79 protein-coding genes, 2 other RNA genes and 4 pseudogenes (2 of these 85 only partly in view) are annotated in these 115,343 nt (G+C 64.6%); 24 read left to right on the forward strand and 61 right to left on the reverse strand.

Annotated features, from left to right (window positions below):
* Positions 1-1,016: the end of an aminomethyl-transferring glycine dehydrogenase gene (gene gcvP, locus ACCQ09_RS15745; RefSeq protein ID WP_040942372.1), read on the forward strand. The gene continues 1,912 nt to the left of window position 1, outside the view; only the last 1,016 of its 2,928 coding nucleotides appear in the window; the start codon falls outside the window, past its left edge; the stop codon is at positions 1,014-1,016.
* A gap of 1,076 nt (positions 1,017-2,092) precedes the next feature.
* Here gcvP and ACCQ09_RS15750 read toward each other — a convergent pair.
* A complete protein-coding gene (locus tag ACCQ09_RS15750; protein WP_012438983.1) occupies positions 2,093-2,431 on the reverse strand; it encodes a hypothetical protein in 339 nt (112 codons plus the stop codon).
* A 143-nt stretch (positions 2,432-2,574) separates the two neighbouring features.
* On the opposite strand from ACCQ09_RS15750, the pseudogene ACCQ09_RS15755 reads away from it, so the two are divergent.
* The 3 genes and pseudogenes from ACCQ09_RS15755 to ACCQ09_RS15765 all read left to right on the forward strand — a co-directional run.
* Positions 2,575-2,829 (forward strand): annotated as a pseudogene (locus tag ACCQ09_RS15755) (carboxylesterase/lipase family protein); the annotation flags it as partial.
* Between the two features lie 16 nt (positions 2,830-2,845).
* Positions 2,846-3,700 (forward strand): aldo/keto reductase, encoded by an 855-nt coding sequence (locus ACCQ09_RS15760; protein WP_228428124.1) that lies wholly within the window; start codon positions 2,846-2,848, stop codon positions 3,698-3,700.
* 219 nt (positions 3,701-3,919) lie between these two features.
* Positions 3,920-6,025, forward strand: coding sequence for a catalase (locus ACCQ09_RS15765; RefSeq protein WP_014506993.1), 2,106 nt, complete (start codon positions 3,920-3,922; stop codon positions 6,023-6,025).
* Between the two features lie 535 nt (positions 6,026-6,560).
* Here ACCQ09_RS15765 and ACCQ09_RS15770 read toward each other — a convergent pair.
* The 3 genes from ACCQ09_RS15770 to ACCQ09_RS15780 form a co-directional block, all read right to left on the reverse strand.
* Positions 6,561-6,635, reverse strand: a non-coding RNA gene (locus ACCQ09_RS15770) — sX9 sRNA.
* 148 nt (positions 6,636-6,783) lie between these two features.
* Positions 6,784-7,509 carry an AraC family transcriptional regulator gene (locus ACCQ09_RS15775; RefSeq protein ID WP_103701080.1) on the reverse strand — a complete coding sequence of 242 codons (726 nt, stop codon included), beginning with the start codon at positions 7,507-7,509 and terminating at the stop codon, positions 6,784-6,786.
* Positions 7,510-7,625: 116 nt separating this feature from the next.
* A complete protein-coding gene (locus ACCQ09_RS15780) occupies positions 7,626-8,135 on the reverse strand; it encodes a hypothetical protein (RefSeq protein ID WP_228428122.1) in 510 nt (169 codons plus the stop codon).
* Positions 8,136-8,361: 226 nt separating this feature from the next.
* Between ACCQ09_RS15780 and ACCQ09_RS15785 the strand changes: the two genes are divergently transcribed.
* On the forward strand, positions 8,362-8,793 hold the full coding sequence (locus tag ACCQ09_RS15785) for a hypothetical protein (protein ID WP_228428120.1): 432 nt from the start codon (positions 8,362-8,364) through the stop codon (positions 8,791-8,793).
* A 4-nt stretch (positions 8,794-8,797) separates the two neighbouring features.
* Here ACCQ09_RS15785 and ACCQ09_RS15790 read toward each other — a convergent pair.
* From ACCQ09_RS15790 to ACCQ09_RS15805, 4 genes are all read right to left on the reverse strand, one after another.
* A non-coding RNA gene (locus ACCQ09_RS15790) (sX9 sRNA) lies at positions 8,798-8,872 on the reverse strand.
* A 125-nt stretch (positions 8,873-8,997) separates the two neighbouring features.
* Complete coding sequence (locus tag ACCQ09_RS15795; RefSeq protein WP_228428118.1) at positions 8,998-11,115, reverse strand: S9 family peptidase; 2,118 nt, start codon at positions 11,113-11,115, stop codon at positions 8,998-9,000.
* Positions 11,116-11,584: 469 nt separating this feature from the next.
* On the reverse strand, positions 11,585-12,436 hold the full coding sequence (locus ACCQ09_RS15800) for a transporter (protein ID WP_228428117.1): 852 nt from the start codon (positions 12,434-12,436) through the stop codon (positions 11,585-11,587).
* Positions 12,437-12,970: 534 nt separating this feature from the next.
* Positions 12,971-14,941: an OPT family oligopeptide transporter gene (locus ACCQ09_RS15805; RefSeq protein WP_011036303.1), complete on the reverse strand. Its 1,971-nt coding sequence runs from the start codon at positions 14,939-14,941 to the stop codon at positions 12,971-12,973.
* A 372-nt stretch (positions 14,942-15,313) separates the two neighbouring features.
* Between ACCQ09_RS15805 and ACCQ09_RS15810 the strand changes: the two genes are divergently transcribed.
* On the forward strand, positions 15,314-15,775 hold the full coding sequence (locus ACCQ09_RS15810; protein ID WP_014506983.1) for a DUF3757 domain-containing protein: 462 nt from the start codon (positions 15,314-15,316) through the stop codon (positions 15,773-15,775).
* 254 nt (positions 15,776-16,029) lie between these two features.
* On the opposite strand, the gene ACCQ09_RS15815 is transcribed toward ACCQ09_RS15810, so the two are convergent.
* From ACCQ09_RS15815 to ACCQ09_RS15850, 8 genes and pseudogenes are all read right to left on the reverse strand, one after another.
* A complete protein-coding gene (locus tag ACCQ09_RS15815; RefSeq protein WP_040941659.1) occupies positions 16,030-19,278 on the reverse strand; it encodes an error-prone DNA polymerase in 3,249 nt (1,082 codons plus the stop codon).
* A gap of 304 nt (positions 19,279-19,582) precedes the next feature.
* Entirely contained in the window at positions 19,583-21,001 is a 1,419-nt protein-coding gene (locus ACCQ09_RS15820; RefSeq protein WP_016944862.1) for a Y-family DNA polymerase, read from the reverse strand.
* A 9-nt stretch (positions 21,002-21,010) separates the two neighbouring features.
* Positions 21,011-21,647 (reverse strand): annotated as a pseudogene (imuA, locus tag ACCQ09_RS15825) (translesion DNA synthesis-associated protein ImuA).
* 1 nt (position 21,648) lies between these two features.
* On the reverse strand, positions 21,649-22,254 hold the full coding sequence (lexA, locus tag ACCQ09_RS15830; protein WP_076036214.1) for a transcriptional repressor LexA: 606 nt from the start codon (positions 22,252-22,254) through the stop codon (positions 21,649-21,651).
* 278 nt (positions 22,255-22,532) lie between these two features.
* Complete coding sequence (locus ACCQ09_RS15835) at positions 22,533-23,162, reverse strand: hypothetical protein (protein WP_040941661.1); 630 nt, start codon at positions 23,160-23,162, stop codon at positions 22,533-22,535.
* Positions 23,163-23,314: 152 nt separating this feature from the next.
* Positions 23,315-23,656 (reverse strand): cupin domain-containing protein, encoded by a 342-nt coding sequence (locus ACCQ09_RS15840; RefSeq protein ID WP_040941662.1) that lies wholly within the window; start codon positions 23,654-23,656, stop codon positions 23,315-23,317.
* A gap of 69 nt (positions 23,657-23,725) precedes the next feature.
* Complete coding sequence (locus tag ACCQ09_RS15845; protein ID WP_040941663.1) at positions 23,726-24,316, reverse strand: GIY-YIG nuclease family protein; 591 nt, start codon at positions 24,314-24,316, stop codon at positions 23,726-23,728.
* Positions 24,313-25,644 (reverse strand): DUF763 domain-containing protein, encoded by a 1,332-nt coding sequence (locus ACCQ09_RS15850; protein WP_040941664.1) that lies wholly within the window; start codon positions 25,642-25,644, stop codon positions 24,313-24,315. Before ACCQ09_RS15850 ends, ACCQ09_RS15845 begins: the two co-directional genes overlap by 4 nt.
* A gap of 279 nt (positions 25,645-25,923) precedes the next feature.
* Here ACCQ09_RS15850 and ACCQ09_RS15855 point away from each other — a divergent pair, with 279 nt between their 5' ends.
* The 4 genes from ACCQ09_RS15855 to ACCQ09_RS15870 all read left to right on the forward strand — a co-directional run bounded on the left by ACCQ09_RS15855 (position 25,924) and on the right by ACCQ09_RS15870 (position 32,423).
* The gene (locus ACCQ09_RS15855) at positions 25,924-26,502 is read left to right on the forward strand and encodes a (2Fe-2S)-binding protein (RefSeq protein ID WP_228428116.1); all 579 of its coding nucleotides are present in this window, start codon (positions 25,924-25,926) and stop codon (positions 26,500-26,502) included.
* On the forward strand, positions 26,475-27,563 hold the full coding sequence (locus tag ACCQ09_RS15860) for an FAD binding domain-containing protein (RefSeq protein ID WP_040941667.1): 1,089 nt from the start codon (positions 26,475-26,477) through the stop codon (positions 27,561-27,563). The genes ACCQ09_RS15855 and ACCQ09_RS15860 overlap by 28 nt, the downstream gene beginning before the upstream one ends.
* Positions 27,560-29,842, forward strand: coding sequence for a xanthine dehydrogenase family protein molybdopterin-binding subunit (locus tag ACCQ09_RS15865; protein ID WP_040941668.1), 2,283 nt, complete (start codon positions 27,560-27,562; stop codon positions 29,840-29,842). The genes ACCQ09_RS15860 and ACCQ09_RS15865 overlap by 4 nt, the downstream gene beginning before the upstream one ends.
* 295 nt (positions 29,843-30,137) lie before the next feature.
* Positions 30,138-32,423, forward strand: a complete 2,286-nt coding sequence (locus ACCQ09_RS15870; protein ID WP_040941669.1) for a glycoside hydrolase family 3 N-terminal domain-containing protein — start codon at positions 30,138-30,140, stop codon at positions 32,421-32,423.
* A gap of 385 nt (positions 32,424-32,808) precedes the next feature.
* Here ACCQ09_RS15870 and ACCQ09_RS15875 read toward each other — a convergent pair whose 3' ends face one another.
* From ACCQ09_RS15875 to ACCQ09_RS15885, 3 genes are all read right to left on the reverse strand, one after another.
* Entirely contained in the window at positions 32,809-38,958 is a 6,150-nt protein-coding gene (locus ACCQ09_RS15875; RefSeq protein ID WP_228428115.1) for a transducer protein car, read from the reverse strand.
* Between the two features lie 531 nt (positions 38,959-39,489).
* Entirely contained in the window at positions 39,490-42,075 is a 2,586-nt protein-coding gene (locus ACCQ09_RS15880; RefSeq protein ID WP_228428113.1) for an excinuclease ABC subunit UvrA, read from the reverse strand.
* 103 nt (positions 42,076-42,178) lie between these two features.
* A complete protein-coding gene (locus ACCQ09_RS15885) occupies positions 42,179-42,817 on the reverse strand; it encodes an HD domain-containing protein (RefSeq protein ID WP_011036287.1) in 639 nt (212 codons plus the stop codon).
* 141 nt (positions 42,818-42,958) lie between these two features.
* Here ACCQ09_RS15885 and ACCQ09_RS15890 point away from each other — a divergent pair, with 141 nt between their 5' ends.
* Positions 42,959-43,705, forward strand: a complete 747-nt coding sequence (locus ACCQ09_RS15890) for an EAL domain-containing protein (protein WP_115576666.1) — start codon at positions 42,959-42,961, stop codon at positions 43,703-43,705.
* Between the two features lie 262 nt (positions 43,706-43,967).
* On the opposite strand, the gene ACCQ09_RS15895 is transcribed toward ACCQ09_RS15890, so the two are convergent.
* From ACCQ09_RS15895 to ACCQ09_RS15905, 3 genes are all read right to left on the reverse strand, one after another.
* Positions 43,968-44,270, reverse strand: a complete 303-nt coding sequence (locus tag ACCQ09_RS15895; RefSeq protein WP_011036285.1) for a UBP-type zinc finger domain-containing protein — start codon at positions 44,268-44,270, stop codon at positions 43,968-43,970.
* Entirely contained in the window at positions 44,267-45,976 is a 1,710-nt protein-coding gene (locus tag ACCQ09_RS15900) for an FAD-dependent oxidoreductase (protein WP_011269944.1), read from the reverse strand. The genes ACCQ09_RS15895 and ACCQ09_RS15900 overlap by 4 nt, the downstream gene beginning before the upstream one ends.
* Before the next feature lie 171 nt (positions 45,977-46,147).
* Positions 46,148-46,783, reverse strand: coding sequence for an alpha-ketoglutarate-dependent dioxygenase AlkB (locus ACCQ09_RS15905; protein WP_050911660.1), 636 nt, complete (start codon positions 46,781-46,783; stop codon positions 46,148-46,150).
* 174 nt (positions 46,784-46,957) lie between these two features.
* On the opposite strand from ACCQ09_RS15905, the gene ACCQ09_RS15910 reads away from it, so the two are divergent.
* The gene (locus tag ACCQ09_RS15910; RefSeq protein WP_040941671.1) at positions 46,958-47,941 is read left to right on the forward strand and encodes an SDR family oxidoreductase; all 984 of its coding nucleotides are present in this window, start codon (positions 46,958-46,960) and stop codon (positions 47,939-47,941) included.
* Between the two features lie 143 nt (positions 47,942-48,084).
* Positions 48,085-50,433 carry a GH92 family glycosyl hydrolase gene (locus ACCQ09_RS15915; protein ID WP_228428111.1) on the forward strand — a complete coding sequence of 783 codons (2,349 nt, stop codon included), beginning with the start codon at positions 48,085-48,087 and terminating at the stop codon, positions 50,431-50,433.
* Between the two features lie 9 nt (positions 50,434-50,442).
* Here the strand turns inward: ACCQ09_RS15915 and ACCQ09_RS15920 are convergent, their stop codons facing one another.
* Positions 50,443-51,225, reverse strand: coding sequence for a DUF429 domain-containing protein (locus ACCQ09_RS15920; RefSeq protein WP_228428109.1), 783 nt, complete (start codon positions 51,223-51,225; stop codon positions 50,443-50,445).
* Between the two features lie 115 nt (positions 51,226-51,340).
* Between ACCQ09_RS15920 and ACCQ09_RS15925 the strand changes: the two genes are divergently transcribed.
* The gene (locus tag ACCQ09_RS15925) at positions 51,341-52,243 is read left to right on the forward strand and encodes an SDR family oxidoreductase (protein WP_115539803.1); all 903 of its coding nucleotides are present in this window, start codon (positions 51,341-51,343) and stop codon (positions 52,241-52,243) included.
* Positions 52,240-53,520, forward strand: a pseudogene (locus tag ACCQ09_RS15930) (glycoside hydrolase family 15 protein); the annotation flags it as partial. The gene ACCQ09_RS15925 and the pseudogene ACCQ09_RS15930, both read left to right, overlap by 4 nt.
* Before the next feature lie 22 nt (positions 53,521-53,542).
* Here the strand turns inward: ACCQ09_RS15930 and ACCQ09_RS15935 are convergent.
* A protein-coding gene (locus tag ACCQ09_RS15935) for an IS3-like element IS476 family transposase (protein WP_087942069.1) occupies positions 53,543-54,675 on the reverse strand; the annotation gives its coding sequence in 2 pieces (ribosomal slippage) (positions 53,543-54,420 and positions 54,420-54,675; 1,134 coding nt in all).
* Between the two features lie 66 nt (positions 54,676-54,741).
* Between ACCQ09_RS15935 and ACCQ09_RS15940 the strand changes: the two are divergent.
* Positions 54,742-55,275: pseudogene (locus ACCQ09_RS15940) on the forward strand (glycoside hydrolase family 15 protein); the annotation flags it as partial.
* Positions 55,276-55,332: 57 nt separating this feature from the next.
* Here the strand turns inward: ACCQ09_RS15940 and ACCQ09_RS15945 are convergent.
* The 3 genes from ACCQ09_RS15945 to ACCQ09_RS15955 all read right to left on the reverse strand — a co-directional run bounded on the left by ACCQ09_RS15945 (position 55,333) and on the right by ACCQ09_RS15955 (position 58,923).
* Positions 55,333-56,652: a glycoside hydrolase family 30 protein gene (locus ACCQ09_RS15945; protein WP_227971215.1), complete on the reverse strand. Its 1,320-nt coding sequence runs from the start codon at positions 56,650-56,652 to the stop codon at positions 55,333-55,335.
* A 620-nt stretch (positions 56,653-57,272) separates the two neighbouring features.
* Entirely contained in the window at positions 57,273-58,142 is an 870-nt protein-coding gene (locus tag ACCQ09_RS15950; RefSeq protein WP_011036276.1) for an NAD(P)H-hydrate dehydratase, read from the reverse strand.
* A 1-nt stretch (position 58,143) separates the two neighbouring features.
* Positions 58,144-58,923, reverse strand: a complete 780-nt coding sequence (locus ACCQ09_RS15955; RefSeq protein WP_011036275.1) for a histidine phosphatase family protein — start codon at positions 58,921-58,923, stop codon at positions 58,144-58,146.
* A 216-nt stretch (positions 58,924-59,139) separates the two neighbouring features.
* Here ACCQ09_RS15955 and ACCQ09_RS15960 point away from each other — a divergent pair, with 216 nt between their 5' ends.
* Complete coding sequence (locus ACCQ09_RS15960) at positions 59,140-59,769, forward strand: TetR/AcrR family transcriptional regulator (RefSeq protein ID WP_011036274.1); 630 nt, start codon at positions 59,140-59,142, stop codon at positions 59,767-59,769.
* Positions 59,770-59,833: 64 nt separating this feature from the next.
* On the opposite strand, the gene xopAV is transcribed toward ACCQ09_RS15960, so the two are convergent.
* Positions 59,834-60,583, reverse strand: a complete 750-nt coding sequence (gene xopAV, locus ACCQ09_RS15965; RefSeq protein ID WP_011036273.1) for a type III secretion system effector XopAV — start codon at positions 60,581-60,583, stop codon at positions 59,834-59,836.
* 438 nt (positions 60,584-61,021) lie between these two features.
* On the opposite strand from xopAV, the gene xopQ reads away from it, so the two are divergent.
* Positions 61,022-62,401 carry a type III secretion system effector XopQ gene (gene xopQ, locus ACCQ09_RS15970; RefSeq protein WP_040941676.1) on the forward strand — a complete coding sequence of 460 codons (1,380 nt, stop codon included), beginning with the start codon at positions 61,022-61,024 and terminating at the stop codon, positions 62,399-62,401.
* Between the two features lie 133 nt (positions 62,402-62,534).
* Here the strand turns inward: xopQ and ACCQ09_RS15975 are convergent, their stop codons facing one another.
* The 11 genes from ACCQ09_RS15975 to ACCQ09_RS16025 all read right to left on the reverse strand — a co-directional run bounded on the left by ACCQ09_RS15975 (position 62,535) and on the right by ACCQ09_RS16025 (position 73,964).
* Positions 62,535-62,804: a hypothetical protein gene (locus ACCQ09_RS15975; RefSeq protein WP_011269953.1), complete on the reverse strand. Its 270-nt coding sequence runs from the start codon at positions 62,802-62,804 to the stop codon at positions 62,535-62,537.
* Positions 62,801-63,097 (reverse strand): XAC0095 family protein, encoded by a 297-nt coding sequence (locus tag ACCQ09_RS15980; RefSeq protein WP_011269954.1) that lies wholly within the window; start codon positions 63,095-63,097, stop codon positions 62,801-62,803. Before ACCQ09_RS15980 ends, ACCQ09_RS15975 begins: the two co-directional genes overlap by 4 nt.
* 302 nt (positions 63,098-63,399) lie before the next feature.
* The gene (locus ACCQ09_RS15985) at positions 63,400-66,105 is read right to left on the reverse strand and encodes a type I restriction endonuclease subunit R (RefSeq protein WP_372386290.1); all 2,706 of its coding nucleotides are present in this window, start codon (positions 66,103-66,105) and stop codon (positions 63,400-63,402) included.
* Between the two features lie 387 nt (positions 66,106-66,492).
* A complete protein-coding gene (locus tag ACCQ09_RS15990; RefSeq protein WP_228428404.1) occupies positions 66,493-67,803 on the reverse strand; it encodes a restriction endonuclease subunit S in 1,311 nt (436 codons plus the stop codon).
* Complete coding sequence (locus ACCQ09_RS15995) at positions 67,800-68,876, reverse strand: virulence RhuM family protein (protein ID WP_228428405.1); 1,077 nt, start codon at positions 68,874-68,876, stop codon at positions 67,800-67,802. The genes ACCQ09_RS15990 and ACCQ09_RS15995 overlap by 4 nt, the downstream gene beginning before the upstream one ends.
* Complete coding sequence (locus tag ACCQ09_RS16000; protein ID WP_228428406.1) at positions 68,873-71,059, reverse strand: type I restriction-modification system subunit M; 2,187 nt, start codon at positions 71,057-71,059, stop codon at positions 68,873-68,875. Before ACCQ09_RS16000 ends, ACCQ09_RS15995 begins: the two co-directional genes overlap by 4 nt.
* A 73-nt stretch (positions 71,060-71,132) precedes the next feature.
* Positions 71,133-72,023: a restriction endonuclease gene (locus tag ACCQ09_RS16005; RefSeq protein WP_011269959.1), complete on the reverse strand. Its 891-nt coding sequence runs from the start codon at positions 72,021-72,023 to the stop codon at positions 71,133-71,135.
* Between the two features lie 40 nt (positions 72,024-72,063).
* Positions 72,064-72,372 (reverse strand): type II toxin-antitoxin system RelE/ParE family toxin, encoded by a 309-nt coding sequence (locus ACCQ09_RS16010; protein WP_011269960.1) that lies wholly within the window; start codon positions 72,370-72,372, stop codon positions 72,064-72,066.
* Positions 72,373-72,377: 5 nt separating this feature from the next.
* Positions 72,378-72,641, reverse strand: coding sequence for a YlcI/YnfO family protein (locus ACCQ09_RS16015; protein ID WP_019237868.1), 264 nt, complete (start codon positions 72,639-72,641; stop codon positions 72,378-72,380).
* 95 nt (positions 72,642-72,736) lie between these two features.
* Positions 72,737-73,423 carry a hypothetical protein gene (locus ACCQ09_RS16020; protein ID WP_228428407.1) on the reverse strand — a complete coding sequence of 229 codons (687 nt, stop codon included), beginning with the start codon at positions 73,421-73,423 and terminating at the stop codon, positions 72,737-72,739.
* On the reverse strand, positions 73,413-73,964 hold the full coding sequence (locus ACCQ09_RS16025; protein ID WP_162808662.1) for a MarR family transcriptional regulator: 552 nt from the start codon (positions 73,962-73,964) through the stop codon (positions 73,413-73,415). Before ACCQ09_RS16025 ends, ACCQ09_RS16020 begins: the two co-directional genes overlap by 11 nt.
* 387 nt (positions 73,965-74,351) lie before the next feature.
* Here ACCQ09_RS16025 and ACCQ09_RS16030 point away from each other — a divergent pair, with 387 nt between their 5' ends.
* A complete protein-coding gene (locus ACCQ09_RS16030; RefSeq protein WP_075286060.1) occupies positions 74,352-75,215 on the forward strand; it encodes a Smlt3025 familytype IV secretion system inhibitor in 864 nt (287 codons plus the stop codon).
* Positions 75,216-75,240: 25 nt separating this feature from the next.
* Entirely contained in the window at positions 75,241-76,566 is a 1,326-nt protein-coding gene (locus ACCQ09_RS16035; RefSeq protein ID WP_228428408.1) for a Smlt3024 family type IV secretion system effector, read from the forward strand.
* A 197-nt stretch (positions 76,567-76,763) separates the two neighbouring features.
* Here the strand turns inward: ACCQ09_RS16035 and ACCQ09_RS16040 are convergent, their stop codons facing one another.
* The 9 genes from ACCQ09_RS16040 to ACCQ09_RS16080 form a co-directional block, all read right to left on the reverse strand.
* Positions 76,764-77,615, reverse strand: coding sequence for a hypothetical protein (locus ACCQ09_RS16040; RefSeq protein WP_228428409.1), 852 nt, complete (start codon positions 77,613-77,615; stop codon positions 76,764-76,766).
* Positions 77,616-77,698: 83 nt separating this feature from the next.
* The gene (locus ACCQ09_RS16045) at positions 77,699-80,371 is read right to left on the reverse strand and encodes a M1 family metallopeptidase (protein WP_228428410.1); all 2,673 of its coding nucleotides are present in this window, start codon (positions 80,369-80,371) and stop codon (positions 77,699-77,701) included.
* A gap of 167 nt (positions 80,372-80,538) precedes the next feature.
* Entirely contained in the window at positions 80,539-81,831 is a 1,293-nt protein-coding gene (locus ACCQ09_RS16050; protein WP_011036253.1) for an adenylosuccinate synthase, read from the reverse strand.
* A 382-nt stretch (positions 81,832-82,213) separates the two neighbouring features.
* On the reverse strand, positions 82,214-82,399 hold the full coding sequence (locus ACCQ09_RS16055; RefSeq protein ID WP_057673096.1) for a DUF2065 domain-containing protein: 186 nt from the start codon (positions 82,397-82,399) through the stop codon (positions 82,214-82,216).
* 206 nt (positions 82,400-82,605) lie between these two features.
* On the reverse strand, positions 82,606-83,469 hold the full coding sequence (hflC, locus tag ACCQ09_RS16060; protein WP_011269967.1) for a protease modulator HflC: 864 nt from the start codon (positions 83,467-83,469) through the stop codon (positions 82,606-82,608).
* Positions 83,469-84,611: an FtsH protease activity modulator HflK gene (hflK, locus tag ACCQ09_RS16065; RefSeq protein WP_014506921.1), complete on the reverse strand. Its 1,143-nt coding sequence runs from the start codon at positions 84,609-84,611 to the stop codon at positions 83,469-83,471. The genes hflC and hflK overlap by 1 nt, the downstream gene beginning before the upstream one ends.
* Positions 84,612-85,582: 971 nt before the next feature.
* A complete protein-coding gene (gene pilH / locus ACCQ09_RS16070) occupies positions 85,583-85,969 on the reverse strand; it encodes a twitching motility response regulator PilH (RefSeq protein ID WP_011036249.1) in 387 nt (128 codons plus the stop codon).
* Positions 85,970-86,285: 316 nt separating this feature from the next.
* The gene (locus tag ACCQ09_RS16075; RefSeq protein WP_011036248.1) at positions 86,286-87,176 is read right to left on the reverse strand and encodes a DnaJ C-terminal domain-containing protein; all 891 of its coding nucleotides are present in this window, start codon (positions 87,174-87,176) and stop codon (positions 86,286-86,288) included.
* A gap of 142 nt (positions 87,177-87,318) precedes the next feature.
* On the reverse strand, positions 87,319-87,795 hold the full coding sequence (locus ACCQ09_RS16080; protein WP_011036247.1) for an Hsp20/alpha crystallin family protein: 477 nt from the start codon (positions 87,793-87,795) through the stop codon (positions 87,319-87,321).
* A gap of 160 nt (positions 87,796-87,955) precedes the next feature.
* On the opposite strand from ACCQ09_RS16080, the gene ACCQ09_RS16085 reads away from it, so the two are divergent.
* Both ACCQ09_RS16085 and ACCQ09_RS16090 read left to right on the forward strand, forming a co-directional pair.
* Positions 87,956-88,438, forward strand: coding sequence for a peroxiredoxin (locus tag ACCQ09_RS16085; protein WP_011036246.1), 483 nt, complete (start codon positions 87,956-87,958; stop codon positions 88,436-88,438).
* A 42-nt stretch (positions 88,439-88,480) separates the two neighbouring features.
* Positions 88,481-89,041 carry a ferritin-like domain-containing protein gene (locus tag ACCQ09_RS16090; protein WP_011036245.1) on the forward strand — a complete coding sequence of 187 codons (561 nt, stop codon included), beginning with the start codon at positions 88,481-88,483 and terminating at the stop codon, positions 89,039-89,041.
* Between the two features lie 632 nt (positions 89,042-89,673).
* Here the strand turns inward: ACCQ09_RS16090 and pbpC are convergent.
* The 4 genes from pbpC to ACCQ09_RS16110 form a co-directional block, all read right to left on the reverse strand.
* Positions 89,674-92,097: a penicillin-binding protein 1C gene (gene pbpC, locus ACCQ09_RS16095; RefSeq protein ID WP_228428411.1), complete on the reverse strand. Its 2,424-nt coding sequence runs from the start codon at positions 92,095-92,097 to the stop codon at positions 89,674-89,676.
* Positions 92,098-92,201: 104 nt separating this feature from the next.
* A complete protein-coding gene (locus ACCQ09_RS16100; RefSeq protein ID WP_040941684.1) occupies positions 92,202-93,044 on the reverse strand; it encodes a CPBP family glutamic-type intramembrane protease in 843 nt (280 codons plus the stop codon).
* A 69-nt stretch (positions 93,045-93,113) separates the two neighbouring features.
* On the reverse strand, positions 93,114-94,061 hold the full coding sequence (locus ACCQ09_RS16105; RefSeq protein ID WP_040941685.1) for a glycerophosphodiester phosphodiesterase family protein: 948 nt from the start codon (positions 94,059-94,061) through the stop codon (positions 93,114-93,116).
* A 103-nt stretch (positions 94,062-94,164) separates the two neighbouring features.
* Positions 94,165-97,287, reverse strand: coding sequence for a TonB-dependent receptor (locus ACCQ09_RS16110; RefSeq protein WP_228428412.1), 3,123 nt, complete (start codon positions 97,285-97,287; stop codon positions 94,165-94,167).
* Positions 97,288-98,058: 771 nt separating this feature from the next.
* On the opposite strand from ACCQ09_RS16110, the gene ACCQ09_RS16115 reads away from it, so the two are divergent.
* Positions 98,059-98,526 (forward strand): REP-associated tyrosine transposase, encoded by a 468-nt coding sequence (locus ACCQ09_RS16115; protein WP_228428159.1) that lies wholly within the window; start codon positions 98,059-98,061, stop codon positions 98,524-98,526.
* A gap of 353 nt (positions 98,527-98,879) precedes the next feature.
* Here ACCQ09_RS16115 and ACCQ09_RS16120 read toward each other — a convergent pair whose 3' ends face one another.
* The 9 genes from ACCQ09_RS16120 to prpB form a co-directional block, all read right to left on the reverse strand.
* Entirely contained in the window at positions 98,880-103,796 is a 4,917-nt protein-coding gene (locus ACCQ09_RS16120; RefSeq protein WP_040940616.1) for an alpha-2-macroglobulin family protein, read from the reverse strand.
* 767 nt (positions 103,797-104,563) lie between these two features.
* On the reverse strand, positions 104,564-105,565 hold the full coding sequence (locus ACCQ09_RS16125; RefSeq protein ID WP_228428138.1) for a nucleoside hydrolase: 1,002 nt from the start codon (positions 105,563-105,565) through the stop codon (positions 104,564-104,566).
* A gap of 73 nt (positions 105,566-105,638) precedes the next feature.
* Positions 105,639-107,855: a TonB-dependent receptor gene (locus ACCQ09_RS16130; protein ID WP_228428140.1), complete on the reverse strand. Its 2,217-nt coding sequence runs from the start codon at positions 107,853-107,855 to the stop codon at positions 105,639-105,641.
* A gap of 254 nt (positions 107,856-108,109) precedes the next feature.
* Positions 108,110-109,309 carry a 2-methylaconitate cis-trans isomerase PrpF gene (gene prpF / locus ACCQ09_RS16135; RefSeq protein WP_040940614.1) on the reverse strand — a complete coding sequence of 400 codons (1,200 nt, stop codon included), beginning with the start codon at positions 109,307-109,309 and terminating at the stop codon, positions 108,110-108,112.
* Positions 109,310-109,402: 93 nt separating this feature from the next.
* The gene (locus tag ACCQ09_RS16140) at positions 109,403-109,720 is read right to left on the reverse strand and encodes a type II toxin-antitoxin system RelE/ParE family toxin (protein ID WP_012439035.1); all 318 of its coding nucleotides are present in this window, start codon (positions 109,718-109,720) and stop codon (positions 109,403-109,405) included.
* Positions 109,717-109,959: a type II toxin-antitoxin system ParD family antitoxin gene (locus tag ACCQ09_RS16145; RefSeq protein ID WP_019237897.1), complete on the reverse strand. Its 243-nt coding sequence runs from the start codon at positions 109,957-109,959 to the stop codon at positions 109,717-109,719. Before ACCQ09_RS16145 ends, ACCQ09_RS16140 begins: the two co-directional genes overlap by 4 nt.
* 86 nt (positions 109,960-110,045) lie before the next feature.
* Complete coding sequence (acnD, locus tag ACCQ09_RS16150; protein WP_040942228.1) at positions 110,046-112,640, reverse strand: Fe/S-dependent 2-methylisocitrate dehydratase AcnD; 2,595 nt, start codon at positions 112,638-112,640, stop codon at positions 110,046-110,048.
* 191 nt (positions 112,641-112,831) lie between these two features.
* On the reverse strand, positions 112,832-113,986 hold the full coding sequence (gene prpC, locus ACCQ09_RS16155; protein ID WP_011036232.1) for a bifunctional 2-methylcitrate synthase/citrate synthase: 1,155 nt from the start codon (positions 113,984-113,986) through the stop codon (positions 112,832-112,834).
* 75 nt (positions 113,987-114,061) lie between these two features.
* Positions 114,062-114,958 carry a methylisocitrate lyase gene (gene prpB / locus ACCQ09_RS16160; protein WP_012439038.1) on the reverse strand — a complete coding sequence of 299 codons (897 nt, stop codon included), beginning with the start codon at positions 114,956-114,958 and terminating at the stop codon, positions 114,062-114,064.
* Between the two features lie 145 nt (positions 114,959-115,103).
* Here prpB and prpR point away from each other — a divergent pair, with 145 nt between their 5' ends.
* Positions 115,104-115,343 carry the 5' end (the start) of a propionate catabolism operon regulatory protein PrpR gene (gene prpR, locus ACCQ09_RS16165; RefSeq protein WP_011036230.1) on the forward strand. Its footprint extends 1,362 nt past the window's final position, so 240 of the gene's 1,602 nt are visible here — the first part of the coding sequence; the start codon lies at positions 115,104-115,106; its stop codon lies beyond the right edge, outside the window.

Here is a 115,343-nt window from a genome sequence, read left to right on the forward strand (position 1 = left end):
ACCGCCTGGCCGCGCTGATGATCACCTACCCGTCCACGCACGGCGTGTTCGAAGAAGACGTGGTGGCGATCTGCGAAGCGGTGCATGCGCATGGCGGCCAGGTCTACACCGACGGCGCCAACATGAACGCCCTGGTCGGCGTGGCCAAGCCCGGCAAGTGGGGCTCGGACGTGTCGCATCTCAACCTGCACAAGACCTTCTGCATTCCGCACGGCGGCGGCGGGCCGGGCGTGGGCCCGTGCGCGGTGAAGTCGCACCTCGCACCCTTTTTGCCCAAGACGCTTCCTAATGCCGGCATCCGTGCCGGCGAAAATCAAAAAGCTGCCATCCATGGCAGCGGATCCAACTTCGGCGAAGGCGATGTCGGCATGGTCAGTGCAGCCAGCTATGGCTCGGCCTCGATCCTGCCGATCAGCTGGATGTACGTGACCATGATGGGCAGCGCCGGTCTGCGCAAGGCGACCCAGGTCGCCCTGCTCAACGCCAACTACATCGCCAAGCGCCTGGCACCGCATTACAAGACGCTGTACACCGGCCGCAACGGGCTGGTGGCGCACGAGTGCATCCTGGACATCCGCCCGCTGGAAAAGACCAGCGGCATCGGTGCCGAGGACATCGCCAAGCGCCTGATCGATTTCGGCTTCCATGCGCCGACGCTGAGCTTCCCGGTGGCCGGCACCTTGATGGTGGAGCCGACCGAAAGCGAATCGCAGCACGAGCTGGACCGCTTCATCGACGCGATGATCCAGATCCGCGAAGAAATCCGCGCGATCGAAGACGGCCGCCTGGACCGCGAGGACAACCCGCTCAAGCACGCCCCGCACACCGCCACGCAGGTCTCGGCCAGCGAGTGGACGCATGCCTATCCGCGCGAGCTGGCCGCCTTCCCGCTGCCCTCGCTCAGGCAGCAGAAGTACTGGCCGCCGGTGGGCCGCGTGGACAATGTCTACGGCGACAAGAACGTGATGTGTGCCTGCATCCCGGTGGATGCGTACAAGGACGATGTGGTGGCATAAGCGCCGCAACGCTGCCCTTCGCTGAACTCAAACCCGGCCGCGTTTAACGTGGCCGGGTTTTTTAGTGTCTTGAACGTGGGATGCAGCAGCATGCGTCGCAGCCGCCGGGGCATAGTCTCGCTGTCTTGCACGAGTACGGAAGAGAAAAATCCTGCGCGCTGGCCTGTCACCACGGTCCGCGCATGGCATCCGAGCCAAGTAGCGCCAAGATCGCCCAACAGAAGCCGGCAGCGCGCGATTCTGCAAAGCCGCAGCTGCCCGACTGGCGACTCAACCGTCGCACGCAGCGATGCCGGGCGCGGTGACGCACAGAGGGCGGATGTACTGGGCAGCGCACGCACATGTGATGTTGCCGCGTGCCTGCGCCAGCTGCCCGACGAGACCCCGGCCGATGCCGAACCGCAGCGCCGCGGGCTGACCGGCCTGGACGCCGATGCGCGGTGGCGATGTACTGCCCGCACCGCCAGGCCTGGCCATTGCCCAGGCGCGGCAGCTCCAAGTGTTGTTGTTGATCGGCAGCAATCGCACTGAGGGCCACCCGTTTGCGCAATTGCTTTACTACGCCAACAAGTTGAACCCTGCAAAGCGGCTACGAGGTGCGCGTAAAACGCATGTATGCCGCGCAGGCACCGGTCCTGGCGCAGTATGCGCACATGGCGGCGCAGTCGCGCAGTCGCGCTGGCGTGCACCTGCAAACTTGTTACAGATCGTGCAAATCCAGTCACACATCGCGGATCCGCCTGCACCACCCGACGCTGGACCAGCTGCTGCGTACCCGCGTGCCGATGTACGCCTACGAAGTTCGACGACCCGGGTGCGCCATTCAGTCTATTGCGGTTGACGTTTCACATGCACTGGGCGCGTATCACGCCCCCGAGCCAAAGGTTCTGTGCCAGCGCCACGGGTGCTCAGCGGCATCGGATGCAAACGGATTATGGGAAAACGGCTCCGCCCGAAGCTACACCGATTCGATGACGCTCGATTTCCCATCTACAGAGTACAGTCCATTTCAATACCGCCGAGCCCCACTTTACATGCCGCGATGAGCACCCTTTACATTATCTTATTTAATTTTTTTAGTTTTGGTAAATGGAGAATCCGCCCTTGATCTCCTTTGCCTTCAACGGAGAACTCGAGAGCATCAAAGCGAGTGCTTTGCGGGGAGTCAGCTTACCTTTTACGGCAAAAGTCGGAATTTCATGCACATCTGTATTCGCGACTTCGTCAGCATCGATCGACACCGGGCAATGTGTCAGCTCTGTGAACCGAGCAACGGCCTCGCCCAGGGGCATAGACGGGATGCTCATTCGGATCCGCTTATTCTGACAATCGTAAAAACTTGGTTCCTGTGCAAGCGCGGCATTGGAACTGATCGCCAATGCCAGCAGCGCAACGGTTAGGTAGATTTTCTTCACGTTATTCTCGAAGTGTGATTAGAGGGATCATCATTTAACTACAGATCCGTGGTGCCATACGCGATACGCAGGATGCATTCAGCGCATGGACAGGGCTGGAGCAGGGGCGCGTATTTTAAATTGGTAGCACCGGAGTTCGCGTTGCGCAGCACGCACTTGCCAACACGCTGCAGGATTACTGGGGCGCCTTCGCGCGCAGCGGCGATCCCAATGGCGGCGGGCGTCCAGCCTGGCCACGCTTCGATGGCGACACGCCGTTGATACTGTCGCCCGGCAGGATCGGGCCCACGCCGGGCTTCGCCGCACAGCATCGCTGCGCGTTCTGGGATGCGCAGGCCAAGGCTGCAACGCGCCCGCTGCCCACTGCCGTGCCGATGCCTGCACCCCCCTCTCACTGATCGCTGGAGCCCTGCCATGTCCGAATCCGACACCACCCACTGCCCGCAGGTGACCTTGCGCAACGGACGCAGCGTGCCTGCACTCGGCATGGGCTCCTGGAACCTGGGCCAGGGACGGCATGCGCCGCAGCAGGAGATCGAAGCACTGCAGACCGGCCAGGCGCTGGGGATGCGCTTGATCGATACCGCCGAGATGTACGGCAATGGCCGCTCGGAACAGTTGATCAGCCAGGTGATCGCACGCGGGCAGCCGCCGTATCTGGTGTCCAAGGTGCTGCCCAGCAACGCCAGCGCGCGCGGCATTGCGCGTGCCTGCGAAGCCAGTCTGCAACGCCTGGGCGTGCGCACGCTGGATCTGTATCTGCTGCATTGGCGCGGCGGCAGCGATCTGGCGGAGGTGGTCGCTGCGTTCGAAACACTGCGCGATGCGGGCAAGATCCGTGACTGGGGCGTGTCAAATTTCGATGTCGACGACATGCAGGAGCTCTGGCAGATCGATGGCGGGCAGCACTGCCTGGTGAATCAGGTGCTGTATCACGCCGGCAGCCGCGGCATCGAGTTCGATCTATTGCCGTGGTGCGCGCAACATGCGGTGGCGGTGATGGCGTATTCGCCGCTGGGCAGCCGTGCGTTGCTCGATCACCCGGTGCTGCATGCCATCGGTGCGCGACGTGGCGTGGCGGCCACCGCGGTGGCGCTGGCGTGGGCCATCCGCGGTGGCCAGGTGATCGCCATTCCCGAATCCGGCACGCCGGCGCATGTTCGCGCCAATGCAGATGCATGCACGCTGCAACTCGATGCGCGGGATCTGGCAGACCTGGACAGCGCATTTCCACCGCCCACGCGCAAGCAGCCACTGGATCTGCTGTAGACCTCGCTCACGGTCGCGCTTGCAGCATGCCGTGCGTCACAGTGTTGTCGTTGCACTAAACAGCTATTTTTGCGTGTAATTGTTCGCTACACGCTGACCTTCAACGCGCTCGCATGCGCATGTGAGTGTTCGTTCGCATGCAGACACATCCATTTAACAGCGCCACTCCCAGGCTCGACTGGATAGCTCGCATCCCAGCCCGCCAACGTGGAGTCCCCCATGGCCAAGTCCCCCAGCAAGCCCGCACAGATTCCTTCTGTCGGTAGTTCCGCAAGCGCGCATGAGTTGCGCGGCACCGGCGACGAACTGCACCAGAAGGCTGGCGGCTCGCATCCGCAACTGACCACCAACCAGGGCATTCCCGTTGGCGACAACCAGAACTCGCTCCGCGCCACACCGCGCGGCCCGACGTTGCTGGAAGATTTCATCCTGCGCGAAAAGATCACGCACTTCGACCATGAACGCATTCCCGAGCGCATCGTGCATGCACGCGGCAGCGCGGCGCACGGCTACTTCGAGCTGACCAAGTCGCTGAGCCAGTACACCACGGCCAAGCTGCTCACCGAAGTGGGCGAAAAAACCCCGCTATTCACGCGTTTTTCCACCGTGGCCGGCGGCGCCGGTTCGGTCGATACGCCGCGTGACGTACGCGGCTTCGCGGTGAAGTTCTATACCAAGGAAGGCAACTGGGATCTGGTCGGCAACAACATCCCGGTGTTCTTCATCCAGGATGCAATGAAGTTTCCAGACCTCATCCACGCGGTGAAGATGGAACCGGACCGCGGCTTTCCGCAGGCCGCCAGCGCGCACGACACGTTCTGGGATTTCATCTCGCTCACCCCCGAGTCGATGCACATGATCATGTGGGCGATGAGCGATCGCACCATTCCGCGTTCGCTGCGCATGATCGAAGGCTTCGGCATCCACAGCTTCCGCCTGCTCAACGAAAACGGCGACAGTACCTTCGTCAAATTCCATTGGCGCCCCAAGCTGGGCCTGCAGTCCACCATCTGGGACGAGGCAGTCAAACTTGCCGGTGCCGACCCGGACTTCCAGCGCCGCGATCTGTTCGAGGCGATCCAGAAGGGCGACTTCCCCGAGTGGGAATTGGGCGTGCAGCTGTTCACCGAAGCCGAGGCCGAAGCATTCCCGTTCGACCACCTGGATTCGACCAAGGTCATTCCGGAAGAGCTGGTGCCCTTGCAGATCGTCGGGCGCATGGTGCTGGACCGCTGGCCGGACAACTTCTTTGCAGAGACCGAGCAGGTCGCCTATTGCCCGGCCAACATCGTGCCGGGGATCGACTTCAGCAACGACCCGCTGCTGCAGGGCCGGCTGTTCTCCTACCTGGACACGCAGCTGAGCCGCCTTGGCGGGCCCAACTTCCACCAGATTCCGATCAACGCGCCGAAGTGCCCGTTCGCCAACAACCAGCGCGATGGCCACATGCAGATGGGCGTGCCGAAGGGCCGCGTGGCGTACGAACCCAGCTCGTTGCAGGCCGATGCGCCACGCGAAGCGCTGCGCGGTTTCCCCAGCCATGCCACGCCGGCCGAGGATGGCGCCAAGGGCCGCGTGCGTGCGGAAAGTTTTGCCGACCATTACAGCCAGGCACGCATGTTCTTCCGTAGCCAGACCGCACCGGAGCAAGCGCATCTTGCATCTGCACTGGTGTTTGAACTCTCCAAGGTGGAAACCGCGCACGTGCGCGAGGCCATCGTGGGACATCTGCGGCATATCGATGAAGCGCTGGCCAAGCGCGTGGCCGATGGCATGGGCATGACCAGCCTGCCGCCGGCACCGCCGGCCGCCGTTGCACCGACCGACATGCCGTTGTCGCCGGCGCTGCAGTTGATCGGCAAGATGAAGGACACGCTGCAGGGCCGCACCGTGGGCATCCTGATCCACGACGGCTCCGACGCCGCGGCAATCAAGGCCGTGCGCAAGGCGGCCGAAGCGGCCGGTGCAACGGTCAAGATCGTGGCCCCCAAGCTGGGCGGCGCCAAGCTCAGCGATGGCAAGCAACTGGCGGCCGATGGCCAGCTGGCCGGCACGCCGTCGATCGTGTTCGACGCGGTGGCGGTGTTGCTGTCTTCGGAGGCGGCCAAGGCGTTGACGCGCGAATCGGCGGCGCTGGATTTTGTCAGCAATGCCTGGGCGCATCTGAAGGCGATTGCTTTCGACGACGGCGCGCAGCTCCTGCTCAAAGCCGGCAATGTCGGCAAGGACCCCGGCGTGGTCGATGCGGCCGACACCAAGGCCTTCATTACCGCCGCCAAGACCCGCCAATGGGCACGTGAGCCGAAGGTGCGCATGCTGGCGTAACCGCACCAGCGCCATCGAAAGCTGCCTTGGGCGCGAGCGACTTTCCATGTCGTTTCGCGCCCATTGCATTTGAAGCACGCTACGTTTCGAAATCTCGGGTGTTTTGGAGTTTGTTGGACAGGGGTGTTGATTGCTTGCAGAGCAGATGATCTGCCGCTTGGCTGCAGGGTCCTTGCCCGCCCACCATCGCGGGACACGCTGCAAGTACGTCCTTGTAAGCTCTTACGCGGCATCCATGCCGCGTAAGGTCCCGCGACGGTAAGCGGGCACGGACTAATCAGGCATGTCGGTGTGCGTGGTTGCATGCAGCGCAATACGCGCGTTTTTTTGGATGACGGCGCGTCCGATCAGCGTCGCAACGCGAACGAATAACAGGCAGGCTTTCAACGAAGCGACCTACGAACGTTCTGGTGCGGTGTCCTCGCCGATTGCGGGACCGTGTGGCGGCATGGATGCCGACACCGAGCCTCCACGGACGGATTCACGGCGTGTCCCGCAAGCGGTGAGGGCGCCGCGCACTCGACTAACTAAGAGCGGCTTACAAAACGTAGCGAGCAGCCGTCAGGTGGGTGCGGACGGCGCGAAGGAACCGGAGTGTACTGGGGTACATGCCGATTCCCGAGCACCGGCCGCGCCCGCCTGGCGGCTGCGCAGTCGTTTTGATAGCTGCTCTAAGCTGTGACTCAATGCTCTGCTGCAGTGAGTGCACCACACACGCAACTCACTTCGCTGCTGCGAATTCGTCTTATCAGACCGCCCTAAGAAGTTCCGGCAGGAAACTGCCCAGCATTTGCCAGCGCGCGGTACTCACGCGGCGTCATGCCAACAGCCAGCTTGAACTGCCGCGTAAACGCGCTTTGATCGCTGAAACCACAGGCATGGCCAATCTCGGTCACGCTCTTGGTTCCATGCAATAAATGCATCGCCATCTGCAGACGCAGCTTGGCCAGTACCTGTTGCGGAGTGAGCTGGAACACCTTGCGGAACGAACGCTGCAGCTTGGACATCGAGAACCCGGTGATATCCACCAGCGCCTGCATGCGCACGTTTTGCGCGTAGTTGGCGTTGAGGTAGGCCAGCGCGAGACGCAGTTTTTCGTACTGCGATTCCTGGCCATCCTGCGGCCCCAGATCGCGCGAAATGCCGATGATGCCCTGCACCTTGCCGTCCACCAGCAGCGGACGCTTGCAGGTGAGGCACCAGCCAGGTTCGCGGTTGGCAAACAGATGCAGTTCGAGCAGGTTGTCGATCACCGCACCGGCCAGCACCTGTTCGTCCTGGTTGGCATAGTTGGCGCCCAGCCCGCTGGGGTAGACCTCGGCAACACGCTTGCCAATCAAGTCCTTGCGCGACTTCAGGCCCAACCGCCGCAGCATGGTCTGGTTGACGTGGGTATAGCGGCCTTCGCGGTCCTTGACGAAGAACAGCACGTCCGGCACGGCGTCGAACAACGCTTCCAGATCGGCAGGATCAACGCTCTTCATGCAGGACGATGGGCTCAGGGCAAGGAATGACGGCGCTGCGGGCACTGCAGTTCGCAACCGCTGCGCAGGCAGGCCACGTCATGATACGCCGCGGCGCGATTCCTTCTGAATGCCGATCAGCGCGGATCTTTCGCCGCGCTGGCAGCGCCGGACGTTGCGGCCGCTGCAGTCGGCGCGGGCGTGGTGCCGGCCGCGGCCGACGCGGTTCCGGCAGCAATCCGGTCAGCCGTCACCGGGCGCGTGGCCCAGCGCTGCACCACCGCAGCACCGGCTTGCGAGCCGATCTGCACACGCAGGCGGGTGCCGGGTGTTGGTGCGACGAATTCAATCTCGCAATCACCGGCGGCCATGCAGCTGTCGGCAGCCAACGGGTCCGCCGGCTGCCAGCCCTGCTCCATCACTGTCTGCGCAAAGGCGCGGTAGCTCATGCCGGACTGGAGTGTGGCCGGCAACGGCACTGCCAGCGCGTCACCCACTGCATCGGCTGCGGCAGACGCGGCAGGCGGCGTCTCGTCCGCTGCGGTTGCACGCACGGGCGCACTGGAAACAGGCCGCGGCACGGCGCTCCAGGCGGGAGAGGAAACAACAACAAGCCCCAATATCAGTGGGCGGACAAACATGCGCATGCAAACGATCCTTGCGATCCTGCAGGGAACTGGGAAAGGTGGAGACGCCTCATTTTGCCATGTCGGCATGACGCTGAAGCGATGACGCACGTGCGCGATTAGCTGCCGTTACGCGACCAAACCCGCCAAGAGCGTACTCATCTGCACCCCTTAGCGGCAGCACGTCGGATGACTTGAGCAACTTGGTGGCATTCGCGGGTCGCCTTGTCGCGCGCCTGCCGGCATCATGCGCGTTTGTACTTTCGGAGATGCCATGACCCTGCCCACTTCCACGCCTTACGCCGTCGGGCAACTGTGGCGCTGCCGCGGGCGGCATGCAGGCGAAACACCGCTCCTGCTGATCAACCGGATCGATGAGCATCCGCAGGGCGGGCAGATCCTGCACGCCACGCTGCGCGAGGTGCAGATCCAGCATCCGGGTGCACCGGGTGGTCTATTGGAAACGCTGCCGCATGTGCCGGTGATCGCCCAGACACTGGACCGCAGTGATGCGGCCCTGGTTGGCAGCAGCGCGCCCGACCCGGCCTATCTACCCGGTTACAGCGAATGGAAAGCCGCATTCGATGCCGGCCAGGCTGGCTCGTACGGCATCGCGGTGGCCGAGATCCTGCAGATTGTGGAAGGCCACCTGGCCAAACGCGCGCTCGCTGCCCACTAAGAGCGGCTAACAAAACGTAGCGAGCAGCCGTCAGGTGGGTGCGGACGGCGCGGAGGAACCGGAGTGTACGGGGATACATGCCGATTCCGAGCACCGGCCGCGCCCGCCTGGCGGCTGCGCAGTCGTTTTGATAGCTGCTCTAAGCCACAAACATGACCGGCACGCCGCGTTGCACGGCGTGCCGGTCAGTGCTTCAACAGGCGATCACTGCCCGATGTGTTGCTTCAACCAGCTGTTGACGGTGTCGTGCCACAGCACGCTGTTGTCCGGCTTGAGCACCCAGTGGTTCTCCTCCGGGAAATACAGGAACTTGGAGTCGATGCCCTTGCGCTGCAGCGCGGTGAACGCGGCCAGGCCCTGCTCGACCGGGATGCGGAAATCCTGCTGGCCATGGATCACCAGCATCGGCACCTTCCACTTGTCCACGTGCAGCACCGGGTTGAACTTCTCGTAGCCTGCGGAGTTCTGCCACGGCGTGCCGCCGTTTTCCCATTCGCTGAACCACAATTCCTCGGTGGCATAGCCCATGGTGCGGTTGTCGAACACGCCATCGTGGTCGACCAGGCACTTCCACGGTTGGTTCCAGTTGCCGGCCATCCAATACACCATGTAGCCTCCGTAACTGGCACCCAGCGCGCAGGCCTTGTCACCGTTGAGGAAGCCGTATTGCTTCTGCGCAGCGGCCCAACCCTTTTGCAGGTCTTCCAGCGGGCGGTCGCCCCAATGCTTGCTGATCGCATCGGTGAATTCCTGGCCATAGCCGGTGGAGCCATGGAAGTCGATCATCACCACCGCATAGCCCTGGCCGGCGTAGGTCTGCGGATTCCAGCGGTTGCTCCAGCCATTGCCGAAACTGCCCTGCGGGCCGCCGTGAATCAGGAACGCCACCGGATAGGTCTTGCCTTCCTGATAGTTGTACGGCTTGACCACGTAGCCATGCACGGTGTCGTTGTTCCAGCCCTTGAACTGGAACTGCTCGTAGTCGCCGAACTGCACGTCGGGCAGCAATTCGCCGGCGCTCTGGGTGATCGCACGCAGCCCCTGCCCCTGCACATCGCTGACAAATACCTGGTCGCCGCTCTTGAGCGAGTTACGCGTGAATGCCAGCGTGGTACCGGCCAGCACAGGTGCATGCACGCTGCCCTCGCCCACCACCTTGGTGGCGTCACCGCTGGCAATGTCGACCTTGAACAAGGGGTGCTCGCCCAGATCGTCGGCGCTGGTGTACAGGCTGCTGCCATCGTCGCTCAGCACGATCTCGCCCGCCGAGCGGTCCCACTTCGGTGCGATCTCGCGGGTCTTGCCGCTGGCCAAATCCATCGCCATCAGGCCGAAACGGTCGGCTTCGAAACCCGGGCGCTTCATGGCGCGGTAGTACAGCGTCTTGCCGTCGGCACTGAACACCGGGCCGGCATCCCAGGCGGGATTGGCGGCGGTGAGATTGACCGGCGCGGACTTGCCGGCCGCATCCAGGCGATACAGGTCGAAGTTGGTCTGCCACGCTTCGTCGTTGCCGGTGGCCTTGCCTTGCGCAGCCGTCTTGCCGGCGCCCGGGCCATGCGGCTGCGGGATGCGCACGCTGGCCACCACGCTGGCGCCATCGGGCGACCAGGCGTAATCGTCATTGCCGCCGAACGGCTTGGACGGTGCATCGCCGGCCAGCGTGGCGCTGATCGCCGAGGCACCTGCCACGGCCTTCGCACCGGCCGCAGGCAGCTCGGCGACGAACAACGTGTTGCGACGGCCATCGTTCCAGGTATCCCAATGGCGCACGAACAACTGGTCGTACACCACACCGCTGGCCTTGGCGTTCTTGAGATCGGCCAGCTTCTTCTTGGTGCAGCCCAGGTCCGAGCCGCAGTCCTGGAACACGCCCGCACTGAAGGCAATGCGCTTGCCATCCGGCGAGAGCTTGTAGCTGTCCAGGTCCACCGCAAAGGCGGTGAGTTGCTGCGGGGTGCCGCCGGCCAGCGGCTGCGCGTACAGCTGCTGGGTGCCGGACTTGCTGCTGAGGAAGTACACCTTCTTGCCATCCGGCGACAGCGCCGGGCTGTTGACGTTCCAGCCTTCCGGTGTGAGCCGCTTGGGCGGCGCCAGATCGCGGGTGCGCAGATTGCGCATCCACAGGCTGGTGGCGGCCTTGCCATTGGCGGTCTTGGCCTGGCGCTTGGCGAATACCACCACGCCGCCATCGGGCGTGAGCGTGGGCGAGGACACGCGGTCCAGCGCCACCATGTCGCGCACATCGAAACCGCGCGCGGCGGCCAGCATGGGCAAGGCAGTCAACAGGCACAGGGGCAATACGGCAGTACGAAGCTTCATGGGAGTTCCGGCAACGGCAAAACGTCGATGGTAGGCGTTGCTGCGGCGCACGCGCAAAGACTTGCGCTTGCGCCTGCCTGCATGGCCGCGTGGGCCTCGCCTCGTGCATGGAATTGCGCGCCTCAGCGCAGCGACCAGAATCCCCAGGCGCGTGCTGTCGAACACGTATGGCTGTCGCGCGTGGCGGCGTGGCGGCATGGGTCGTGCAGCCATCAAGCTGATGGCAGTGGCCAGGCACGCTTGACGCGTGCATGCTGCGTTGGATAGGTGATTGCAACAGCCGCCGTTACGTGGAGAGGGCTTTGCCCTGCGGCAGCACCCGCTCAGCGTTGCTCAAGCATCAGCAGTGACCGGCGTGCCACGTACGGATGTTACGAGGCGCCAGTCAACCTGGCGCCTCGCAACTTTGACCATGCTTGCAACGCGGTGGCACGTACGCCAACTCACCCTGCCTGGCCCATCACACGCATCAGAAACGGTGCGCCAACCCCACATACACCTGCGCATCCGGGTTGCGGTCGTTGAGGCCGAAGTTGGCGCCCACGTCCAGTTGCAACAGCGGATTGATCAGATACGCAGTGGCGATGTCGGCCGAATACTGCTCGATGGTTTCGGCGGGGTCGCAATTGATCGAAGACCACACTTCCACCGCCATCGACAGCTTCGGTGTCAGCGGGCGGGCCAGGTTGATCGCATTGATCACCGCGATATGGTTGCCGCTGCCATCGCTGTCGGCCAGCCAGTCGACCTCCGGGCCGAAGGTCAACGAGAAGCTGTTGGGCAAGGCGAAATTGATCGGCAGCGCGATGCCGCCTTCCCACTCGTCGTTGCCCAGACCGGTGCGCGCGGTGGGCGCCTTGACGAACGGCAGCACCGCGACGGTGGCGGTATCGCTCTCGTAAAACCGCGCCTTCATGCGCAGATAGATGTCGCCACCGCCGCTCAGGCTGCTACGTGCGCCGGTGGCGCGATCGGTGGTCTTGACCTGCAGCTGCGGCGCCCAGTTGAGCTGCAGATCGATGCGGTCGCTGACGCCGTACTTGAGCGTGGGATTGGTGAACACCGAGGTTTCGATGCGCGTGCCGGGCTGGCTGTCGCGGGTGTAGCTGCCGATGTCGGTTTCCAGCTGCCAGGCGCCGGCCGGCACGGTACAGGTGGAATTGGCCTTGGTCGGCCGATCGGTGCACAGCGGTGCTTCGGTGGCGTCTTGCGCCTGCGCCTGCGCTTGCGAGGCCAGACCGCACAGCACGCCGGCCAGGGCGATGACCAGCACAGGGGTGCGCGCTACACGGGACGAGGAACGGGAAATAACAGTCAGCATTGCAGTAACTCCATGGCAGAGCGCTGGATCGGCGACACGACAAACCAGCAGTGAGTGGGCGGGGGTGCGCGTGGAGAGGTGGATCGACTGCACGACGCCGGAATCGCGGCGTCTGCTCGATCCTGTCGAACTGTCGAGCTCGCCAGGCAAAAAGCGACCGCAACCGCACATTGGAAGAGGCGCGGTGTGATTGGGCTAACGTTTTTGTCGGCAACAGCGGCGGCGCGATGGCCTATGGCGCGAAGATCAGCGGGGTCGATCGAGGCATGCGGCAGCCGTAACGCAACATCCGTGCGGGAGACGGCACGATACGGAGCGGCGGCATAAAGGCGCTATGCATGCGCGCTGGGCCTGGCATAAAGCCGGCGCAAAGACAGGTCGCAGACGAGGACGTGCTGTCAGGGCCGCTCGATGCGGTCTGCGGCGGCGGTGCGTTGGGATGGTGCAGAGGGCAGCGGGATACGCTGCAGGCAGGTCGCCTTGCGCGCCTGCCAGGACGGCGCATGCATCGCATGCGCCGTGTGTGTCGCTGACTCAGGCGGCTCTTTCGCCGTGCTTGCCGACGCGATAGAGCAGCCAGCCCACCAGGGCCAGGATCGCCAGGCCAACCCACTGATTGAGTTGCAAAGCAGCCGGCAGTGCCAGCACATCGGCGCGGCTGGACAGCACGATCGGCACCGCAATGGCGATGCCCATCAAGGCTTCGCCGGTGATCAGGCCGGCGGCAAACAGCACGCCCGGACGATGCACGCGGTCACGGCCGTCTTCGTCGTCGGCGCGGATGGTGTGGAAGCGCTCCACCAGATGCGCGATCAGGCCACCGAGGAAGATCGGCACCATCAGTTCCAGCGGCAGGTAGATACCGATCGCCGCGGCCAGGACCGGCACGCGGAAGCGCTTGCCGGTCTTCTTCAACCATTCGTCGAGCGCAATGATGGCCGCGCCCACGCCGGCACCGATGGCGATCATGCTCCACGGCAACTGGCCGCCAAACAGGCCTTTGGCCACCGAAGCCATCAAGGTGGCCTGCGGCGCGCCCAGCGAGTTGGGATGCTGCGGCGTGGCCGGGCCGATGCCGTAGGCCTGGGCGAGCAGGTTCAGCACCGGCGCCATGATCAATGCGCACGAGAACGCACCGATGCCCAGCATCAGCTGCTGCTTCCACGGCGTGGCGCCGACCAGATAACCGGCCTTGAGATCCTGCAGGTTGTCGCCGCCCACCGCCGCCGCGCAGCACACCACCGCGCCGATCATGATCGCGGCCACCGCGCCCAGCGGTGCGGCGCCGATGCCCACCGGCACCAGCCCGCTCTTGCCCAGCAGCAACACCAGCACCGCCGAGGCGAACAGGATGGTGGAAATGGTGATGCCCGACACCGGGTTGTTGGACGAGCCGATCAGGCCGGCCAGGTAGCCGGACACCGACACGAACAGGAAGCCGGCCACGATCATGATGATGGTCATCGGGATCGACACGTGCCACTGCTGCACGATGGCCTGGTACAGGCCCAGCAACGGCAAGGTGCACAGCACCAGCGCCACCAGCATCCACTTCATCGGCAGATCGCGCTCGGTTTCGGCAACTACGCCGCCACCGCTTTTACGCGCAGCGGCAAAACCGCTCTTGATGCCGGAGAACAGCGACTTGCGCAGCGAGAACAGCGTCCACACGCCGCCGATCAGCATCGCACCCACACCCAGGTAGCGGATCTTCGCGCCCCAGATACCGAATGCGGCATCGGCTGCCGGCGCATTGACCAGGCTCTGTGCCAGCGCCGGGTCGCTGCCCATGAAGAACTGCTGGTACAGCGGGATGGCGATGTGCCAGGACAGGATCGAGCCGGACAGCACCACGATCCCGACGTTCAAGCCAACGATGTAGCCCACGCCGAGCAAGGCCGGCGACAGGTTGGTACCCAGATAGCCAACCAGGCGGCTGCTGCCCAGGTAGGTGGCCTGCGCCCAGGTGTCGGGGATCACGCGCAGGCCGCTGGCCGCGCCCAGTTTGACCAGCGCGCCGATGGCACCGGAGATGGCCAGGATCTTCAGGCCCGGGCCGGGGTTCTCGCCGGCCTTGAGCACTTCGGCGGCGGCCTTGCCTTCGGGGAACGGCAGCGGGTCTTCGACGATCATCGAGCGCCGCAACGGCACCGAGAACAGCACGCCGAGCAGGCCGCCCATGCCGGCGATGCCGAGCACCCACCAGTACTTGAAGTCCGGCCAGTAGCCCATGATCACCAGCGCCGGGATGGTGAAGATCACCCCCGCCGCGATCGATGAGCCCGCCGAGGCGCCGGTCTGGACGATGTTGTTTTCCAGGATGGTGCCGCCACCGAGCAGGCGCAGCACGCCCATCGAGACAACCGCCGCCGGAATGGCGGTGGCAATGGTCAACCCAGCGAACAGACCGAGATAGGCATTGGCGGCCGACAACACCACCGCCAGCACGATGGCCAGCACGACGGCACGGAAGGTGAGCTGGCGCGGCTGCGCGTCATGGCGCATTGGGCATTCCCCTGAGGCAAAAAATCCGCATCACGCTAGCGCCTGCAGCGGTTTCCGTCCAGCTGCGGCGCGGCGTGACAGTGTGCGGTCTGTGGCGGATGGCCGCTGGACCCGCCGCGCCAGCGATCTCCTAACAGGCTGCAACATGACAGGCCGCTTCGCCCCGGTTAACACCGATGCGTTTTCCAAGGACGGTGTGGCCCCGGGGCTCACTATGCTGCGCACTGAGTCGATGTAACACGCACACAGGCTGGCGCGCGGCGTCACGCAACGCAATCGATGCCGGGAATTGCCTTCCAATCCACAACACGGCCATGTGGCCAGAGGCGTCAAACCATGCAATGTCCTCCAACAGCGCTACTTCTTACTGGCATGCTGCTGTCGCTGCCATCGGCCAGCGTCTTCGCCCAGGAACCCACCGAACACGGCGCGCAGTGCCCCGCACCTGCAGCGGTTCACTACGAGGCAGGACGCTACCGTGCCACTGCAGCGCTCGACGTAGGGTCGGGACGTGGCGAGTGGTCCAGCACGATACAGGCTTTCAAGCGCAAGCCGCGGCATCTGGCCTCTGTGCTGTACTACGGCAGACGCACCGATACGGCGCGCAGCGAAGGCGTGCTGGTCAACTGCACCTACTCTCTGCCTCAAGGCGAAGAAGTGGATCTGGCCTATTTCGATCATGAGGCACCTAAGACGCAACGCAATCTGATCGTCGCTCTCAAGCACCCTTCTTACTGGCTGCTGGATCAACCGCCCGCGCCCGGGCAGGAGCCGTTCTACACGTGCACGCGCGGAGCCAAGGACTGCGCGTTCGAACCGCTGCGACTGGAATGACCCAGCGGCGTATGCCATTGGCCGACGCCATTCTTCACGCCGGAGGTGAGGTAGTTTTCGATCGCTACTCTGCTGCCGCACCGGCAGACGGCTAATGCCCGCCACAGAGAAGCTGCGACGGTAAAAGGTCTTCCAGTTGAATCCCGGGCATGCGAAATACTTCGGCCATCACAGCGAGTGGTGGACAGCATCAAGGCATCACGCAAACCTCCATCCCGTTGACGCGGCATTGCATGAAGGTCAAACCGCTGCCGTCAATGAAAATCCCGCGACGGCAGCTGCATCTCGCCGAGCAGGTCGCTGAGGTCGTAGAGGTCGCCGGCGATGAGGTGCTCCACGCCGTCCACGCGTTCCCAGCGGCCGCGCACCGCCAGCAGGCGCGATTCCAGCAAGGCGCGGCGGCGGCGCATGGCCAGGTGCGACCAGACGATGACGTTGATCATGCCGTGCTCGTCTTCGAGGGTGACGAAGATGGTGCCCTTGGCGGTGGCCGGGCGTTGCCGCTGCGTGACCAGCCCGGCCACATGCACGCCGCTGCCATGCCGGCGCGCCTGCAACTCGCGCAGGCCCAGGATGCGCCGCTGCAGCATCTGCGGGCGCAGCAGTGCCATCGGATGCTGGCGCAGGCTCAGGCCCACCGCGCGGTAGTCGGCCAGGATCTCTTCACCGGCGCGCGGCGCAGGCAGTTCCACCGCGCGTTCGGCCGGGCTGCCGGGCAGCAGCGGCCGGCGCGCCTCCACCCCGGCCATGGCCCAGCGCGCGGCATTGCGATTGCCCACCATCGACTGCAGCGCGCCGGCTTCGGCCAGGGCCAGGCGCGCCTTTTCATCGAGTGCCGCGCGCAGGCACAGGTCGCCGATGTCGGCAAATGGCCGCTGCGCGCGTGCGGCAACGATGCGCTCGACCACTTTCTCGGACAGGCCGCTGACCTGGCGCAATCCCAGCCGGATCGCCGGCTGCTCGCCGGGATCGGCATCGCTGTGCCACGGCCGGCCGCCGACCAGGATGTTGTCCCAGTCGCTGTGCAACACATCCACCGGCAACACCTCCACACGCTGGCGCTCGGGGCTGCCGCGGCGCGCGTCCTGCACGATCTGGCTGGCCGAATAGAACCCCATCGGCTGCGCATTGAGTAGCCCGCAGGCAAAGGCCGCCGGTTCGTGCCGCTTGAGCCAGCAACTGGCGTACACCAGTTTGGCGAACGAGGCGGCGTGGCTTTGCGGGAATCCGTACGAACCGAAGCCTTTGATCTGCTCGAAGATCTGGTCGATGAATTCCGGCGCGTAGCCGCGCCCGGCCATCAGTTCGCGGATGCGTACACGGTGCGGCTCCATGTCGCCGCCGCGCCGCCAGGCCGCCATCGACCGCCGCAGCTGGTCGGCCTCGCTGTCGGTATAGCCGGCATGGATCACCAGCTCCATCACCTGCTCCTGAAACAGTGGAATGCCCAGCGTGCGGCCCAGGATTTCCTCAACGCCTGGCGAGGGGAAACTGACCGGCTCATAGCCCTGCCGCCGGCGCAGATACGGGTGCACCATGTCGCCCTGGATCGGGCCGGGCCGCACGATCGCCACTTCGATCACCAGGTCGTAGAACTCCCGTGGCTTGAGCCGCGGCAGCATCGCCATCTGCGCACGTGATTCGATCTGGAACACGCCCACCGTATCGGCACGCTGGATCATCTTGTAGGTTGCGGCATCCTCGCCCGGCAGCGTGGCAATGGTGTAATCGCGCCCGCGGTGACCGCGCACCAGATCCAGCGTCTTGCGGATGCAGGTCAGCATGCCCAAGGCCAGGCAATCGACCTTGAGCAGCTTCATGGTTTCCAGATCGTCCTTGTCCCACTGGATGATGGTGCGATCGGCCATCGCCGCGTTTTCCACCGGCACCAGCATCGACAGCGGTTCGTCGGAGATCACGAACCCGCCAACGTGCTGCGACAGATGACGCGGGTGATCGCGCAAGTGCTCGGTGACTGCAAGAATCTTGTTGATCAGCGGGTTGGCCAGATCGAACCCGGCTTCTGCGATGCGCTGTTCCATCGGCGTGTCGCCATTGCCCCACCCGTAGCAATTGGCCAGCAACGCGATCTGGTCCGGCGGCAGGCCGAACGCCTTGGCGACATCACGCACCGCGCTCTTGCCGCGGTAGCAGATCACCGTGGCCGCCAGTGCAGCGCGTTCGCGGCCATATTTGGTGTAGACGTATTGCAGCACTTCTTCGCGCCGCTCGTGCTCGAAGTCCACGTCGATATCCGGCGGCTCGTCGCGCTCCTTGGACAGGAACCGCGCCATCAGCAACCGGGTCTCGCTCGGGTTGACCGCGGTGATGCCCAGCGCATAGCACACCGCCGAATTGGCCGAAGACCCACGCCCCTGGCACAGGATGCCCTGCGCCCGCGCGAAGCGCACCACATCCTGCACGGTGAGGAAAAACGCTTCATACCCCTTGTAGGCGATCAGCTCCAGCTCGCTGTCGATCTGCGCCACCACATTGGCCGGCGCGCCCTCGGGCCAGCGCTCGCGCATGCCGGCTTCGGTGAGTTGGCGCAAATAGCTGGCCGGCGTATGGCCCTGCGGCACCAACTCGCGCGGATAGGTGTACTGCACCTTTGAAAGATCGAAGGTGCAGCGTTGCGCCAATTCCACCGACGCCTGCAACAACGCATGCGGATAGATGTTGCCCAGCGCACGCCGCGGGCGCAGGTGCCGTTCGCCATTGCGAAATAGATGCGCGCCGCAGTCGGCCAATGGCAGCGTGTGGCGGATGGCGGTCAAGGTGTCCTGCACGATGCGGTCGCGCCGCTGCGCCATGTGCACATCGCCGCTGGCCAGCGCGCTCATGCCCAGCTGCTGGGCCAGCAACTGCAACGTCTGCAGGCGCGCTGCATCGTCCTGCTCACGATGCAGTTCCACCGCCAGGAATGCGCGCTCTGCAAACACGCGCTGCAGCCAGGCGCCCTGCTCGGCCTGCGGTTGATCACCAGGCAGCCACAGTGCAAAGACGCCCGGGACCACATCGCGAAAGTGCGCTTCCACCTCGGCACGCCCCAACCGGTACGCGCCCTTGCCTGCCGCACGCCGGCCGGTGGTGATCACACTGCACAGCTGCGGATAGCCGTGCGCGTTCTCCACCAGCAGTACGAAGCGCGTGCCATCGACCAGGGTGAACTCGCTGCCGACAATCAGCTGCACGCCGGTGGCGCGCGAAGCTTCCAGGCCACGCACGATGCCGGCCAGCGAGCATTCGTCGGTGATGGCCAATGCGCTGTAGCCGCAGTGGTGCGCACGCGCAAACAGCTGCTCGGCACTGGAGGCCCCACGCAGGAACGAAAAATCCGACAGGCAGTGCAGCTCGGCATACGCCGGCAGCGTATCGGCCACTGCAGCATGGGTGATGTCGTCGTTGGCCGCACGCAGCCGCGCGGCAACCGTCCAGCCGCGCGGCATGCGCCCGCCGGGCGTGTCGCGATCCACGCCATCGATGGCATCGTCCCAACTCATGGCTGGCTACACGTGGCGCCACGCTGCCACCACACAGGCCGGCACTGTGGCAGCAGATCACCAGGCAGCCTCGATGGCGCAGTGGCGTGGCCGCGATCACGCTGCGGGCGCTGTTCGGGATGTGCATGCGCGGGTGCGTTGCTGGGTGCCGCCGGCCGTTGGACAAGCGTTTGCGGCGCAGTGGCCGCCGTTGGCTGCGGGGAGATAGCGCAGGCTGGCGTGATGCGCGCCAAGCGACCTGCCGTTTCGCAATGCTGACCGACGCGCGCATCCCCACACACACGCCGTCTGGGCGCAGGCCATCTCATGCGAACCACCCGTGCAGCATCCAGCCATCGGTGCGACCGGGCGATGCGAACACCCAGGCGCGCCGGCCACGCGAGGTTTCCACCACGTAGTAGTCGCGGCGCGCTTCGGCATCGTCCCACCAGCCGCTTTCCAGCCGTTCCGGGCCGGAAACGATGCGCAGATGCGGGTCGTGCAGCGGCACCGGGAGCGGCATCAACCAGGTCGGCCGCGGTGGGCGCGGTGGTGCGGCGGCTTCGCGCATGTCATCGCCAATGGCCTTCTGCCAGGCGCGCTCCGGGCGCGGGTCATCTGCCGGCAGCACGCGGTACACCGCGTCGTCGCCCAGTCGTGCGCGCAGGCGTTCGCGCAGCTGCGGCCAGTCCACCGACTGCTGCGCACGTTGATCGAACAGGTCGCGCATGGCCGGCACGAACGGCGGCAACTGTTTGGCCAGCAGGCGCATCGCCACCACCGGCCGTGGGATCTCCACGCGCTCCAGGCGGTTGCGCGCCAACTCGAACAGCAGTGCCGGCGCGCGCTCGGGCGTGAGCAGGCCCACGTCGACATCGGTGGCGCCTTCTTCGTGTTCCAGCCGCAACAGGAAACGCTGCACCCCGCCATCGCGGATCGACAGATACGTGCACAGGTCACCGATCAGGCGGCGCAGCGGGAACAGCAGCGCCGGGTGTGTTTCCACCTCGTAGCCAAGCTCCACGCGCTGGTCGAAATGGTCTGGTGGCGCGTAGCACTCCAGCGGGTCGTCGGCCTGGCCGTAAAGGCGATCCAGATGGTCGAGCAAGGCGCCGCCGAAGCGCCGCCGCACCCCTTCACTGGGCAGCGCGCGCAACGCCGCCAATGTGCGCACGCCCATGTGCTGCAGGCGCTCGCCGGCATCGCCCGGCAACGCGGCGCGGCGCACCGGCACCTTGTCGAGCAAGGCCTGTAGCGCGGGCAGCTGGGTCACTGCCATGCCGTCGCGCAAGCCGGCCAGCACACGTGCGGCGCGCGGCGTTGGCGCCAAGGCCAGCCGGTGCTGAAAACCCAATGCCTGCAGTTCCTCACGCAGGCGGCGCTCGAAGCGCGGCCATGGCCCGAACAGGCGGAAGCTGGCGCCCGCCTCCAGCACGATGGCACGCCCCCATTGCTGACTCACCAGCGAGCTATGCCGGTAGGCCCAGGACGCGAGAAAGCGCTGGCAGCGCGCTTCGGCCTGCGGGTCGTAATCGCAGGTCTGCACCTCGGCCATCAACGCGTGTGCAGCCGACAGGCGCATGCCCGGTTTCAGGCCGGCCGCTGCCGCTGCAGCGTTGACCGCATGCAGGCTGCGCAGCTGCGCTGGCCCTTCCACCAGCGCCAACGGCGCCTGGGTGTCTTCGCGACGCCGCAGCACATCGTCCAGTGCCAGCTGCGGCAATAGAATGCAGGCCCACAACATGCGCGGCCCTCAATGCGCCAGACGCAACGGCTGCGACGGCACCTGGCCGCCGCGGCATTTGCGCACCTGCCAGGCATCGCGCTCGGGCAGAAATTCCAGCCGCAACGCCGCCGGCGATGCATTCACCGCATGCCGACGATCGCGCAATGCGAACGCGCAGCAGTTGCCGCTGTCTGCGGCCACCTGCAGGCGCCGCAGTGCGCGCGCATCACCGGTCTGTGGCCAGCCCAGCGCCGCTGCGCAGGCATTGTTCGAAGGCCCATAGCGCGTCGCGCGGCTCTGCCTGCACGATCTCCAGCTGCTGCAAGGCCACCCCACCCGCCTGCCAGGCCGGCGCATACGGCACGTACGGCGGCGCCACCAGCACCACACGGCTGCCGGCGCCGGTCATACGCGCCAGCGTGGGCAGCAGCAATGCGATTTCGCCGATGCCGTGGGCGGGCAACAGCAACTCGGTCAACGCGCGGCGCGGCCAGCCGCCATCGGGGAGTACCGCATCCAGCGCGGCATGCCCGGTGGATTCGCCACCATTGGCGGTGGCCGTGCCGTGGCCGGCGCGCCAGACCGTGCGCGCCGCCAGCAAGGCATCCAGCGGCATGGCCAGGGCGACATTGCCGTGTTGCCGCAGCGGGACAGGTTCGCTCATCTCAGCCCTGCCGGATCAGGCCGCAGTACACGCCTTCGATCGCGAAGTCGGCATCGGCGGCCACCACGATCGGCGCATGCGCCGGATTGCGCGGCAGCAGGCGGATGGCGTCGGCGCTGCGCTCCAGCCGTTTGATGGTGATCTCGCCATCCACGCGCGCCACCACGATCTGGCCATTGCGCGCGTCGCTGCTGCGCTGCACGCCGACCAGGTCGCCTTCCAGGATGCCGTCGTCGATCATCGAATCGCCCTGCACCTGCAGCAGGTAGTCCGGCCGCAGCGCGAACAGGCTGCGGTCCAGCCAGAGCTGCCGGTCCAGGCCGATGTCCGCACCGATCGGCACACCGGCCGCCACCCGGCCCAGCACGGGCAGCGCCAGCAGCGCATCCGGCCCGGCCCCGCCCGGTACGCGGATGCCGCGCTTGCGGTTGGGCACCAGCTCGATCAACCCCGCCTCGGCCAGGGCCTGCACATGCTTTTGCGCCGCATTGCGCGAGGCGAACCCGAACGCCTGCGCGATCTCGGCCAGACTGGGTGCCAGGCCGGCCTGGGCCTGCTGCTGCAGGAACGCCAGCACGGCGGCGCGCTTGGGAGAGAGACCATCCATCGGGAAGACCAGCCACGGAACAAGGTGTACATTTGTACACCAAACCGTCGCAACAGGCGAGATCGCCGACCTGAGCCGCTCAGCTGCCGGACGTGTGGCTGTGGCGTGAGGGAGTTGTAACGCCTGTACTGGCACCCGGAGCCGGGCCCGAACCTGCGCCAGACGACCGCTAAGGGCGCGGCGCAGGTTCACCTTCAAGAAGCTTGGGCCGCGGAACAGTGCGCGTCGCCAGGCGCCCCGCACTCTCGTCGGGGCGCACAAAGTGGCAGCAGAACCGATCAGCTCTCGCGCTTGCTCGCCGACCGCTTCCGCGTCGTCGCCGCTTTCTTGGCGGCTGCCTTGCGCACGCCAGGGCCCTTGGTCTTGGCGGCCTTTTTGGCCGCTGCCGAGCGGCTGCTGGAACTGCGCTTGGCCGCTGCACTCTTGGCCTGGCGCGACAACGCCTGGGTGCCGGCAACCTGCTTGGCAGTGGTCTTCTTGCTGGCGGTCTTCAAGGCCTTCTTGGCGCCTGCCGACCGCGCAGGCGAGGTCTTCTTGGTGGCTTTCTTGGCCGCCTGTTTCGTCGTCTTCTTGGTGGCTTTCTTGGTGGCCTTTTTCGCCGTCTTCCTGGTCGTTTTGCTGGCGGTCTTCTTTGCCGTCCTGGCGGTGGTCTTCTTGGCCGCCTTGCTGTCCTGCGCCGCCTTCTTCTTGGTGTTCTTGGACGCGCTCTTGGACGGTTTGGCATCCACGCCATCGCGGCGTGCCTTTGAAAGGCCAATCGCAATTGCCTGCTTGGTGCTCTTGGCACCATGCTTGCCTTCGCGCACGTGTTCGATTTCTTCTTTGACGTACTCGCCGGCCTGGGTACTGGCCGACTTGCCCTCGCGCTTGTCCTGGGCGGCCGCGCGACGCGTCTTGGCTTCTGGCATGGGATGCTCCCGGTGCGTTGTGACGTGCCGATGTAAACAATCGCCACGTCAACGCATGGTCGACAACCCACTCACTTGCTGTTGAACAACGTGCCATTGAACAGCAGCCCGTTGAACAACACGCTGACGGCCTGCATGCGTCGCGCTGCGTATCAGCCTTCGCCTGACGGCAATGGTTCGCCCTGCGCATCGTAGGCCGGCGGGTGATAGAAGTTGACCGTCTTCAGCGGCGTGTCGCCGGTATTGCGAATCTCATGCGCCTGGCCACGCTCGATCGCGATCAGGCTGCCGGCCTGCAATGTCTGCATGTGGCCATCCACGATGGCCTCGCCTGCGCCATCCACCACGAACAGCCATTGATCGGCGCCGCGATGGCGATTGTCCGGGCCACCTTCGCAATCACCCGGTGCAATCACCATTTCTGCCGCCTGCACCTGGCGTAGCGAAAACAGCACCTTGAATGCGTTGCTCAATTCCAGCGTTGCGTACTGCATGCGCGCGTCTCCTCATCGGTTGCGCCGATGCTGTCGCTGCACACGTCAAGGCGGTGGCAATGCACTTTGCTATGCGCTGCGGCAGTACCAGTCCCAGATCACGGCGGGCAGATGCGCCTGCAGTGGCAGCTCCAATGCGCGGTAGCCATCCAGCACGTCGCGCAGCATCTGTTGCGTTGCGGTGGGCCCGGTGACGCCGTCGAGTTCCTCCTGGCTCAACTGCAACAGCGACCAGTCGTACAGGCGATCGATCCGCTGGGCCATTGCCGCCTGCAGCCACGCCTGTAGCCCGAACACGCGATACCCCTGCTGTTCCAGCTGCGCCACTGCCACCTCGAGTGCCTGCCCCACACCGCGAAACCATTCGGTGTGCCCGCCCGCCGCGCTGCGAATCGCCATCGGCGCCGGTGCGTTGTGCTCACCTAAGGGCCGGCGCAGTTGCAGCTCCAGATCCCGCGCGTCGCGTTCGCGCTCGGCTTCCACCAGCACGCCGCGCTCCAGGTCGAAGAACGCAAACCAGCGCGGATGCAGGCTGCTGATGCGGCCCAATGGGTCGCGCGAAAAGCCGATCTTGCAATGGTCTTCCCACTGGCAAGGGAACACATAGGTGAAGCAGCGGCCGTTGATGGCCACCTTGCCACGGCGCAGTTGCGCGCTCATTGGCCTGCCTTGCGCTGCGCCTGCGATGCAAGCGATTGATGATCCTCAACCGGCGGCTCCCAACCGAACACGCTGCGCCCGCCATAGCGGTGCGCATCCACGCGTTCCTGCGCGATATACGCTTCCACCGAAGGACCGCGCACGCTGGCTTCCAGCCGACGTGCCTGCGCATCCAGCCGCGCAATCGCCTGCAGCCGCTCCTCGTTGCCAAGCCGGGCCTGCTGCATCGCCTGCTTGAGCACACCGATGGTGTGATCGAACACCCGCGTGGGCACCGGAAACGGATGCCGATCCTTGCCGCCGTGGGCAAGCGAAAACCGCGCCGGGTCACTGAAACGACACGGTGTGCCATGCAACACCTCGGCCACCATCGCCAGCGAGCGCACGGTGCGCGCACCCACGCCCGGCACCTGCAACAGCGCGGTGAAATCGGCGGGGCCGCACTCGGCCGCAGCCGCCAGGCTGGCATGCAGCCGGCGGGTGATCACGTTCTCGCTGCGCACGTCGTGATGGTCGGGCATGCTCAGATGCGGTTGCCGTGCAGGATCCCAGCCCTGGCCTGCAAACAGGTCACCGGTGACCGGTGCTTGCGCTACAGCAGGCGCAACCGGCGCCTGCGCGGCGTCGATGCGCTGCCATTCGCGGGCAAGGCGATCCGGCGGCAGCGTCTGCAACAACGCCACCTGCGCCTCACGCGCGGCAGCGGCGCGATGGTCGGCCAGGTTGACGATGCTGCCCTGCTGCGGCCCATCGATCGCCGCGTGCGGCGCATCCACAAAACTGCTCAGCCCTTCCGACAACCAGTGATAGCGGCGCGCCTGCTTGCGTTGCCCGTTCATGCCTTGCTGCACCACCACCCAGCGCCCCTCGTCGCTGACGACAAAACTGTGCAGATACAGATCAAAACCATCCTGCACCGCGGCGCTGTCCACCTTGGCAACCAGGCGGCTGGCACGCGCCAACGCAGCGCCATCCAGCCCCACGCCATCGCCCACTGCCAGCAACTCGGCAGGCGTTGCGCGCGAATACCGCCCACGCCCACCGCAGACATGAATGCCCAGCTCGCCGGACAACGGCGTCAGCCCACGCTTGAGTGCGCCCATCACGCTGGTGGTGATGCCGGAGGAATGCCAGTCCATCCCCATCACCGCGCCGAAGGACTGGAACCAGAACGGATGCGCAAGCCGCCGCAACAATTCTTCGCGCCCATAGGTGTGCACGATGGCCTCGCACATCACCGTGCCCAGGCGCGTCATCCGCTCGCCCAACCAGCGCGGCACACGCCCACCATGCAGCGGAAGATTGGCGCTGCCACCGCGCCGGCTCATTGCAACCTCGTCATCATCTGCACAGGATACCGAGACCGCTGTCGCACGCCGTGCGATTGGCGTGGAGCGCAACACCGCGCAGCTGACGAATTCAGTTCCAGTCTCTTTCATGTGCAATGCAAACGGCGAGCTCGGCCTGCCACCAGTTGCACGTTGCGTTGCACAGTTCAGCGTCAAACATCGCATCGATGTGAACACCACCACCGCATTGCGTACACCCTGCGTTGACCGCCGCGCGGTCAAGGTGAAGGCCCTCTCAGCCATCGCCACGGGGCTCGCATGAATAGCACTCCCGCCGCAGCCCGTGACACGGCACCGGCCACCGCCACCACTGTTGCGCCCACCTACCCGGTGGCGCTGCGCATCAATGGTCAGCCTTATCAATTGCAGCTCGAAGCCTGGGTCAGCCTGCTCGACCTGCTGCGTGATCGTCTCGATCTCACCGGCACCAAGAAGGGCTGCGACCACGGTCAATGCGGCGCCTGCACGGTATTGGTCGATGGCCGTCGCATCAACAGCTGCCTCACCCTGGCGGTGATGCAGGACGGTGCGGACATCACCACCGTCGAAGGCCTGGCAGAAGGCGAACAGCTGCATCCGCTGCAACGCGCCTTCATTGCCCACGATGCATTTCAGTGCGGCTATTGCACGCCCGGGCAGTTGTGTTCGGCGGTGGGCCTGATCAACGAAGGCCAGGTGCACGATCGTGATCAGGTGCGCGAATTGATGAGCGGCAACATCTGCCGCTGTGGCGCCTATCCACAAATTACCGATGCGGTGATGGAAGTATTGGGCACACCCTCGGACAGCAGCGAGTCGGCCGACACCCCGTGGACCCCAGGGACGGTGCCGGCATGATTCCGCTCAGCTACGCACGCCCGGAGAGCGTGGACGCGGCAGTCGGCGCGATCGCCACGCGCGGCACTGATCCGCAGCCAGTCCCGTCCGAAGCGCCGGTACGCCTGATCGCCGGCGGCACCAACCTCACTGACTTGATGAAGCTGCAGCTGATGCGGCCCAGCCAGCTGGTGGACATCAACCGCCTGCCATTGGGCGAGATCACCACCAACGATGCGGGCGGTCTGCGTCTGGGTGCACTCGCACGCAATGCCGACACCGCCTATCACCCCGAGGTTGAGGCACGCTACCCGTTGCTGAGCGCGGCGATTTTGGCCGGTGCCTCGCCACAGATCCGCAACATGGCCAGCAATGGCGGCAACCTGCTGCAGCGCACCCGCTGCGTGTATTTCTACGACCGCGCCACGCCGTGCAACAAGCGTGCGCCCGGCACCGGCTGTTCGGCGATTGGCGGCCTGACCAAATACCACGCCATCCTGGGCGCCAGTGCGCACTGCATTGCCACGCATCCTTCCGACATGTGCGTGGCGCTGGCGGCGCTGGATGCGGTGGTACACGTGCAAGGCTCCAATGGCGCGCGCGACATCGCCTTTGCCGATTTCCATCGCCTGCCTGGCGAGCACCCAGAGCTCGACAGCACGCTGCAGCCGGACGAACTCATCGTGCATATCGATCTGCCGGATGCGCAGCGCCTCGTGGCGCATAGTGCCTACCTCAAGATTCGCGAGCGGCTGTCCTACGCCTTTGCGCTGGCATCGGTCGCCGCGGCGCTGGAGCTTGCCGACGACGGCAGCATCCGCGCCGTGCGCGTGGCGCTGGGTGGCGTGGCGCACAAGCCCTGGCGCCTGCCGGAGGCCGAAGCGCACGTAGTTGGCATGCCGGCGACGCCGCACACCTTTGCGCAACTGGCCGATGCACTGCTACAGGGCGCGCAATCGCAAGGCGAGAACGCCTTCAAGATTCCGCTGGCACACCGCACGATCGTGCGCGCACTCGACGTCGCGCGCGAAGGCACCATCGATAACCGCGGGCGCACCAGCGCGCTGGAGGACTCCCCATGAACGCACGCCCCGACGAGCTCATTGCACCGGTCGCCGACCCCGGCACCGGGCACCGCCCCACCGGCACCGGCATGCCGCGCATCGATGGGCGCGCCAAGGTCACCGGCCAGGCGCGCTACGCCGCCGAATGGCCGGTGCCCGACCTGGCGTATGGGGTGGTGGTCAACAGCAGCATTGCCAAGGGCCGCATCGTCGCCTTCGACCTGGAGGCCGCACGCGCGGTGCCCGGCGTGCTGGAGATCGTGACCCACGAAAACCGCCCGCACATGCGCGGCATGGACCTGTTCTACAAGGACATGACCGCACCGGCCGGCTCGCCGTTCCGGCCGCTGTACGACAACGCCATTCTGTATAGCGGCCAGCCGATCGCGCTGGTGGTGGCGGAAACCTTCGAGGCTGCGCGCCATGCCGCGCATCTGGTCCAGGTGGAATACGCCAGCGAGCCGCACGACACCAACCTGATGGCCAACCTGGGCCGCATGCACAAGCCCAAGCCGCTCAAGGCCGGCTTTTCGCCGCCGCCCAAGGACAAGGGCGAGCCGGACACGGCCTTCGTCAATGCCGCGCACCAGATCCAGGCCGACTATTACAGCGCGGTGGAACACCACAACCCGATGGAGTTGTTCGCCTCCACGGTGATCCGCGATGCGCAAGGACACTTCACCATCTACGACAAGACCCAGGGCTCGCAGAACAGCCGCTGGTATGTCTCGCACGTGTTCGGGCTGAGCAAGCAGAAGGTCACCGTGCGCAACCCGTACGTGGGCGGTGCGTTCGGTTCCGGCCTGCGCCCGCAATACCAGTTGGCGCTGGCGGTGATGGCCTCGATCCTGCTGGATCGCTCGGTGCGTGTGGTGCTGACGCGGCAACAGATGTTCACCTTCGGCCACCGCCCGGAAACGGTGCAACGGCTCAAGCTCGGTGCCGATCGCGACGGCACGCTGCGCGCGATCTGGCATGAAGCCATCGCCGAAACGTCGCGCATCGAGGATTACGTGGAGGTGGTGGTCAACTGGAGCGGGCAGCTGTACGCCTGCGACAACGTGCACCTGGGCTACAACCTGGTGAGCCTGGATCAGTACACCCCCATCGATATGCGCGCGCCCGGCGCTGCACACGGCGTGCATGCGCTGGAAGTGGCGATGGACGAGCTGTCCTACGAGATCGGCATGGATCCGCTTGCCTTGCGCTTGAAGAATTATGCCGAGGTCAATCCCGCCGACGACAAGCCCTATTCCAGCAAGGCGTTGCGCGAGTGTTACCAGCAAGGCGCAGAGCGCTTCGGCTGGGCACAGCGGCCGCTGCAGCCGCGCGCGCGCAAGGAGGGGCGCGAATGGGTTGGCTGGGGCATGGCCACCGGGCAATGGGATGCGATGCAGATGTTTGCGCGTGCCCACGCGGTGCTGCATGCCGACGGGCGTCTGGTGGTGAGCAGCGCCGCCAGCGATATCGGCACCGGCACCTACACGGTGATGGCGATGATTGCCGCCGAAGCGCTGGGCCTGCCGATGGAGCAGGTCACCTTTCAGTTGGGCGATTCCACCTTGCCGGTCGCACCGATCGAAGGCGGCTCGTCGCATGTGACCACGGTAGGTTCGGCGGTGGATGGTGCATGCGGGAAACTGCGCGCACGGCTGCTGCGGCTGGCCCAGGCGTTACCGAATTCGCGCTTTACCAAGGCCAAGCTGGACGAGGTGGTCTTCGCCGATGGCACGCTGGCATTGCGCGCCGATGCCGGCACCACCATCGCCTTGCCCGAGCTGTTGCGTGCCGCTCAGCTGGAACAGATCGAAGACAAGTTCCTGCTGTTGCCCAATGTGTTCAAGCAGCGCAACTACACCCGTGCCACCCATGGCGCGGTGTTCGTGGAAGTGCGCGTTGACGAAGAGCTGGGCACGGTGCGGGTAACCCGCGTGGTCAGTGCGATTGCGGCCGGTCGCATCCTCAACCCGATCACTGCGCGCAGCCAGATTGTGGGCGGCGTGGTCTGGGGCATCGGCCAGGCGCTGCACGAGCACACCCAGTCCGATCACCGCTTCGGCCGCTTCATGAATCACGATTTTGCGATGTACCACGTCTCGGCCAATGCCGACATCCACGACATCGATGTGATCTTCGCCGACGAGGACGACCGCATCGTCAGCAGCCTGGGCGCAAAAGGCGTTGGCGAAATCGGCCTGATCGGTGTCTCGGCAGCGATCTGCAATGCGATCTTCCATGCCACCGGCAAGCGCATCCGCAGTACCCCGATGACGCCAGACAAGGTGATGGCGGACTGACGAACGCGGGGCGATGTGCCTGCAATGCACAACGCAACCGACAATTGATGGGGTACGACAGGGCTCAGTGCATCGAATGCACTGGGTCCGTTTCATTTTCGTCACTGGTAGACATCTAGGCGTATTGCGCTACCGCACGTCCATCCAGCGCGCGTGCACGACACCGACGTGCATGATCGGTTCGTGATCGATCTGCAGGCCTCTGCGTTGTCACCGCGCGGAAAGCGAAAGCAGTCTGGTTACCGGGGTCGCCCATCCTGTAGCGTGCACACACACTCCACCCAAGAATCCTCACATGTCTCCACGCACGACGCGGCGCCAGCTGCTGGGTGGCGCCGCCGCGCTAGGCCTGCTCGCGCGCATTCCCACCGGCTGGGCGCTGCCGTCCGGGGCGGTGCGCACGCCTGCTTTCATCGACGCACTGATCGCGCGCATGAGCGTGGAAGAAAAAGCTGGCCAGCTCAGCCTGTTCAGCTCGGCGCAGCAGGATGGCAAGGCGATCGTCGCCAACCCGCTTGCACGCTCTGCCGATGGGGACGATCAGCTGGCTGCGGCCCGGGCCGGGCGGCTGACCGGGGTCTTCAATGGCTCCAACGTGCGCTGGCACCAGCAACTGCAGAAGGCAGCGCTGCAAAGCCGGCTGCGCATTCCGTTGCTGTTCGCCGCCGATGTGATCCATGGCTATACCACCGTCTTCCCCGTGCCATTGGCCGAAGCGGCCAGCTTCGAGCCAGACCTGGCACGGCGCACGGCGCGCTCAGCGGCCATGGAGGCCAGTGCGGTGGGTCTGGACTGGACCTTCGCGCCGATGGTGGACATCGCCCGCGATGCACGCTGGGGCCGTGGCGTCGAGGGCGCTGGCGAAGACGTGCTGCTGGCGCGGCTGTTCGCACAGGCGCGGGTGCGCGGCTTCCAGGGCGATGCAGGATTGGCAAATCCCGATGCGATGGCAGCCTGTCCCAAGCATTTCGCCGCCTACGGCGCGGCCGAAGGAGGGCTGGATTACAACCGTGTAGATGTCTCCGAGCGGACGCTGCGCGAGGTCTATTTCCCGCCGTTTCAGGCCGCCTTCGCTGCCGGTGCGGTCACGACCATGGCGGCATTCAACGAACTGTCGGGCATTCCGGCAACGGCCAACGTGTGGTTGCTGGATGGCGTGCTGCGGCAGGAGTGGAACTACCCAGGCTTGGTCGTGTCCGACTTCAGCGCCGACCAGGAACTGGTTGCGCACGGCGTTGCAGCCGACGACCGCGAGGCGGCCAGGCTGGCCTTCATGGCCGGGGTGGACATCAGCATGGAAAGCGGCCTGTATCTGCGCTACCTGCCTGCCCTGGTTGCCGCAGGCGAGGTGCCGATGGCACGGCTGGATGCCTCGGTGCGCCGCGTGCTGACGTTCAAGGCGGCGTTGGGGCTGTTCGACGATCCGTTCCGGCGCATCCGGCCCAGGCTCGCGCAGTCGCGTCAGCGCCGCGCCGAGACCCTGGCACTGGCGCGCGAAGCCGCATGCAAATCGGTGGTGTTGCTGAAGAACGACGGCGAGCTGTTGCCATTGCGACGCAGCGGCCAGCGCATTGCGTTGATCGGGCCAATGGCGCGCGATTGGCTCAATCACGCCGGGCCGTGGAGCCTGTTCGATGAAGAGGACAACCGCAACACGCTGGCCGCTGCACTGTCGGGCGCGCTGGACGACCCCACTGCACTGCGCGTGGAGGACGGTTGCGGCTTCGATCAAACGCTGCCGGGCGGGGTGCAGGCGGCAGTGGCAGCCGCTGGCAATGCCGATGTGGCGCTGCTGGCAATCGGTGAACCCTTGAGCTACTCGGGCGAGGCGCAGTCGCGCACCGAGATCAGCATTCCCGAGGTACAGCAGCAATTGCTGGCGGCCGTGATCGCCACCGGCACGCCGGTCGTGGTGCTGCTGAGCACCGGCCGTGCACTCGCGCTGGAGGGGCCGGTGCTCGCATGCGCGTCGATCCTGGTCAGCTGGTTCCTGGGTTCGGAGGCGAGCGCTGCGGTAGCCGACATCCTGTTTGGCACGCGTGCGCCATCGGGCCGCTTGCCGGTGAGTTTTCCGCACGCGGCAGGCCAGGTGCCCTACTTCTACGCACACACCTCCAGCGGCCGCCCCAATCCGCAGCCGGATGTGCTGGAGCCGTATAAAACGCACTACCGAACGGTGCCCAACACCGCACTGTTCCCCTTCGGCCACGGGTTGACCTATGGCCGCATCGAATACGGCGAGCTGCGCTTGAGCGATACGCGGATGACGGCGACCGGCAGCCTGCGCATCAGCGCGCGCATCCACAACCGCGGCACGCGCGATGCGGAAGAAGTGGCGCAGCTCTACATCCGCGACCGCAGCGCCAGCGTCACCCGCCCGGTGCGCGAGCTGAAGGATTTTCGCAAGCTTGCAGTGCCGGCAGGCGGCAGCGTGGCGGTGGAGTTCGTGCTGCGCCGTGAGGACCTGTTGTTTATCGGCCAGGCATTGCAGCCAACCGTGGAGCCCGGCGTGTTCGATGTGTGGGTGGCGCCATCGGCCGAAGCTGCAGGCGTTTCTGCGAGATTTGAACTGCTAGAGTGAGTGCTCTGCGTCGCTCAGTTTGGCGGCCTGGATCTCTCTCCCTTACGTCACCACGATTCTCGACTTCCAGCGTTTGCCTGACACAGGCGAAACTGCCGCGCAGATGCGGGAGACATTCAACGCGCATCTGGCGCGCACGGAACAGAGGCTGCGCACCGTGACACGTATTGATGCGACGATCAACTTCGCATCGGCTCGACGAAGCGCACCGCTCGCGCGATCCCAGATGTATCGGATAATGAGGCTCGGACAATTGGCGCCGGCCAAGGCATGCTCCCCCAGCGTAGGACAAGCGGCCTGAAGTCCCATGCCTGATGATGCGAAAGCAGCGTTGCGCTGCGGAGCGACACAGCTGATTGAAACTGCACGATGCCTGGGTGGTCGGTTACTCCTGGCCCGACGTGATCTGGCTGCCGGCGACGTCCTGGCCCGGGGCATCGTCATCCGACAATTCCTTCAGCATGGCCACTATTGCGGCATGCGCACCGGCGCCCAGATCACGCGCCTGCATCACGACCGATCGCGCGGCAAGTGTATGCTCGTCGATGTCGCGCAACGCCCCGACATCGTCTGCCAGCCGGGCGCAAAGACTATCTTTCAACGACACGAGCTCTGCGATGCGATCACGGGTCGCAGCCATCTGCTGCAAGGCGTCCTTCATCGCATCTTCAAGTGTCTTGATGGCCTCTGCCTTGCCCTCCGCATCAATCGCTTTTGCAGCGTCTGTCCCCCCAGCATGCCTGTCCAATACCTGCAGCGCTTCGTTCCGGACCTCTACAAGGCGTTGTTCGGCATCTTCAAAAGCCCTGCGCTCCAGCTCAGAGGCCTGGCCCAGTCCATCGAGACGCGGCAGCAAGTCGTCCAGCCTGTCGTCCATATCCCGGAGCTCTCGGTCCTGCACCTCATATATTTCTGCGGTCCGACGCAAGAGAACGTCGACTGCAGACACCAGCGTGTGATCGCACTCGGCAGCGCGCTGTAGAAATTCGAACGCATGTTGAACCGCCGCAATGTCCCTGTTCTCGGCGCGACTGGCGTCCATGTGGGTGCGGAAGTCGTCGTATGCCTTGTCCAGCGCATCGGTTGCCTGATGCACAGCATCGCGACAGGCCTGCAGCGAAGCGAGCCTACGATGCAGGCCTGATCCGGTGATAGCTGCCTCGGTCACGCCGTCGTCTGCGGGTGCAAGCCTGGCCAACAATTGATTGATGCGTTCGCCTACATTGGCCTGTGCGCCACTCACTGCATCTGCTAAAGCGTCGTGTGCCAGATACTGTTCCACGGTGCGCTGGGTCTGCTCCTCGAACCGTGTCAGGTCGCGCGTCAAGGCGCGCAGGTGTGGGCCAACCGGCACGACGCCCATCTGGAGATGGCGTTCGAATTCCAGGTCGCGCGCTTCCTTCAGCCTGGGCCGTTCGCCGCGCGGCGAGGCCGGAACGGATGAGGGAATGTTCGCCCTCTGACGTTGCCCGAGCGCCTGCACACCCACCACCTGCAAAGGGTCCAGTGACTGTCGCAGTGCACGTACTCCTGCCTCGAGCACTTCGGCGCCCTCGATACGATCGTACAGCCCATAACGGAACTGGATCTCTGCCTCGAACAGCTGGTGCGACGACACTGCCGTAGCTGCCACATTCAGCAGCGGCAGGCCGACGCGACTGGTCACCGGGTTTTCGTCGGTATTGTGCACAGCGATAGCCGCCAGACGGTAGAGATCCGGCGACCGCTGCGCGGCAACGAGCGCATCACGCCAGGCCATTGCACCTGCGGGCTCCCGCAATCCCAGTGCGGCTGCAGCCTGCGCGTGCTGTTTGACCTCCAGCGCGTCGTTGATCGCGACAATTGCCTGGGGCCGCATTTCGAACACGAAGCGAACCTGATTCACGTTGGGAACATCCTTGAACCTCTGCAATACCTCGCCCAGCCCGGGAATCTTGCGACGCAGCTCCGCAACGTCGCGCATTTTCTCGCCAAGCGCGTAATGACCAATGGCATGGCTGACCACCGCGTCGAGCGATTCGCGCCCGAACATGTTGATCTCCACACGTGCGCCAGGAATGATGCGCGCACGCTGCTGGATGGCGGCAGCGTCCTCTTGCCGCAACTGGTGCAGCAGGTCGACCATGGCCGCGCGCTCGGAGGGCGAGCCGCCCTTCCATAGCGAGGACGCCTCGGCAAGGGTGGCTTGTTCGGCGCACGCACGTTGTTGTGCCAGCGCCGGACCCTCCAGCAAGGCGCCAGCTTCGATCGCACGCGCCTGCGCCCCCTGAATACGTTCGATTGCTTTCAGCAGTACGTCCCGTCGCTCGCCAGGTGTCGCCGGATATCGCATTCCATCAAGTTCGGCCATGCTCTCCGGGATGATCTCTTCGAGCCGTTTGCGCATCGCGTCCCATGCCTGCGGGCTAATCGGCTGGGCGGCTTGCGTGTCAAGCGTGCGCTTGTAGCTGGCGGTCCCCAGCAAAGGACCGGTGCGCGTATCGTCCAATGGCGCATCGGTCGGCAGTTGCACGTCGCTGGAGGCCACTCGAACACCGGCCAACTGCAGATTGCCGGCACCGGTAACCGCGTTGACCAGCCGTGCGAAATTTCGGCCAAGCACCGACGTCAATGCGCCCGAGAGATTGATGCCGCTGCTGACCTCGGCAGTGAGGCCGACGCGGCCCTGGAACTCGAGTCCGATGATCTCTTGCCACGCATGGTCCAGATGCAGCTCCATCTGGCTCCATTGCACACCGGCCTGCGCCGTCATGCTGAACGGCAAGGAGGCCGAGACTGCGCTACGCGGGTTGTCGGTGCCGGCTGCGTCTGGCGCGGCGTTGGGTGCGACGGGCTGTCTTGGACCGTAAGAATGCCGCACCGCGAGCGGCTGTAAGGTCAGGTTGACGTTGAGCGATCCATTGGCATTGGTTTCGAACAGATCCAGCCCGATCGCCCCCTCGTTCACGCCTGCACGCAATAGCTTGGTGGTATCGTCATCATGACGATCAAACAACAGCCTGGCGAACTCAGGAATCGTCGATGGCGAGAGGATGACGGCTGCGCCCACGCCATGTTGGTAGGTACCGCCTGCGCTGAGATTTGCCGCCCCGCCCCACGTCGCCGACAAGGTCCGTGCAGGATCCGCATCGTAGACATGTGCGCCGGTTCCTGGGCCAGGCCGGAGATCAATGCGTATGCCTGCCGTCCCTGACGCGGTCGCTTTGGCATGCCGAACGAAGAAGGCAACCAGTCCCGCATCGCCGTCCTTCGAGTCGCCGATGCGTTCGACACCCAGCGCGTGGATGGCTTCGCCGCCCATGCCGACGCTGACCGGATTGAGATCCATCCATTGCGTAGAACCGAGCGAGCCGCGCAGCTCGGCAGAGCGCACTCTGCTTGTGAAGAACGTGCTGCGATTGAACAGGTCCTGCAACACATCGATCATGCGCGCAGCCATTTCGTCCGGGGCCGCGCCTGGCGACAGGCCGATGCTCTTGAGCAATTGCAGCTGACGCGCGCTCCCCGGGGTGGCGACTTCCTCGCGGAAGGTGGTCACCACGTCGTCGAAGGCCTCCAATTCACGCCATGACGACAGACCCAGCTTCGCCAGGGCTCGCAGCCCGGATTGCCGCTGCCTTGCGTCGGCCGCCTCCAGCGCCGCCGCATCATCGACATCCAGCAACGCGTTGTACTCCATCAGACTTGCGAGCAGGCATGCACTGCGCAGGGCATGCGGATCACTCGACGCATCGGTGGCGCGACCATTTCGGATCGGCAATCTGACCCCGGCAGCCTTGAGCCGATGACTGACCTCGCGCAATTCGGCCAGTTGTGCATGCTCCATAGCGGTCAACGCCTGCGGATGCAGCGACGCACCGCCGGCCAGCGCAGCGATGCAACGATCCAAGTGCGGCAACATGTCATCGCTGTTCTGTACCGTCGTGCGCATCACGGCCGAACGCGCCCGCCGCCAAAGCTCGGCGGCGCGATAACTTGCGGTCGAACTCGCGCGCTGGGTGCACCCGCCATCCGCCATGGAGAAATCGGCAGCCAGAACGCCCTCACGGAACCCGATCTTGCGCAGATCGCGCAGCAAGCCAGCCAAGGTTGTTTTACGCAGCGTCGTAAGTCGTTCGTGCTGGCTCTGAGACAGCGCGGCAGGCTGGTGCGGACCTGCGGCACCGGCAATACGCGCCTCTGCCAGTACCGGCAAGGTGTCGAACATCTCAAGCGCCAAAGACAGGACCTGCTCTGCCTCGGAACGGAAACGGGCGAGCCGCCGTTGCTGCGTGGTGGGCGCGTATCCAACGCCAGTCCACCCGGCCACGGCACGCGCAGTGCCACCGGCAACGTCCGTGAGCACCTTTACGAGCGCAGCGGCCTGCGCGCGGCCGCTCTGTGCGAGCACCCGTGCATTCGAGCGCAGACTCAGTGGATCGGTGGAGGTGGTCCCCAGCAACGTGGTGCTGACCGCCGCATCGTGGTCCGGTGTCCTGAGACGGCTTGCCTGCTGCCGATTGACCCGTGCATTGGAGCCGGACTGGGTGCCGGAAACGGCCACGTCATCAGGCGACGCATGCGCAGCCACGCGTGCAGGCAAGCGGGCCCGGTCGGGACCGGTCATCGCTGGCAGCACCGTGTGCCACTGCGCGCCGAGCCGTAACTGCAGCTGTCCGGTACGCGTGGTTCGCAGCGCACTCGGGAGTGGCGAGGTCTGCGGCAACGTAACCGGAAAAGCCTCCCACCGGTCATGGTCGTGCGAAAGACGGTGCACGTGTGCAGATCCATCGCCGGGTTGGCTCAAGGCGTACAAGGCATCATCCAATCCCACCGCGATCGCGACAACGCCTTCCAGCGCGGGCACGTCCCCGCTGTTTCGATCCGCATCGACCTTGATCAATCGCCCCGAGGCGGCCATCACCACAGCGCTGCGGTCTGCATGCACCGCCGCCTGCGCGATGTCTTCATCGAAGCGGGCGATCGGCAGGCAACGCACCTCCACCACGTCCGGCACCACGGCGAGCGGCCCACCCGAGGGTGTGCTGGGCGCCGCATGAGCAGCCAGCCAGGTGGTGCGCCCGGGAAGCTTGAGCTCGACCAATCGGGACGGTGCGGCCAGCAGTGCGAACACCGGACGACGATCGACAAAACCGCGCGGACCGCTATGCAGGGAGACAACGCCGGTCAACGGCGCGCCGCCGGGAAGCGTCAGCCGCTCCCATGGCTGGTTCGGAGAAGGCGAGTAATGCAGTACGCCGTCCAGATGTCCCAGTTGCGCGTGCCCATCAAGCACCACCCGCGACTGCATCGCCTCATCCGCAGGCATCTGCAGCCCCTCGCTGCGCATGAGCAACAACGGACGATCCAGCATGAACGCCGGCTGGAACTGCGCTTGCCCTGCCGGCCGCTGCAGCGAGATGCGCCTGCCGTCGCTGTGTTCGAGCAGAAGATGCACGCTGTGATCGGTCGACAACCCCATGGAGGTCACCGCCCAGCCCTGCTCGCTGCCCATCGGGCGAGGCAACGTCAATCGTCGCGCGACAATCGGCCCGCTCCCGCGCATGTCGGCTTCATACACACGTCCCTTGTCATCAAGCACCAAGACAGCGGCATGCGCCAGTGGCAACACATCCACAGGCATCGCAGGTGTCGACTCGAAGGCCGGGCCGCCAGCTACCGGACGCGTCAGTTCCACGACCCGGCCGGGCTGATCGTCATCGCAGCGGCGCAGTACACCAGCATGGAGCATGCATGGCCTGCCGTCCGCATCGAACCGCAGCAAGGCGCCTTCGGGCGTCGGGCCCACCGCGATGGACATCTGCTCGTTGCCGGCACGCCAGCACAGCTCGCCTGCACGGACGTACACACCGCCATCGGCCTGCCGGCCAAGCATGCAGAGATGAGCAATCGCATCACATGCCGGTGGCAGCGGTACGGCTGCCCAGTGCCCGGACGCCTCGACACGATGCAGTTGGTTGGCACGCAGGGCGAAACATTGCCCGTCGGCAGCCTGCCAGATGCCGGTCAGCTGGCCGATCGGCGGATCGGCCAGCTGACTGGCGACCTGGTCGGCCGTCGGCGTAGTACCGGTGCGGCGCTCGACCGCCGGATGCACGGTAAGAGCTGCGATCAGCAAGCCGGGGATGGTGGTGAAGAACGCCTCGTTGCGTGGCATGCGCGAGTCGTCACGATCCGGCATGTAGCGCAACAGACGTCCACCGCCACCCAGACTGGATTCGCTGTGAACGACGGGCCGACGCGCCAGACACGCCTCCATCAAGCTCGTGACATCGCCGTCTGCGGCAGCCGCGCCCTCAAGGTGCATGCGAGCCCGCCGTCCACCATGCGATGAAACGTTCTGCACGTGGAGCGCAGCATTGGCGGTCTTACTGGATGCCCTGCGCCCCGCCCGTGCAGGCAAGGCGCCCAGGATGTCGGCCGCAGTCTCGGGTGCAGGCCTACTCTGCGGTGAAGCCGTCGCTGGTTCTGCAGGCTCCAGCGTTGGCGTTTGTCGCGACTGACTCGAACGTGTGATCGAATCCGGTAAGGTCATTTGAATAGCCCAAAGATATGGATACTAGACATCGGCATCTACTGACGACGATCTCGCATTCTCTGCAACGCCCACGCGCGGCTATGCAGCAGGCGTGCGAATCCACGACGCCAGAAAATGCATGGGTCCGATCGCTGGCTGGAAATGCATTCGAACCGCTGCGATACCGGAGATGCACAAGGCATCCGACTGCTGAGGCGAAGCAGTGCTTACGTCCCCAGCTGCGCAAGCCGAGCGCACAGTCACGCAGCGCGGTCCATCTAGACCATCGCGCGCGGTGTTTGCACGCGCACTGCTGGCCGAAACATAAGCATCGTGATCAATACAGACCGACGCCGGTACCGTTGCATCTTCCACAATCAAGCACATGCCCGTCTCCCTCCCAGAAGAGTTGGCACATCGCGCGGGCACATAGTGTCCTAAGAACCCTAGACACCCAGCTTGGGTTAGTCCCGATTACCTTAGTTCGATTATTTCGGTGCGGAAATGCACATGCGAAACTCTGCGCGAGCTAGCGAACCTTCTTGACACTTAGACGGCGCGTTGTCGTCCAACTGCGACCTCTATCATCAAACAGATCAGCGCCCCGAGAAAGGGAGCAGTCAGGCTGCCGCGATGCCGTGCAACCACATCAGGTGTACCCGCCACCACAACATGGCCGCCCGCACCACCGGCGCCCGGCCCCATGTCCAGCACCCAGTCGCTGCTGGCGGCCACGCGCATATCGTGTTCGACCACGATCACCGTATTGCCCGCCGCCACCAGGCCTTGCAGCTGGCGCATCAAGGTATCCACGTCGGCCGGATGCAGGCCGGTGGTCGGCTCGTCCAGCACATAGACGGTGTCGCGCCGCTGCGCGCGTTGCAGTTCGGTGGCCAGCTTGATGCGCTGCGCCTCGCCACCGGAGAGTTCAGTGGCCGGCTGGCCGAGCCGCAGATAGCCCAGCCCTACTTCGCGCAACACCTGCAACGGACGCAGCACGCTGGCGTCTTCGGCAAAGAATGTGGCGGCTTGGTCCACCGTCATTTCCAACACCTGCGCGATGCTGTGGCCACGCAGTTCGATCTCCAGGGTCTTGGCGTTGTAGCGCGCGCCATGGCAGGTGGGGCACGGTGCGTAGACGCTGGGCATGAACAGCAATTCCACGTGCACCGAGCCTTCGCCTCCGCAGGTGGCGCAGCGGCCCTTGGCGACATTGAACGAAAACTGCCCCGGGTCGTAACGGCGGCGACGCGCGGCCGGCGTGGCGGCGAATAGCTTGCGTACCGGATCGAACAGGCCGGTGTACGTGGCCAGATTCGAACGCGGTGTGCGGCCGATCGGTTTCTGGTCCACGCGCACCAGCCGACGCACCTGATCGAGCCCACCGACGATCGCGCCACCCAGCGGCACCTGCGTGCCACGCTCCAGCGGATCCAGCGCCTCGTCTTCCTCTGCCTGCGTTTGCCCAAGATGGGCGGCCAGCAATTCCACCAGCGCCTGGCTCACCAACGACGACTTGCCCGAGCCGGACACACCGGTGACGGTGGTGAACACGCCCAGCGGCAGGTCCACGTCCAGCGCCTGCACGTTGTTGCGGGTGATGCGGCGCAGCTGTAGCCAGGCGGTGGGCGTGCGTGCATGGCTGTGCACCTGCGGCGGCGTGCCGAACAGATAGCGCCGCGTGGATGAGGCGTCCACCTGTTCCAATCCTGCAGGCGGGCCGCTGTAGAGCACCTGCCCGCCATGCACGCCAGCCGCAGGGCCCACGTCCACGATCCAGTCCGCATGGCGGATCACGTCCACCTCGTGTTCCACCACGAACACCGAATTACCGGCCGCCTTGAGCTGATCCAGTGCGCCGAGCAAGGCCTGCGCATCGGCCGGATGCAGGCCGGCCGAGGGCTCGTCCATCACGTACACCACGCCGAACAATTGCGAACGGATCTGCGTGGCCAGACGCAGGCGCTGCAACTCACCCGGCGACAGCGTGGGCGTGCTGCGCTCCAGCGTGAGATACCCCAGGCCCAGCGCCTGCACCACCGCGATGCGCGCGCGCAGGTCTTCGGCGATACGTTGCGCGGCGATTACCTGTTCGGGATGTTCGGCTGTGGCGCTGCGCTTGCGTTTGCCCTGCGCGGCCTGCGTGGCGGGTGTGGCTTCGGCGGCCGGGCGCAACAGCTCGGCCACCTCATCCAGCGGGCGCTGCGACAGCGCGCCGATATCCAGCCCGGCAAAGGTCACCGACAACGCCTCGCGGCGCAGCCGCTTGCCATCGCACTGCGGGCACTGCGTGCTGATCAGATACTGCGCCACGCGCTTTTTCATCTGCGCGCTCTGTGTGATGGCAAAGGTGTGCAGCACGTAGCGCCGCGCACTGGTGAAGGTGCCCATGTAGCTGGGCTCTTCCTTGCGCTTGAGCGCGCGCCTGACCTCGTCCAGGTCGTAGCCGGCGTACACCGGCGCCACCGGCTGCTCGTCGGTGTAGAGAATCCAGTCGCGCGTTTTCTTCGGCAACTTGGTCCATGGCACGTCCACATCAATACCGAGCGTGGTGAGGATGTCGCGCTGGTTCTGCCCGTGCCACGCGCCCGGCCAGGCGGCCACCGCGCGCTCGCGGATGCTCAGGCTGCGGTCCGGCACCATGCTGGCCTCGGTGGCGTCGTAGATGCGCCCCAGGCCGTGGCAGGTGGGGCAGGCACCGGCCGGCGTATTCGGCGAAAACCCATCCGCATAAATGATCTCCTGCCCCGGTGGGTACTGGCCGGCGCGCGAATACAGCATGCGCAGCGAGTTGGAGATGGTGGTCACGCTGCCCACCGAGGAGCGCGCACTCGGCGCGCCGCGCGCCTGCTGCAGTGCCACCGCCGGCGGCAGGCCGTCGATGGCATCCACTTCGGGCACGCCGACCTGGTCGATCAGACGCCGCGCATACGGCGAGATCGAATCCAGATAGCGCCGCTGCGCTTCGGCAAACAAGGTGCCGAAGGCCAGCGACGACTTGCCCGAGCCGGACACGCCGGTAAACACCACCAGCGCATCGCGCGGGATATCCACGTCCACGTTCTTGAGGTTGTGCTCGCGCGCACCACGCACGCGCACCAGGCCGGGGACAGGAGAAGACGCTGAGCTGGACATGACACCAAACCGACAACTGGACAGTGCGCCAGCCTAGCGCGCCACACATGCAGCGCGCGTCAGCGCTTGTGCCCGATCCACCGTGATTGCACCGCTGCGCCGGTCAGGCCACCGCGTGCGCAGGCACGGTGTCGATGGAGCTGTCGGCCAGTGCCTGCATGCGCGCCACCACGCCGCTGAACAGGCGCGCGGTGGCGGCCTTGCGGGTGCGGAAGATCTCTTCCAGCGCAGCGTAGTACCACAGCGTGCCATCGCGCCCGGCGGTGAACACGTTGAAGATCTCCTGGCCCACGTCGGGGTTTTCCAGATCCTGCACGATGGTGCGGGCGTTGTAGAGCTTGTCGCAGCCGGACACCAGCAGTGCGCGCTCGGGCGTCTTGCGCAGATGCGCCAGGTAGGACTGCTTGCGCTCGCGCCAGTCGCGCTTGCGGGCGCTGGCGGTGTTGTCCACGTCGGCCTTGTCCTCGGCGGTGGCGTCGGTGCAGGCCATCACGATATCGGCCACCGCATCGCCGAACTGCGCGCGAATCGAGCCCTCATGGCCGCCGCCGCAGTCTTCCACCACATCGTGCAGCAGGCCGGCGATGGCCTGGTCCTCGTCACCGCCGCATTCCAGCACCAGGGTGGACACGCCAAGTAAATGGCTCAGGTACGGGATCTGCGTGCCCTTGCGCAGCTGCCCGGCGTGGGCAATGCGGGCGTAATCCACGGCCTGGGCATAACGTTCGGTGAGCGCGGTCATGGGGCGTCCAATCCTGAAGATGGCCGCAGTATCGCCGAGCGCGACGGCAGCGGTGGTGATGGCCTGCAACATCGTCCCTCAAAGACACCGCCGTGCGGCCGATAGGACTAGGGTTGTCTGTCACTGCACGATTGCTCGCCGATGCCTACTCTCCCCGTTTGCCGTGCCTGCCGCGATGGCCAGGACTTTCCCACCGCCATTACCATGGCCTTTCAACCCATTGTCGATGTAGCCACGCGCCGCATCTACGCCGGCGAAGCGCTGGTGCGCGGCGTCGACGGCGCCTCGGCCGCGAGCATTCTCGGCGCGGTGGACGAGCGCAACCGCTATGCGTTCGACCAGGCCTGCCGGATCAAGGCGATCGAATGCGCCGCGGCGATCGCGTTGCCGGCGCTGCTGTCGATCAACTTCATGCCCAACGCGGTGTACAACCCCGAGCACTGCCTGCGCGCCACGCTGGAGGCCACCGAGCACTACCAGTGGCCGCTGCACAGCATCATCTTCGAAGTCAGCGAGCAGGAGCACATGGCCGACCCGGCGCATCTGCTCGGCATCCTGCGTGCCTACCAGGCACGCGGCCTGAAGACCGCCATCGACGACTTCGGTGCGGGCTATGCCGGGCTCGGCCTGCTGGCCGATTTCCAGCCAGACCTGCTCAAGCTCGACATCGCCCTGGTCCGCGGCATCCACACCGACCGCAGCCGCCAGGCGATCGTGCGGCACGTCACCCGCATGTGCGAAGAACTCGGCATCGCCGTCATCGCCGAAGGCATCGAAGAAGCCGACGAATACCGCACCCTGCGCGACTTAGGCATCCACCTGCAGCAAGGCTATTTGTTCGCCCGCCCGCAACTGCGCGCCCTGCCCCCGGTGCATTGGCCGGAGTGAGGTGCAAGCGCGGGTGACGCGACCTGCGCACGCGGCGCATGAGTCACTCGGGCGGCCCACGATCATCGATGCGTGACTGCGTGCGCGCAGCGCGCTAATTGAGCTAGCCAGGTGAGCCGCGTGCAGGCCACACAGCCATGACGCAGCCCAGTCGCAGCAAAACAATCAGCACGCAGCAGAGAAACGTAGGCCACCCACCGCAAGCCACGCCCTTCCGATTCCCCACTCCCAATTCCCCATTCCCAGCGGCGCAACGCGCCGCTCACACATACCGCGGAATCGGCCCCAGCTGTGGCGTCTGCTCCGGCAGTTCCACTTCCAGCTCGTCCTCATAGCACCAGCCCCAGCCTTCCGGTGGGTCGTAGCCTTCGATGATGGGGTGGCCGGTGCTGTGGAAGTGCGCGCTGGCATGGCGGTTGGGCGAATCGTCGCAGCAGCCCACGTGCCCGCACTCGCGGCACAGGCGCAGATGCACCCACACACTGCCGCTGGCCAGGCACTCTTCGCAGCCGCGGGCGCTGGGGGTGACGTGGTGGATGTGGTTGAGGTGCGTGCACTGGCTCATGAGGTCGCGGACTCCTGCGTGGCGTTGGCAAGTTCGGAAACGGCCACCGGCGTGGCCTGGTGCGCCAAGAATTGATGGATCTGCGCGACCACCGCGGCACCTTCGCCCACGGCGGCGGCCACGCGCTTGACCGAACCGGCGCGCACATCGCCAATGGCGAACACGCCACGGCGGTTGGTCTCCAGCGGCAGGCACGGTGGCAAGCCTTCGGCGCGCACGCTGCCGGTGACCACGAAGCCATGCGCATCGGTCTCCACGCATTGCTGTAGCCACCCGGTGTTGGGGTCGGCACCCACGAACAGGAACAGGTGGCGCAGCTCCAGCCGTTGGGTCTGGCCATCGGCACGCGTGCGCAGCACCGCTGCCTGCAGACCGCGCTCGGGGTCGCCTTCCAGCGCGGCCACTTCAGTGCCGGTGTGCAACGTCACGTTGGGCAGCGCGGCGATGCGTTCGATCAGGTATTGCGACATCGACGCTTCCAGGCCTTCGCCACGGATGATCAGGTGCAGTTCCTTCACCCGCGGCGCGAGGAATGCCACTGCCTGCCCGGCGGAATTGCCGCCGCCCACCAACGCCACCACGCCGCCCTCGCACAGGCGTGCTTCCACCGGCGAGGCCCAGTACGAGACGCCGTGGCCTTCGAAACGGTCCAGCTGGTCGATCTGCGGCCGCCGATAGCGTGCGCCCGAGGCGATCACCACCGTGCTGGCCTGCAGCTGCTTGCCATCGGCCAGATCCAGCCGCAACGCCCCGTCTTCGCGCCCGCATTCCAGCGTGGCCGCTTCCAAAGGAATGGCCAGCTCTGCACCGAATTTCAGCGCCTGGTTGTAGGCGCGCCCGGCCAGCGCCTGGCCTGAAATACCGGTGGGAAAGCCCAGGTAATTTTCGATCCGTGCCGACGCACCGGCCTGCCCGCCAATGGCGCGCTGGTCCAGCACGATCACCGACAGGCCTTCGGAGGCGGCATACACCGCGGTGGCCAGGCCCGCCGGGCCGGCGCCGACAATCGCCACGTCGTAGCGGTGATCCGGGTCGATATCGGGTGTCATGCCCAGGCAATGCGCGGCTTCGGCATCGCTGGGCTGGCGCAGCACGCGCCCGCTGGGGCACACCATCACCGGCAGGTCCTGTTCCTGGATGCCCAGCCGCTCCACCAGCGCGCGGCCGTCCTCGTCGGACACATCCATTACCGTGTTGGGATAGCCGTTGCGGGTGAGAAAGCCCTGCAGCCGGGTCAGATGCGGGTCGTCGGGTTCGCCGATCAGCACCGAGCCGGAGGCATCGCCTTCAATCAGCCCCACGCGGCGCAGGATCAGCGCGCGCATCACCACCTCGCCCACTTCGGCCGAGCTGATCATCAGCGCGCGCAGATGCGCGGTGTCGAACGGCAATGCCAGGCAGCCGTGCTCGCCCGCGCGCCCGGCGGCAAGTGACGCGCGCCCGGCCAGCTGGCTCACTTCGCCAGTGAATTGCCCGGGCGTGTGCAAGGTGATGGGTTTTTCGTTGCCCAGACCATCGCGGCGCACCACCTCGATGGCGCCTTCCAGCACCACCCAGACCGGCGCGTGCGCATCGCCTACATCGAACACCATTTCGCCCGCGTCGAAGCGCCGCGGCGGGCCGCTGGCAAAGCGCCGGGTGATGGCGAGTTGCGCCGTATCCAGCTCGGGAAACATCTGATGGTGACGGGTGTCAGCCAGGCTCATGGAGCGGCGGTATCGGGTGGGGGAAGTGCATGCAAGCATGGCCAGACGTGATGGCGATGGCAATCACCCGAAATGGGCAGCGTGCGGGCGCAGGCATCCAGTGCAACTGCGCGGTGTTCGCGGCCGCTGCGCATATGTTGCGAGGTATGCACGCACGTGCCGCACATGTGTTCAGTCCGTTTGCGTGGGTGCTTCCCAGTGCGGCCCGTGCTGACCGGCGGCCATGCGCGCAGGCGGGCGCACCCGGAACACCACGCTGATGCGCTCGCCGAGCGCGCGCGTGGTCTTGGGAATACCGTGCTCATGCGTCAGCTGCGAGGCATGGCTCATCGCCAACAGGCTGCCAGGCGCCAGCTCCAGCGTGATCGCGCGCGTGGCGCCCTGCTTGGCCCGCAACTGCATCCGCCGCGGCGTGCCCAGCGACAGCAACGCAATCGGGTGCGGCGCCAGCAGCGTGTGCAGCTTGTCGTGGTGCATGGCCACGCTGTCGCGGCCGTCGCGGTACAGGTTCAAGCCCACTGCGTTGTACGGTGCCGGCAGCTGTGCCTGCACCGCGGCCAGCAAGGCCTGCAGCGGCAGGCCCGGCGGCAGTGGCGCGTCCAGCCGGTACGAGGCCAGCAGGCGCGGCACATCCACCACGCGGTCGTACATCGTGCGCTGGTGGCGCTGCCAGTCCGCGCCGTCGCGCAATGCCGCGAACGCAGCCTGCGCCACCGCGGGCGGCAGCAGCTGCGGCCAATAGCGCACGCCGCCTTCGGCATCGTCCAGCACCTGCAGCGGCGCGAGCGGTGTATCGAACAAATCCATAGCGCTCAGATGGGGATGGCGGCGGTGATTTTCAGCACTGGATGCTGATGACATCGCACAACTTTTGCCACCGGTGCGGTGCCGGTTGGCTTCACGCAGCGGTACGCAAATGGCCGCGTGCCATTCACAGCCCAGCATCAAGCATGGACGCCTCTACGACCCAGGAGCCTCCGCATGCATCGCACACATCCTGCCCACGTGGTGATTTCCGGCGCATCCAGCGGCATTGGCCAGGCCACCGCCGAAGCGTTTGCCGAACGCGGCGCGCGTCTGGTGCTGGCCGCGCGTGGCGAAGAGGCACTGCAACATGTCGCCGAGCGCTGCCGTGCACACGGCGCCGAGGTGCTGGTGGTGCCCACCGACGTCAAACAGGCCGATCAGGTGCAGGCGCTGGCCACCAGCGCGCGCAGTTTCCTGGGCCGCATCGACCTGTGGTTCGGCAATGTCGGCGTGGGTGCAGTGGGCAGCTTCCACGAGGTGCCCATCGAAGCGAGCACGGCGGTGGTGCAGGCCAACCTGATCGGGCGCATGCACGATGCGCATGCCGCCATTCCCATCTTTGTCGAACAAGGCCATGGCGTATTCGTCAACATGATCTCGCTGGGCGGTTTTGCCGCCACGCCCTACGCCGCCGCCTACAGCGCCAGCAAGTTCGGCCAGCGCGGGTTTTCCGAGGCCTTGCGCGCCGAATTGATCGATCACCCCAAGGTGCATGTCTGCGATGTGTACCCGTACTTCGTCGACACGCCGGGGCTGTCGCACGGGGCCAACTACGTGGGCCGCCGCGTCACTGGCCCGCCGATGATGCTGGACACGCGCACCGTGGCGCAGGCGGTGGTGCGGCTGCTCGATCGCCCGCGCAATACCGTGGTGATCGGCCCGGCCGTGCAGGCCATGCGGGTTGGCCATGCGTTGGCACCCAATCTGTTCGCACGTGCGATGAGCCGGTTCTTTCAGCGTTACTTCGCGCAAGCACCGCGCGTGGGCCGTTCCAGCGGCAATGTGTTTGGCCCACCTGCCATCGCCGGTGGCATCGATGGCGGCTTCCGCCGTCGCCCGGCCGTGCGCGCACGTGCGGGGCGCAACACCTTGGCCATCGGCGCGGCAGTGGCAGCGCTGGCAACCGTGGCGGTGCTGGCCGCGAAGCGCGCGCGTTGATGCACATCCACGTGGCTGGCGGGTGTGCAGGAACGCAGTGGCGGACACAAGCGCGGCGGCATGCACGGCGTTATGCGGCGACGTCGATCCAGTGAAGGGCCTGTGCTACGGTCCGGCGCTGCACTTGCCCGGAGTCGTCCCGCATGCAGCATCGGTTGATCGCGTTGTCCCGTATCCGCTGGCTGGCGCTGCTGGCCGCCCTTGCCGTCTTCGCCAGCACTGCCGCGCCACGCGCCGCCGACTCGGCCTATCGCGCGGTCGATCCCTTCATCGGCACCGGTGGCGAAGGCCATACCTACCCCGGCGCCACGGTGCCGTTCGGCATGGTGCAGTTGAGCCCGGACACCCAGATCAAACCGCGCAAGGAGGCCTACGGCTGGGCCGCCGGTTACCGGCATAGCGACAGCACGATTGTCGGCTTCTCGCATACGCATTTCTCCGGCTCCGGGCATTCGGACCTGGGCGATATCTTGCTGATGCCAATCGCCGGTACGGTGAAGCTGGAACGCGGCGATGTCGGCACACCCGGCAGCGGCTACACCGCGCAGTTCGATCACGCCAGCGAGCAGGCGCAGCCCGGCTATTACGCGGTGACCCTGAAAGACCGCAACATCCGCGCCGAACTCACTGCCAGCGCGCGCGTGGGCGTGCACCGCTACCAGTTCCCCAAGGGCGTGCCCGCGCATGTGCTGGTGGATCTGCGCACCAGCCTCTACGACTACCCGGGCAAGGTGCAGTGGTCGCGCCTGCGCGTGCGCAGCGATGGCACGGTCACCGGATTCCGCGAAACGCGTGGCTGGGCGCCGGGCCGGCAACTGTATTTCGCCATGCGGTTTTCGCGCCCGCTCACCGCCACGCAATTGCACGACACCGAGCAGGACATCCCGTACAAGGGCTTCCCGCCGCCGGGCGACAAGAACCCCGCGCAACGTGCGCAAATCGAAGGCCGGCAGCTGGTGGGCGTGTTCGATGTTGCCAATGACGGCACGCCACTGGTGGTCACCGTTGCGCTGTCGCCGGTCAGCGAAGACAGTGCCATTGCCAACCTGGCCGCCGAAGTGCCCGGCTTCGACTTTGACCGCGTGCGCGCCGATGCACGCGCGCAATGGACACAGGCATTGTCGGCGATCGATGCACACGGCACGCCGCAGCAGCGCACCCAGCTGTACACCGCGCTGTACCACACGCTGCTCGGGCCGACCCTGTTCATGGACAGCGACGGCCGCTACCGCGGGCCAGACAACGCCGTGCATCGGGCCACCGGCTGGAGCCACTATTCCACCTTCTCGCTGTGGGACACCTACCGCGCCCTGCATCCGCTGCTCACCCTGGTACAGCCGCCGCAGCGCACCAGCGACGTGGTCAATTCCCTGCTCGCCTCACGCCGCGAAAGCGCCTACGGCATCCTCCCGGTGTGGGCGTTTCATGGCCTGGAAACCTGGTGCATGATCGGCTACCACGCCGTGCCGGTAATCGCCGATGCCTACATGAAAGGCATCGGCGGCTTCGATGCCAACGAAGCACTCGATGCCATGGTGGCCAGCGCCAACTACGGCCCGTACGATGGCATCGCGCAGTACCGCGAACTGGGCTACGTGCCGATCGACGAAGAAGGCGAGGCCGCCTCCAAGACGCTGGAATACGCATTCGACGACTGGACCATCGCGCAGATGGCCGACAAGTTAGGCAAGCCCGCCATCGCCGCAGAATTCAGCAAGCGCGCCGCCAACTGGAAGCATGCCTTCGACCCGGCCACCGGCTACATGCGCGCACGCACCCGCGCCGGCACTTTCCGCGAACCGTTCGACCCCTCTGCCAGCGGCTATGGCAGCGACTACACCGAAGGCAATGCCTGGCAATACTCATGGTACGTGCCGCAGGACGTCGCCGGCCTGGCGGCCGCACACGGCGGCGAAGACACGTTGCTGGCGCGGCTGGATGCGGTGTTCGACGCCAAGGTGGACCCGAAGGTGTTCGAGCACATGGAAGACATCACCGGGCTGGTCGGCTGGTATGCGCATGGCAACGAGCCCAGCCATCACGTCGCGTATCTGTACGCCTATGCCGGCCAGCCGTGGCGCACGCAGGCACGCCTGACCCAGATCATGGACACCCAATACCACGCCGGCCCCGAAGGCCTGGCCGGCAACGACGACCTGGGCCAGATGTCGGCCTGGTACGTGTTCACCACGCTTGGGTTTTATCCGGTCGCACCGGGAAGCAACCAGTACATCATCGGCCGCCCGTTCCTGCCGCGCGCCACGCTCAACCTGCCCAACGGCAAGCGCTTCAGCGTGATCGCCGAAGGCGTGAGCGATGCACGCCCATACATCGGCAGCGCCACCCTCAACGGCCAGCTACTGACGCGCGCTTATCTGACGCACGCAGAAATTCAGGCCGGCGGCGAGTTGCGCTTCCGCATGCAGGCCACGCCGAATCAGCAATGGGCCATCGACCCCGCGCAGCGGCCGTATTCGATGTCGGCGCGCTAACGCGGTGCGTCAGTAGCGGATCGCCATGCGCAAGCCATGGCGGTCATGCTCCACCACCGCGGGCAAGCTGCCGGCGGTGCCTGCCGCAATCCGCTGCGCACTCCAGCACGCCACCAGCGCATCGAGCACATCATCCGGCGCAGCCAAGCGCCGCGGTACGGCCGCCAGCAGCGCCTGCACTCGCGCGTGGCCGACGTGTTCGCCGAGCAATGCCACGCGCTGTGCATGGCCGGCCGGCGTCTTCTTGCCGGCGGCGAGTCCCTGGCCGCCGTTGAGCACGGCGAACGAAACTTCCGGGTGCACCTCATGCACGCGCACAGCCCAGGCTGCATCGCTGCGCAGGGCGGCATCCCAATGGCGGATCTTGTCCAGCAACCCGAAGGACTGCACACCGAAGCCGCGCTGCTTGTCGTGATCCAGCGCACGATGCAGGCGCGATGCTTCGGGCTGCGACTGCGCATGCAACATGCCGCGTAACGGCGCAGCAAAGATGCTGCAGGCGCGGCGGCCGCCCACGAAGCGGCGTGCCTGCACGTCGGCCGCGCGCGGGGCGTGCTCACTCAGGCCAATGGGAATATCCACGCCGATGACCTCCGCCGCACGCAGTGCATGCGCCACGTCCTGCACCGTTGCGTATACGCAAATGCCAACGCGTCCTCGGTGTCCCACACCGCCAGCCAACCGCTGCGCGCGCCATCGATTCCCACCCACCGCATCGTGTACCTCGTCATTGCGCCCACTGTCGTGGTGGTGATTGACGCATATCCGCACGGTTTGAGTGCGGTCACGCATTCACACCATGCACAATATTCGTTCACCGCTGCACAGCGCATCGCTTTCCACAATGGGCGCCGCTCGGTGCGCGCCGTCTGCGTGCCCCCACTCCCCCTCGACAGGAGACCCGTGCATGTCCAGCACGAAGAACCAATATGCAATGCAGAACCCGCTCACCCAGTTTCCGCAGCCCACCTTTCCGGAGCAGACCCAGGAAGCGCCCGGCACCATCCATGAGCTGCAGCCCAAGGCCGACCATGGCGAGCAGAGCTATCAGGGCTTCGGCCGCCTGCAAGGCCGCAAGGCGCTGATCACCGGCGCGGACTCGGGCATTGGCCGCGCCACCGCCATCGCCTATGCGCGCGAAGGCGCAGACATCGTGCTCAATTACCTGCCCGAAGAAGAACAGGATGCTGCCGAGGTGGTGCAGCTCATCCAGGCCGAAGGCCGCAAGGCCATCGCCGTGCCGGGTGATCTCAAGGACGAAGCCTTCTGCAACCAGTTGGTGGAACGTGCGGTGAAAGAACTCGGCGGCCTGGATCTGCTGATCAACATCGCCGGCAAGCAGACCGCCATCAAGGACATCGCCGACATCACCACCGAGCAGTTCGACGCCACCTTCAAGACCAACGTCTACGCGATGTTCTGGCTGTGCAAGGCGGCCATCCCGCATCTGCCGCCGGGCGCCTCCATCATCAACACCGGCTCGATCCAGTCCTACCAGCCCTCGCCCACCCTGCTCGACTACGCCTCCACCAAGGCGGCCATCGTCAACTTCACCAAGGGGCTGGCACAGCAGGTGGCCGAGAAAGGCATCCGCGTCAACGCCGTGGCGCCGGGCCCGGTGTGGACGCCGCTGCAGCCCAGCGGTGGCCAGCCGCCAGAAAAGATCCCGGAATTTGGCTCGGAAACGCCGATGAAGCGCGCCGGCCAGCCGGTGGAGATGGCACCGCTGTACGTGCTGCTCGCCTCGCAGGAATCGAGCTATGTCACCGGCGAGGTGTTCGGCGCCACCGGCGGCCTGCTGCTGTCTTGAGTCGCCCCAGCGCCCAGTTCCGCCGCGATGCCAGCGGCACGTTACCGATTGCCGGCTATGCCGCCATCGGTGACGGCCGCTCGGTGGCGCTATGCGGCGCCGATGGCGGCATCGACTGGTGGTGCGTGCCGAAGATGGACGCGCCACCGTTGTTCGATCGCCTGCTCGATGCCGGCAATGGCGGTTTCTTTTCGCTGTGCCCGCGTGACCTGCAGCAGGTGGAGCGCCGTTACCGCGACGGCAGCAATGTGCTGGAAACCACCTTCATCACCGCAAGCGGCCGCGTGCGGCTCACCGAATCAGTCAACAGTGGCGAGGCCGGCCGGCTGCCGTGGTCGGAGCTGGCCCGGCGCATTGAGGGGCTGGAGGGCGAGGTGGTGTTCGATCTCATCTATCAGCCAGGCACGCGCGCCGGCGAAGCGACGCCGTGGCAGAGCGATACGCCCAACGGCCGCGTGCACCACGTTGGCCCGTTGATGACCATGCTGCGCTTCGACGCGGAGGCGGTGCAGATCGCACACTGCGACGACCGCAGCGTGCGCGGCACCTTGCGCATTGCCGCCGGCGATCGCCAGCTCGTGGCACTGCTCGCATCCGAGCGCGAAGCCTTGCCGGTGCCGCCACTGGCGGATATCGACGGCCGCATCGACCGCAGCGACCAGGAATGGCGCGAGTGGAGCGGCAACCTCAGCTACGACAACGGCTACCACGACACCGTGGTGCGCTCGGCGCTTGCGCTGAAATTCCTGTGGTTTTCGCCCACCGGCGCCATTGCCGCGGCGGTCACTACCTCGCTGCCGGAGCAGATCGGTGGCAATGGCAATTGGGACTACCGCTACGCCTGGGTGCGCGATGCCGCGTACACCACCAAGGCGTTCATGCGCGTGGGCGCACTGGCCGATGCCAAGGCCGCCTTCAGCTGGCTGATGCACACCATTCGCCGCCACCGCCCCTGGATTCGCCCCTGCTACACGCTCGATGGCGAGCTGGTACCGGATGAGCGCGAGATCGACATTGCCGGCTACCGCGACACCCGTCCGGTCCGCGTGGGCAATACCGCCAACGATCAATTGCAGTTGTGCCTGTACGGCGATGTGTTCGAGATGACCGCGCGCTTTGTCGATGCCGGCCACATCCTGGACCCGGAAACTGCACGTCAGTTGTTCGACCTGGGCAACGAATGTGCCGATGCCTGGATGCGCAAGGACGCAGGCTTCTGGGAGCTGGAGCAGGACGAGCACTACACCATGTCCAAGATCGAATGCTGGATTGACCTGCCCCCATCGTCCGTACCAGTGATTACTGATAAAGCCCGGGGTTGAAGGGTACTGCGTTGTTGGCTTGTTGTGTACGGTAGTTGGCGGCGAACTGTGCCGGCGGGATGCGACCACAACTGCTGTGCGGCCTGATCTGGTTGTAGTGGCGTCGCCAGTCTGCGATCACGTCCCGGGCTTGTGCCAACGAGGTGAACCAGTGCTCGTTGAGGCACTCGTCGCGGAACTTGCCGTTGAAGCTTTCGATGTAGGCGTTCTGCGTGGGGGCACCCGGCTCGATCAGGATGTGCTCAATGCCATGTTGCTGCGTCCAGGCAATGAAGGCGCGACTGGTGAACTCGGGGCCATTGTCGGTGCGGACCGCGCGTGGATAGCCACGGAAACACGCCGCCTGATCGAGCAGGCGCACTACGTAAGCCCCGCTGATGCCGTGATCCACGGCAATGTCCACGCTCTCGCGAGTGAAGTCGTCGACCACGGTCAGGCACTTGATGCGGCGTGCGTTGGCCAGCGCATCGAACACGAAGTCCATGCTCCAGGTGTCGTTCGGCATGGAGGACGCCAGCAGTTTCTGCCGCTCACCCACCGGACGCTTGGCCTTGCGCCGTTTGCGCACCTTCAGCTCGGCTTCCTCGTACAGGCGATAAATCTTTTTGTGATTCACGGATGGAAACTCCGGGCGCAACAAATCATGCAGTCGGCGATAGCCGAAGCGGCGGTGGGTCTGGGCCAGCTCGACCAGCCGCGCCGACAGCGCCTGCGTGGCTGGCGTCGGCACGGGTGCGTGGCGGAAAGCATCGCGGGACAGCCCCGCAAGGCGGCAAGCCCGGCGCTCGCTCAACGGGGTGTGTTCGAGCATTCGTCGGATTGCCTCGCGCTTGCGTTGCGGGGCTAGCGTTTTACCCCGAAGCCAACCTTCAGCGCTTCGATGTCCAGGTGCGCCTCGGCCAGCAACTTCTTCAATCGAGTGTTCTGGACCTCCAGTTCTTTCAGCCGCTTGGCCTCGTCGGCCTCCATTCCCCCGTACTTGGCCCGCCACTGATAAAAGCTGGCCGGGCTGAAACCATGCCGACGGCACAACTCTGCCACGGCCATGCCCGCGTCGGCCTGTTTGATAAACCCGATGATCTGCTCGGTGCTGAATCTGCTCTTCTTCATGTCCGTCCTCTTGGGTTCACGGACTTTATAGCTTCAGCTGGTACGGCTCAGTGGGGGCAGGTCAGGATGGCGCTGCGCCGTGCCAGCGAGCTGGCCAAGGCCGGCCATCTGTCGTCGGCCATGCTGCCGCGCTGGGAACGCGAGCAGGCGCGCATCCTGGCCTGGATCGACGCGCACTGCTGGTCCGAGTCCAAGCAGGCCTACACCTTCTACGCCGGCACCGACGACCTGGATGCCAGCCTGATGCTGGCCTCGCGCTTCGGCCTGGCCGAGGTGCGCCACGCCCGCATGGTCTCCACCCGCGACGCCATCCGCCGCGAGCTGGGCTGCGATGAGCTGCTGTACCGCTACAGCGGCATGCAGCAGCGCGAAGGCACATTCACCGCCTGCGCGTTCTGGATGGTGGAAGCCTACGGCTTGCTGGGCGAACGCGACGAAGCCAGGCGCCTGTTCGAGCGGCTGCTGGAGCGCCTGGGCAACGATGTGGACCTGATGCCGGAAATGGTGGACGCCAACACTGGCGATGCCCTGGGCAATCTGCCGCAGGGATTGAGCCATCTCGCCTTGATCCATGCCGCGTTGGCGGTACACGGGGAATAACGCTGCACAGGCCGAATGTGCGCGCCACTGGCATGCACATGCGCGTAGCGCCCAGCCTCACTGCGCCAGCACCACCGTCTGGATCGCATGCGCGGGAATCTCCAGCACGCTGGAGGCATCGCCCACATACAGGTTGTAGCGAATCGCCACATCCGTGGCATTCATCACCACCGTCGCCAGGCTGCCATCGCTGTTGACGAACGCGGTGGTGGCCAGGTTACTGCGGCTGCTCGCCGCACTCACCCGCTGCGCGCCGGGCCGGATGAACTTGGAAAAGTGGCCGATATACCAATAGCTCGGCGTGTAGATCACCTCGCCGGTGCGCGTGTTGGCATGCACCGGCGCAAAGCAATAGTTGCCCACGTGATTGGGGCCGCCGTGCTCGTCCAGCAGGATGTTCCAGTCCGTCCAACCCACCGCACCGTGATTGAGGTCGTTGATGATGGCCGTGCCATAGCGCTCGCCATTGGGCCAGTGCTGCAGCTTGGCCGGGTCGAACTTTTCCACCGCCGCTTCGGTGAGCAGCAGGTGCTTGTCCGGGTACGCCTGTGCCACCGCCGCCACGTTCTCCACCATCGGCGCGAACCCGGCCCAGGTTTCGTACCAGTGGAAGCCCATGCCCCACGCATATTTGGAAGCCTCCGGATCATCGAAGATCACATGCGCGCGGTGCACCATCATGTCGCGGTTATGGTCCCACACGATGATCTTGCGATCGCCATAGCCGGCCTTGGCCATGGTGGGGCCCAGATGATTCTTGAGGAAGTCGCGCTCTTCTTCCGCAGAAAACAGCATCGACTCCCAGGTCTGCACTGCCATCGGCTCGTTCTGCAGGCTGATGCCCCAGATCGGGATGCCGGCCTTTTCATACGCGGCAATGAAGCGCGTGTAGTACGTGGCCCAGGCCTGCGCATATTCGGGCAACAGCTTGCCGCCCTTGAGCATGGCGTTGCTGTCTTTCATGAAGGCCGGCGCGCTCCACGGGCTGGCAAACGTGGTGAGCGTGCCACCGGCCGCAGCAATGGCCTGACGCAGCATCGGAATGCGGTATTTCGCATCGTGCTGCACCGAAAAGGTCTTCAGCGCCGCGTCGCCTTCCTTGATATAGGTGTAGCTGCCACTGCTGAAATCCGAGCTATGGATGGTGGTCCGCGCCAGCGTGTAGCCGATGCCCTTGTCCGGGTCGTAGTAGGCGGTGAGCAGTTGCCGCTGCACCTGCTTGGGCAGTTTGGCGAAGGTTTCCGCGCTGGAATCGGTGATCGCCCCACCAATGCCCAGCAACGCCTGAAACCGCCGCTGTGGATTGACGAAGATGGAGTTCTCTTTCTCGGTCAACGCATGTCCGGCCGTGGGCGCATCGACAGTGCTGACACGCATCTGCTGCGTTGCGCCTTGGGCAGAGGTGTAAACGCGTAGTGCGCCGGCAGTTGCTGCTGGCGGAACAGCAGCATCCGCAACCGCAGCCTCTACCGCCTTCGATGCGGGCGTGGATGCAGATGCCGTCGATGCCGGCACCGGAATAGGCGTTGCTGTTGCTGTTGCTGTTGCTGTTGTTGCTGTTGTTGCTGTTGTTGTTGCTGCTGTTGCTGCTGTTGCAGATGCAGAAGCAGATGCCAACACCGTTTCAGTCGCAGCACCCCAAACTCCCAGAACCCCCACCATCGACCACGCAATCGCTCGCTTCACCGTGCACCCTCCCAGGTTGGTGACCAAGCCTAACCGACCAACGCGGCGCAACATCGCGCCACAAACGAGCGCAACCATGCATCCTTCCACCATCGGACACTTCCTTCTCCCCTCGGGAGAAGGTGGCCCGAAGGGCCGGATGAGGGTACGTCTGCCAAGAGTGCGACCCGCCCCCGGCAATCAAGGCAACAACATAAACCCCAACTGGAAAGACAGCCCCACGACTTCAGCAAACGTACCCTCACCCCAACCCCTCTCCCGCTGGAGAGGGGCTTTTGGTCTGCGCACGGCATCAACGCAACGAGCGTCGATCATCCCCTCGGCAACCGGTCCAGGATCCCCGGCACTTCCGGCGGAATTTCGCGCGCCAGAAACCCCACCGTGCCAATGCGCTTGGCCAACTGCTTGCCCGCCGTTGCATGCACAAACACGCCCCACAGTGCAGCGGTCAGCGCATCGCATCCACGCGCGGCAAAACCGGCAATCAGGCCGGCCAAGGTATCGCCCGAGCCCGAGGTGCCCAGCCCCGGCACACCGCCGCGGTGCACCCACAGCGCACCGTCCGGCCCGGCGACAAAACTGTCTGCGCCTTTCACGATCACCACGCTGCGCATCTTCTTGGCAAACGCCAATGCGTAGTCGGCGGGCGCCGCTTCCACTGCTGCCTTGTCATCGCCGGCCAGGGCCGCCATCTCGCCCGCATGTGGCGTCAACACGAAGGGCCGTCCCAGGGGCGCACGCAGCCGTGGCGACAATGCACCGGCATCCAGCACCAACGTGCACACCGCCTGGTCGATCGCGCGTTTGACCAACGCCGCAGTGGTGTTGGTCGATGCCATGCCCGGGCCGATCACCGCCGCATCGCATGCGCTCATGGCCGCATCCAGCGCACGATGGCCGCGCACGATCTCGCCCTGCCCGTTTTCGCCCAGCCCCAGCACCAACGCCTCGGGCATGGCCAAGGCCATGCCTGGCGCCACGCTGGCCGCGGTGGCGAGCTGCAACTTGCCCGCACCTGCGCGCAAGGCCGCCTCGCCCGCCAGCATCACCGCACCGGGCACGCGCGCCGAGCCGCCCACAATCAACACACGCCCGCGCTGCTCCTTGTCGCCGCCCGGCGCCGGCAGCGGCTGTGCGCGCAAGGCCGCAGCGGTAACGGTGCGCACGCGTGGCCCGGTCATCTCAGCGTGCTCCTGCCGGCCGATCGGATTCGGTGGTCACCGGCTCATCCGCCAGCTCCGGCGGCACGAACTTGGTGCGCACCAGTTCCAGCGACTGCCCATCGGCCACCGCGGCGTATTCGGTCACCCCGCAATTGGGCACATCGCCCTCGCGGTCGATCGCCAGGATGGTGGCCTCGTCCATCTGCTCGATCAGATACCGGAAGCAATTGACGATCACCTGGTGCCCCACGATCAGCACCCGCGCGCCCACATGATTGCGCTGCAGATCGCCCACGATGCTGCGCAGGCGAAAAATCACATCGCACCAGCTCTCCCCACCCGGCGGGCGGAAGTAGAACTTGCCCACCAACTTGCGCTGCTCCGACAACTCCGGAAACGTGGCGATGATGCCGGCCGTGGTGTAGCGGTCCAGTACGCCGAATTCTTTTTCGCGCAACCGCTCGTCCACGCTCACGGCCGTGTCTGGCTGGCCCATCGCACGCGCCACCGCCAAGGCGGTCTGGCACGCACGCACATAGGTGGAACTCAGGATCAACGTGGGCCGCTCATGCTCCGGCAAGCCGGCCATCCACGCACCCAGCGCCCGCGCCTGGCGCTCGCCCAATGCTGAGAGCGGCACATCCGCATCACGGTGCTCCAGGTCGATCAACGTCGCGCCATTGGACTCGGCCACATCGCGCGCCACGTTACCTGCGCTCTGCCCATGCCGCACCACCCACAACCGCGCCGGCCATTGCGCCGAGACACCGGCAACCGCACTGTTCTCACTCACACCCATCTCCTGCACAACCGGACTCCACGTGTCGCACAGCGGCCGTGAACGGCTGGTCGATCACCGCCACCCACTGCCGCCGCATCGCGCCACCGGTGTCATCTCTGCGCCAGCCCCCAGCGCCGTGCAATGGACGTGACCGGCGCCTCATCCAGGCCGCGCCATCCAACGGATGCGTAACCCCGCGCCGGTATACTGCAGGCCCCGTCCAGACCGCTCGCCATGTCCAACGTCCTTCTGCTGCGTACCGCAAAACAGCGCGAAGAACTCTTGGTCGACGAAGTGCTGGACGCCGCCGAACGCTGCATCGACGAGATCGGCCTGTCGGCCACCAGCTTCGAGCTCATCGCCGAACGCGCGCGGCTGTCTTGCGGCACCCTGCTGCAACGCTTCGAAGACAAGGACGCGCTGGTGCGCGCCTTGCTGGAGCGCAACTACATGCGCGCCATCCGCCAGATGTGGCTGGTGGAACGCCCGGCCAACGTGCACGTGGTGGATTTCATCGCCGGCCTGCTCGAAGAATGGCTGCTGCAGGAAATCAACATCAAACGCACCCGCATCGACCTGGAACTGCACCTGGCCACCCTGCGCGACCCGGTGCTGGCCGCCTTTATGCGCCGGCAGAGCGCATCGCTGATCGAACATCTCAGCGCCCTGCTCAAGCGCCTGCTGCGCGGCCACGCCGACCCGGCCAGCAGCGAGCAGGAATTCCAGGCCCGCGTCTTCGCCGTGGCCGCCATGTGCGGCGGCCTGCACAACGTAATGACCAGCGGCATGGAACTCAACCGCATGCATCTGCAGTTGATCTTGCGAGAGAGTTTGTCTGGGATTTTGAAGTCTGCGCCGGTGTAGTTCGGAAAACCCGGCAGGGCATGCGTGGCCCGCCACTCCAACCAGCAACGCGTGGGATCACCTTTCAACTGCCGTACGATGCAGACGCCTCTGCAGACGCGCGGGCTCTTGCGGCCAAGAGCAGTTGCGTGACCAATGCGTAGGCGTCGTCGCCAACGCCGCTGGCAGCGCGCCAGAGCTCTGGCGGCAGCCGGGAACGGTCTGCCGTTGCCAGGTTCTGAAGATCTGCTGCCAGCGCAGCTGCCTCTTCTTCGGTCATCTCACCCCCGGGACCGGCCACCTCCCCCTTGTTCACCATGGCAACGGCCGCGTCCAGGCATGCTTCGGTGACGCCCAACTCCTTCGCCCTGTCGGCCTTGCTGACACTCGTCTGCGACTGCGCTTGCAGGTACCGGTTCGCCAGATACTGCACGGCAGACAGCGTGCCCATCACCACGGCGTAGGCCAAGGCCGGCGCAAGCGTGACACCCGCATTCTTTTTCCAGGACACCTCCCCTTTTGCATAGTCATATGCCGCCGCAGCGGGCGCATGCACCGCGTCCAGAACTGCGGCTTCGGCTGGCCCTGCGACCGCAGAGGTGGCAAACCGCGCTGCCTGCAGCCCGGTATTCGCAATGTGCACACCGATAGGCACGCGTGGGGCCTTGAGCCGCGCCGCACGCACGGGCGCACGCGACAGGTCTTGCTTCAATTGTGGATTGGCCTGCGGGTCGCCGCGTTGCGAGGAGTAACCCACCTCACGCGGGGCCTGCGCCTCGCGCTGATCGTGTCTTACCGCTTCACGAGCCACAGAAGTCACTGGGAAGGAACCCATGCCTCACCTCTTAGAACAGATTCACCAAAGTGCTTGCGTACCACTCTGCTACGCAAGCGTCATTGCGCTTGGCGCAAGACCGAAAAAATGGACGGTCTGGCGACGTGCATGCGTCGCAGCGCGCTCAGCCAGCAGACGATGCAGAAGCCTTTACAGATGCGCGGCTTCGCGCAGCCGCAAGTAAGTGACTGACCAATCCATCTGACAACGGCGTAGAAGGCAGTCGTCAGGCAGACGGCAATCGCATCGTGAGGGCGCAGGATCTCTGCAGATCGCAACGCGCGCCATGCTGATGGTCACGCTTTCACACTCGAAGCAGTGCAACAGGCAACCTGCGCTTCGTGTCGTTGCAACGCCCTTCGCCGATCGATATCCCAGGGAATGGAGCCGCCTCCATCCTGATCGCTTCATTGGCCAGCATCGACGCGAGGACAGCAGATGGATTCCATCAGGCATCGCCCCACACTGCATGTGCCCGCAGGCGCTCATGCAACGTCCGGGTCTACGGGTGAGCGCACTGCAACCGTGTCGGCAGATCAACACCTGCCCTGCGCGCAGATCAGCGATGGGGCGCTGCAGGCAATGCCGCGGAAAAGACCACAAGGCGCTGCCGTCCTCAAACGCTCACTCAGTGCGCCTGCGCTGACGGCAACACAGCGCCGAATGCTTGCCGAACTCGGGGCCGAAGGCGGTACGTGCCTGACGCCCGACGAAGCAGCGGTGCTGCGGGAGCTCAGTTTCCACACCCCGGCGACACCGCGCGACACGGTGCTGTTTACCGACCCCAACAAGGACCCCGACGATGTGGTCGCCTACACCATCGGCAAGCAACTGCAGGTAACGGGCTTTGTACGCCTCACCGACGTTGCGGTGACCTTGGGCGATGCCAGCGTGCGCGAGGAGCGCGCCCGGCTCGCAAAGGGCGTGTTCAACCGCCTGCAACTCCCCAATGTGCGTGTCTCACGCGGGCAGGATTACCTGATGAGTGCGAAACAGGCCAAGGACCATGCCAAATTCCTGCAGGAAGGCCAGGGGTTGCGTGCGGAATCGGCCGAAATTTGCGACAACAGCCTGCAAGCGCTGCACGAGCGCCTGATGCAGGCACCGCAGGGGCTGAGCATGGTGGTGATTGCCGGCATGACCGACGCCCATGCGCTGGTCGATGCGCATCCGGCGCTTGTGCGCGAGCGCGTCAAGAGCATCACCATCATGGGGGGCGTCGAGCCGGCCAGGGACGCCGACGGCCATGTGCAGCCCGACGCACGCGCCTACAACAATGCGACAGACCTGGACGCGGCCTGTGGCCTGTACCGCAAGGCACAGCAACTGCAGATCCCGTTGCGCATCGTGACCAAGGAAGCTGCCTACAAGACAGCGGTGTCGCCCTCGTTCTACGAAGGCCTGGCGAAGAGTGGGCATTCGGTGGGCAGATATCTCGAAGACGTGCAGAAAAACGCCTTGAACGGCTTGTGGGAAGGGATTCAGGCAGGGCTGCTTCCGGGCCTGGATCAGGCGTGGTTCTTTCGCACGTTCACCGCAGGCGCACTACCGCAGGCAAACGGCCCGCAAGAGGGCGCAAACCAAGCCATGGCCTTCGACCAGATCTGGCCGAGGGTCACCAAACTCAACTTGTACGACCCGTTGACGCTGCTGGCCTCGGTTCCCGGCGCGGCAGGCATGCTGTTCACGCCAAGGCAGATACAGGCCGATGGACTCAGCGTTGTGGAGCAGGTGAGCGAAAACGAGGTCAAGCATCCGGAGAAGGCAAAACGGTTGATGTCCGCCTTGGCAAAAGCGGCGCTTGCCACGAAACAATGACGACCGATCGTTCTGCAGACGCGATACGCCGGGTTCTGCAGATCGGCCGCTGCACGCAGCGACGGGTGGCGCTTGTATCTGCCACGCCAACGCGCAGGCACCATGGGCGCAGGGAGCAGACAAGACAGGGCCATCAAAGCCGCTGAAGCGCCAACTGGTCCAGGATGGTGCGCATGGCACCGGCCGCATCGAAGATGGCGCTGCCCAGCACGGGCAAGGTGCCGCGGCCCAGCCGATCGGCGTTGCCGGCAGCGATCACATCGCCATGGGCGGCGATGGTCAGCAGCAACTGATCCAGCGCATCCACTTGCTCCAGGGTGATGGCGAAGGCAAACACCTCACGCGGCTTGTCATCTCCTGCCCGCCTGCGCGCGCGGGCCGACGCCATCACCGTCCGGCTCATGCGGCCTCCCCGTCGTCAGCACGCGCGTTGTCAGAGGCGTCGGGCTCCAGGCGCGCGGGCCACTGCACCTGCGCCAGTGCCTGCGTTACTTGCTCGGCCAGCAGCTCCAGGCAGCACGCCAGCTCGTCCAAGCGGATAGCCGGTTGCCTCGCCTGCTCTTCGGCCTGCGTACCTGGCTGCGCCAAGCGCGCCAAAAATCGCATGTGATCACGTAACTGCTGCAGGCGGTATTGCGCGTGCTCTGGCAGGTAGTAACCCGGGTGTGACTGCGCATCTCGTACAACGTCCGACATGGCCTGCTCCTCATTCCATGGAATCAGCCCGCCCGCCGCAAGGCGACGGACGGGAAGTCGGGAGGCTCGAAACCGCTAACAGCCGGCGGGCGTATTCCCCTTACGGGTGTTGTATTAGCCGCCCTCCCGACGCAGAGCATCACGTCGGTTGCACCCACAAAAGTTGCAGGCACAAAAAACCCACCGGTTTGTCGGAGGTGGGTACCGCTGTTAGCGGAGTTTCGAGGCTCCGTGGGGTGATCGTGCTACTGGTTGGCTGGCGCGTCAAGATGCTTGAGTACGTCTGCTCTCCCCAGCTGCCCCTATGAAGTAGGGCCGTCGCCAGGCAAGGACCTGCGCGATTTTTCAAAAATTTCGAAAGCTAGGTGCTCACTAGCCGCAGACCGGAACTCACGATCAGTCATGATCCTCGAGAAAATCTCTTCGTTGCCCTCCATTCGCTCAATGAAGAGCTCATCAAGCACCCTTCCCAGGTACGCAGTGAAGTCGCGGAGGTTATTTGCCTTTGCCGCCTCCTTGATCTGCTCGCTGGCTTCGGCGGAGATTTTTATCTGGTCGAAGAACAGCTGATCCGCCTCGTTGAAGTCAGTACCGAATCTGACATTCAGCTTTTCTACCAGGCTCGATAGGGAAACTGCTTCATCAGCCACTCGTGATGTGCCGACATCGGTGGGCCCCTTCAGCGAATACAACTCGCCTTGAGTTAGATCAATGGATCCATCGGTGAGCTGCTGCATGCGGTAGTAGCGCAGGCTCACCTCATCATCCAGCACGAACGCCTTGCCATCGTCGGCAGGCGGCAGCTTGGTCATGAAGTTTCGCACGAATGTGTAGAGCTTTTCCAGATCGCTGTCCTGATAAGGCACGATCTGGGAAAGGAAGGCATACAGGTTGCGGTAGGCCGTCAGCAGCCCGCGAAACTCGTCCTGCTTCTCCTCCTCCTGGGCCTTGAAGCGCTGCACGACCGCATCCAGGACAGCATTCATCTGCTTGTGGTCGCTACCAGAGTGCTCGCGCTTTGGGCGATACCAGGCTTGTGCGAAGGCATCCACGTCGGCCGGAGTCAGAATGGCCGGGGTTAGCAGCTTGTGCTGCAGTTCGGATAGCTTCTCAGGCCCGGCATTCTCGCCAATCGGCGTGCTCTCGTAGTACGGCTTGAACGCCTTATGGATGTCTTCTTCCTTGTTCACGAAGTCTAGTACCAGGGTGCGCTTCTTGCCCGGCGCCATGCGGTTCAGCCGCGACAACGTTTGCACCGCCTGCACGCCGGCCAGCTTCTTGACGACATACATGGTCTGCAGCAACGGCTGGTCGAAGCCAGTCTGGTACTTTTCGGCCACCAGCAGCACGCGGTAGTCGTCGCGCTCGAAGGCTTCCGGCAATTCGCTTTCTGCCAGCCCGTCATTCATGGCCACTTCGGTGTAGCTCGCACCCGGATCCTCCGGATCTTCCACCGTTCCGGAAAACGCAACCAGCGAGCGAATGCCGTCGTAGCGGTTGTCCTTGATGTAACGGTCGAAGGCCAGCTTGTACTTCACCGCAGCCAGCCGCGAGCCCGTGACCACCATCGCCTTGGCGCGACCGCCCAGTTCATGCATCACGTGCAGACGGAAGTGCTCCACGATCACGGACACCACCTGCTCAATGTTGACAGGGTGCAGTTCCATGTACCGGGTCAGCGCCTTGGCTGCCTGCTTGCGCGATACTTCCGGGTCGTTCTCCACCTGCTTGATCAGGCCGAAAAAGCGCTTGTACGTGGTGTAGTTGGCCAGCACGTCCATGATGAAGCCTTCCTCGATGGCCTGGCGCATGCTGTATTCGTGGAACGGCGACTCGCCTGACGGCCCCGGCGTATCGAACAACACCTTGGTCTTGAACTTGGGCGTGGCAGTAAATGCAAAGAAGCTGAGGTTGGGCTGGCGGGCACGCTTCTGTGCCTCACGCAGAATCGCCGCGCGGGTGGCCTCATCAAGCTCGTCATCCTCTTCGTCCGACAGCTGCGCAGCCACCGCCGCTTCAATGCCATCGCGGTTGAGCATGCCGCGCAGGGTCATGGCCGTTTCGCCGCTCTGCGAAGAATGGGCCTCGTCCACGATGACCGCAAAGCGCTTGCCTGCTGTATCAAGCTTGACGTCCTCGCCATCGGCTTCCAACCGGGCCAGCGCACGCGCGATGAAGGGAAATTTCTGGATGGTGCTGATAATGATCGGCGTGCCGCCAGACAAAGCCCGCGCCAACTGCCGGGTGTCCTCGTCGATCTTCTCCACTACGCCGGTCTTGTGCTCAAACTGGTAGATTGTGTTCTGCAACTGCTGGTCCAGAACGCGGCGATCAGTCACCACCACCACCGAATGGAACACCTTTTCCTCATGGGTGTCGTGCAGGCTGGCCAGCCGATGCGCCAACCAGGCAATGGAATTGGACTTGCCCGACCCGGCCGAGTGCTGCACCAGGTAGTTGTGGCCTGAGCCATGCTCACGCGCGTGGCCCACGAGCCGACGCACCGCATCTAGCTGGTGGTAGCGCGGGAAGATCATCGTCTCCTTGCGCACCGTGCGCACGCCTTTATCGGTGGTGATCTTGCGTTCCTTGATCTCCAGGTGCATGAAGCGCTGCAAGATATCCAGCAGGCTATCTGCATTCAGCACCTCATCCCACAGGTAGTGGGTTTTCCAGTTGCCTGGTACAGGCGGGTTGCCCGCACCGTGCGCATGGCCGCGATTGAACGGCAGAAACACGGTCTCACGCCCTTTCAGCCGGGTGGTCATCCACGCCTCATCCGGGTCCACGGCAAAATGCACCAGCGCACGCTGCTTGAAAGCGAACAGCCTGTCACGCTCATCGCGGTCATGCTGGTACTGGTGAATGGCCTCGCTTGCAGGCTGACCGGTCAAGGGGTTTTTCAGTTCCACCGTGACCACCGGCAGTCCGTTGACCGCTAGAGTGACGTCGATGATGCAACGCTTTGGCTTACCGTCCGGCCGCTTCAGCACCGAGGCAAAGTTCACCTGCCGGGTAATGGTCAGGCGGTTGTGTGCATACTTCGCTGCGGCTTCGGGATTCATGCCGGAATTGGGACGGAAGTACGCCAGGCGCAGCGTCTTGCCATAGCACTTGAAGCCATGGCGCAGCACATGTAGCGCGCCTTTGATCTCCAGCTCCCTCGATAGAGCCTCCAGCACGGTCGCTTGCGTTCGCGAACCCAGCAGCGTTTCAAGCTGCAGCCAGCGCGTGGCCTGGCTGCCCTTGACGAAGCCAATCACATCGGCCGGAAACAGCGCCAGGGCTTCATCGTAGTCAGCTGACTGACACTTATGGTAGCCGCCCGACGAGAGCAGCCCGACTTCGATGGCCGTTTCAAAGGAGTGTTCGGTATGTCCGGACATGCGGAATCCTTATCCGTTAAGTTCTGGGAGCTGGCCGGTGACGGCGGCAGTAACTAGGGCTAAACGATAGGCGCGCCAGCTCTCGGAAGACGCACGGATCTTGCGCTCTGCCTCGTCAAGATCGCCAATACTCTCGCGTAGGAAATCTGCAATCTGTACTTGCTCCAACAACGGCGGAAACGCGTGGAGGTACTCAAGAACATTTGACTGCGGAATATTGTTCGCAAGTCCCTCTGCTCCACTCACTGACAGTCTTATTTGTTCCCGTAAGTGCTTCGCAGACATCATCCGTACGAAGTACTCGCGATCTGTATTGGCAGACGAGAGCGAAATTCGATATGTCTTGTCTGAAAACATAAGTTTCGTACGAGTACGCTCTACGAGCGCAACTGAGCCTATGTATTGCATTGACCCGCTCGCCCGGCACATCAACACATCATTTGCCCTTACCTCCAGCTCAGGCTTCGGGTCTAAGCTGCTTGGAAGTGCTTTTTGCTCATTCTCATCATAGATACCGAGATTCACGCAGCCACTTTTCAGAACGCCCCATTCGTCAGGCTCTGCCATCCGCCGCTCCGTCTGAGGGCTCCATCCCTGCTCAATTCTCTGGACATGCCGCCTAAGTGTCTTGACCTCCCAATGACAAGGGACATAACCCAGCCAGTCGACGCCCGACGGCTTCATCGGCACATCCGGATTTAGCCCTTTGGTGACGGCGCGAGTGATCAGGGCCTGGCGCTTTTCCGCCAGACGCTCCAGTAGCGCCTGCTTCTTTTCGATCAGGGCATCGATGCGCGCGGTCTTGTCGTCCAAGAAGTGAGCGATGCGTTGCTGAGTAAGTAGCTCGGGGATGCTGACGCGCATATCAAGGTAGCTTCCCAGGTCAAGATTCTGGATTCCCGTACTCTGCTTGATATGAGGATAAGTACCGCGTCCCGTATAAATCGCCAACATCAAGTAATTGAGATAAGCAGGATCAATCCCTGACGCCGGGCGACAACGGGCAAGGAAGTTAGACGTCACGCTGGGACGGGCATCATCAAACAATGCCGTTCGACCCACGAGTTGCTTCTCGCCGCCTCCGGACTTCTCCATCACAAGATCACCGGGACGCAGCGCGATCTTTTCAAAAACGGCCGGATCAATGGCTCGCAACGTTCGCTCGCCCTCATTCAGGCGGCCAAATTGACCATCGAAGTCAGCCGCACGTATGCAGATAACATCCGCTTCGCCGTCAGGCTCACTTCCCCAAGCCCCATTCTTGCAGCTTTCGAACATCCACTTCAGGCGAAGCTCTTGCTTTTCGCTGGAAAAAATCACGCTTCGTCTCCGGAAGTCGGCCTACGCGGTTTCTGCGAAGGCTTGATCACCTTGCGGGGCTTCAACATGTCAGTCGCACTCCGCAAATCCTGCAGATACCGCGCTTCCGCGACTTGCTCGGCTTCCAGCCGCCGCCGCTCCGCAAACGCGTCGTACTGCCCTTCTGCCCAGACCAGCGCCTGCTGGCGGCTGACCTTGCCGGCGTTGTCCAGCACTGGGAGTTCGGTATCGCGCAGGAACTTGTCCAAAAACCCATCCCAGTCGGCCAGCCGGATGTCCTGCCGACGCATGGCCCGGAACTCGGCCTGGTCCAGGAACATCACGGTGATGCGGTTGAGCGTGTCGATCTCGCGCGCATCCAGGTAATTCTTGGCCGTACCCACGTCCTGCTTGAGCACTTGGCTGCCCTTCCACGTGTTGACGCCCATGTTGGGCTTGGTGGCATCGGCGCGCTGGCGGATGATCTCCGCCGCCGTTAGCTGCGTGGCAGCAAAATGCACCTTGTTCTGCATGATGGCGAAGAAGCGCTGCGTGGCCTGGTCACCTTCGCGGTAGTCCACCGCCATGGCGAAGATCTCGCGGATGCGCTGGTACACCCGCGCCTCACTGGCGCGGATCTCGCGGATGCGCGCCAGCAGCTCGTCGAAATGATCTGCTGGACCCACGTTACCCTTGAGGCGCTCGTCATCCAGCACAAACCCCTTGACCAGATACTCGGACAACCGGGCCGTGGCCCACTGACGGAACTCGGTGCCGCGCGCCGACCGGACGCGATAGCCAACGGCCAGAATGGCCTCCAGGCTGTAGTGCTTGGGCCGACGGGAGACGGTACGCCCACCCTCCTGGCGAACTTGTAAGTAATCCTTACAGGTTGCCGCCTCCTCCATCTCGCCCTCGGCATAGATCGCCTTCAGGTGCTGGGTGATGTTCTGTGGCGTGGTCTGGTAGAGCGCAGCGATCTGGGCCTGGGTCAGCCAGACGGTCTCGCCAGCCAACAGCACCCGGATGCCGCCTTCGCCTGCGGCATAGATCAACAGTTCGCCCTCTTTGACGGCAGTCACGCCCTTACTCATGCCAGCAATCCTTTCAGCAGATCGGCGATCTCGCCTTCCAGTTGCCGGATGTCGGCCTCGATCTGCGGCAACGGACGCGGCGGCTGGTAGACATAGAAATGGCGGTTGATCGGGATTTCATAGCCCACCTTGGTCTTGCTGAAATCAACCCAGGCATCGGCCACGTGGGGGAGCACCTCGCGGCGCATGTAGTCGTCGATCGTGTCCCGGAACGCCTCGATCAGATCATCGTTGGGCTTGTCCGGACCAAAAGCCATTGGGAGCGGCAGCTCGGTGCCTTCCGGCAAGGGGATGTTCTCGGTGTCCCGGAGCTCGCTGTCGGGCTCGGGGCGCCCTTTGGCATCACGACAGATCTTGGCTTGTGGATCGCGCTCCCCCAGCGCGACGAAGATGGCTTTCCGTATGGGTGCGGGCAGTTTGATACCAGCTTTCTTCGCCGCTTTTTCAAGATCGGCTTCAAATACTTCGCGATCGCTATAAATGCCCTTTGCCGCCAACTCAGCGAGTAGTTCGCGAATGGACCGCTGCATGGCCTGGCCTTCGGCAATTTCCTGCCGCGCAGCCTTTTCGTCCTTGCGCTTTTTTGAGGTCGCCAGATTGGCGAAGGCGGATTGCTCGTCCAGCCGGGCAATACGCCCGGGCGTGGCCTCGAAATTCATCCGCAGCGGACGTTCCACGGTCACCTTGAGGAAGCCGAACTCGCGATTCTCAAAAACCCGCGACACTACGCGATTTTCGGTTTCGCCAGTCTTGTGGTCGATGACCACCTCCGCGCTCTCGCCATCGCCGTAGTTGCCGTAGAGCTCTGTCAGCGCTTCAATCTGCTCATCAGAAATTTCGTTGCGCTTGTTGTTGAGGCTTTTCTTCATCTTACGGAAGAAACGCGTGCCGTCGATCAACTGCACATAGCCCTGACGCTCTTCCGGCTTGCGATTGGTGACCAGCCAGACGTAGGTGTAGATGCCGGTGTTGTAGAAAAGTTGATCAGGGAGCGCGACGATGGTGTCTAGCCAGTCGTTCTCGATGATCCAGCGCCGGATATTGGATGGTCCCGACCCAGCATCACCGGAAAACAACGGCGATCCGTTGAAGACGATTGCGATTTTTGATCCTGGCTTATCAGGATTCCCCTCGTCGTAGGGGTGCATCTTGGCAATCATGTGCTGCAAAAATAGCAGCGACCCGTCATTGATCGCCGGCAATCCGGCACCGAAGCGACCGGCGAAGCCGTGATTGTCATGCTCGTTCTCGACAACCGTCTTCTGGTCCTTCCACTCAACACCAAACGGAGGATTGGCAAGCATGTAATCAAACCGCTCGCCCTCAAAACCATCTTTGGTCTTGCCATCGCCCAAGGTGTCACCCTTGACGATATTGGCCGTGTCTTCGTCCTTGATCAGCATGTCAGAGCAGCAGATGGCCCATGATTCGTCGTTGTATTCCTGCCCATACAGGTGCAGATGCGCTGCGGCATTCTGCCCAAGGATGAACTTCTCCGACTCAGATAGCATACCTCCGGTGCCACAGGTCGGGTCGTAGATGCTGCGGACTATGCCAGGCTTGTAGACCTCCTGCTCGCCGGTATATACCAGATTGGCCATCAGCCGAATCACTTCACGTGGGGTGAAATGGTCACCGGCCTCCTCATTGGCCTGCTCGTTGAAGCGCATCACTAGATGCTCAAACAAGTAACCCATCTGTAGGTTGTCGATGCGATCTGGATGCAGATCGATGTTCGCCATCGCTTTGATGATGGTAAAGAGCCGGTTGCTTGCATCAAGCTTGTCGATCTGATCGCCAAACTTGAAACGCTCGAAAATCCGCCGCGCTTCTGGCGAGAAGCCATTGATGTAGTTCGACAGATTGGGGGCGATATTCTCAGCGTCGCCCAGCAACTTCTCGAAGGTGTACGCGCTGACGTTGTACAGCGGAAATTTCCGCTTTGGATCAGCCGCCTTGCCAAGGAGCCTGTGCATTGCTTGTTCTGGCGTGTCCTTCGCCAGCAGCTTTTCATGCTGTTTCAGCACGGCCTCCTTGGTCGGCTCCAGAACGCAATCGAGACGGCGTAGCACCACAAGCGGCAACATCACCAGACGGTATTGTGGCGGCCGATAAGGACCGCGCAACCTATTGGCGATTTCCCAGATTTTCCCTTTGAGTTCCTCGTGAGTCTGATTGTTCATTACGCCCTGCTAGTCAATGTTTTGTACAACGTGCCTGATTCATTAAGACGAAAAAGTTTCAGCCGGCGCACTGCTAATCGTCACCAGCCAAGAACCACACTGGCTTGAGCGGCAGGCGGGTACGCGCGCTATCGTCCAATTGCGCATAGTGCGTAGTCCATAGCTCCACAAGCCGGCGCGCGTCGATCAGGTTGATCCGACGATGCGACTGGCGCGCCTCGTAGTCGGCATCTTTTGTAAAACCTGACAGGGCCACGAACAGACCGACATCGCCATCTCCCAGAACGGCCATAAAGCTGCGCAGGCCAGTCACATCAATCCGCGGCGAGTTGGCATTACGCTTGACCTGCACCTTGATGCGCGGCGGGCGTGTGCCCAGCGGGTCGTTGTAGGCAATGATGTCGGTGCCACCGTCCTTGCCGGGCGGTGCGACCCAGGCAACGTGATACCCCATTGCCCGCAGCAGCGAGGCCACGAGCTCTTGGAAGTCGTAGGGCGGCATCGCTGCGAGGTAAGCCTCGATCTCGGCCCAGGCCATTTCTTCGGCTTCTTCCAGCGTGATGCTGGCCGATTCCTCGGCGAGCTCGCCTTCGGGATCGTCGACCTCCTCCGCGACGGGCTGGGCGCTCTTCCATTTCTTGTACAGCTGGCCGACCGCGCGAATGAATTGCTCCGGATCCGGGTAGGCGTGCAGCGCGGCTTCACCCTCTGGCGTAAGGGTCCAGATGCCTTTGTCCTTGACCAGCCAGCCGGCCTTGACCGGCGCCACGGTACTGAAGCGCACGATCTTCTCGAAGCGACGGCCGCCGGTTTCGTAGTCACCCGCTTCGTACTCGGTAAGCACGACCTGCTTCTCCAGCGCCGCCAGCGCGTCTGCGGCGCGCATGCCCTCCGGCTGGGTCTTGAGGATATGGAACAGCGCCCGGGTCAGTTCACCCGTACGGCGCCTGCTGATATTGGCCATCTACTTCCCCTGTGGCGCGACGTTGGCGCTAACGCCGTGCTTAATGATAGTCGTCTTCACGCTGATGCCTGACTGCCAAAACGGTGACGACCTGATTGCTTTCCACCTCAAACAGCAGCACGTAGCCGCTGGCACCCAAGCCGATCACCAGCTCCCGCAAGAACGGGTCCGCCAACCCCACCTTGCGGCAACTCAACGGGGCCAGTTCAAGCACGGTGACGCCATCGCGGATGGCCTGCAGCGCGCGCTCGGCCACGGTGAAGTCGCCTTCGGCACGCTGTAGCAGCCAGTCGTAAAGCCGCGCGAGATCGTCGCGCGCTTGCTGAGTGAAGCGGACGGCAAATCCCACGCCGGCTAGCCCTTGCGCGCCTGGTCCAGCTGGGACTGCAGCCCGGCAAGCACATCCTTCGCGTCGGTGTACCGGTTGGACGCCTTGGCGCTGTCACGCGAGGCCAGCCCGCGCGCAATGAAGGCTTCCTGCTGCTGACGCTGCTGCACCTGGGCGCGTACGGAGTGCTCGACAAAGCTGGACAGCGTCTCACCCTCCTGCAACACGGCTTCGGCCGCTTCGCGCAGCGCGGGGTCTACCCGGAGCGATGGAAGAGATGCGGATTTCATGGCAGGCCCAGTGCGTTGCAATTGCGATGCATCATCGCAAGCGGGCGCCGGTGCTTCAAGGTTTTGTTTGCAGACCTAAGCCGACGGTGTCGCAGCTACGCTGATGCAATGGTGCGTAGGCGCTGAAGCACGACGCTTGCGCGCTCCGGTTCGGCGACCAATCCCGGCAACGCATTCACAAACGTCGGGTTATCGACTAGCCCCAAAAACACGTCGGCAACCCAATGCCGAAGGTCTGCATGCTCCACGGCAAGCTCTTCCACCAGCTCGGCCCGGCCATCGACGACGTTGAGCACGTCCTCCAGGTCGTGACTGGAAAGGAAGTCACTGTTGCCTCGGGTAGCGAAGGCTTCGAGCTTGGTCGCGACGAATGCTGTCGCTGTCACCAAGCGGATGGACAGGCGATCGCTCAAGGCCATCACTTGCGCCGTCTCTACAGCATGGGCGTACCAGCGGTTGGAGAAGCCAAGCACGCCTTCATCCACTGGCATCAGGTCGAAGAGGACGCCCGATGCTTTGTGTACCCAGCGGCAGACAACGCCGCTCTCCATCTCGCGCGCGAAGCCCTGCGATTCCACACACGCCTCGATACCGCGAAACCGAGACCAATCAAGATTCACCACCGCATCGACGTCATAGGTGGCGCGGACGTTTTCAGCCAATGGATCCGACACCAGCAGGCCAACGACCGCCCCGCCAAGAAAGACTACCTGTTCGCAAAGCTCGCCCAATGCATCCGCAATCACAAGCAGATGCGGCAGATTAGGATCATCAGGCCGCATCACCAATCCCCAGCAATTGCTTGAGATAGCTTGCTGCCAGCGCGCGCTCGCGGGCACGCCCGCTGCGCAGGGCATCCTGCAGGGCCAGCAGCTCATGCAAGGCAGGGTCAGCCATCGCAGCAGTGGGCACACTGGCTGACAACGGCGACAAGCTAGGCCCTTTGGCCGTGCCCTGCGCGCTTGGCCACACCGGCGCGTCCCCTGGGACGCTGGAAATGGCAATGGACAGAGGAGGCGCGCCAAAGGAGGTCGGAATGCCGCGCTTTAGCGGCCCGATGACGGCAGGAAAGGCATAGCGCACGCCGTGGACCGCAAACTCGTGCAAAGCCGTGCGCACCGTCTCCCACTCGCCCCGGTTTTTTTCAAGAGCCAAACCAGATGCCACCGCGCGCTTGACGCTGCGATGCACCTGAGACGCGCTCATGCCCAGCGCTTCTCCCAGAGAGGCATAGGTCCAGGTTTGGCCCGGTTGGGCGACCTGCTTGTACAGCACCACCAGATCTTGAGGCTTGAGTTCCACGTTAGATGAGCCATATTCCATATTCCGGAATATGGAATATCTTATGAAAGCCCAGACTTTGCAAGTCTGGCTAGGCTACTTGGTACCCGACGACAAACCGGGAGTTGTTGCTTGCTTGCCCGCGGAGATGCGTTGAGAACCCTCCCCGTTCCCCGCTGTCTTGAAAACGTGAGCCGAATATTCCCAACAATCGGCTCATGCCGTGCGCCGAATGGGTTCTGCGGCGCCCATTGAGCACGCACGTTCATCCGTTGTTGGACGGTGCGAACCAATGTCGATGCATCAGGGTGCGGACCCTGACCTGCCGAGCGTCCAGAACAAGACGCATCCGGCGCAATCGATGCCATTCCTGTCCCATCAGTGCCAATTTGCCTATAGTTCCCGCCGAACCCTGCAATGGACTGACCAATGCACATGATGTCATCCGGCCGGTGCCTGGCTCTTGCACTCGCCGTCGCCGTGACCGGCAGTGCCTGTGCACGGACGCCATCACCCGAACAAAAAAGGACTTCCCCCATGTCAGGCACCGTTACCACAGGCCGCACCATCAACGGGCACACCTATTCGGATGCTCCGGTGGACGTGAAGCTGGGGCCGAACACCTTCCGCATTCCCGCCAACTATCTGGACAGCCAGATTGCACCGTGGTCCATCGAGGTGGTGACGCTGGTCATCGAGTGGCCAGATATGACCCCCACCCCGCCCGGTGCGCGGGCGAACCCGCGCACGAATGATTTCCGCAAGGAGATCCATGCCTCGATGAATTATGTTGACCGTGTCCCCATCGAAGGATTGCTGGCACGTTATTCGTCTAACGAAGCGCTTACCGAGCCTGATTCGGTCGAACGGGGTGATCCCGTCGACAGACTCGATCTGCGTATTGCACAGCCTGAAACACTCGGATTGACGCCGTATGCCATCGATGAAGAAAAGATGGCGGTGTACGTTAAAGCGTACGAAGCCCACTACGGCAAGCCTCCAACGCGCAACCCTGCGTTTGAGGACGACTGGTACGTCGCGCGCGACTCCAGCGGCAATTTGACCACATTCATCAAGTGCGACAGCAAAAAATTCCGAGGAGATGGCGTTCGGCTGGAGGGATCTGAAGTAGTCCATGAAAAAGGTGCCGTCGCTGCAAGTTGCGTCCACTACTTCTCCGATATCGAAAACAAACTTTCCATCACTCTCAACTACAAGCGTGCATTCTTGAAGGACTGGAAACGCATGGAGGATGCAGTAAAAGAAGTACTGGCACGCACCAAAGTCAGGTGATCGGTCTACTGACAGGGAGTAAAATATGAGTGGATTGACTGGGCAAGATCTCAAGATCCTTACCAACTACGCGGATAAAGGCAATCGCGAGTTGTACTGGAACTATCTTTCGCAGCTGGATGGCGCGGACGGCTACGGTACGCTGGCGCTGGGCGTGGTGCGCAACGACAGCTTGCCCGGCCAAGTGGCCAACAGTTACGCGCAAGACTATGCCAGGACACAGCACGATACTGGCTCTCGTTTTGCCAACGCGGACTTGAGCGAGCGGCAGTGGGAGGATTTTGGACAGACACTGCTCAAGAAGGATCTTGAACTTCGGAAAATCTGGTTCCGTCAAGATCGTCCAGATCTGGCGCTGAACCTGCCCGGGGCCTCCGTCATGCTGGCGCACGACCAAGCCTTCCTGGACCATGAGCTCGACCCCAACTGCTGGACGCCTCGCGTCCTTCTGCAAGCGGCATTGGAAAAAAGCGGCCCCCAGAAGCTGGAACAGATCTGGACCAACATGCTCGACAACGAATACGCCGGCAGCACCCGTATCAGCAACACGGGCTACGAGACCTTTGCGCAAATGGGAGTGGTGGACGGCAGCCAGTACCTGGCAAAGCTGGGGACGACCGAAGCGATCCAGATGCTGGAAGGCCGCTCCGCGGTCGATCCCAATGTGATCGGCAGCAACAGCTTCTATGCTATGCACTTCGAAAAAGAGCAGAAGTGGATGAATGTCAGCGCTGGCGGCGGGCATCCTTCCATGCGAGAAGAAAACAACCCTGCCCGCATTGCAGAGCTCGACGATACACGCGCCGTGCGCCTGGAGCGGCAGCACAAAGCCACGCAGTTTCATGAGGACGACCCGCACCGCTCCATCACCCGCAGCCCGTTAACCGCGTCGGTCGATGGCGTTCTAGACCCGAAACAGGCGCCCACCCAACTGGCCGATATTGGGCCTGGCCACCGGGACTACGCGTTGCTGCAGCAGGTCCGCGCAGGCGTCAACGCCATCGATGCGCAAGCCGGGCGCACACCGGACGAGAACAGTGAGCGCCTCATCGCCAGCGTGATGACCCTCGCCCGCCAGAATAACCTGGACCGCGCCGATCACGTGGTGCTGAGCACACAGACAGCCGACAGCCCCGCCGGGCGTCACGTGTTTGTTGTGCAGGGCGAATTGAATAACCCCGCGCACCTGCGCGCTCACATGCCGACCGATGTCGCGGTGCAGACGCCGGTTGAGCAATCGCTGCAGCGGCTGGAAATTGCCAACACGGATCGCCAACAGGCATTAGTGCAAAGCCAGCAGCAGGAGATGGACAACCGGGTGCGTGAGGGTTCGGCAATGCGCATCGGGTGAGGCGCAGGGAATTGACCGCTCGGCCCTTGCCGACAACAGCGAGCACTTTCAGTAAGCACCGGCGCAGACAGTTGGGGACATCGCACTCCGTCTCGCTGCTTGTAACGCTATCGCTCAGCAACTAGCTGGGCGATAGCGCTGCAGGGTCTGTACTACGCGTCTATCGATGCCTTGGCTGGCCACGTAGTTCGCATGGACTACTCGATCTTCGGATTGAACATCAACCCATCGCCCACCTGCTCCAGGCATTGCAACGGCTGCTTGGGCAGCCGCAGCCAGCGCTTTGGTGGCTCACCGTCGTGGTCGACGCTGCCCTGCGTGCGCCAGGCGCGGCCGGTGAGGTAGTTGATGCTGAGCGCGTTGGTCTCGCCGGTGTTGCGCTGTACCGTTGAGCGCTCGTAGCCGATCAGGCGCAGGCAGCCGTCCTGGTAGCGGAAATTGAAGCTGGTCTCGCCCATTTGCCAGGAGCCCATCGAGGCAAACTGGCTCAGGGTGACGGTGACCGTACCGGCTGTGTTGATACCAACGCCGCCGCCTCCGGTGGTGCCGCTCTCGTCGAGAGACTCATCCTGATCAGTGGAGACGCGGCGTGGGATCAGGGCGTGATCCTGCGTCACCGTACGATAGCCACCAGCCGGGTCCATGAGCGCCGCGATGAGCATGCGTGGGTTGGTGTCCAGCGGTTCGGGCGTGCGCTCGTCAACCTGCAGCACGTTCGCCGCGTCGGTCATTTTCAATACCAGCACGACATCGTTACGGCCGTCGCGGTCCAGGTCACCTTGCAGCCGTTGCTCTACCCGCCACCCCGTAGGGACCAGACCTTCCACGGCGGCAGCATGTGCAGCGATCTGCGGGTAGCGCACCTGCGGAATAGTGCGTGCGCTGGCCGCTGTACACGTCAGCGTGCAGACAAGCGCAATGACGCGTGCGGTGTTGCACGCGACACGCGCCACAGAAAAGTGATCAGTTGAAACAACACGCATTGGCATCGTCCATGTAGCAGTGCGGCCATCTTGGCGAGCACCATCGTCATTGGCAAATGCAGACACCACGCACTGATGTCAATGCGGAAGTCACGGGCTGGCACCTATCCGCTGGGTAGCAAACAGATGCCATGCACCGTGACGCCATTTCAACGCTTGCGTGCGGCCAACCACGCTTTGATCTGCGGCAGCGACGCCGCCCGCAGCTTCACCCGCGTCTGAATCGTATTGATGGCGTTGTCTGCGGTCTGCCGAGAGGTTGGCGCGATGTACGTGTCGGCGTAGGCCTTGATCTTGTTGGCTGTGGCGAGGTCGGCCGAATCCATCCCCAGGCTCGGGTAGTAGCGGGCACGCGAGGTGGAATCCACCAACATGTCTACTTGCGCGCGATGCGTCACCGCAAAGTCGAACGCCAACTCCGGGTGCCGGAAGGCGACCCGGTCGATCATGCTCGCACCGGTGGTGGCGCCTGGCTCCTCTGTCAGCGCCAGTTCCAACGCGCGCTTGGCCAGCGCCTGATCATCGGCCATGGAAAGAAAGTCGTAATAGGTGTCGCGCACCATCGATGAGGTCTCCTGCTTGGCCAACGCATGTAACGCATCCCAGGTAGCGGCATCGGCATTGAGCGCAACCGCACCGAGCACGCTGTCGCGCAGTTCGGGCGACAGCGACGCGGGGTTGGCCTGGAACCCGGCAAACCGCCGGCGCGCTTCGGCAATCACGGCCGCATCGCCCATGCCGCTGAGGCTGCCGATCAAGCGTGTGCGCAGTTGTTGGATCTGCGCCGAATCGTCATCACGATTGTCCCAGCCCAACGTTGCGAACTCCGCCGACAGGTGCGGCACGGCGTACGCGCGCCAGGCAGCGCGCGCAACCTGGTCACGCTCGAAGCTTCCATCCACACTGTCGTAGATGCTGGCCACCATGTCCCAGATATCCGGCGATGCGCCGACCTTTACCTGGGCCGCGAGATTCAGCAGGTCCGTCTCCGGTTGTACGCCCGCGCCGGCCAGTGCATTGGTGTCGTTCAACACGCCCAGCTGGTCCACCACCGGCAATGCGCTGAAGCCCGCGGCCAGCGCCTTGAACTGCATCGGTGCATACGCTGTGCGGAAATAGCCCTTTTGCCCGGCATTGACCACCACCGGCACCTTGCAGCCAGGCAACTGTACCTGTGCAGTGCCGTCCACCAGCACACGCACCTGTTTGCCATCACCGCCACGCAGCACAACTGGCACATGCCAGCGCAGCGGCTGCTTGTCGGGCCGATCCAGCGTGAACTCGCCCTGCTCCAGCGTGACCGTGGTCTGACCACCCACGCAACGGCTGCTGGCCTTGATCAACGGCACGCCCGGCTGCAGGGTGAAGTCGTGAGCCACCTGGATGAATTGCTTGCCGGGTGCCACCGTATCGATCTGCTGCCACAACTGGTCGGTCACCGCATTGCCGTACTGATGCTGCCGGATGTAGCTGCGCACGCCGGTGCGCCAGGCATCCTCGCCAACGTAGTCTTCCAGCATGGCAATCACGGCCTCACCCTTGGCGTAGGTGATACTGTCGAAGGCCTGGCTGGCCTGCTCCACGGTGGCCACGTGCTGCACCACCGGATGGGTGGTGACATACGCATCGCGACGCATGGCCGCGCGACTTTTTTGCGCCGGGCCGGTCTTGTCGATATCCCATTCCGGATGCAATTTTGCCGTGGTGCGTGCTTCCATCCAGTTGGCAAAGCCTTCGTTGAGCCACAGGTCGTCCCACCACGCCATGGTCACCAGATTACCGAACCACTGGTGCGCGATCTCATGTGCTGCAACAGTGAACACGCCTTGTTTGGTACTGACGTTGGCCACCGCAGGATCGAGCAACAGCGTGTACTCGAAGGTAAAGATCGCGCCCCAGTTTTCCATGGCACTGAAGAACTGGCTGCGCCCTGGTGCGGCGATATTGTCCAGCTTGGGCAGCGGGTATTGGATGCCGAAGTAGTCGTTGTATTCGTGCAGCACATCACGGCCGGATTCCAGCGCAAACTGCGCCTGGCCTACCTTGCCCTTCTGCGCAATGACGCCGATCTCGGTACCGTTATCGGCCTTGACGGTGGCGCGCTCAAAGTCGCCCACGCTCACGAAGAGCAGGTAGGTCGACATCTTGGGCGAGGTCTGGAACGCCACGCGGGTGCGCCCGTTTGTACCCGGCTTGGACGAGGCGACCGGCATGTTGCTCACTGCCATCTGCCCGGCGGGCGCATTGATGACCAAATCGAAGGTGGCCTTGAAGTTGGGCTCATCCCACGAGGGTACGAAGCGGCGCGCATCCGAGTTTTCAAACTGCGTGAACAGTGCGCGGCGCGCGCCCTGCGCAGTGGTGTAATCGAGCGCAAACAAGCCATTGGCCTGCGTGTTGATGGTGCCGCTGTAGACCAGCGTCAGCACATATTTACCCGGCGCCAGTGGCTTGCCGGTGGCAATGCTGGCGGTCTGCGCATCCGCGTCGGTGGTGACCTTGGCTGCGACCGGCTTGCGGCCTGCTGCGGCCAGCGTGGCCTTGCCGAAGGTCAGCTGCGCGGCCTGCAGCACGATGGCATCGGTGGGCGCCAGCACCTCGACATCGATGCTGACCTTACCGTCGAAGGTCATCGTCTCGGCATGTGGGGTGATCTCGATCGCGTAGTGGCTGGGCCTGGCGGTACGCGGCAGCTGGGTGGTGATGGCCGATGCGGCGGATGTGGCCGCAGTGGGTACTGCAAATTCGGCAGCGTACACGCCGCTGGTCAGGGCGGTACCGGTCAGGACCAGGGCGATGGCGGTCACCAGGGGAAGACGCATGGCAGTTCTCGTAGGCGGAGGGAGGCGCATGTTGCGCGGTGCTAGCGATGATCCTCCGCTCACGCTCGCTCGCGCACCGCCAAAGGTCATGCCAATGCTCAGCAATCCTCAAATGAAAACGGCCCGGACAAGCCGGGCCGCTTTGGCAGTGCGATGGCGTCAGCCGATCAGGCGAACGGATCCTGCAGCACCATGGTGTGGTCGCGATCCGGGCCGGTGGAGACGATCGAGATCGGGCAGCCGGCCAGTTCTTCCAGCGCGCGCAGGTAGGCGCGTGCGGCGACGGGCAGCTTGTCCCACTCGGTGATGCCGTGGGTGTTCTCGGTCCAGCCCGGGAATTCCAGGTACACCGGTGTGCACTCTTCCCAGCCCTGCGCATCCAGCGGGGCGTATTCGGTGCGCTTGCCGCGGTATTCGTACGCGATACAGACCTTGAGCTTTTCCATGCCGTCGAGCACGTCGAGCTTGGTGATGCACAGGCCGGAGATGCCGTTGATGGCCACCGCACGCTTGAGCGCAACGATATCCATCCAGCCGCAGCGACGCGGGCGGCCGGTGGAGGCGCCGTACTCGGCACCACGGTCGCGGATGCCCTGGCCCACTTCGTCATCCAGCTCGGTCGGGAACGGGCCGCCGCCAACGCGCGTTGCGTAGGCCTTGGCAATGCCCAGCACGTAGTCGATTGCATCCGCGCCCACGCCGGTGCCGGCCAGTGCGCCGCCCACAGTGGTGTTGGAGCTGGTGACGTACGGATAGGTGCCGTGGTCGATGTCCAGCAGTGCGCCCTGCGCGCCTTCGAACAGCACGCGCTTGCCCTGCTTGCGCAGGTCGTGCAGGATGCCGGCCACGTCGGACTTCATCGGCTGCACGTACTCGCCGAACGCCAGTGCTTCGTCGAAGGTCTTCTGGAAATCCACCGCTTCCACGCCCAGGTACTTGGTCAGCACGAAGTTGTGGTAATCCAGCGCGGTGCGCAGCAGTTCTTCCAGCTGCGCCGGGTAATGCAGGTCGGCGATGCGGATACCGCGGCGCGCCACCTTGTCTTCATATGCCGGGCCGATGCCGCGGCCGGTGGTGCCGATGGCCTTGCCGCCAGCAGCCTTCTCGCGGGCCTGATCCAGCGCGATGTGGTACGGCATGATCAGCGGCGCGGCCGGACTGATCTTCAGGCGCGAACGCACTTCCACGCCGGCCGATTCCAGCTCGCCGATCTCCTTGATCAACGCGGCCGGGGAGATCACCACGCCATTGCCGATCAGGCACAGCGCGTCGTCGCGCAGGATGCCGGACGGGATCAGGTGCAGGACGGTCTTCTTCCCGTTGATGACCAAGGTGTGGCCGGCATTGTGGCCGCCCTGGAAACGCACGACGGCACCGATTTCCTCGGTAAGCAGATCGACGATCTTGCCTTTGCCTTCATCGCCCCACTGGGCACCGAGCACGACAACTGACTGACCCATGACGGGTGGACTCCTAAGTTTTGCTGCGGCCATCGGGGCCGCGGGATGGGACCGGCCAGGGCTGGCGGCGACACGTGCGCGCAGCTCCATCGGGGAGCATTGCTGTGGCGCGGAGCCTGACACGGAAAAAGCCGAACGGGGTGCTCTGATTGGAGCGTGCCCGGCCGGCTTTTGTGCATTATCCGGGTTTCGGGTGGCATGCACTACCCCTTGCGGGTGGCCGCTCCGGGATTGGTCAGATTGAGGCGCGCTGCGTGCCCGCCGGGTGCTTCAAACGCGCTGAGAGCCCCAGCGGACCAACCCTGCTGGTGGGCTGCAATCGGCTGTTGCCGATCGCCGTCTCCCTGCCCGCTTCTGTCACAGCCGATGACGGGCTGCCCCCTCAGTGGCGCACGATCCACAGCGCGATTGCACCCAGCACCAACGTGATGCCGCCAATGGCGCGCAATTGCGTGGTGGGCAGGCTGAACAGTTGCTCGACCATGCGCTTCCAGGCGGTGGGCACGGCAAACAGCAGCAGGCCTTCGATGACGGCGATCAGGCATAACGCGGACAGAAACTCTTGCATTACCAACACCATCGCAACCCGGGAGATGCAGTGTGCCCGACAAGTTCCGCGTCGCAGGAGTGCACCTGGGCGCGAAGGGCATTCCCGGGAAAGCGATCGCGCCCGGATGCGTTCCTCAGCTTGGGGCGCGCATGCCTGCTCGACAGTCAGAGGCAAATACAACAACGCCCGCATGACGCGGGCGTTGTCGGTTCAAAGCAGAGCGATCAACGATCGCTTCTGAGGTACTGCAGGAACGGGTCGTTCTTGTCGAGGACGATCACGCCGTTGCCGTCGGTCATGGAGCCGCGGTAAGCCTCCAGGCTGCGGTAGAACGCGTAGAACGACGGGTCCTTGGAGCCAGCCTGGCCGTAGATACGGGCAGCTTGGGCATCGCCTTCACCACGCAGCTTCTGCGCATCGCGCTCGGCGTCGGCCACGATCACGGTGGATTCGCGGTCGGCCTGGGCGCGGATGGTCAGGGCCTGTTCTTCGCCTTCGGCGCGCAGCTTGCTGGCTTCCTGCTTGCGCTGGGCACGCATGCGCTCGTAGACATCGGTGATCACCTGGCTGTCGGTGGGCAGGTCGATCTGCTTGATGCGCAGGTCGGTGATCTGCATGCCCAAGCCCTTGATCGCGGCGTTGATGCCCTTGAGCTGGTTGGCGATCAGTTCGCTGCGGTCGCCGGAGACCAGCTGCTGCAGCGTGCGCGAGTTGATCTGGTTGCGCAGCGAGTCGGTGATGATCGGGGCCAGGCGCGAGTTGGCCACCGATTCCTCACCACCGGTGGCGCGGTAGAACGCCCGCACATCGGAGATGTACCCGATGGCGAAGAAGTCCACGCTCACGTCTTTCTGCTCGGCGGTGAAATAACGCGCCGGGGCGGTGTCCAGCACCTGGAAGCGGCGATCGAACACGCGTACCGATTCTACCACCGGGATCTTGAAGTGCAGGCCGGGCTTGAGGTCGGCACGCACCACACGGCCCAGGTTGAGCACCATGGCGGTCTGGTCTTCGCGCACCACGAACACCGAGCCCATCAGGCCCAGCAACACGGCGACGATCAGGCCGATGACTAGCGAATTCTTCATTATTCGGTCCCCTCACGGCCGGTCGGACGCGGGCCGCGTTCCGGATTGCGAATGCCTTCGGCGCTGCCGCCGTTGCCTTGCGGCGGATTCAACAGCACGTCCTGCGGCACCATCGACGGGATGCTGCCGTTACCCGTAGCCGTTCCGGCATTGCCGCTCTTGCCGGCATCGGCCGGCAACGGCACGTAGATGACCTGGCGGCCATCGCTGCCGATCACCTTGCGGTTTTCCGACAGCACCTTCTGCACGGTTTCCAGCCACAGCCGCTTGCGGGTGACGTCCGGCGCGCCGGCGTACTGCTCCTGCAGCAGGGTGAAACGGTCGGCGTCGCCCTCGGCCTTAGAAATCACGGCCTGCTTGTAGCCTTCGGCGCCGGTGCGGGTGCGGGCACCCTGGCCGCGCGCTTCGGGCACCACCTTGGCGGCGTAGGCCTGGGCTTCGTTGATCAGGCGCTCGCGCACCTGCTGGGCACCGTTGACCTCGTCGAAGGCCGGCTTCACTTCTTCCGGCGGACGCGCGTCGGGCAGGGTCACGCCAGTCACCGACAAGCCGGTGTTGTAGGCATTGAGCGCGGCCTGCAGGCGGTCCTTGGAGGCAATGGCCAGCGGGCCGCGATTGTTGAGCACGGTGTTGAGGTCGGAGCGACCGACCTGCTCACGCACCGCACTCTGCGCAGCCTGCTCCAGCACCAGGTCCGCATTGCGCGAGCCGAACAGGTACTTGCGCGGGTCGCTGATTTGGTACTGCACGTTGAGCGAGACGTTGACGATGTTCTCGTCGCGCGTCAGCACCGGTACCTGGTTGCTGAAGGTCTTGATTTCGGTGGCGTTGACCTTGCGTACCGATTCGATCGGCCAGGGCAGCTTGAAGCTGGGGCCGGGCTGCAGGATCCGCGAGAACTGGCCAAAGCGCAGCACCACGCCACGCTGCTGCTCGCCAATGAGCTGGAAGCTGGAAAACAGCACCATCAGCACCACGGCGATCAGCACCCAGCGCCAGACGCCGCCGTCGAACAGCTCTTTCAACGGGGCGGGCAGATTGCCCCAGCCACCACCGTTGCCGCCCCCGCGCGGCCCCCAGGACCTGCGACGGTTGGGATCCGGGCCGTCTCCGCCCTTGTTGCCGGGTGTGTTCCAGGCCATGCACGCTCCATGATCAGGGGGCTGTGCGGGCCAGTCCCGCAGTGCCGCCGTGTTGTGATTTCGATGATTCTACTAGATGGGGCAGACCGGCCGTTTTGAAAGGGCCAGATTGGTGCGGCGTGGTTTAGCCGGCGGCGGATTGGGGGTGGGTGGTTGCCGGGGCCGGGCGGAGGCCGGGAAGGCGGGAAGCGAGGGTTAGGCCTGGTCTGGAACGTGGATGCGGAAGGCCACAGGGCGCCAGGTGCACCCGATAGGCGGGTTGGCCTTGATGGGCGGCGAGCGTACGGGACAGACCTGGTGGCCCGGTCTTGGCAGGCGACCACCCACCATCGCGCCGTGCACCCACAGCGGGCAGGCAGGACGAGAGGCGTGCTGATGCTGATGCTGGGTTGGCGGGATGACTCCCGTGGTCAGAGGACCTGGACCTGCTGCCCGGCGTCTGAGCTCTGCCAGCGCCACCCTGCCCGCCGGCCCTCGACCACTGACAGGCTCGCGCCCTGCTAATGCAATCACACCACCCGACGCTGGGGGGCATTCTGGTTGGCTGTCTATCCGTCACTTCCAGCAGCTCGTCCAGGCACGGTTTTTAACGTGCTCCGATTCGCCGAGCAGACACCGCGCATGCGCTAATTCAAGGAAGGGCTGCCGCACTGCCGGTGCGATCGCACGCCAGCGGCTTGTCAGTCTGATTGGGCGAGCTGTCCGGTCACTTCCAGTAGCTCGTCTCCCGGAGGACGGCTTATGACATGCCCGGACTGCCGCCCACCTATCGCGCGTGCGCATGCTTCAAGAAGTCCGGGCGCACTGCCGGGTGCGGTCACGCAGCCAGCAGCTCGTCTTTACTGATCGACCATCTATCGGGTCACGTCCAGCAACTCACTCCCGAAGGATGGCGTATCGCGTGCCTGGACCCTAAAAGCGCCTATCTCCCGTGCGCCCAAGCAAGAAAGGCTGGCGCACTGCCGGCGCGATCACGCCGCCGGCGGCTCGTCTTTCTGGTTGAACACCCGCTCCATCACTTCCAGCAGCTCGTCTTCGGAGAACGGCTTGGTGATGTAGGCGCGGGCGCCCTGGCGCATGCCCCACATGCGGTCGGTGTCCTGGTCCTTGGTGGTCACCAGGATCACCGGGATGTGCTGGGTGGTGGGCTCGCGCTTGAGCGTGCGGGTGGCCTGGAACCCGTTGAGGTTGGGCATGACCACGTCCATCAGCACCAGGTCCGGCAGTGCCGACTTGGCCGCTTCCACGCCGGCGGCGCCGTCGGTGGCAGTGATGGTTTCGTGCCCCAACTTCTCGACGATGCGCTGAATCCCCAGCAGCTGCGACGGCGAGTCGTCGACAATCAGAATACGTGCCATGTGTTTCCCCTAGTGTGCGCGGCGAGTGTAGTGCGCCGGCCGCGCTTTCGGTAGCTGGTCGTGGCGTTTGCGGGGACCCGGAGAGCCTGGGTGCGATGGGCGTTGGCGGCCCGAAGCACATAGCCCTGTCGAGGCGATAGCGAAGAACGCAGCGCTTCGGGCCATCGACCGGCCAACGCCATGCCGGGCAGCGATCGCGACGCGATTCGCGGCCATTCAAAACACCACGCCGGCAACCCGCACCACCGGCCCTGCAGCCGGGCAATGCAGCGCGCGCTGACACATCAGCACGCGCTGCATCACAACACCCACTGCGTCAGATCGATTCGCCGAAGGCCTTGGCCAGCGTCCGATACGCCTTCTTCTGCGCCTCGTCGGTGGGCGCCGGGGCCAGGATTTCCAGCTCCACGATCTGGTCGCCCGGGGTGGCGCCCGGCAAGCCGCGGCCGCGCAGGCGCAACTTGCGCCCAGCCTCGGAATCGGCCGGCACCTTCAGCTCCACCGCACCGCCCAGCGTAGGCACGCTGATGGTGGTGCCCAGCGCGGCCTGCCACGGCATCACCTGCAGCGTGTACAGGATGTTGCGCCCATCCACTTCGAACTGCGGGTGCGCGGCGTGTTCAATTTCCAGCAGCAGGTTGCCGCCGCCGTTGCCCTGCCCGCTCAGGCGGATCACCTGGCCGGGCTGGATGCCCTTGGGCACGCGCACGTCCAGCTGCTTGCCGGTAATGGTGATGCGCACGCTGTCGCCGGAATACACCGCTTCCAGCGGCACCGCCAACTTGGCGCGGGTGTCGCCGCGGGTCTGTGCGCCCGGGCCGGCACCGGCGCCCGGGCCGCGTGGGCGGCCGCCGCGCTGGCCGGCAAACAGGCTTTCGAAGAAATCGCTGAAGCCGCCGCCGGCGCCGCCGTTGCCGAACACTTCCTCATAGTCGAAGCCCTGCCCGCCGTTGAAGTTGGGCGGGGTCTGGAACTCGTCGCCCGGGCGGTAGCCCTGCGCCTTGAGTTGGTCGTAGGCGGCGCGCTTTTGCGGGTCGCGCAGTGCCTCGTAGGCTTCGTTGATCGCCTTGAACTTGTCTTCCGCGCCAGCCTCCTTGCTGACATCGGGGTGATATTTGCGCGCAAGCCGGCGGTAGGCGGTCTTGATTTCCGCCTCGCCAGCGCTCGGTTCGACGCCCAGCGTCGCGTAGTAATCCTTGAATTCCATCCATCACCTCTGAAAAAAGAGCGGCCCGCAGCCGAGGCCACGAGCCAGTCATTCGCAGCCGGGCGGGCGACCGCGCCTATTCTACGGCGCGGCCGTCGCCGGGGAGCGAAGCCGCGCGGGCTCCGCTCCAGGTCCGCAGCGCTTACTGCACCGTGGTACCACCGCCGTCCTGGCCGCCACCGACCTGGATGCGGCGCGGCGTGGCCGCCGGGCGCTTGGGAATGCGGATTTCCAGCACCCCGTTACGGCCGTCGGCGGTGATGCCGTCGGCATCGGCACTGTCGGGCAATGCGAAGCGGCGGTGGAAGCTGCCGTAACGGCGCTCGATGCGCGAGAAGCGCTCGGTCTCGCTGCTGGACTCGCTCTTGCGCTCGCCCTTGATCGACAGGATGCCCTTGTCCATCTGCACCTCGATCTGGCTGGGGTCGATGCCCGGCAGGTCGGCATACAGCACGAACTGGTTGGCTTCTTCCTTGATGTCCACGCGCGGGACCCACTGCGCGGTGACAACGGCCGACTCGTCGGTATCGCCGCTTTGCTCGAAGAAGCGGTCGAACACTTGCTTGATCTCGTTCTGCAGGGCGTGGGTGGGCCACTGTGGGTAACGGACGATGTTCATGAAAGCCTCCAATGGTTGAGTGACGGGCGGGCCGCGCCGGTGCTCACCGGTGCAACCGGCCATGCGCGTCAGATAGGCGTGCGCGTGCGGATTTCAAGCGCGTTGACGCGCTTTTCCCCTTCGCCTTTCTAGACTTTGTTCAGCCACAGGAGCCCCACCCATGACCATCCAAGTTGGTGACCGTATTCCCGAGGTGGTGCTCAAGCACCTGCGCGAGGGCATCGAAGCGGTCGACACCCATACGTTGTTCACCGGGCGCAAGGTGGTGCTGTTCGCGGTACCGGGCGCCTTTACGCCGACCTGCTCGGCCAAGCACCTGCCCGGCTACGTGGAGCAGTTTGAAGCGTTCCGCAAACGCGGCATCGAGGTGCTGTGCACCGCGGTGAACGACCCCTTCGTGATGCAGGCCTGGGGCCGCAGCCAGCTGGTGCCCGACGGCCTGCACCTGGTGCCGGATGGAAACGCCGAACTGGCCCGTGCACTGGGGCTGGAGATCGACGCCAGCGGCTCGGGCATGGGCCTGCGCTCGCGCCGCTATGCGCTGTATGCCGACGATGGCGTGGTGAAGGCGTTGTTCGTCGAAGAGCCCGGCGAGTTCAAGGTGTCTGCCGCTGACTACGTGCTGCAGCATCTCCCCGATTGATGCATTGATTCCCCCGTCCACACAGAAGGAACCCGGCCAGCCATGTCTACACAGCCAGCCAACACCCCCGCCACCGGTCTTACCGATACCGCCACCCTGCGCGCCCGCGCACGCCAGAGCATCGAAGACGGTGCCATCACCGAGAGCTACCACGCCGATCGCGAGAAGGTGATCGAACTGCTCAACACCGCGCTTGCCACCGAATACGTGTGCACGCTGCGCTACTACCGCCACTACTTCATGGCCAAGGGCATGCTTGCCGACGCGGTGAAAGGCGAGTTCCTGGAGCACGCGCAGCAGGAACAGGCGCACGCGCACAAGCTTGCCGAACGCATCGTGCAGCTTGGCGGCGAACCGGACCTCAATCCGGACACGCTGACCAAGCGCTCGCACGCGGAATATAAGGAGGGCACCGACCTGCGCGACATGGTGCGCGAGAACCTGATTGCCGAGCGCATCGCCATCGACAGCTACCGCGAGATGATCGACTTCATCGGCGACAAGGACACCACCACCAAGCGCATCCTGGAAAGCATCCTGGCCCAGGAAGAAGAGCACGCCGACGAGTTCGCCGACATGCTGGAAGGCTGGATTGGCGAGTGAGTTTTGGCGTATCGGAGCTGATGCGCCGATAGCGTGCTTCACGTGATGCAGAGACAACAGGGCGCCTATGGCGCCCTGTTTTTTTTCCCGCATCGATGAACTTGTGGCCCGGCGTGGCTAACACGATGGGCAGCGCTTCTTGCATCGACCACACAGGCGACCATCATTCGTAGGAGCGCCCTTGGGCGCGATGGGCGTTACCGGGAAAGCCCATCGCGCCCAAGGGCGCTCCTACAAAAGCCGCGGCTGCGTCTGCAGATGCGTGCGGCGCTGGAAGAAACAGTTTTTGCTTTGGCCGTGGCGGATGACTGGATGGGCGAGGCTTCTTCCATCGGCCACACAAGCAGCCCTAATCTCGTAGGAGCGCCCTTGGGCGCGATAGGCGTTACCGGGAAAGCCCATCGCGCCCAAGCGCGCTCCTACAAAAGCGGTCGCTGCCTCTGTAGATGCATGCGGCGCTGGGAGAAACAGTTTGCTTTGGCCGTGGCGGATGACTGGATGGGCGAGGCTTCTTCCATCGGCCACACAAGCAACCCTAATCTCGCAGGAGCGCCCTTGGGCGCGATGAGCGTTACCGGGAAAGCCCATCGCGCCCAAGGGCGCTCCTACACACGCGCTGCCGCAACGCGTGCTCAACGCAAGACGCGAAAACGCACCTGGGTCCAGGCGCCGTCGCTGGCCATCGCGGTCAGGGTGTGCGTGCCCACTTCCGCAAAATCACGCTGGAATCCCTGGCGCCCGGCGGTCTGGGCAATCCAGCGGCCGTCCAGCAGCCAGTCGATGCGCGCTTCGCTGCCAAGCGCGCGCAATTGCAGGCGTACCGGGCGTGCGGTGTCGTTGGCGCGGGCCAGCGTGGCGCGATCGGTCAGGCCGTCGATGCGCAGCACGCCACCGCCGGTCATGCGGCCGTCGGGCAGGCAATCGGCGGCCAGTGGCGGCAGCTGTGCGGCGGCACGCTCGGCAGCGGTGAGCCAGGGTGATACCAGCGCCGGCCAGCGCGCCAGGCTGCGTGCGGCGCGCGGATGCGGCTGGGTGCATTCCTGCGAGAGCCGCTGGCCGCTGCGGGCGTCCACCTCGTACTGCAGTTGCCCGCTCTGCCACAGCCGCGCATCGCGTTCGGCGAAGGTGGGCGGCACCGCGCCGTCGAGTACGAAGGCCTCGTGGCGGCGCGCGCACAAGTTTGGCGGCGTCTGCGCGGCGGCAGTGCCCAGCGGCCAGCAGATCTCCAGCGCCTGCACGCTGGCCGGCATCGGCATCGGGGCGCTGTCGCCGGCCGCGCGCGGCAAGGCATCGATCACCTCGAACATCAGCGGTAGCGCGGTGACTGCGCCGTACTGCCCCGGCAACGGCGTGCCATCCGGTCGGCCGACCCACACACCGACCGTGTAGCGGCGCGTCCCGCCAATCGCCCAGGCATCGCGGTAGCCGTAGCTGGTGCCGGTCTTCCACGCCACGCCCGGGCGCGCGGTGGTGTCGAAGGTGCCGCTGGCATACCCGGGGCGCGGATTGCTTTGCAGGATCTCGCGCACGATCCACGCCGCGCCCGGCGACATCAGCCGCCGATCGATGCGCGGATCATCCGGCGTATAGCGCACATGCCCGGCAATGCCACCACGCTGCAGGGCCGCGAACGCACCCACCAACTCCTGCAACTGCGCACCGGTGCCGCCCAGGATCAAGGCCAGGTTCGGCGTGCTGCCATGTGCAAAGCGCAGCGCAATGCCGGCGTTGGACAAGCGCGCGGCAAAGCGCGCCGGGCCGATGCGATCCAGCAAATCCACGGCCGGCACGTTCAACGACAGCCGCAATGCCGTGGCTGCGGCCACCGGGCCGTTGAAGGCTGCATCGAAATTGCCGGGGCGATAATTGCCGAAGCTCTGCGGCGCATCCACCAGCAGGCTTTCCGAATGGATCACGCCATCGTCCAGCGCCATGCCATACAGGAAAGGCTTGAGCGTGGAACCGGGCGAGCGCCAGGCCTGCACCATGTCCACATGGCCCAACCGCTTGCGGTCGCCAAAGCTGGCCGAGCCCACGTATGCGCGCGCCTCCATGCTGGCGTTGTCCACCACCAGCAAAGCGGCCGAGGTGCGTTCGGGCAACTGCGAAAAATATGTGGCGACACGTTCTTCCAACGTGCGCTGCAGCTCCACGTCGAGCGTGGTGACGATGCGCGCGGCGCGTGGTTGCGCGCTGTGCAGGCGCTGCGCCAACAGCGCGGCATGCAACGGTGGTTTGAGTGAGCGCGTCACCACCGGTTCGATGCGGGCATCGTCCACCTGTGCGCGCGACCACACGCCCAGTTCCACCATGCGGTCGAGCACTTTGTCGCGCGCCCGTTGCGCCGCTTCCGGGTGGCGATCCGGGCGCAGCCGGCTCGGCGACTGCGGCAGCACCGCCAGCAACGCCGCTTCAGCCTGCGACAACGCGGTGGCCGGCTTGCCCAGATAGGCCCAGCTGGCCGCCTCCACACCCTCGATGGTGCCGCCGTACGGCGCGCGCTCCAGATACAGCGCCAGGATCTGCTGCTTGCTGAGGTGCGCTTCCAATTGCAGCGCGCGCAGCAACTGTTTGGCCTTGCCCCAGGGCGTGCGCGTGTGCGGGTCGAGAATGCGCGCCACCTGCATGGTGAGGGTGGAGCCACCGGAGACGATGCGCCCGCTGCCGATCCACTGCCCGCCCGCGCGCAACAGCCCCCACGGGTTCACACCCGGGTGGCGCCAGAACCAGCGGTCCTCGTAGTTCAACAGCGCCTGCAGGTACAGCGGCGACACGCTCTGCGGCGTGGCCGGGTAACGCCACACGCCTTGCGCGTCGGCAAATGCGCGCAGCGGCGTGCCATCGCGTGCGACCACCAGCGTGGAGGTGTCGCGCGACTTGGGCAGCGGTAGCGGAAAAGCCAGGTCCAGCACCAGCACGGCAGACAACAGTGCCACGGCGCTCCAGCGCAGCCACGTCAACCAGCGGCGGTGGCCGCGTTGGGCCACATCATCGGTGCCAGCGACGCGTTCCTGCGTCCTCTCGGTCCTTGCCTGCGCTTGCTGCTGTTCATCCATCCTGCGAAGCATGCAGGGCAAAACACATTTCGGCCACTCTTGCGCGCCGCGCATCGGGTGAGCAGCTCACGTGTGCACTCCTGAATGACGTAATGACGAACGCGCTAGCTTGCAACGTCCGCACGCAGCGAGCGAGACGGCGTTACAAACAGCCGCAGCAATCCCATCGCCAGGAATACGGCAGATAGCCGCAATGCCATGCCGAGCCAGCCACTGGCGGCCGAATCGGATACCGCAAAGACCGTCCAGGCCGCATTGAGCGAGACATGCAGCACCCAGCCGCTCCAGATCGTGTAACCGTCCTGCGCGTCCACAATGGCAAACTGCAGCGCGCCGATGCCGGTGATGGCGAAGATCAATAAGGCGTCGCCGCCTCCGCCGCCTGCCCCGAGCCAATGCACGCCGCCGAACACAACCGCCTGCACCAGCGCGGCGATCGCTGGACGCCAGGCCAGCGCGCGGCAGGCAAAGACGAAGCCGAAACCACGAAAGACGATTTCTTCGGCCAACGGAAACAGCAGCGCCAGCCACAGCAGGCCAAGCAGATCGCCGGTGCCGACCGAGGTGGATTGCGTCCACAGTCCAAGCCAGCACAGCAGTGTGGCCAACAGGGTCAGCGCCGGGCCGCGTAAACCGTTCCAACGCAGGCCCAGACGCGCTGCGATCTCGCCTGGCGTACCAGGACGCAGCAAGGCAGCTGCGACCAACACGACCACCACGCTGAGCAGATTGTCGGCAATCCCGCCGCCATAGGGCACGGGAATTTTCGGGATGGGCAAACCAACCGCCTTGGCCACGTCGCGCACCTGCAGCGCGATCAGCAGCACCACCAACCAGACGACATGCGGACTGAATTTGCGCTGGCGTGTATCGAGCGGCATGCAGACATCCTTGCGTGCAAACAACGCCTGACTATAGCGGCGGCGGCAGGGTCCCCGCAGTGCCATGGATCATGCTATGAGGCGACAGTGCGCATCCGTCGCAAGCCCGCTGCGTGCAGCGAGGTAACGCGGCGCTCAACGCGTCTCCAGCGTCGCGCGATAGCGCAGCAAAGCTTCCGGCGCATCGGTCTGGATGATGGAGATGTCGTCGCGATGCATGCGGCCCCAGACCTTGTCCGGGTCGCGCTCGGCATCGGCATCGCCGCCGTAGCCGGCGATAAAGCCTTCCCACAACGAATTGACCATCAGCCGCACGTTGTGCGCCTTGCTCACCGCCACCAGGGCCGGCAATTGCGATGCGGCCATCTTGGGCAGCTCGAACGCCATCGGGACCGCATTGCGGGTTTGTGCAGTGGCGATCGCGGCCAGATCGGCCGTGCCATGCGCATTGATCAGGATCGGGAAGAAGTACACGCGGTCGAACGGCTGCATCGCTGCCAGCGGCGGCGAGGCGATGCCGGCTTCGGCCTTGACGATCACCTGGTGCTGCATGCCCGCGCGCGTGACCGCGTCGACCACCTGCACGTAGATCGCATCCTTGACGTCGAGATTGAGCAGGATGTGGCCCTTGGCGGCGGCCAGCATCTGCTCCAGCGTGACCACGCGCTGATCGGTGAGCGGCGCCTGTGCCCCACCCTCGTCGGTGCGCAACCCCAGCTTCTGCAGATCTGCCAGCGTGAGCTCGGACAGCTTGCCGGTGCCATCAGTGGTGCGGTCCACGGTGGCGTCGTGCAGCATCACCAGCGTGCCGTCTGCGGCGCGGCGCACGTCGGTTTCCATCACGTCCGCGCCGATGGCAATACAACGCTGCAAGGCTGCCAGCGAATTCTCCGGCGCGGTGTCGTTGAATCCATGGTCGGGCGCCGCGGCGTGGCAGCCGCGATGCGCCACCACCACGATGCCGCCGTCGGGATTGGTCAGCCGTGCCTGGATTGCGGCAACCCCCACCGGCGCGGCAGTCGCATCGGCGGCAATGGCTGCGCACAGCAGCGCGGCAAAAGAAGCAACAGACTGCAAGGTCATAGTACGGCTCCGCTTGAATGCGTGGGCAACGCGACGCATCCGCCAGGCGGCTGCATCGCGTTGCATGTGCTTGGATGGCCGCTCACCGCGCGGCCGTGGTTGTTTACAGCGAGGGCGTAAAGCGCAGGCCCACCCAATAGGTGCTGGGCACCGAGTAACTGTCCTTGAGCAGGTTCTGCCCCGGGCCGGTCACGCTGCTGATGCGGCTGTGGGTGAGGTTGCTGACCTGGCCGATCAGGCTGAGCTGCTTGCTGACCGCATACGTCGCGGTGAAATCCAGCTGCGAACGCGGCGACCAGTACAGATCCTGCCAGTCGATGTTGCTGACGATCGCACGCAAGGCCTTGCCCTGCCGGTTGTAGGCGGCGCGCAATTCCAGGCCGCCGGTGTTGTAAAACAGCGTGGCGTTGGCGGTGTAGTCCGGCTGGCCGACCAGGTTGTCGAGCTTGCGCTCGCGCTGGCTGACGGTGCTGCCGCTGCCGACGCTATACGGCACGTCCAGGCTGCCATCGAGCAGCGCAAAGTTCGCACTGAAGCCCACGCCGCTGAGCCACGGTGCAATCGGCGCCAGCGTGTTGACGATGCCGTTGAATTCCACGCCACGGATGCGCGCCTTGGCTGCGTTGGCCGGCGTACTGATCAACGCATTGGCGTAGGTGGTGCCATCGAAGGTGAAGCTATCGGTGCGCGAGAGCGTAAAGATCTCGTCCTGGATGCGCTTGTCGAACACGGCGGTGGAGGCGAAGGCGTCGAAGTCGCCCGGCAGCCGCCATTCCAGCGACAGATCCAGGTTGTTGGACACGCGCGGCTTGATGTCGGGGTTGCCGATGGTGACGGTGACGCCCTGCGCGTTTGGGTTGCCGGCGTCGGTCGTGTTGACGAAGCCGATCGAGGTGCGCGCCGCATACGCATCGTACGGCGGGCGGCCAAGTGTGCGGCTGGCGCCCACGCGCAGGTCCAGTGCGTCGGTCAGGTGGTAGGTCATGATCGCCGAAGGCAGCAGATAGTCGTAATCCGCATTGGTGGGGTTATCGACATACACGTAGCGGTTGCTGGCGGTGTCCAGCTGGCGCTGGCGGCCCACGGTGTTGAGCTTGGTGCTGTCCAAGTGCAGGCCGGCCTGCACGTTGAGACGCTCACTGCGGTAACTCACCAACCCGTAGCTGCCGAAGGTCTTTTCGGTATGTGTGAAGTTGTCCTGGTTGCTGAAAGCCTGCTGGTCGGTGCTGTTGAACGCGCTCAGCGGCGTTGCTGCCAGCACGCGGTTGGCCTTGTCCGGATCAATGGTCAGCAGATTCAAACCCGCGTAGCGCATCGGCGCCCTGCCCACGTAGCGCATCGGCGCCCTGCCCGCGCCGGCGACATCGGCCAGGCCGAACGTCGGTGCGCTGGTGTTGGGCTGGTACTCCACGCGAAAGATGTCGTAAGAGGGCTTGTCGGTGGTGTATGAAACGCCCGCGGCAAACCCGATGCCCTGATCGCTTTCGCCTTGATTGAAGCCGTAATCAAGCCGCCCGGTGAGAATGCGATCGGCGGCGGTGCGCTTGTAGTCGGGCCGCCAGTACGACAGGCTGTAGTTATCCAGATTGTTGTAGGCCTGCGGCGACACCCCGAAGCGCTGATCGAAGCCGGAGGTGTCGTAATTGAACGCATAGTTGGGTGTGGCATTGACGGTCACGCCGCTACCGGTCTGCCCCACTGATACCGCTGCCGGCCGAATGATGCCGGTGGCGTACTTGATCATGCGGATCGGCTCGTCGTAGGTCGCATCCGACCACGAACCCCGTGCAGAAAACTGCTGCCGATCGGTGGGCCGCCAGATGCTGCCCAGCTGCGCCACCTTGGTGCGCGTGGTGACGATCTGGTTGGAGTACCCCACCTCGATATCGCCGCCGGGATAGCTGCCCGAGGTCGCGGTCTGGTTGAACACCTGGCCACGGTTGCGCGGGTCGATGATGACCTCGTTGCGCTCCATGTCGTCCTTGAAATAGTAGTAGCCGGCCATGGCGTAGGCCTCGAAGGCCGCACTCGGGCGCGCTTCAAACTTGCCGGTGACGCCATAGCGGTCGCGCTGGTTCTGCACGTACCAGTACTTGTCCTGCTGCGGCACTGCCCAGCCATTGCCGAGATTGGCGCCGGTCTGCAGCACACCGTTGTTGTCGTAGAACCCGTAATGCACCGTGTCGGTGGTCATATGGGTTTCGGTATAGCTACTGAGCGTCTGGTAGTTGGCCGACAGCGTGAAGCCGTATTGCTGCTCGCTGCCGAAGGTGCGGCTGCCGGTGGCATTCAAGCGATACCCGGGGTCGTCCTGGTCGCGCGGCTTGCCCACATCGTTGGCGTGGCCTAGTGCGGCTTCGGCGCTGAAGAACGGCTTGCCGCCGTTCTCGAACGCGCTGCGGGTCTTGAGGTTGATCGCACCGCCGGTGGCATTGGGATCAAGGTCAGCGGTGAACGTCTTGACCACCTGCAACTCACTGACCATCGACGCCGGCAGCAGATCCAGACGCACGCCGCGGGTGATCGAGCCAAGCGTGCCATTGGGCGTGCCGGGCGAGGCGATGGTGAGCCCATCGATGGTGACGTTGTTGTACGACGGCCCCAGGCCACGCAACACCGGCGTGGCGGCTTCATCGCGCGGATGCTCGTTGTCGGTGGCAGGCAACACGGATAAGCCAGGCACACGGCGCAGCGCTTCGACGATGGTGCTGTCGGGCAAGGCCCGCACGTCGGTCGCACTGATCACATCGGTGATGTTGGTCGCCGCGCGCTTGCTTTCCACCGCCGCCGCGTTGGCACGCCGCACACCGGTGACCTGCATGGCATCGAGGGTTTGCACGCCTGTGGTGGCACTGGAACTGGCACTGGGACTGGCACTGGCGACTTTGCCTGTGCCTGTGTCTGAAGCTGCACCTGCACCTGCACCTGCACCTGCACCTGTCGCTGTCGCTGTAGTAGCGGTAGCTGTAGCAGACGTAGCGGTAGCGGGGAGATCTTGATTCGATGCCTCGCTTGATGTCTGGGAAGCATTCGCCGCCGCGGCTGGCGTTTCCGCATCACCGGCATCACCGCTTGCATCTGCAGGCGTCGCCGCGGGCGAGATCGGCGAGCGTTGCCCCGCAGCATTTGAAGCGTCGAGGGCCTGCGCCTGCACGCCCGACGAACAGGCCGCGATGGCAAGGGCAAGAACAGAGAGGTGCACACGGTACGAATCGGAGCGCTGCATGGAATCCCGGAAATCGCGCGGCAAGGGCGCCGCGTCTGTGCGAAAGCACGCCACCGTAGGCAGCCAGGATGACCTTTGCGTGTCGCGCACATAGCACCAAAAAGACAATGCGAACACCTGTCGCGCAATGCGAAGAACCGTAGGAGCGCGCTTGCGCGCGATGGGGCTTTCCCGTGAACGCCTCATCGCGCGCAAGCGCGCTCCTACCGGGGCCCCGTAGATCATGGACAACGGATTTACCCCTTCGCAGCGCCAGTGCCTACGTGAGGTGCTTCGTTCAACCACAGCTGGACGCAAACCCAACGTAGGAGCGCGCTTGCGCGCGATGGGCCTTTACCGGGAACGCCTCATCGCGCGCAAGCGCGCTCCTACCGGGGCCTCGTAGATCATGGACAACGGAATTACCCCTTTGCCGCACTGCCGCCACGAGATGTATCTCGTTTAACCACAGGACGACGCAACCCAAACGTAGGAGCGCGCTTGCGCGCGATGGGGGCTTTCCCAGGAACGCCTCATCGCGCGCAAGCGCGCTCCTACAAGGGCATCGCAGATCATGGATGACGGATTCAACCCTTCGCAGCGCCACCGCCATGAGAGGTGTCTCGTTCAACCACGGCTGGACGCAAACCCAACGTAGGAGCGCGCTCGCGCGCGAGAAGCTCTCCCGACAACGCCCGCCGCCCAAGCGCGCACTCCGGCGCGGAGTCCGCTGACCCCAATCCAGGGATTGCGCCAATGCAGCCCATCGACCAGGCACGTCAATCTGTTGGCATGACTGATCCCACTTCGTCCGGACATCGCGCCCTTCGCCGCGGCCGCCATTCGCTTGCGGGGCATTGCTACCTGCTCACCACGACAACCCACCAGCGGCAGCGCCTGTTCGACGATCCTCGCCTGGCTGCAAGCGCGTGTGGCGCATTTACCAAAGCAGCGCCCGCAGATGCCACCTTGCTTGCCTGGGTATTGATGCCGGATCACGTTCACTGGCTGCTGCAGTTGGGCCATCACACGCCGCTGGCGCGGGCTGTGGCGTGTCTGAAGGCTGCGAGCAGGCGTGCGGTCAACACGCAGCGTGCTGTGCAGGCGCCCGTCTGGGCTCGCGCCTATCACGACCATGCCGTACGTCATGACGCGGATCTGCGTGCGGTTGCACGTTATGTCATCGCCAACCCATTGCGTGCCGGGTTGGTGCAGCGCATTGGGAAGTATCCGTTCTGGGATGCGATCTGGCTGACGTAGAGGCGTGCCTGCGTGGTGAGGCACTCCCGGGAACGTTCCATCGCGCGCAAGCGCGCTCCTACGGTGATTGCGCACGGCTGTACGACCGTGATCGTGGCCTGGCTGGCACCTCCGTTCTGGAACGCGGTCTTATTGGCTTAGAAGCGAGCAGGCGCGCGGTGGAGTTTCCCCCGGGAACGCCTCATCGCGCGCGAGCGCGCTCCTACAGTGATCACTACGGCTGTGCCGCTGATCTTGGACTCGTTGGAACTACGTTTGGAACGCGGTCTTATTGGCCTGGAAGCGAGCAGGCGCGCGGAGAGGCATTCCCAGGGAAGCCTTACCGCGCGCAAGCGCGCTCCGACCGTGATGCCTTACGGCTGCACCACCGTGATCGTGGCCGGGTTGGTGCGGCCGACACCGCGCAGGTCCGGGCGGTACATGTCTTCCACCAGCGAGGGCGGCACGGTGTAGGTGCCCGGGGTGACGGCGCGCACCAGGTAGAACACCTGCGCCTTGCTGCCCGAAGACAACGACAGCGCGGCCACGTAGCGGTCGTCGCGGAATTCTTCGTGCTTGACGTCGGCGGCGCTCGAACGTTCGCTGATGCCGATGCCGTCCACCACCACGTCGGCCCACTGTTTGGCATCGCCCAGGTTGAAGTTCTCGATCTCCAGGCCGGCCGGCAGCAGGTCGGTGAGCAAGGCGTCGCGCATGCTGGTGTTGGCGGTGATGGTGACGCGCACGATCAACGCCTCGCCTTCCTTGAGCGCACGCGGCGTCCACGGCTTGCCGTCGGTGGTGTACCACGTGCGTTCCACACTGAGATGGCGGGTGTCCGCTTCCGGTGCGCTGCGCGGGATGCCGGCCACTTCCAGGCTGGCGTACATCGGCGCCTCGCCTTGCGGGACGAACTGCACGCCACGCGCCAGCGCGGCGCTGTCGAAGCTACGGCCAAACAGGCGTGCCGGCGCGATCTCCTGCGCCTCCCCACCCACCGTCAACGTGCCCGACACCGTCTTGCCCTGCGCCACCATCAGCGCCTTGCCCAGCCGCGCCAGCGCAACCTGCTCCTGCGTACTCAGCCACAGCGAACCACCACCGCGGCGCGCGTCCAGCGCCTGGCCCAGCGTCACCGCGCGGGTGTCGTACTCCGGCGAGGACAAGCCACGTTCGTGCAGCAGCGCCATCATCAATGCATCGTCGCGGATCGCGCTGCCGTAGTCGCCGAAGTACGGCGGCCGGTCTGCACTGTTCTTGGCGAAGCCGGCCTTGATCGCTGCCTGGCCACGCTTGGTATCGCCCTGCAGCGACAGCGCCGCGCCCAGATGCACCAGCGACAACCCGGTCAGCGCCTTGTCGCGCTGGTTGTCGTACAGCGCGCGCAGCGTGCCCAGCGGTGCACGGTTCACGCGCGCCAGCACATAGCCGGACCACGCCTGGTTGGCGAACTTGAGGTTGTCGCGGCGGTCCTGGCCGTAGAACTCGTTACCGCCGGAGAGCAGATCCTCGCTGAGGCGATTGAGCGCCTTCTGCAGCACGTTATCGGGCACCGCAAATCCGGCGTCCTTGGCATCGAGCAGGAACTCGGCGATGTACGGGGTCAGGCCCGGATTGACGTAACCATCGTCGCCCCACATCGAGAAATGCCCGCTGGCAATCTGCATCGAGGCCAGCCGGCCGAACGCGCCTTCCATGCGCTCGCGGCGGGTGGCCGCATCCAGCCCCTTGGTGCCCAGCGCCCTGGCCGTGGCCTCGTCCAGCAGCAAGGCCGCATAGCCCTTGCTGGTGGTCTGCTCGGCGCAGCCGTACGGATAGTTCAACGCATCCTGCAGCGCACTGGCGAACGGAATCGGCGGCAGCGGGCTGACCAGCATGCGCGCGGTCACCGAGCCGGCCATCAGGCCCTCGGTCAGGCCCGCATCCATGCTCACCGGTGCCAATGGATCCAGCACACGCGTCTGCGTGCGCAGCACCTGCGGCCAACCGGCACGCACCGGCAGGTCGTAGCTGCGGTCGGCCTTGAAGCCGTTGCCGTCCACACGCACGCGCACCTTGGCAACGCTATAGCCTTCGGTGGCGGTGAGCGGAAAGCTCAGCGTCTGCTTGCCATCGGTGGCCAGCTTGACGCTGCGCGCCGCCTCGGCAATGGCCAGTGGGCCGATGCCGTCCACGCGCACGTTGAACTCGCCCGGCTTGCCGGTGAAGTTCTGCACGTCCACCGTCACCGTGCTGCGGTCGCCCGGCGCCATCACGCGCGGCATGCTGGCTTCGGCCAAGATCGGCGCACGCACGATGGTTTCCATGTCGCGGTTGCCGTAGCGCGTGTCCGAGTACACCAGTGCCGAGACACGCAGCGTGCCGTTGAAATCCGGCACTGGCAGCTGCACGCGTGCATTGCCCTTGGCATCGAGTTTCACCGAGCCGGAGAACAGGTCCACCGTCTGCACGCGTGCGGTCGGGCGCTTGGCCTGTGGCAGCGCTTCCAGGGCCATGTCGCCGCCGAACTTGAGCTTGCCGCTGGCGCCTTCGAAACTTTCGATCACCCGTCCGTAGATGTCGTAGGCATCGGTGCCCAGCCGGCGCTGCGCGAAGAACTGCGCGTTGGCATCGGGCACCGGGAAGCGGGTGATGTTGAGAATGCCCACGTCCACCGCCGAGATGGTGACGTGCGCGGCCTTGCCAGCCAGCTCCGGCACACTCACGGTCACCGGCAACGGTTGTTCGGGGCGCATCTGATTGGGTGCAGACAGACCCACCGCCACGCGCCGCGCCTTGCGGTCCATCGGCACGAACGCCACGCCCACCGCGCGTGCCGGAGTGATCTTGCTCGGCGCGCTGCCGCCGCGGAACACCAGCGCGGTCACGTACACGTCATGCCGTTCCCAGGCCTCGGTGACCGGAATCTCGAAGGTGCTGCCCGGCTTGACGTCGATGTCCTGCACGTACAGCAGCTTGTCGCTTTCCACCAGCAACACACCCTTGCCGGCATGCGGCGGGGTTAGCGTGACCTTGAGCGTGTCGCCGGCGCGGTAGCCGGTCTTGTCCAGCGCCAGCTTGACCTTGTCCGGGCGCGCGTCCAGTCCGCGGTTTTCGTCATTCCAGCTCCAGCCGGCGCGGAACGGGTAGCGCGTGGTCAGGCCGGTGGCCGGGTCGAACACGTCCAGGCGGTACTCACCCCACTCCACCGGGAAATCGAGCTTGGCATTGCCGCTGCCGACGTCGATCGTGCGGGTGTCCTTGTTCTCGAAGCGGCGGGTGAAGTCGTAATCCCAATGGTCGTCGGTGTAGTTCCAGTGGTAGTCGCGCAGTTCGCGCACCAGTGTGGCCTTGAGCCCCTTGGCCGGCTGCGGCTTGCCCTCGGCATCCACGCGGGTGATCTCGAAGCGTGCGTTGCTGTTGGCATCGGCGCCGTCGGTGTCATCGAACAACGGGCGCACGCCGACCAGCGCCTTGGCTGGCCACAGCACGCGCTTGATGGTGCGGGTCACGGTGCGCCCGCCGGTCTCGTACACACTGCCCGACACCACTGCGGCAATGGTGCTGACCGGCTTGGCTTCGTCCGGCAGGGCGATGTCTTCGCGCAACACGCCATCGCCGCCGAACTCGGTGTCGATCACGTCCTTGGCTTCGCGCGGCAGCTCCAGCGTGGGGTCGCCGAAGAACCAGCCCGGCAACGACTCCAGCGGATGCTGCTCCACGCTCACCGCCAGCTTGGCGGTGAAGCGGTTGCCATCGGCCGGCGCGCCGTACAGATACGCGGCATTGGCGATCAGGGTGAAGGGCTTGCCGGCGCTCAAGGTCTTTTGCGCGGCGTCCAGGTCCAGCTTCATGCGTTCGGGCAGGAACTCTTCCACGCGCACGGTCATGCCCTGCACGGCGTCCTTGCTGCCCGGGTCGGTGCGGAATTCCACCTGCCAGCGGCCAGTCGGCGCATCGGCGGGAATCTGCTGGGTGAATTCGAAATAGCCCTGCTCGCCCGGCTGCAGCTTGGTTTCGCGGAAGGTCTTGCCGTCGGGCTGCTTGAGCCGCAGGAACACCGGCTGGCCGCCCTTGGTCGGCCCGCTCGTGGGCTTGCCATCGTTGTCGCGCAGGATCGCCGACACGCGCATGGTCTCGCCGGGGCGATACAGGTCGCGGCCGGCCCAGGCGAACACGTCGAACCAGGCGCCTTCGCGCCCGGCCACGGCAAATTCGCTCAGATCCAGCGCCGGCTGGTTGAACGGCAGCATCGAAATATCGGTCTTGCTGCGCGCCACCAGCACGTGGCTGGCGTCGAGTGTGTAGTTGAGCAACGCATTGCCGTTGGCGTCGGTGCTGCCCTTGAGGAACAGCTCGCCCTTGGCATCGAGGATGCGCAGTTCCACATTCTTGGCCGGCTCACCGCTCTGCAGCGAGGCGGTGTGCACGAACAGCTTGTCCTTGTAGGCGCGCGTGTGCAGGCCGATGTCGCTGACGGTGAAGAAAGCGGTGTCGAATTCGTTTTCGAAGGTGCCGGCGCGCTTCATCACCGCGAAATACAGGCCCGGCTCCTGCAGCTCCGTGATGTCCTGCGTGGGCAGGTAGGTCAGCACACGCTCGTTCTGCTTGCCGCCCAGGATGAAGCGGTTGACGTAGATCGGGTCGGCCAGTTTGGACAGCGGTGCGTTCTCGCTGTATTCGTTTTCCAGGTCCCAGCTGCCGCGTCGGCCGCCGCGCTGGAACTGGTGGAAGAACGCCGGCAGCGACTTCTCGCGCACGCGCAAAAATTCCACATCCACTTCCGGCACGTTCACCGACACCACGGGCAGGCCGCGGCTTTCGCGCGCCGGCAGCACGCTGCCTTGCGAGGCGAAGCCGGCCACCGGCTTCAGCTCACCGGTGTAGACCTTCTGCTTGAGGGGTTTACCCAGGCGGCTGCCATCGGCGGCGAGCAGGTTGGCGGCGATCAGGACGGTATAGTCCTTGGCCGCTTCCACGTACGGGTAGCGCAGCGTCTTGCCGTCGTCGGACAGCGACCAGCTGCTGTCGCCGTTGCCGACCTTTTCCTCGAAGCGCACCAGCGCATCGAAGTCCTGCGTGCCCACCAGCGGCCGCGAGAACTCCAGCGCCAGCGACAGGCCGTCACTGGTCTGGTCGGGGTAGGCGCGCGCCAGGCCAAAGCCGGTGATACCCTGCTTGTCGACCTTGATCGCCTCGCCGCTGGCAGTGGGCAGCTGGCCGCTTTCGTTGCGCTTGCACGCCACGCTCCCCAGCGCCGCCGTCAGCAACACCACCCACAGCAGCATCCGCCGCACGCCCGACGACGTCATCCCTGATTCCTGCCTGTCCATTCGCGCTACCCCATGACTGAGGCGGCAAGTATAGCGACGTGCTTCACGCCGCCGATGTCCGATATGTGGCCGGTCGCGGACTTGCCGATGGGCGGTGAGCGTGCGCTGCGGTAGATGCGTGGCGATGGCAACGGCGCGTCCGACCCGCGGACGCAGTGGCTTTTTAGCCGCACGTTTTAGATGCAGTCAAAAGCCTGGTTGGTCGTGGGCGCGGTGCCCCCGCCGCTAGCGTGACCCGCCGCGAATCCGTCCATGGAGGCTCAGTAGCGGCATCCATGCCGCTACATGGCCCCGCAATCGGCGAGGACACCGCACCGGAGTCTGAGTCGGTTGCGTTGTAGAAAACATGCACACCGACATTCTCGACCGGATCGCCGTGTGGACAACCAGCTCCACAACGCAACGACATCAACGGCAGCGTCTACAAAGCAACCGGCTCACTGTCTAGCGCGGCGCCCTCGCCGATTGCGGGACCGTTGGCGGCATGGATGCCGCCATCGAGCCCCCAGGGACGGGTTCACGGCGTGTCCCGCGAGCGGTGGGGCGCCGCGCACCCGGCCAACCAGCCTGTGGCTGCGTCCGACAAAGTGCGGCCAACAAAACCACTGCGCTGACCGCCAGGCTGGCGTTCGCCACGACAGGTGGTGACAGCGGCGCGGAGGAACCGGAGTGTACGGGGGTACATGCCGATTCCGAGCACCGGCCGCGCCCGCCTGGCGGCTGCGCAGTCGTTTTGATAGCTGCTCTTAGTGCGACTGCAACAACGTGCGCATGTACATATCGATCAACGCCGGCTTGTCCGCGCGCAGGCAAGCCTGCACGTTCGGCGTGCCGGTGCCTTCGCGCGTGTACCCCTGCGCATCGACTTCCAGATGCAATGGCGTGGTCGGGCATAGCTGCGGTTGCAGCAGCCAGGCCACCGGCACCACGTCGAACAACGTTGGCGTGGCGCTGGCCCAGGGCTGGTCGGTATTGCGCCACTGGTAGTACAGCTGGGTGAGTGCATCGGTCAGGCCATCGCCCTGTGCAAACAGGGCCACGCGCTCGGGTTCTTCCAGCGTGATCTGGGTGGCGTCCAGCGGTAGCAGCACGATCGGCACGCCAGCGGCGAACACCCGTTGTGCGGCGGGTACATCGGCCAGCAGGTTGTACTCCGGCGCCGGTGCGCTGGCCGGGCGGTACGCCGACTTGCCGTAGCCCACCCGCACCGAGCCGCCCATCGCCACGATGCGCTTGAGCTTGGCAAACCCTGCCGGGTCGCGCTGCTGTGCACGTGCCGCATCGGTCATCGGCCCCAGCACCAGCAAGGTCACCTCGCCGGGATGCAGGCGCGCCTGCTGCAGGATCATCGCCGCCGCATCCGGCAGCTTGCCTGGTAGCTGCCCCTTGGCCGCCCAACGCGCCTGGCTGAAGGGAATCGTGCTGGTGGTGCGCTCGCCCACCGCCAACGGAATCTCGCTGCCTCCGGCCTGCTGCAACAGCCGCTGCAGCAACTGCGCGCGCAGCGTGGTATCGCCCCAGGCCGAGGCGATGCCCCGCACCTGCAGTTGCGGGCTGCGCAGCAGCAGGCCCAGCGCGAAGGCGTCGTCGATGTCATCGCCGATATCGGTGGACACCACCACGCGCTCGGCCGCGGCGATGGCCGGCACTGTCTGCGCCCGCGCCGCCGCTGCCTGCACACCGCTGCACGCCAGCATCCCGCACAGGCCCACCGCTATCAGCCACCTGGTTGCCCACCGTTGTCGCATCACCGCACTCCACCACAAAAAAAACCGCCGGCATGATAGCCGGCGGTCTGGATCGCTTACCTCACACCGGCCATCAGAAATTGGCGCGGAACTGTGCACCGACGATGCGTGGGTCGTTGATGAAACCGGTGAGGTTGTTGAAGTCGATCGCACCGGTGGCGCGGATCTGGTTGGTGCAGTTGCGGCAGAACACCGACAGCTCGTACGCACCGGCGCCCCAGTTGTAGCCGATCTTCGCGCCACCTTCGACCAACGGCTGGCCAACGAACTCACGCGAGTCGTACAGGAAGAAGTTCACTTCGCTGCGGTAGGACCAGTCGGTGTAGAAGAACAGCTCGCCGTCATCGCCCATCGGGATGCCGTAGCGCAGCGTGGCGTTGGCCATCCACTTCGATGCCTGCGGCAGCGCATTGCCATCGATGATCGCGTTGCCGGCGGCGTTGAGCGGGTCGGTTACGGTGCAGGTGCGGCACACGCCCACCGACAGGGTCGGGTCTTCGATGCGGGTCCAGTTGTAGGCACCGCCGGCGGTCACACGCAGGTTCTGGGTGATCAGCGCTTCGAAGTCGAATTCGGCACCGCGTGCCTTGGTCTTGTCGGCGTTGAGCAGGCGCACATCGTTGGAGGCGCCGCCCACTGCGGTGAGCTGCTGGTTCTTCACCCGGAAGTCGTAGACGTCGAAGCTGATGCGGGCGCGGTTGTCGAACAGGTCGGACTTGATGCCGATCTCGAACGAATCCACCGTCTCCGGCTCGGCCACGGTCAGCGGTGCGGTGCCCGAAGGCACACCAAAGCTGGCGCCGCGGAAACCGCGTGCGGCACGTGCATAGACGTTGACCGCATCGTTGATGGCGAAGGTCGCCGCCACATCGCCGGTGACCTTGGAGTTGTCGGTCTCGCCGCTGGAGGGTTCCACCAGCGTGACGCGGTCCAGCGCCAGCACGTCGAAGGTCTTCTTGTCGTAGGTGTAGCGGATGCCGGAGCGCAGGTTCAGGCGGTCGGTGGCGGCATAGTTCAACGAGCCGAACGCTGCCCACGAGGTATTGCGCTGACGGGTCAGCTGGTAGCTGGCCAAATCGCCGCCGCTGAAGGTGTTGTAGGTGTAGTTCTCGCCTTCCACATCGTCATGGAAGTAGTACAGGCCGGCCTGCCAGTTGAGCGGGCCCGCGTACTGCGATTCGGCACGCAGCTCCTGGCTGTACTGGTCCAGGCTCTTGATGCCGCCGGCGGTTTCCACCGGGAACGGGATCGGGCCGGGGCCGGACGGCGGCGCGAACACTGCGCCGAAGCCGCCGTCGATATCGCCGCGGCTGTAGTACTTGCCGATGCCTTCATAGGCGGTGATCGAGTGCAGCGCGATGTCGCCCAGGTCCCAGCTCAGATTGGCGCTGCCGCCGTAGGTCTGCAGTTCCTGGTTGTTGGCGCCATCGATGGAGGCGCGCTCCGGGTCGAAGCCATCCACCAGCTGGTTGGTGCCGGGCTGGAAGATGTTGGCGCGAAACAGACGCGCGGTGCCGTCCAGGTGGCGGGCGTGCGCGTTGAACAGCGCACTGAACGTGTCGCTGCCCTGGTACAGCAGCTGCAGGCGCACGGCCGAGTCGGTATAGCCTTCCAGATCGCGGCCGTCGCGGTTTTCCACCCAGTCGTCGCGGCGTTGGCCCAGCGTGGACAGACGCGCCGCCCAATGCTCGCCCATGGCGATGCTCAGGCCGCTTTCCAGGGTCATGGTGCCGTAGGTGCCATAGGACAGGCTGGCGTAGCCGTCATTGGCGCCGATGGTCGGCTTGACCGAATTGAACTTGACCACGCCGGCCGGCGTGTTGCGGCCGAACAGCGTGCCCTGCGGGCCGCGCAGCACTTCCAGGCCTTCCAGATCGAAGATCGGGAAGCCCTTGAGGAAAGCGTTTTCCTGCACCACGTCGTCGTACACCAACGACACCGGCTGCGAGGCGTAGGTGTTGAAGTCGGTGTTGCCGTAGCCGCGGATATACACGCGCGGGAACACACGGCCGTTGGAGGATTCGATATTCAGGCTGGGCGCCTTGCCGGCCAGCACCCGGATGTCCGAGCCGCTGGTGGAGATCGCATCCAGGAATTCCGGACGCAACACGCTGGCGGACACTGGCACGTCCTTGGAGTCTTCCGAGCGGCGCTCCACCGTGACCTTGACCGCGTCCAGACGCGCAATGCCGTCATCGCTGGGCGCCTGCTGGGCCGCGGCGTAGAACGGAAGAAGGGAAGCGACGGCAACGGCGAGCGCGCTGACCTGAAGCGACCGGCTGGCTGACATGGGAGGACTCCGGATTCTGGTGACGGGGCGGCCTGGCTTTCATGCCGCGTTGCAACAGAATTAACATGATTTACACAAATATGGCAGGACGCGTGCGAAAAAGTTTTCGGAATTCGAAAGTGCGTTCTAATTAATGCAACAGGGGCGTGCAATTTACGCACTACAGCCCTCGTTGGCGGCAGCGGGACGACACAGCCGCCGCCGCCCCGGATCAGCGCAACGACGCGGATTTCCGGCCTGTTTTGCTGCGCCGATTATCCGATCCCGGCAGCATCAGCCGGCACCCGTACCCACCCTTCCATCAGCACGCGCGCACTGCGGCTCATCAATGCTTTGGTGACCTGCCACTGCCCACCCACCTGGGTGGCCTCGGCGCCCACGCGCAGGGTGCCGGAGGGGTGGCCGAAGCGCACCGCCGAGCGCGCCGCACCGCCGGCGGCCAGATTGACCAGGGTGCCCGGCACAGCGGCGGCGGTGCCGATCGCCACCGCGGCGGTCCCCATCATGGCGTGGTGCAATTTGCCCATCGACATCGCGCGCACCAGCAGATCGACCTCGGCCGCATGCACCGGCTTGCCGCTGGAGGCGGTGTAGTCGGCCGGCGGCGCCACGAAAGCCACTTTCGGCGTGTGCTGGCGCGTGGCCGCATCCTCCACGCGTGCGATCAGGCCCATGCGCACCGCGCCGTGTGCGCGCAGGGTTTCGAACATGGTCAGCGCGCGCGGGTCGCCATTGATGGCGTCCTGCAGCTCGGTGCCGGTGTAGCCCAGGTCGCGCGCGTTGACGAAGATGGTGGGAATGCCGGCGTTGATCAGGGTGGCGTCGATGGTGCCCAGGCCCGGAACCTCCAGCGCATCGATCAGGTTGCCGGTCGGAAACATCGCCCCGCCCTCGCCTTCGGCATCATCGGCCGGGTCCAGGAATTCCAGTTGCACTTCGGCCGCCGGAAAGGTCACGCCATCCAGTTCGAAGTCGCCGGTTTCCTGCACCTGGCCTGCGCGCATCGGTACGTGCGCCACGATGGTCTTGCCGATGTTGGCCTGCCAGATCCGCACCGTGGCCACGCCATCGCTCGGCACGCGTGCCGCATCGACCAGGCCATTGGCAAGCGCAAACGGCCCCACCGCCGCCGACAGATTGCCGCAGTTGCCGCTCCAATCCACGAAGGCACTGTCGATGGACACCTGCCCGAACAGATAGTCCACGTCGTGCCCCGGCCGCGTGCTGGCGCAGACAATCACGCTCTTGCTGGTGCTCGACGTCGCCCCGCCCATGCCATCGATCTGCTTGCCATACGGATCCGGGCTACCGATCACCCGCAGCAACAACGCCTCGCGCGCCGGTCCCGGCTGTTGTGCGGCAAGCGGCAGATCCTGCAGGCGGAAGAACACGCCCTTGCTGGTGCCGCCGCGCAGGTAGGTGGCGGGGATGCGGAGTTGGGGCAAATGGGTCATGTCGGCTCGGTGAGGTCGAATTGAGTTGTGCGCATGGACACGTCCGGTGCAGCAGCGCCGCGTGCTCGGCTTGGTGGGGCTGCGTGCCAGGCGTTACGGATGTGCGCTCATCCACGCAGGAATATCGCGTTGCATGTGCAGGACACGCCAGATGACGATGTCGGTTGCGCGCTCGTTGTAAAACAGCAGATAGGGAAACCGCTTGAGCGGCCAGACATGAATCTGCGGCAGCTTCAGCACCACCGCGTGGCGGCTAGAACCGGCCGCCGGATTGCGCATGAGCGTGGTCACCGCCGACTCCAGTGCTTTGGTAAAGGCCAATTCCAGCGCAAGCCCGCCCTCGGCGCCGTACCAGGCGGCGGCCCCGTCGACATCGCGCAGCGCCAAGGGGCGCCAGCGCGCCGGCTTCATTTTCCGGCAGCGCGCTGATGCGCACGCGCGCGCATGCTGTCAAAGAAGTCGGCCTCCATCGCAACAGCAGGCCCGGACTCTGCGCCGTCCAGCAACAGCGCGCGCAGGCTTTGCGCATCACGTTGCATACGGATCAGCTCGCGCAGATATTCGCTGCTCGAGCCGTAGGCATGTTCCAGGACCTGCTGGTCGACAAATTCCTTGAGCTCGTCCGGGAGCGAGATGTTCATGGTGGCCATGCAGCGACCCGATGGCAAAGATTGCCAAAGTGTGCCTCCCGGCAGCGGCATCGGCAAGCCGCTGCGCGAGACGTACTGGCGTATCTTCAGGCAGCCTTGGTTGCTTCCAGAAAATCCTGCGCAAATCGCTGCAGCACGCCGCCCGCCTCGTAGATCGACACTTCTTCTGCGGTATCCAGGCGGCAGGTCACCGGCACCTGCAGCTGCTCGCCGTTGCGTCGATGCCCCGACAGCGTCAGCGTTGCGCCCGGGGTGCGTTCGCCGACCACATCGAACGTCTCGCTGCCATCGATACCCAGCGTCTTGCGGTCGGTCCCCGGCTTGAACTCCAGCGGCAACACGCCCATGCCGATCAGGTTGGTACGGTGAATCCGCTCGAAGCCTTCGGCCACGATCGCCTCCACACCGGCCAGCCGCACGCCCTTGGCGGCCCAATCGCGCGACGAGCCTTGCCCGTAGTCGGCACCGGCAATGATGATCAACGGCTGCTTGCGCTGCATATAGGTTTCGATCGCCTCCCACATGCGCAGCACCTGCCCTTCCGGCTCCAGCCGTGCCAGCGAACCGGCCGTGACCTGGCCATCGACCACCGCCATTTCATTCATCAGCTTGGGGTTGGCAAAGGTCGCCCGCTGCGCGGTGAGATGGTCGCCGCGATGGGTGGCGTAGGAATTGAAGTCTTCTTCCGGCACGCCCATCTGGGTGAGGTATTCACCGGCTGCACTGCTGGCGAGAATCGCATTGGACGGCGACAGATGATCGGTGGTGATGTTGTCGCCCAACACCGCCAGCGGGCGCATGCCCTGCAAGGTGCGCGCACCTGCCAGCGCGCCCTCCCAATACGGCGGGCGGCGGATGTAGGTACTCTGCGCGCGCCAGTCGTACAACGGGCTGACGCGTGCACCCTGCAGGCCACTGCGCTTGAACATCGGCTCGTACACGCTGCGGAAATGCTCCGGCTTCACGCTGCGCGCGACCACCGCATCGATCTCCGCATCGCTGGGCCACAGATCCTTGAGCGTGACCGGCACACCCTCGGCATCCACGCCCAGGACATCCTTCTCGATATCGAAGCGCACCGTGCCGGCGATGGCGTAGGCAATCACCAACGGCGGCGACGCGAGAAAAGCCTGTTTCGCGTACGGGTGGATCCGTCCGTCGAAATTGCGGTTGCCCGACAACACTGCGGTGGCATACAGGTCGCGCTTGATGATTTCCTGCTGGATCACCGGGTCCAGCGCGCCGCTCATGCCGTTGCAGGTGGTGCAGGCAAACGCCACGATGCCGAAGCCCAGCTGCTCCAGCTCGCCCAGCAAGCCAGCCTCTTCCAGATACAGCTGCACCGCCTTGGAGCCGGGCGCCAGCGAACTCTTCACCCATGGTTTGCGCGTAAGACCGCGCGCATTCGCATTGCGCGCCAGCAAGCCAGCGGCGATGACGTTGCGCGGATTGGAGGTATTGGTGCACGAAGTAATCGCCGCGATGATGACCGCGCCGTCGGGCATCTGCCCTGGCACCTGCTCCCACGCAGCGGCAATGCCACGGCTGGCCAGCTCGCTGGTCGCCACGCGCTTGTGCGGGTTCGACGGCCCGGCCATGTTGCGCACCACGCTGGACAGATCGAACTGCAGCACGCGCTCGTACTGCGCTGTGACCAGATCGTCGGCCCACAAGCCGGTCTGGCGTGCGTAGGTTTCCACCAGCGCAATCTGCGTGTCTTCGCGCCCGGTCAGGCGCAGGTAGTCCAGCGTCTGCTGGTCGATGTAGAACATCGCCGCGGTGGCGCCGAACTCCGGCGTCATATTGGAAATGGTGGCGCGGTCGCCGATGGTCAGCGCACTGGCACCCGCACCGTAGAACTCCAGGTACGCGCCCACCACGCGCTGCTGGCGCAGGAATTCGGTCAGCGCCAGCACGATGTCGGTGGCGGTGATGCCCGGCGCCGGCCGCCCCAGCAACTCCACACCAATGATGTCCGGCAGCCGCATCCACGAAGCGCGGCCCAGCATCACGTTCTCCGCTTCCAGGCCACCAACGCCCACGGCAATCACGCCCAACGCATCCACGTGCGGGGTGTGGCTGTCGGTGCCCACGCAGGTATCCGGAAACGCCACGCCGTCCTGCACGTAGATCACCGGCGACATTTTTTCCAGATTGATCTGATGCATGATCCCGTTGCCCGGCGGGATCACTTCCACGTTCTCGAATGCCCGCTTGGTCCATTCGATGAAGTGAAACCGGTCTGCGTTGCGGCGGTCTTCCACGCCACGATTCTTGGCAAAGGCCTGCTTGTCGAAGCCGGCATATTCCACCGCCAGCGAGTGATCCACGATCAACTGCACCGGCACCACCGGATTGACCTGCGCCGGGTCACCACCCTGCTCGGCAATGGCATCACGCAAACCGGCTAGATCCACCAATGCGGTCTGCCCAAGGATGTCGTGACACACCACGCGCGCCGGGAACCACGGGAAATCCAGGTCGCGCTTGCGCTCGATCAACTGCCGCAGATAAGCGTCCACGTGTTGCGGATCGGCGCGGCGCACCAGGTTTTCGGCATGCACACGCGCGGTGTACGGCAGCGTGGCATACGCACCGGGCTGCAACGCATCCACAGCGGCGCGGGCATCGAAATAGTCCAACGAGGTGCCCGGCAAGGGCTTGCGGTACGAGTTGTTCATGGCTGGCGACATCACGAAGCGGGCGGGGGCTTTGGAGCGGGAATCGGGAATCGGGAATCGGGAATCGGGAATCGGGAATCGGGTAGAGGCTGCAGGGCTGTGCGGTGTTTGCAAGTACACAGTTGCGCTGTTTTCCGGCGATCTGCTCAAGAGGCAGGCAACCGGTCAACAGCGCAACCTGCAGCGCCTGCTCAGGCGCGCTGATCCAGCGGCACAAACGCCTGGTCTTCCGGCCCGGTGTAGTTGGCCGAGGGGCGGATGATCTTGCCATCCACGCGCTGCTCGATGATGTGCGCGCTCCAACCGGCCGTGCGTGCCAGCACGAACAGCGGTGTAAACATCGCCGTCGGCACGCCCATCATGTGGTAGCTCACAGCACTGAACCAATCCAGGTTCGGGAACATCTTCTTGATGTCCCACATCACCGTTTCCAGGCGCTCGGCGATGTCGTACATCTTGCGGCTGCCCTGCTCGTCCGACAGTTCGCGGGCCACGTCCTTGATCACCTTGTTGCGCGGGTCGGACACCGTGTACACCGGGTGGCCGAAGCCGATCACCACTTCCTTGCGCTCCACCCGTGCCTTGATGTCGGCCTCGGCCTCATCCGGCGTGTCGTAGCGCTTCTGCACTTCGAATGCCACTTCGTTGGCGCCACCGTGCTTGGGGCCACGCAGCGCGCCGATGCCGCCGGCAATGGCGCTGTACATGTCGCTGCCGGTGCCGGCGATAACGCGGCTCGCGAATGTCGACGCGTTGAACTCATGCTCGGCATACAGGATCAGGCTGGTGTGCATCGCGCGCACCCACGATTCTTTCGGCGCAAATCCATGCAACAGGTGCAGGAAATGCCCACCGATCGAATCGTCGTCGGTCTCTACCTCAATGCGCTTGCCGTTGTGGCTGTAGTGATACCAGTACAGCAGCATCGAGCCCAGGCTGGCCATCAGCTTGTCGGCGATATCGCGCGCACCTGGATGGTTGTGGTCGTCCTTTTCCGGCTGCAGGCAGCCGAGCACGGAAACGCCGGTGCGCATCACATCCATCGGGTGCGCCGAGGGCGGCAGCTGTTCCAGCGCAGTTTTCACCGCCGCCGGCACGCCGCGCAACGAGCGCAGCTTGGCCTTGTAACCACGCAGTTCACCACTGTTGGGGAGCTTGCCGTGCACCAGCAGATACGCGATCTCTTCGAATTCGCTGCTGGTGGCCAGGTCCAGAATGTCGTAACCACGGTAGTGCAGATCGTTGCCGCTGCGCCCCACGGTGCACAGCGCGGTATTGCCGGCGGCGGTGCCGGACAGGGCAACCGATTTCTTCGGCTTGAAACCAGGAATGACGGTGTCGTTCATGCGATGACCTCTTCAGATATGGCGTGTCGCGAAATTACTAACGGGATGGCACCGGCGACGTGCTGCGCAGCGCGATCATGCGCCCTTGCGCGCGAACAAGGCATCCAGCCGCTGTTCGTAATCGTGGTAGCCGATGCGCTCGTACAACTCTTCGCGCGTCTGCATGCTTTCCAGCACGGCGTTCTGATGCCCATCGCGGCGGATTGCGGTGTACACCGCTTCGGCGGCCTTGTTGGCAGCGCGGAAGGCAGACAGCGGGAACAACTGGATCGCCACGCCGGCCTGCGCAAGTTGGTCGCGGGTGAACAACGGCGTCTTGCCGAATTCGGTGATGTTGGCCAGCACAGGCACGCGCACCGCATCAACGAAGCGCTGGTAGGTCTCCAGGTCATAGGCGGCCTCGGCAAAGATGCCATCCGCGCCCGCCTCCACGCAGGCGATCGCGCGTTCGATCGCGGCATCCACGCCTTCCATCTGGATCGCATCGGTGCGCGCAATCAGGAAGAACGCCGGATCGGTCTTGGCATCGGCCGCTGCCTTGACCCGATCCACCATCTCGCCCTGGCTGACGATCTCCTTGCCCGGGCGATGGCCGCAGCGCTTGGCGCCGACCTGATCTTCGATATGGCAGCCGGCCGCGCCCGCCTTGATCAGCGACTTGATGGTGCGTTCGATATTGAACGCGCTCGGCCCGAAGCCGGTGTCCACGTCCACCAGCAACGGCAGCGCGCAGACATCGGTGATGCGGCGCACATCGATCAGCACGTCTTCCAAGGTGTTGATGCCCAGATCCGGCAAGCCCAGCGACCCGGCCGCCACCCCGCCGCCGGAAAGATAGATGGCTTGATAGCCGGCGCGTTGCGCCAGCAACGCGTGGTTGGCGTTGATGGCGCCGATCACCTGCAGCGGCGATTCGGCGGCCAGGGCTGCACGGAACCGGGCGCCAGCGGAAGACAGGGGCAAGGACGTCATGGCGATTCCTGAAATGGGATGACTGCAGTAGCGCAAGGGGCGTGCCAACCGTAAGCCATTGATGTGATTGACCGTGCCCGCTCGCAGCGTTGCATCAATGAAACAGTTGGAGCACTATGCAACATCACTGAAACGTCAGCGAATCATGCCTCACTCCTCCTTCGTCGCTCCTGCGGATGGCACCCTGCCGGTGATCTGGACGGTCAGCGTGTCGCGCCTGACCGGCCTGCTGGCCGATGTCATTCCCGAGTTCGACCAGCGCGCACACATTGAGCAGATCAACCTCGGCTTTGCCGAGGCGGTCGAGGTCATCGGCCAGCGCCTGCGCCGCGAGCGCTGCGATGTGCTGGTGGCTGGCGGCTCCAACGCCGCTTACCTGCGCAGC

This window comes from Xanthomonas sp. NCPPB 2586, from assembly GCF_041475775.2.
GTDB lineage: Bacteria > Pseudomonadota > Gammaproteobacteria > Xanthomonadales > Xanthomonadaceae > Xanthomonas > Xanthomonas campestris.

Excerpts from the sequence above, each read along its gene's own strand:
- ACCQ09_RS15835 (WP_040941661.1), bottom strand. The coding sequence starts at position 23,162 with ATGCCAGAAGCCAAGACGCGTCGCGCGGCCGCCCAGGACAAGCGCGAG.
- ACCQ09_RS15855 (WP_228428116.1), top strand. The coding sequence starts at position 25,924 with ATGAATAGCACTCCCGCCGCAGCCCGTGACACGGCACCGGCCACCGCC.
- ACCQ09_RS16005 (WP_011269959.1), bottom strand. The coding sequence starts at position 72,023 with ATGGCCAATATCAGCAGGCGCCGTACGGGTGAACTGACCCGGGCGCTG.
- ACCQ09_RS16145 (WP_019237897.1), bottom strand. The coding sequence starts at position 109,959 with ATGGCCACCATGAACATCTCGCTCCCGGACGAGCTCAAGGAATTTGTC.
- ACCQ09_RS15885 (WP_011036287.1), bottom strand. The coding sequence starts at position 42,817 with ATGACCGCGCTCACCGAACGTTATGCCCAGGCCGTGGATTACGCCCGC.
- hflK (WP_014506921.1), bottom strand. The coding sequence starts at position 84,611 with ATGGCCTGGAACACACCCGGCAACAAGGGCGGAGACGGCCCGGATCCC.
- ACCQ09_RS15950 (WP_011036276.1), bottom strand. The coding sequence starts at position 58,142 with ATGACCGGGCCACGCGTGCGCACCGTTACCGCTGCGGCCTTGCGCGCA.
- ACCQ09_RS15960 (WP_011036274.1), top strand. The coding sequence starts at position 59,140 with ATGTCCAACGTCCTTCTGCTGCGTACCGCAAAACAGCGCGAAGAACTC.
- prpF (WP_040940614.1), bottom strand. The coding sequence starts at position 109,309 with ATGACCCATTTGCCCCAACTCCGCATCCCCGCCACCTACCTGCGCGGC.
- ACCQ09_RS16120 (WP_040940616.1), bottom strand. The coding sequence starts at position 103,796 with ATGACGTCGTCGGGCGTGCGGCGGATGCTGCTGTGGGTGGTGTTGCTG.
- ACCQ09_RS16045 (WP_228428410.1), bottom strand. The coding sequence starts at position 80,371 with ATGCGTCTTCCCCTGGTGACCGCCATCGCCCTGGTCCTGACCGGTACC.
- ACCQ09_RS16100 (WP_040941684.1), bottom strand. The coding sequence starts at position 93,044 with ATGGCACTGCGGGGACCCTGCCGCCGCCGCTATAGTCAGGCGTTGTTT.
- ACCQ09_RS15865 (WP_040941668.1), top strand. The coding sequence starts at position 27,560 with ATGAACGCACGCCCCGACGAGCTCATTGCACCGGTCGCCGACCCCGGC.
- ACCQ09_RS16115 (WP_228428159.1), top strand. The coding sequence starts at position 98,059 with ATGACTGATCCCACTTCGTCCGGACATCGCGCCCTTCGCCGCGGCCGC.
- ACCQ09_RS16030 (WP_075286060.1), top strand. The coding sequence starts at position 74,352 with ATGCACATGATGTCATCCGGCCGGTGCCTGGCTCTTGCACTCGCCGTC.
- ACCQ09_RS15845 (WP_040941663.1), bottom strand. The coding sequence starts at position 24,316 with ATGAGCGCGCAACTGCGCCGTGGCAAGGTGGCCATCAACGGCCGCTGC.
- ACCQ09_RS15785 (WP_228428120.1), top strand. The coding sequence starts at position 8,362 with ATGCGCGTTTGTACTTTCGGAGATGCCATGACCCTGCCCACTTCCACG.
- ACCQ09_RS15910 (WP_040941671.1), top strand. The coding sequence starts at position 46,958 with ATGCATCGCACACATCCTGCCCACGTGGTGATTTCCGGCGCATCCAGC.
- acnD (WP_040942228.1), bottom strand. The coding sequence starts at position 112,640 with ATGAACAACTCGTACCGCAAGCCCTTGCCGGGCACCTCGTTGGACTAT.
- ACCQ09_RS16140 (WP_012439035.1), bottom strand. The coding sequence starts at position 109,720 with ATGAAGCCGGCGCGCTGGCGCCCCTTGGCGCTGCGCGATGTCGACGGG.
- ACCQ09_RS15980 (WP_011269954.1), bottom strand. The coding sequence starts at position 63,097 with ATGTCGGACGTTGTACGAGATGCGCAGTCACACCCGGGTTACTACCTG.
- ACCQ09_RS15875 (WP_228428115.1), bottom strand. The coding sequence starts at position 38,958 with ATGACCTTACCGGATTCGATCACACGTTCGAGTCAGTCGCGACAAACG.
- ACCQ09_RS15880 (WP_228428113.1), bottom strand. The coding sequence starts at position 42,075 with ATGTCCAGCTCAGCGTCTTCTCCTGTCCCCGGCCTGGTGCGCGTGCGT.
- ACCQ09_RS15945 (WP_227971215.1), bottom strand. The coding sequence starts at position 56,652 with ATGCGTGTCAGCACTGTCGATGCGCCCACGGCCGGACATGCGTTGACC.
- ACCQ09_RS16020 (WP_228428407.1), bottom strand. The coding sequence starts at position 73,423 with ATGCGGCCTGATGATCCTAATCTGCCGCATCTGCTTGTGATTGCGGAT.
- ACCQ09_RS15810 (WP_014506983.1), top strand. The coding sequence starts at position 15,314 with ATGCTGCTGTCGCTGCCATCGGCCAGCGTCTTCGCCCAGGAACCCACC.
- pilH (WP_011036249.1), bottom strand. The coding sequence starts at position 85,969 with ATGGCACGTATTCTGATTGTCGACGACTCGCCGTCGCAGCTGCTGGGG.
- hflC (WP_011269967.1), bottom strand. The coding sequence starts at position 83,469 with ATGAAGAATTCGCTAGTCATCGGCCTGATCGTCGCCGTGTTGCTGGGC.
- ACCQ09_RS16055 (WP_057673096.1), bottom strand. The coding sequence starts at position 82,399 with ATGCAAGAGTTTCTGTCCGCGTTATGCCTGATCGCCGTCATCGAAGGC.
- xopAV (WP_011036273.1), bottom strand. The coding sequence starts at position 60,583 with ATGGGTTCCTTCCCAGTGACTTCTGTGGCTCGTGAAGCGGTAAGACAC.
- ACCQ09_RS15815 (WP_040941659.1), bottom strand. The coding sequence starts at position 19,278 with ATGAGTTGGGACGATGCCATCGATGGCGTGGATCGCGACACGCCCGGC.
- ACCQ09_RS15795 (WP_228428118.1), bottom strand. The coding sequence starts at position 11,115 with ATGAAGCTTCGTACTGCCGTATTGCCCCTGTGCCTGTTGACTGCCTTG.
- lexA (WP_076036214.1), bottom strand. The coding sequence starts at position 22,254 with ATGGATGGTCTCTCTCCCAAGCGCGCCGCCGTGCTGGCGTTCCTGCAG.
- ACCQ09_RS15780 (WP_228428122.1), bottom strand. The coding sequence starts at position 8,135 with ATGCGCATGTTTGTCCGCCCACTGATATTGGGGCTTGTTGTTGTTTCC.
- ACCQ09_RS15775 (WP_103701080.1), bottom strand. The coding sequence starts at position 7,509 with ATGAAGAGCGTTGATCCTGCCGATCTGGAAGCGTTGTTCGACGCCGTG.
- ACCQ09_RS15850 (WP_040941664.1), bottom strand. The coding sequence starts at position 25,644 with ATGAGCCGGCGCGGTGGCAGCGCCAATCTTCCGCTGCATGGTGGGCGT.
- ACCQ09_RS15895 (WP_011036285.1), bottom strand. The coding sequence starts at position 44,270 with ATGAGCCAGTGCACGCACCTCAACCACATCCACCACGTCACCCCCAGC.
- ACCQ09_RS15890 (WP_115576666.1), top strand. The coding sequence starts at position 42,959 with ATGCCTACTCTCCCCGTTTGCCGTGCCTGCCGCGATGGCCAGGACTTT.
- xopQ (WP_040941676.1), top strand. The coding sequence starts at position 61,022 with ATGGATTCCATCAGGCATCGCCCCACACTGCATGTGCCCGCAGGCGCT.
- prpC (WP_011036232.1), bottom strand. The coding sequence starts at position 113,986 with ATGAACGACACCGTCATTCCTGGTTTCAAGCCGAAGAAATCGGTTGCC.
- ACCQ09_RS16110 (WP_228428412.1), bottom strand. The coding sequence starts at position 97,287 with ATGCAGCGCTCCGATTCGTACCGTGTGCACCTCTCTGTTCTTGCCCTT.
- ACCQ09_RS15975 (WP_011269953.1), bottom strand. The coding sequence starts at position 62,804 with ATGAGCCGGACGGTGATGGCGTCGGCCCGCGCGCGCAGGCGGGCAGGA.
- ACCQ09_RS16015 (WP_019237868.1), bottom strand. The coding sequence starts at position 72,641 with ATGAAATCCGCATCTCTTCCATCGCTCCGGGTAGACCCCGCGCTGCGC.
- ACCQ09_RS16085 (WP_011036246.1), top strand. The coding sequence starts at position 87,956 with ATGACCATCCAAGTTGGTGACCGTATTCCCGAGGTGGTGCTCAAGCAC.
- prpB (WP_012439038.1), bottom strand. The coding sequence starts at position 114,958 with ATGACGTCCTTGCCCCTGTCTTCCGCTGGCGCCCGGTTCCGTGCAGCC.
- ACCQ09_RS15995 (WP_228428405.1), bottom strand. The coding sequence starts at position 68,876 with ATGAGTAAGGGCGTGACTGCCGTCAAAGAGGGCGAACTGTTGATCTAT.
- ACCQ09_RS16090 (WP_011036245.1), top strand. The coding sequence starts at position 88,481 with ATGTCTACACAGCCAGCCAACACCCCCGCCACCGGTCTTACCGATACC.
- ACCQ09_RS16105 (WP_040941685.1), bottom strand. The coding sequence starts at position 94,061 with ATGACCTTGCAGTCTGTTGCTTCTTTTGCCGCGCTGCTGTGCGCAGCC.
- ACCQ09_RS15870 (WP_040941669.1), top strand. The coding sequence starts at position 30,138 with ATGTCTCCACGCACGACGCGGCGCCAGCTGCTGGGTGGCGCCGCCGCG.
- ACCQ09_RS15915 (WP_228428111.1), top strand. The coding sequence starts at position 48,085 with ATGCAGCATCGGTTGATCGCGTTGTCCCGTATCCGCTGGCTGGCGCTG.
- ACCQ09_RS15840 (WP_040941662.1), bottom strand. The coding sequence starts at position 23,656 with ATGCAGTACGCAACGCTGGAATTGAGCAACGCATTCAAGGTGCTGTTT.
- ACCQ09_RS16075 (WP_011036248.1), bottom strand. The coding sequence starts at position 87,176 with ATGGAATTCAAGGATTACTACGCGACGCTGGGCGTCGAACCGAGCGCT.
- ACCQ09_RS16050 (WP_011036253.1), bottom strand. The coding sequence starts at position 81,831 with ATGGGTCAGTCAGTTGTCGTGCTCGGTGCCCAGTGGGGCGATGAAGGC.
- ACCQ09_RS15925 (WP_115539803.1), top strand. The coding sequence starts at position 51,341 with ATGTCCAGCACGAAGAACCAATATGCAATGCAGAACCCGCTCACCCAG.
- ACCQ09_RS15805 (WP_011036303.1), bottom strand. The coding sequence starts at position 14,941 with ATGCGCCATGACGCGCAGCCGCGCCAGCTCACCTTCCGTGCCGTCGTG.
- ACCQ09_RS15760 (WP_228428124.1), top strand. The coding sequence starts at position 2,846 with ATGTCCGAATCCGACACCACCCACTGCCCGCAGGTGACCTTGCGCAAC.
- ACCQ09_RS16125 (WP_228428138.1), bottom strand. The coding sequence starts at position 105,565 with ATGCGACAACGGTGGGCAACCAGGTGGCTGATAGCGGTGGGCCTGTGC.
- ACCQ09_RS16000 (WP_228428406.1), bottom strand. The coding sequence starts at position 71,059 with ATGAACAATCAGACTCACGAGGAACTCAAAGGGAAAATCTGGGAAATC.
- ACCQ09_RS15955 (WP_011036275.1), bottom strand. The coding sequence starts at position 58,923 with ATGGGTGTGAGTGAGAACAGTGCGGTTGCCGGTGTCTCGGCGCAATGG.
- ACCQ09_RS16080 (WP_011036247.1), bottom strand. The coding sequence starts at position 87,795 with ATGAACATCGTCCGTTACCCACAGTGGCCCACCCACGCCCTGCAGAAC.
- ACCQ09_RS15765 (WP_014506993.1), top strand. The coding sequence starts at position 3,920 with ATGGCCAAGTCCCCCAGCAAGCCCGCACAGATTCCTTCTGTCGGTAGT.
- pbpC (WP_228428411.1), bottom strand. The coding sequence starts at position 92,097 with ATGGATGAACAGCAGCAAGCGCAGGCAAGGACCGAGAGGACGCAGGAA.
- ACCQ09_RS15920 (WP_228428109.1), bottom strand. The coding sequence starts at position 51,225 with ATGCGTGACCGCACTCAAACCGTGCGGATATGCGTCAATCACCACCAC.
- ACCQ09_RS16025 (WP_162808662.1), bottom strand. The coding sequence starts at position 73,964 with ATGGAATATGGCTCATCTAACGTGGAACTCAAGCCTCAAGATCTGGTG.
- ACCQ09_RS15900 (WP_011269944.1), bottom strand. The coding sequence starts at position 45,976 with ATGAGCCTGGCTGACACCCGTCACCATCAGATGTTTCCCGAGCTGGAT.
- ACCQ09_RS15800 (WP_228428117.1), bottom strand. The coding sequence starts at position 12,436 with ATGCTGACTGTTATTTCCCGTTCCTCGTCCCGTGTAGCGCGCACCCCT.
- ACCQ09_RS16035 (WP_228428408.1), top strand. The coding sequence starts at position 75,241 with ATGAGTGGATTGACTGGGCAAGATCTCAAGATCCTTACCAACTACGCG.
- ACCQ09_RS15820 (WP_016944862.1), bottom strand. The coding sequence starts at position 21,001 with ATGTTGTGGGCCTGCATTCTATTGCCGCAGCTGGCACTGGACGATGTG.
- ACCQ09_RS16130 (WP_228428140.1), bottom strand. The coding sequence starts at position 107,855 with ATGTCAGCCAGCCGGTCGCTTCAGGTCAGCGCGCTCGCCGTTGCCGTC.
- ACCQ09_RS15905 (WP_050911660.1), bottom strand. The coding sequence starts at position 46,783 with ATGGATTTGTTCGATACACCGCTCGCGCCGCTGCAGGTGCTGGACGAT.